The sequence below is a fragment of the Bacillus sp. NPDC060175 genome, from assembly GCF_042728695.1.
Lineage (GTDB): Bacteria > Bacillota > Bacilli > Bacillales > Bacillaceae_G > Bacillus_A.
The window spans coordinates 1-104,001 of sequence record NZ_JBHWYR010000008.1 but is presented as its reverse complement, the minus strand read 5'-3'; the positions used below and the strand labels follow the sequence as shown (position 1 = coordinate 104,001).

General features: G+C 33.4%; 95 protein-coding genes, 16 pseudogenes and 1 other annotated feature. Of the genes and pseudogenes, 76 read left to right on the top strand and 35 right to left on the bottom strand.

The features are described from left to right. The first annotated feature begins 218 nt into the window (after window positions 1-218). Window positions 219-440: a binding site (T-box leader), on the top strand. 44 nt (window positions 441-484) lie between these two features. Continuing rightward, window positions 485-2,404, top strand: coding sequence for a threonine--tRNA ligase (gene thrS, locus ACFWDE_RS07050; RefSeq protein WP_377891047.1), 1,920 nt, complete (start codon window positions 485-487; stop codon window positions 2,402-2,404). A gap of 267 nt (window positions 2,405-2,671) precedes the next feature. On the opposite strand, the gene ACFWDE_RS07045 is transcribed toward thrS, so the two are convergent. Then, window positions 2,672-3,169 (bottom strand): DAPG hydrolase family protein, encoded by a 498-nt coding sequence (locus ACFWDE_RS07045; protein WP_377891045.1) that lies wholly within the window; start codon window positions 3,167-3,169, stop codon window positions 2,672-2,674. Between the two features lie 156 nt (window positions 3,170-3,325). Here ACFWDE_RS07045 and ACFWDE_RS07040 point away from each other — a divergent pair. From ACFWDE_RS07040 to ACFWDE_RS07005, 8 genes and pseudogenes are all read left to right on the top strand, one after another. Further along, window positions 3,326-3,502 (top strand): annotated as a pseudogene (locus tag ACFWDE_RS07040) (TetR/AcrR family transcriptional regulator); the annotation flags it as partial. Between the two features lie 371 nt (window positions 3,503-3,873). After that, window positions 3,874-4,404, top strand: coding sequence for a hypothetical protein (locus tag ACFWDE_RS07035; protein WP_002065306.1), 531 nt, complete (start codon window positions 3,874-3,876; stop codon window positions 4,402-4,404). A gap of 1,294 nt (window positions 4,405-5,698) precedes the next feature. Continuing rightward, a complete protein-coding gene (locus ACFWDE_RS07030) occupies window positions 5,699-6,466 on the top strand; it encodes an ABC transporter ATP-binding protein (protein WP_002085698.1) in 768 nt (255 codons plus the stop codon). Window positions 6,467-6,479: 13 nt separating this feature from the next. Then, window positions 6,480-8,363 (top strand): ABC transporter permease, encoded by a 1,884-nt coding sequence (locus ACFWDE_RS07025; RefSeq protein ID WP_377891042.1) that lies wholly within the window; start codon window positions 6,480-6,482, stop codon window positions 8,361-8,363. Window positions 8,364-8,664: 301 nt separating this feature from the next. Then, window positions 8,665-9,696, top strand: a complete 1,032-nt coding sequence (locus tag ACFWDE_RS07020; protein WP_377891040.1) for an alpha/beta hydrolase — start codon at window positions 8,665-8,667, stop codon at window positions 9,694-9,696. A 266-nt stretch (window positions 9,697-9,962) separates the two neighbouring features. Further along, window positions 9,963-10,092: pseudogene (locus ACFWDE_RS07015) on the top strand (MFS transporter); the annotation flags it as partial. A 190-nt stretch (window positions 10,093-10,282) separates the two neighbouring features. After that, complete coding sequence (locus ACFWDE_RS07010; RefSeq protein ID WP_377891038.1) at window positions 10,283-11,149, top strand: ABC transporter permease subunit; 867 nt, start codon at window positions 10,283-10,285, stop codon at window positions 11,147-11,149. A gap of 1 nt (window position 11,150) precedes the next feature. After that, window positions 11,151-12,152, top strand: coding sequence for an ABC transporter permease subunit (locus ACFWDE_RS07005; RefSeq protein WP_377891035.1), 1,002 nt, complete (start codon window positions 11,151-11,153; stop codon window positions 12,150-12,152). Between the two features lie 49 nt (window positions 12,153-12,201). Here the strand turns inward: ACFWDE_RS07005 and ACFWDE_RS07000 are convergent, their stop codons facing one another. After that, a complete protein-coding gene (locus ACFWDE_RS07000; RefSeq protein ID WP_377891033.1) occupies window positions 12,202-13,902 on the bottom strand; it encodes a pyruvate oxidase in 1,701 nt (566 codons plus the stop codon). A gap of 82 nt (window positions 13,903-13,984) precedes the next feature. Then, window positions 13,985-14,722, bottom strand: coding sequence for a ZIP family metal transporter (locus ACFWDE_RS06995; protein WP_377891030.1), 738 nt, complete (start codon window positions 14,720-14,722; stop codon window positions 13,985-13,987). 155 nt (window positions 14,723-14,877) lie between these two features. Here ACFWDE_RS06995 and ACFWDE_RS06990 point away from each other — a divergent pair. Together ACFWDE_RS06990 and ACFWDE_RS06985 are read left to right on the top strand one after the other, a co-directional pair. After that, a pseudogene (locus ACFWDE_RS06990) lies at window positions 14,878-15,234 on the top strand (class I SAM-dependent methyltransferase); the annotation flags it as partial. Between the two features lie 170 nt (window positions 15,235-15,404). Then, the gene (locus tag ACFWDE_RS06985; protein WP_377891028.1) at window positions 15,405-16,103 is read left to right on the top strand and encodes a DUF7003 family protein; all 699 of its coding nucleotides are present in this window, start codon (window positions 15,405-15,407) and stop codon (window positions 16,101-16,103) included. 11 nt (window positions 16,104-16,114) lie between these two features. Here ACFWDE_RS06985 and ACFWDE_RS06980 read toward each other — a convergent pair. Continuing rightward, window positions 16,115-16,216: pseudogene (locus ACFWDE_RS06980) on the bottom strand (ArsR/SmtB family transcription factor); the annotation flags it as partial. Between the two features lie 488 nt (window positions 16,217-16,704). Between ACFWDE_RS06980 and ACFWDE_RS06975 the strand changes: the two are divergent. After that, window positions 16,705-18,018, top strand: a complete 1,314-nt coding sequence (locus tag ACFWDE_RS06975; protein ID WP_377891025.1) for a hemolysin family protein — start codon at window positions 16,705-16,707, stop codon at window positions 18,016-18,018. A gap of 389 nt (window positions 18,019-18,407) precedes the next feature. Then, window positions 18,408-19,274: an MBL fold metallo-hydrolase gene (locus ACFWDE_RS06970; protein WP_033706758.1), complete on the top strand. Its 867-nt coding sequence runs from the start codon at window positions 18,408-18,410 to the stop codon at window positions 19,272-19,274. A 251-nt stretch (window positions 19,275-19,525) separates the two neighbouring features. On the opposite strand, the gene ACFWDE_RS06965 is transcribed toward ACFWDE_RS06970, so the two are convergent. Then, window positions 19,526-20,479 carry a nucleoside hydrolase gene (locus tag ACFWDE_RS06965; RefSeq protein ID WP_377891022.1) on the bottom strand — a complete coding sequence of 318 codons (954 nt, stop codon included), beginning with the start codon at window positions 20,477-20,479 and terminating at the stop codon, window positions 19,526-19,528. Between the two features lie 33 nt (window positions 20,480-20,512). Beyond that, entirely contained in the window at window positions 20,513-21,115 is a 603-nt protein-coding gene (locus tag ACFWDE_RS06960; RefSeq protein ID WP_377891020.1) for a DUF2441 domain-containing protein, read from the bottom strand. Between the two features lie 180 nt (window positions 21,116-21,295). Between ACFWDE_RS06960 and ACFWDE_RS06955 the strand changes: the two are divergent. Continuing rightward, window positions 21,296-21,535: pseudogene (locus ACFWDE_RS06955) on the top strand (GNAT family N-acetyltransferase); the annotation flags it as partial. Window positions 21,536-21,839: 304 nt separating this feature from the next. Next, a complete protein-coding gene (locus ACFWDE_RS06950; RefSeq protein ID WP_377891017.1) occupies window positions 21,840-22,343 on the top strand; it encodes a GNAT family N-acetyltransferase in 504 nt (167 codons plus the stop codon). Window positions 22,344-22,423: 80 nt separating this feature from the next. Here the strand turns inward: ACFWDE_RS06950 and ACFWDE_RS06945 are convergent. Both ACFWDE_RS06945 and ACFWDE_RS06940 read right to left on the bottom strand, forming a co-directional pair. Further along, window positions 22,424-22,552, bottom strand: a pseudogene (locus ACFWDE_RS06945) (class I SAM-dependent methyltransferase); the annotation flags it as partial. A gap of 43 nt (window positions 22,553-22,595) precedes the next feature. Continuing rightward, the gene (locus ACFWDE_RS06940; protein WP_377891014.1) at window positions 22,596-23,036 is read right to left on the bottom strand and encodes a MarR family winged helix-turn-helix transcriptional regulator; all 441 of its coding nucleotides are present in this window, start codon (window positions 23,034-23,036) and stop codon (window positions 22,596-22,598) included. Window positions 23,037-23,571: 535 nt separating this feature from the next. Here ACFWDE_RS06940 and ACFWDE_RS06935 point away from each other — a divergent pair. Beyond that, on the top strand, window positions 23,572-23,979 hold the full coding sequence (locus tag ACFWDE_RS06935) for a GNAT family N-acetyltransferase (protein WP_002148047.1): 408 nt from the start codon (window positions 23,572-23,574) through the stop codon (window positions 23,977-23,979). A gap of 68 nt (window positions 23,980-24,047) precedes the next feature. Next, entirely contained in the window at window positions 24,048-24,701 is a 654-nt protein-coding gene (locus tag ACFWDE_RS06930; protein ID WP_377891011.1) for an MBL fold metallo-hydrolase, read from the top strand. Window positions 24,702-24,833: 132 nt separating this feature from the next. Here the strand turns inward: ACFWDE_RS06930 and ACFWDE_RS06925 are convergent, their stop codons facing one another. Beyond that, window positions 24,834-25,451, bottom strand: a complete 618-nt coding sequence (locus tag ACFWDE_RS06925; protein WP_377891009.1) for a TetR/AcrR family transcriptional regulator — start codon at window positions 25,449-25,451, stop codon at window positions 24,834-24,836. A gap of 122 nt (window positions 25,452-25,573) precedes the next feature. Between ACFWDE_RS06925 and ACFWDE_RS06920 the strand changes: the two genes are divergently transcribed. From ACFWDE_RS06920 to ACFWDE_RS06890, 7 genes and pseudogenes are all read left to right on the top strand, one after another. Next, window positions 25,574-27,802, top strand: a complete 2,229-nt coding sequence (locus tag ACFWDE_RS06920) for an MMPL family transporter (RefSeq protein WP_377891007.1) — start codon at window positions 25,574-25,576, stop codon at window positions 27,800-27,802. Between the two features lie 436 nt (window positions 27,803-28,238). Then, window positions 28,239-28,502, top strand: a pseudogene (locus tag ACFWDE_RS06915) (hypothetical protein); the annotation flags it as partial. Beyond that, window positions 28,502-28,848 (top strand): annotated as a pseudogene (locus ACFWDE_RS06910) (Ger(x)C family spore germination C-terminal domain-containing protein); the annotation flags it as partial. The pseudogenes ACFWDE_RS06915 and ACFWDE_RS06910, both read left to right, overlap by 1 nt. Window positions 28,849-29,326: 478 nt before the next feature. Beyond that, window positions 29,327-29,674 carry a heterocycloanthracin/sonorensin family bacteriocin gene (locus ACFWDE_RS06905; RefSeq protein WP_377891005.1) on the top strand — a complete coding sequence of 116 codons (348 nt, stop codon included), beginning with the start codon at window positions 29,327-29,329 and terminating at the stop codon, window positions 29,672-29,674. Between the two features lie 325 nt (window positions 29,675-29,999). After that, window positions 30,000-30,524 carry a GNAT family N-acetyltransferase gene (locus tag ACFWDE_RS06900; RefSeq protein ID WP_377891003.1) on the top strand — a complete coding sequence of 175 codons (525 nt, stop codon included), beginning with the start codon at window positions 30,000-30,002 and terminating at the stop codon, window positions 30,522-30,524. Between the two features lie 37 nt (window positions 30,525-30,561). Then, the gene (locus tag ACFWDE_RS06895) at window positions 30,562-31,488 is read left to right on the top strand and encodes a GNAT family N-acetyltransferase (RefSeq protein ID WP_377891001.1); all 927 of its coding nucleotides are present in this window, start codon (window positions 30,562-30,564) and stop codon (window positions 31,486-31,488) included. A gap of 172 nt (window positions 31,489-31,660) precedes the next feature. Continuing rightward, window positions 31,661-32,170, top strand: coding sequence for a GNAT family N-acetyltransferase (locus ACFWDE_RS06890; protein WP_377890999.1), 510 nt, complete (start codon window positions 31,661-31,663; stop codon window positions 32,168-32,170). 25 nt (window positions 32,171-32,195) lie between these two features. Here ACFWDE_RS06890 and ACFWDE_RS06885 read toward each other — a convergent pair whose 3' ends face one another. After that, window positions 32,196-33,083: a DMT family transporter gene (locus ACFWDE_RS06885; RefSeq protein WP_377890997.1), complete on the bottom strand. Its 888-nt coding sequence runs from the start codon at window positions 33,081-33,083 to the stop codon at window positions 32,196-32,198. Window positions 33,084-33,221: 138 nt separating this feature from the next. Between ACFWDE_RS06885 and ACFWDE_RS06880 the strand changes: the two genes are divergently transcribed. The 5 genes from ACFWDE_RS06880 to ACFWDE_RS06860 all read left to right on the top strand — a co-directional run bounded on the left by ACFWDE_RS06880 (window position 33,222) and on the right by ACFWDE_RS06860 (window position 37,210). Next, entirely contained in the window at window positions 33,222-33,815 is a 594-nt protein-coding gene (locus tag ACFWDE_RS06880; protein ID WP_219918380.1) for a helix-turn-helix domain-containing protein, read from the top strand. 210 nt (window positions 33,816-34,025) lie between these two features. After that, a complete protein-coding gene (locus ACFWDE_RS06875; RefSeq protein WP_258236994.1) occupies window positions 34,026-34,172 on the top strand; it encodes a hypothetical protein in 147 nt (48 codons plus the stop codon). 148 nt (window positions 34,173-34,320) lie between these two features. Further along, window positions 34,321-35,271, top strand: coding sequence for a hypothetical protein (locus ACFWDE_RS06870; RefSeq protein WP_377890994.1), 951 nt, complete (start codon window positions 34,321-34,323; stop codon window positions 35,269-35,271). A gap of 236 nt (window positions 35,272-35,507) precedes the next feature. Further along, window positions 35,508-35,657: an aspartyl-phosphate phosphatase Spo0E family protein gene (locus tag ACFWDE_RS06865; protein WP_219918382.1), complete on the top strand. Its 150-nt coding sequence runs from the start codon at window positions 35,508-35,510 to the stop codon at window positions 35,655-35,657. A 158-nt stretch (window positions 35,658-35,815) separates the two neighbouring features. Further along, window positions 35,816-37,210 (top strand): protoporphyrinogen oxidase, encoded by a 1,395-nt coding sequence (locus tag ACFWDE_RS06860; protein WP_377890992.1) that lies wholly within the window; start codon window positions 35,816-35,818, stop codon window positions 37,208-37,210. 71 nt (window positions 37,211-37,281) lie between these two features. Here the strand turns inward: ACFWDE_RS06860 and ACFWDE_RS06855 are convergent, their stop codons facing one another. After that, window positions 37,282-37,830 (bottom strand): hypothetical protein, encoded by a 549-nt coding sequence (locus ACFWDE_RS06855; RefSeq protein WP_264540784.1) that lies wholly within the window; start codon window positions 37,828-37,830, stop codon window positions 37,282-37,284. A gap of 203 nt (window positions 37,831-38,033) precedes the next feature. Between ACFWDE_RS06855 and ACFWDE_RS06850 the strand changes: the two genes are divergently transcribed. Both ACFWDE_RS06850 and ACFWDE_RS06845 read left to right on the top strand, forming a co-directional pair. Then, window positions 38,034-38,201, top strand: coding sequence for a hypothetical protein (locus ACFWDE_RS06850; RefSeq protein ID WP_002148028.1), 168 nt, complete (start codon window positions 38,034-38,036; stop codon window positions 38,199-38,201). A 119-nt stretch (window positions 38,202-38,320) separates the two neighbouring features. Continuing rightward, window positions 38,321-38,872 (top strand): GNAT family N-acetyltransferase, encoded by a 552-nt coding sequence (locus ACFWDE_RS06845; RefSeq protein ID WP_033718163.1) that lies wholly within the window; start codon window positions 38,321-38,323, stop codon window positions 38,870-38,872. A gap of 42 nt (window positions 38,873-38,914) precedes the next feature. Here ACFWDE_RS06845 and ACFWDE_RS06840 read toward each other — a convergent pair whose 3' ends face one another. Both ACFWDE_RS06840 and ACFWDE_RS06835 read right to left on the bottom strand, forming a co-directional pair. Then, a complete protein-coding gene (locus ACFWDE_RS06840; protein ID WP_000286202.1) occupies window positions 38,915-39,100 on the bottom strand; it encodes a cold-shock protein in 186 nt (61 codons plus the stop codon). 86 nt (window positions 39,101-39,186) lie between these two features. Further along, window positions 39,187-39,390, bottom strand: coding sequence for a cold-shock protein (locus ACFWDE_RS06835; RefSeq protein WP_377890988.1), 204 nt, complete (start codon window positions 39,388-39,390; stop codon window positions 39,187-39,189). 384 nt (window positions 39,391-39,774) lie between these two features. Here ACFWDE_RS06835 and ACFWDE_RS06830 point away from each other — a divergent pair, with 384 nt between their 5' ends. Then, window positions 39,775-40,671, top strand: coding sequence for a CPBP family intramembrane glutamic endopeptidase (locus ACFWDE_RS06830; protein WP_377890986.1), 897 nt, complete (start codon window positions 39,775-39,777; stop codon window positions 40,669-40,671). Beyond that, window positions 40,671-41,330: a chloramphenicol acetyltransferase gene (locus ACFWDE_RS06825; RefSeq protein WP_377891091.1), complete on the top strand. Its 660-nt coding sequence runs from the start codon at window positions 40,671-40,673 to the stop codon at window positions 41,328-41,330. Before ACFWDE_RS06830 ends, ACFWDE_RS06825 begins: the two co-directional genes overlap by 1 nt. 40 nt (window positions 41,331-41,370) lie before the next feature. Here ACFWDE_RS06825 and ACFWDE_RS06820 read toward each other — a convergent pair. After that, window positions 41,371-42,121 (bottom strand): annotated as a pseudogene (locus ACFWDE_RS06820) (arginase family protein). Window positions 42,122-42,463: 342 nt separating this feature from the next. Between ACFWDE_RS06820 and ACFWDE_RS06815 the strand changes: the two are divergent. Both ACFWDE_RS06815 and ACFWDE_RS06810 read left to right on the top strand, forming a co-directional pair. Continuing rightward, on the top strand, window positions 42,464-43,237 hold the full coding sequence (locus ACFWDE_RS06815) for an HAD family hydrolase (RefSeq protein ID WP_219918387.1): 774 nt from the start codon (window positions 42,464-42,466) through the stop codon (window positions 43,235-43,237). A gap of 76 nt (window positions 43,238-43,313) precedes the next feature. Next, window positions 43,314-43,919 (top strand): PRK06770 family protein, encoded by a 606-nt coding sequence (locus tag ACFWDE_RS06810; protein ID WP_002148017.1) that lies wholly within the window; start codon window positions 43,314-43,316, stop codon window positions 43,917-43,919. A gap of 73 nt (window positions 43,920-43,992) precedes the next feature. Here the strand turns inward: ACFWDE_RS06810 and ACFWDE_RS06805 are convergent, their stop codons facing one another. After that, the gene (locus ACFWDE_RS06805; RefSeq protein WP_264540788.1) at window positions 43,993-44,859 is read right to left on the bottom strand and encodes a LysR family transcriptional regulator; all 867 of its coding nucleotides are present in this window, start codon (window positions 44,857-44,859) and stop codon (window positions 43,993-43,995) included. Between the two features lie 129 nt (window positions 44,860-44,988). Between ACFWDE_RS06805 and ACFWDE_RS06800 the strand changes: the two genes are divergently transcribed. After that, window positions 44,989-46,032: an aspartate-semialdehyde dehydrogenase gene (locus tag ACFWDE_RS06800; protein WP_377890983.1), complete on the top strand. Its 1,044-nt coding sequence runs from the start codon at window positions 44,989-44,991 to the stop codon at window positions 46,030-46,032. Between the two features lie 78 nt (window positions 46,033-46,110). Here the strand turns inward: ACFWDE_RS06800 and ACFWDE_RS06795 are convergent, their stop codons facing one another. Next, window positions 46,111-46,485: a hypothetical protein gene (locus tag ACFWDE_RS06795; protein WP_377891089.1), complete on the bottom strand. Its 375-nt coding sequence runs from the start codon at window positions 46,483-46,485 to the stop codon at window positions 46,111-46,113. Between the two features lie 344 nt (window positions 46,486-46,829). Here ACFWDE_RS06795 and ACFWDE_RS06790 point away from each other — a divergent pair, with 344 nt between their 5' ends. Further along, a complete protein-coding gene (locus tag ACFWDE_RS06790) occupies window positions 46,830-47,954 on the top strand; it encodes a C45 family autoproteolytic acyltransferase/hydrolase (protein WP_377890981.1) in 1,125 nt (374 codons plus the stop codon). 63 nt (window positions 47,955-48,017) lie between these two features. Further along, complete coding sequence (locus tag ACFWDE_RS06785) at window positions 48,018-48,281, top strand: hypothetical protein (RefSeq protein WP_377890979.1); 264 nt, start codon at window positions 48,018-48,020, stop codon at window positions 48,279-48,281. 95 nt (window positions 48,282-48,376) lie between these two features. Here the strand turns inward: ACFWDE_RS06785 and ACFWDE_RS06780 are convergent, their stop codons facing one another. Then, window positions 48,377-49,285 carry a LysR family transcriptional regulator gene (locus ACFWDE_RS06780; RefSeq protein WP_377891087.1) on the bottom strand — a complete coding sequence of 303 codons (909 nt, stop codon included), beginning with the start codon at window positions 49,283-49,285 and terminating at the stop codon, window positions 48,377-48,379. Between the two features lie 129 nt (window positions 49,286-49,414). Between ACFWDE_RS06780 and gabT the strand changes: the two genes are divergently transcribed. The 5 genes from gabT to ACFWDE_RS06755 all read left to right on the top strand — a co-directional run bounded on the left by gabT (window position 49,415) and on the right by ACFWDE_RS06755 (window position 56,385). Then, on the top strand, window positions 49,415-50,740 hold the full coding sequence (gene gabT / locus ACFWDE_RS06775) for a 4-aminobutyrate--2-oxoglutarate transaminase (protein ID WP_377890977.1): 1,326 nt from the start codon (window positions 49,415-49,417) through the stop codon (window positions 50,738-50,740). Window positions 50,741-50,754: 14 nt separating this feature from the next. After that, a complete protein-coding gene (locus ACFWDE_RS06770; RefSeq protein WP_377890975.1) occupies window positions 50,755-51,444 on the top strand; it encodes an MOSC domain-containing protein in 690 nt (229 codons plus the stop codon). Between the two features lie 255 nt (window positions 51,445-51,699). Further along, on the top strand, window positions 51,700-52,584 hold the full coding sequence (locus tag ACFWDE_RS06765; protein WP_377890973.1) for a GNAT family N-acetyltransferase: 885 nt from the start codon (window positions 51,700-51,702) through the stop codon (window positions 52,582-52,584). Window positions 52,585-52,841: 257 nt separating this feature from the next. Continuing rightward, window positions 52,842-54,596, top strand: coding sequence for an ABC transporter ATP-binding protein (locus ACFWDE_RS06760; protein WP_377890971.1), 1,755 nt, complete (start codon window positions 52,842-52,844; stop codon window positions 54,594-54,596). Continuing rightward, window positions 54,589-56,385: an ABC transporter ATP-binding protein gene (locus ACFWDE_RS06755; RefSeq protein WP_377890969.1), complete on the top strand. Its 1,797-nt coding sequence runs from the start codon at window positions 54,589-54,591 to the stop codon at window positions 56,383-56,385. The genes ACFWDE_RS06760 and ACFWDE_RS06755 overlap by 8 nt, the downstream gene beginning before the upstream one ends. 567 nt (window positions 56,386-56,952) lie before the next feature. Here the strand turns inward: ACFWDE_RS06755 and ACFWDE_RS06750 are convergent. Both ACFWDE_RS06750 and ACFWDE_RS06740 read right to left on the bottom strand, forming a co-directional pair. Further along, window positions 56,953-57,803, bottom strand: a pseudogene (locus ACFWDE_RS06750) (collagen-like protein). A gap of 1,340 nt (window positions 57,804-59,143) precedes the next feature. Beyond that, on the bottom strand, window positions 59,144-59,728 hold the full coding sequence (locus tag ACFWDE_RS06740; protein WP_377890967.1) for a LysE family transporter: 585 nt from the start codon (window positions 59,726-59,728) through the stop codon (window positions 59,144-59,146). Window positions 59,729-59,843: 115 nt separating this feature from the next. Between ACFWDE_RS06740 and ACFWDE_RS06735 the strand changes: the two genes are divergently transcribed. Continuing rightward, window positions 59,844-60,401 (top strand): helix-turn-helix domain-containing protein, encoded by a 558-nt coding sequence (locus ACFWDE_RS06735; RefSeq protein ID WP_377890965.1) that lies wholly within the window; start codon window positions 59,844-59,846, stop codon window positions 60,399-60,401. Window positions 60,402-60,799: 398 nt separating this feature from the next. Here ACFWDE_RS06735 and ACFWDE_RS06730 read toward each other — a convergent pair. After that, a pseudogene (locus ACFWDE_RS06730) lies at window positions 60,800-60,992 on the bottom strand (BclA C-terminal domain-containing protein); the annotation flags it as partial. 131 nt (window positions 60,993-61,123) lie between these two features. Between ACFWDE_RS06730 and ACFWDE_RS06725 the strand changes: the two are divergent. Beyond that, window positions 61,124-61,675, top strand: coding sequence for a DUF4183 domain-containing protein (locus ACFWDE_RS06725; protein WP_377890963.1), 552 nt, complete (start codon window positions 61,124-61,126; stop codon window positions 61,673-61,675). Between the two features lie 63 nt (window positions 61,676-61,738). Here ACFWDE_RS06725 and ACFWDE_RS06720 read toward each other — a convergent pair whose 3' ends face one another. Then, a complete protein-coding gene (locus ACFWDE_RS06720) occupies window positions 61,739-62,029 on the bottom strand; it encodes a DUF4183 domain-containing protein (RefSeq protein ID WP_001121649.1) in 291 nt (96 codons plus the stop codon). 481 nt (window positions 62,030-62,510) lie between these two features. Between ACFWDE_RS06720 and ACFWDE_RS06715 the strand changes: the two genes are divergently transcribed. Further along, the gene (locus ACFWDE_RS06715) at window positions 62,511-63,746 is read left to right on the top strand and encodes an exosporium glycoprotein BclB-related protein (RefSeq protein WP_377890961.1); all 1,236 of its coding nucleotides are present in this window, start codon (window positions 62,511-62,513) and stop codon (window positions 63,744-63,746) included. 296 nt (window positions 63,747-64,042) lie between these two features. Here the strand turns inward: ACFWDE_RS06715 and ACFWDE_RS06710 are convergent, their stop codons facing one another. Together ACFWDE_RS06710 and ACFWDE_RS06705 are read right to left on the bottom strand one after the other, a co-directional pair. Further along, window positions 64,043-65,227 (bottom strand): site-specific integrase, encoded by a 1,185-nt coding sequence (locus tag ACFWDE_RS06710; RefSeq protein ID WP_483861746.1) that lies wholly within the window; start codon window positions 65,225-65,227, stop codon window positions 64,043-64,045. 79 nt (window positions 65,228-65,306) lie between these two features. After that, window positions 65,307-65,777, bottom strand: a complete 471-nt coding sequence (locus ACFWDE_RS06705) for a helix-turn-helix domain-containing protein (RefSeq protein ID WP_071735167.1) — start codon at window positions 65,775-65,777, stop codon at window positions 65,307-65,309. 82 nt (window positions 65,778-65,859) lie between these two features. On the opposite strand from ACFWDE_RS06705, the gene ACFWDE_RS06700 reads away from it, so the two are divergent. The 11 genes from ACFWDE_RS06700 to ACFWDE_RS06650 all read left to right on the top strand — a co-directional run bounded on the left by ACFWDE_RS06700 (window position 65,860) and on the right by ACFWDE_RS06650 (window position 76,659). Then, on the top strand, window positions 65,860-66,051 hold the full coding sequence (locus ACFWDE_RS06700; protein WP_377890956.1) for a helix-turn-helix transcriptional regulator: 192 nt from the start codon (window positions 65,860-65,862) through the stop codon (window positions 66,049-66,051). A 73-nt stretch (window positions 66,052-66,124) separates the two neighbouring features. Next, entirely contained in the window at window positions 66,125-66,394 is a 270-nt protein-coding gene (locus ACFWDE_RS06695) for a hypothetical protein (RefSeq protein ID WP_000611694.1), read from the top strand. A gap of 249 nt (window positions 66,395-66,643) precedes the next feature. Then, window positions 66,644-68,896: a VapE domain-containing protein gene (locus tag ACFWDE_RS06690; protein ID WP_377890954.1), complete on the top strand. Its 2,253-nt coding sequence runs from the start codon at window positions 66,644-66,646 to the stop codon at window positions 68,894-68,896. A 409-nt stretch (window positions 68,897-69,305) separates the two neighbouring features. After that, on the top strand, window positions 69,306-69,533 hold the full coding sequence (locus tag ACFWDE_RS06685) for a hypothetical protein (RefSeq protein WP_076873257.1): 228 nt from the start codon (window positions 69,306-69,308) through the stop codon (window positions 69,531-69,533). Between the two features lie 11 nt (window positions 69,534-69,544). After that, window positions 69,545-69,919 carry a sigma factor-like helix-turn-helix DNA-binding protein gene (locus ACFWDE_RS06680; protein WP_377890951.1) on the top strand — a complete coding sequence of 125 codons (375 nt, stop codon included), beginning with the start codon at window positions 69,545-69,547 and terminating at the stop codon, window positions 69,917-69,919. A gap of 434 nt (window positions 69,920-70,353) precedes the next feature. Next, on the top strand, window positions 70,354-70,803 hold the full coding sequence (locus tag ACFWDE_RS06675) for a terminase gpP N-terminus-related DNA-binding protein (RefSeq protein ID WP_377890949.1): 450 nt from the start codon (window positions 70,354-70,356) through the stop codon (window positions 70,801-70,803). A gap of 30 nt (window positions 70,804-70,833) precedes the next feature. Next, window positions 70,834-71,316: a hypothetical protein gene (locus ACFWDE_RS06670; protein WP_002186695.1), complete on the top strand. Its 483-nt coding sequence runs from the start codon at window positions 70,834-70,836 to the stop codon at window positions 71,314-71,316. Continuing rightward, window positions 71,316-71,804: a hypothetical protein gene (locus ACFWDE_RS06665; protein WP_377890946.1), complete on the top strand. Its 489-nt coding sequence runs from the start codon at window positions 71,316-71,318 to the stop codon at window positions 71,802-71,804. The genes ACFWDE_RS06670 and ACFWDE_RS06665 overlap by 1 nt, the downstream gene beginning before the upstream one ends. 221 nt (window positions 71,805-72,025) lie before the next feature. Then, window positions 72,026-74,611, top strand: coding sequence for a BppU family phage baseplate upper protein (locus ACFWDE_RS06660; RefSeq protein ID WP_377890944.1), 2,586 nt, complete (start codon window positions 72,026-72,028; stop codon window positions 74,609-74,611). A 1,004-nt stretch (window positions 74,612-75,615) separates the two neighbouring features. Next, window positions 75,616-76,005: a DUF3942 family protein gene (locus ACFWDE_RS06655; RefSeq protein ID WP_377890942.1), complete on the top strand. Its 390-nt coding sequence runs from the start codon at window positions 75,616-75,618 to the stop codon at window positions 76,003-76,005. 102 nt (window positions 76,006-76,107) lie between these two features. Continuing rightward, window positions 76,108-76,659 carry a hypothetical protein gene (locus ACFWDE_RS06650; RefSeq protein ID WP_377890940.1) on the top strand — a complete coding sequence of 184 codons (552 nt, stop codon included), beginning with the start codon at window positions 76,108-76,110 and terminating at the stop codon, window positions 76,657-76,659. Window positions 76,660-76,874: 215 nt separating this feature from the next. Here ACFWDE_RS06650 and ACFWDE_RS06645 read toward each other — a convergent pair whose 3' ends face one another. Then, window positions 76,875-77,063 (bottom strand): hypothetical protein, encoded by a 189-nt coding sequence (locus tag ACFWDE_RS06645; RefSeq protein ID WP_377890938.1) that lies wholly within the window; start codon window positions 77,061-77,063, stop codon window positions 76,875-76,877. Between the two features lie 8 nt (window positions 77,064-77,071). Continuing rightward, window positions 77,072-77,833 (bottom strand): DUF6376 family protein, encoded by a 762-nt coding sequence (locus ACFWDE_RS06640; protein ID WP_377890936.1) that lies wholly within the window; start codon window positions 77,831-77,833, stop codon window positions 77,072-77,074. Window positions 77,834-78,158: 325 nt separating this feature from the next. Between ACFWDE_RS06640 and ACFWDE_RS06635 the strand changes: the two genes are divergently transcribed. Together ACFWDE_RS06635 and ACFWDE_RS06630 are read left to right on the top strand one after the other, a co-directional pair. Then, the gene (locus tag ACFWDE_RS06635; RefSeq protein WP_377890934.1) at window positions 78,159-78,410 is read left to right on the top strand and encodes a hypothetical protein; all 252 of its coding nucleotides are present in this window, start codon (window positions 78,159-78,161) and stop codon (window positions 78,408-78,410) included. Beyond that, the gene (locus ACFWDE_RS06630) at window positions 78,407-78,565 is read left to right on the top strand and encodes a hypothetical protein (protein ID WP_377890932.1); all 159 of its coding nucleotides are present in this window, start codon (window positions 78,407-78,409) and stop codon (window positions 78,563-78,565) included. Before ACFWDE_RS06635 ends, ACFWDE_RS06630 begins: the two co-directional genes overlap by 4 nt. A gap of 333 nt (window positions 78,566-78,898) precedes the next feature. Here the strand turns inward: ACFWDE_RS06630 and ACFWDE_RS06625 are convergent, their stop codons facing one another. From ACFWDE_RS06625 to ACFWDE_RS06615, 3 genes are all read right to left on the bottom strand, one after another. Further along, on the bottom strand, window positions 78,899-79,708 hold the full coding sequence (locus tag ACFWDE_RS06625) for a hypothetical protein (RefSeq protein WP_377890930.1): 810 nt from the start codon (window positions 79,706-79,708) through the stop codon (window positions 78,899-78,901). A 263-nt stretch (window positions 79,709-79,971) separates the two neighbouring features. After that, window positions 79,972-80,400, bottom strand: a complete 429-nt coding sequence (locus ACFWDE_RS06620) for an N-acetyltransferase (protein WP_377890928.1) — start codon at window positions 80,398-80,400, stop codon at window positions 79,972-79,974. 827 nt (window positions 80,401-81,227) lie between these two features. After that, entirely contained in the window at window positions 81,228-81,860 is a 633-nt protein-coding gene (locus ACFWDE_RS06615; protein ID WP_377890926.1) for a cupin domain-containing protein, read from the bottom strand. A gap of 385 nt (window positions 81,861-82,245) precedes the next feature. Here ACFWDE_RS06615 and ACFWDE_RS06610 point away from each other — a divergent pair, with 385 nt between their 5' ends. The 3 genes from ACFWDE_RS06610 (at window position 82,246) to ACFWDE_RS06600 (ending at window position 84,806) form a co-directional block, all read left to right on the top strand. Further along, window positions 82,246-82,554: a luciferase domain-containing protein gene (locus tag ACFWDE_RS06610; protein ID WP_377890924.1), complete on the top strand. Its 309-nt coding sequence runs from the start codon at window positions 82,246-82,248 to the stop codon at window positions 82,552-82,554. Window positions 82,555-82,648: 94 nt separating this feature from the next. Then, window positions 82,649-83,959, top strand: a complete 1,311-nt coding sequence (locus tag ACFWDE_RS06605; RefSeq protein ID WP_377890922.1) for a phytoene desaturase family protein — start codon at window positions 82,649-82,651, stop codon at window positions 83,957-83,959. Beyond that, window positions 83,937-84,806: a sigma-70 family RNA polymerase sigma factor gene (locus ACFWDE_RS06600; protein ID WP_377890920.1), complete on the top strand. Its 870-nt coding sequence runs from the start codon at window positions 83,937-83,939 to the stop codon at window positions 84,804-84,806. Before ACFWDE_RS06605 ends, ACFWDE_RS06600 begins: the two co-directional genes overlap by 23 nt. A 124-nt stretch (window positions 84,807-84,930) precedes the next feature. Here ACFWDE_RS06600 and ACFWDE_RS06595 read toward each other — a convergent pair whose 3' ends face one another. Further along, the gene (locus ACFWDE_RS06595; protein ID WP_002085567.1) at window positions 84,931-85,089 is read right to left on the bottom strand and encodes a hypothetical protein; all 159 of its coding nucleotides are present in this window, start codon (window positions 85,087-85,089) and stop codon (window positions 84,931-84,933) included. A gap of 304 nt (window positions 85,090-85,393) precedes the next feature. On the opposite strand from ACFWDE_RS06595, the gene ACFWDE_RS06590 reads away from it, so the two are divergent. The 3 genes from ACFWDE_RS06590 to ACFWDE_RS06580 all read left to right on the top strand — a co-directional run bounded on the left by ACFWDE_RS06590 (window position 85,394) and on the right by ACFWDE_RS06580 (window position 88,305). Continuing rightward, window positions 85,394-85,987 carry an O-methyltransferase gene (locus tag ACFWDE_RS06590; protein ID WP_377891084.1) on the top strand — a complete coding sequence of 198 codons (594 nt, stop codon included), beginning with the start codon at window positions 85,394-85,396 and terminating at the stop codon, window positions 85,985-85,987. Between the two features lie 347 nt (window positions 85,988-86,334). Further along, complete coding sequence (locus ACFWDE_RS06585; RefSeq protein ID WP_215556349.1) at window positions 86,335-87,447, top strand: toxic anion resistance protein; 1,113 nt, start codon at window positions 86,335-86,337, stop codon at window positions 87,445-87,447. Between the two features lie 24 nt (window positions 87,448-87,471). Then, window positions 87,472-88,305: a DUF3974 domain-containing protein gene (locus tag ACFWDE_RS06580; RefSeq protein WP_377890916.1), complete on the top strand. Its 834-nt coding sequence runs from the start codon at window positions 87,472-87,474 to the stop codon at window positions 88,303-88,305. 193 nt (window positions 88,306-88,498) lie between these two features. Here the strand turns inward: ACFWDE_RS06580 and ACFWDE_RS06575 are convergent, their stop codons facing one another. After that, entirely contained in the window at window positions 88,499-90,058 is a 1,560-nt protein-coding gene (locus ACFWDE_RS06575) for a glycoside hydrolase family 10-like protein (RefSeq protein ID WP_377890914.1), read from the bottom strand. Window positions 90,059-90,285: 227 nt separating this feature from the next. On the opposite strand from ACFWDE_RS06575, the gene ACFWDE_RS06570 reads away from it, so the two are divergent. The 10 genes and pseudogenes from ACFWDE_RS06570 (at window position 90,286) to ACFWDE_RS06525 (ending at window position 99,897) form a co-directional block, all read left to right on the top strand. Then, window positions 90,286-90,591 carry a PTS sugar transporter subunit IIB gene (locus tag ACFWDE_RS06570; protein WP_219918408.1) on the top strand — a complete coding sequence of 102 codons (306 nt, stop codon included), beginning with the start codon at window positions 90,286-90,288 and terminating at the stop codon, window positions 90,589-90,591. 11 nt (window positions 90,592-90,602) lie between these two features. Further along, window positions 90,603-91,886 (top strand): PTS sugar transporter subunit IIC, encoded by a 1,284-nt coding sequence (locus tag ACFWDE_RS06565; protein ID WP_219918409.1) that lies wholly within the window; start codon window positions 90,603-90,605, stop codon window positions 91,884-91,886. A 79-nt stretch (window positions 91,887-91,965) separates the two neighbouring features. Next, window positions 91,966-92,232, top strand: coding sequence for a hypothetical protein (locus ACFWDE_RS06560; protein WP_377890911.1), 267 nt, complete (start codon window positions 91,966-91,968; stop codon window positions 92,230-92,232). A 21-nt stretch (window positions 92,233-92,253) separates the two neighbouring features. Next, window positions 92,254-93,414, top strand: coding sequence for an anhydro-N-acetylmuramic acid kinase AnmK (anmK, locus tag ACFWDE_RS06555; RefSeq protein ID WP_377890909.1), 1,161 nt, complete (start codon window positions 92,254-92,256; stop codon window positions 93,412-93,414). Window positions 93,415-93,423: 9 nt separating this feature from the next. Next, window positions 93,424-94,323: a BadF/BadG/BcrA/BcrD ATPase family protein gene (locus tag ACFWDE_RS06550; RefSeq protein ID WP_377890907.1), complete on the top strand. Its 900-nt coding sequence runs from the start codon at window positions 93,424-93,426 to the stop codon at window positions 94,321-94,323. Window positions 94,324-94,461: 138 nt separating this feature from the next. Beyond that, on the top strand, window positions 94,462-95,010 hold the full coding sequence (gene plsY, locus ACFWDE_RS06545; RefSeq protein ID WP_377890905.1) for a glycerol-3-phosphate 1-O-acyltransferase PlsY: 549 nt from the start codon (window positions 94,462-94,464) through the stop codon (window positions 95,008-95,010). A 90-nt stretch (window positions 95,011-95,100) separates the two neighbouring features. After that, window positions 95,101-96,682 (top strand): annotated as a pseudogene (locus tag ACFWDE_RS06540) (aminotransferase class V-fold PLP-dependent enzyme). 106 nt (window positions 96,683-96,788) lie between these two features. Continuing rightward, window positions 96,789-97,790, top strand: coding sequence for a bifunctional threonine ammonia-lyase/L-serine ammonia-lyase TdcB (gene tdcB, locus ACFWDE_RS06535; RefSeq protein WP_377890903.1), 1,002 nt, complete (start codon window positions 96,789-96,791; stop codon window positions 97,788-97,790). A gap of 259 nt (window positions 97,791-98,049) precedes the next feature. After that, window positions 98,050-98,520 (top strand): MarR family transcriptional regulator, encoded by a 471-nt coding sequence (locus tag ACFWDE_RS06530; RefSeq protein ID WP_377890901.1) that lies wholly within the window; start codon window positions 98,050-98,052, stop codon window positions 98,518-98,520. Between the two features lie 141 nt (window positions 98,521-98,661). Next, a complete protein-coding gene (locus ACFWDE_RS06525) occupies window positions 98,662-99,897 on the top strand; it encodes an MFS transporter (protein WP_377890899.1) in 1,236 nt (411 codons plus the stop codon). A gap of 378 nt (window positions 99,898-100,275) precedes the next feature. Here the strand turns inward: ACFWDE_RS06525 and ACFWDE_RS06520 are convergent, their stop codons facing one another. The 5 genes and pseudogenes from ACFWDE_RS06520 to ACFWDE_RS06500 form a co-directional block, all read right to left on the bottom strand. After that, entirely contained in the window at window positions 100,276-100,605 is a 330-nt protein-coding gene (locus tag ACFWDE_RS06520; RefSeq protein WP_002147981.1) for a YkvA family protein, read from the bottom strand. Between the two features lie 228 nt (window positions 100,606-100,833). After that, window positions 100,834-101,346 (bottom strand): annotated as a pseudogene (locus ACFWDE_RS06515) (site-specific integrase); the annotation flags it as partial. Between the two features lie 271 nt (window positions 101,347-101,617). Then, window positions 101,618-102,286, bottom strand: coding sequence for an exosporium leader peptide-containing protein (locus ACFWDE_RS06510; protein WP_377890897.1), 669 nt, complete (start codon window positions 102,284-102,286; stop codon window positions 101,618-101,620). A gap of 306 nt (window positions 102,287-102,592) precedes the next feature. Next, window positions 102,593-103,380, bottom strand: a pseudogene (locus tag ACFWDE_RS06505) (sulfotransferase family 2 domain-containing protein). Window positions 103,381-103,569: 189 nt separating this feature from the next. Continuing rightward, window positions 103,570-103,734 (bottom strand): annotated as a pseudogene (locus ACFWDE_RS06500) (GNAT family N-acetyltransferase); the annotation flags it as partial. 95 nt (window positions 103,735-103,829) lie between these two features. Here ACFWDE_RS06500 and ACFWDE_RS06495 point away from each other — a divergent pair. Beyond that, a pseudogene (locus ACFWDE_RS06495) lies at window positions 103,830-103,928 on the top strand (N-acetylmuramoyl-L-alanine amidase); the annotation flags it as partial. Window positions 103,929-104,001: the final 73 nt, after the last annotated feature.

Below are 104,001 nucleotides of genomic sequence, written 5' to 3'. Positions count from 1 at the left end.
TACAGAGAAGGAAGAAAAGCTGAGAACTTCCTAACGCAGAAAAATAACTTACCACCTTAGAGCTGCACTGGGGAAATGAAGTATCTAGTGCCGTGTATGCGACGTTATCGCAAAGGAAGCCATTGCATTTTGTGATGGGAATCTGGGTGGAACCACGGATATAAGCATATTCGTCCCTATTTACTAGGGATGAATATGCTTTTTTATATTTAATTTCATAATAAGCGAAGAAAAGGACACGAGTTATTTTAAACGGTTATACAGAGAAGGAAGAAAAGCTGAGAACTTCCTAACGCAGAAAAATAACTTACCACCTTAGAGCTGCACTGGGGAAATGAAGTATCTAGTGCCGTGTAAACGACGTTACCGTAAAAGAAGCCATTGCATTTTGTGATGGGAATCTGGGTGGAACCACGGGTATAAGCACACTCGTCCCTATTTTAGGGATGAGTGTGCTTTTTATTATGAAATGGAGAGATGAAAAATGAAAGAACAGATGATTGAAATTAAATTTCCAGATGGTAGCGTTAAAGAATTTGTGAAAGGTATTACTTTGGAAGAAATTGCTGGTTCGATTAGTAGTAGTTTAAAAAAGAAAGCAGTCGCAGGAAAAGTTAATGAGCAGTCTTTTGATTTACGACGAAACATTGAAGAAAGTGCGAAAGTAGAAATCATTACTATGGATTCAGATGAAGGGGTAAAAATTGCAAGACACTCTGCGGCACATATATTAGCGCAAGCTGTGAAAAGAATTTATGGTGATGTGAAGCTTGGAGTAGGGCCAGTTATTGAAAATGGATTTTATTATGATATGGATCTTGCAAGTAGTGTAAATGTTGAAGATTTACCGGAAATCGAAAAAGAAATGAAAAAGATTATAAATGAAAATGTAAAGATAGAACGAGTTGAAATCTCTCGAGAAGAAGCAAAAAAACTGTTTCAAGAAATGAATGATAGTTTGAAATTAGAGCTTTTAGAAGCAATTCCTAATGATGAGAGTGTAACACTTTATAAACAAGGTGAATTTGTAGATTTATGTAGAGGACCACATTTGCCATCTACTGGTTATTTGAAAACATTTCAATTAACTCATGTTTCTGGTGCATATTGGCGAGGTGATAGTAATAATCAAGTGCTTCAGCGTATATACGGTGTTGCATTTGCTTCACAAAAAGAATTAGAAAATTATTTGCATTTTGTTGAAGAGGCTGCGAAGAGAAATCATCGGAAATTAGGTAGTGAACTTGAATTGTTTATGTTTTCGGAAGAGGCTCCGGGAATGCCGTTTTACTTGCCGAAAGGACAGATTATTCGCAATGAATTAGAAGCATTTTTAAGAGAAATTCAAAATGAGTACAATTATCAAGAAGTGCGTACTCCATTTATGATGAATCAAGAATTATGGGAGAAGTCAGGACACTGGGGACATTATAAAGATAATATGTATTTCTCAGAAGTAGATCATAAAAGTTTTGCATTAAAACCGATGAACTGCCCAGGACATATGCTTATGTTTAAAAATAAATTGCATTCTTATCGCGAATTACCGATTCGCATGTGTGAGTTCGGTCAAGTGCATCGACATGAATTTAGTGGCGCTTTAAACGGATTATTAAGAGTTCGTACTTTCTGCCAAGATGATGCTCATTTATTTGTAACACCAGAACAAATTGAAGATGAAATTAAATCAGTGTTGGCGCAAATTGATTATGTGTATAAAACTTTTGGATTTGAGTATGAAGTAGAACTTTCTACTCGCCCAGAAGATTCAATGGGTGACGATAAATTATGGGAGCAAGCAGAATCGGCATTAGAAAATGTATTACAATCATTAAATTATAAATATAGATTAAATGAAGGTGACGGTGCATTTTACGGACCGAAAATTGATTTTCATATTAAAGATGCTTTAAATAGAAGTCATCAGTGCGGAACAGTCCAGCTCGATTTCCAAATGCCAGAGAAATTCGATTTAAATTATATAGATGAAAATAATGAAAAAAGAAGACCAGTTGTCATCCACCGAGCAGTTTTAGGATCTTTAGATCGTTTCTTAGCCATATTAATTGAGCACTTTGGCGGCGCATTCCCTACATGGGTGGCACCAGTTCAAGTGAAAGTACTCCCAGTTTCAAATGCAGTACATGTAGAATATGCAAATGAGGTTGCAGACAAACTAGCACAAGCTGGAATTCGTGTTGAACGAGATATACGAGATGAAAAATTAGGATATAAAATAAGGGAAGCACAAATGCAAAAAGTTCCTTATGTTCTTGTTATTGGGGATAAGGAAATGGAAAGCGAAGCTGTAAATATACGAAAATATGGTGAAGAGAAGTCAGAAGTTGTTGCGCTAGATGTATTTGTGGCAAGTATTGAAGAGGAAATAAAGGATAAAAAATAATAATTGATTAGAAAATACGCCATTATAATGAAGTGAACTCGAATAATGGCACATGAAAAAAACACCTCCTGAATTCGCATACTAAGTATGTCAATTCAACGGAGGTGTTTTTCATTTGAAGGGAAGAGTACATTACCCGGATGAGGTAAAGTGGAAAGTGATTGATTTGATATTGAAAGGCCCACAACATTGTAGACATATCTAAAATGTTGGAGGCGATTTGTTTTCTAGTTAATCACTTATTAAAAGTAAAGCTGTTAACTTGTCTTACAAATTTTCTTTAAAAAGTTTCGGTAAAAATTTGCTGAACTGACTCATTTCTTCTACATTGTGTTTATATAAACCACTTAGGTTAATAAATGGTGGTAATCCTTTCGGGAAAATGAATGTAGAAGTCATTACTGTACCGTTCTCGGATTTTTCGTATTGATGTATTACTTGTGAAATTACATCGTCATTATCATCTAAACATGAACCCATTAAAACATGGCTGTAATGGGTATTTATAGGACAATCTTTAGGATCTTCCCATCTAATTCTTAGCGGGAATTCTAGTCCATCCCCAGCAGATTCGATTGAAGCTGATATGGCTCCTACATGCCCATGCACTTTAGGATCAACTAGCCACTTAAAATCAACATGTTCTTCTGGGTGCCATAGTTTATATCGTTCAGAGTTATCAATATTATCCCACCACCAGTCAATCATTTCTGGTGTTACGTCATTCAATTCATGTTCAACTACTATTGATACTTGGTTTTTCATTTCTGTACCTCCTATTTTTTAATCAACATAGTGTTGGTTATTTATATTTAGTATTATAGTATGGGTATCTTATGGTTTCAATAAACAGAAATAGCTGATCTGTTGCATTCTGAACATTATATAAAAATATGTCTAAAAAAATTTATGAGGTAAAAAATGAAAAGTGCATACACTGATTTACGTGTAGCTCGTACTAAAGAAGCGATACGTGATGCACTAACTGAATTAATAAATGAAAAAGGGTTTGATTCCATTACGGTTAAGGATATTACAGCTAGAGCCAATATTAATCGAGGGACATTTTACTTACATTATCGTGATAAATATGACCTATTTGATTTGTGGAGTAGTATTGGTGATTTATATTTTATATTCATTTTTTCTAAAAGATGAAAGTGATTTGAATGTAATTATTATATTAACTGTCTTGCTCATTATTTCTGTAATTTTAGACAAAAGAAACATAAAAAAACGGATCGATTAAAGATCGGTTTTTTTTATATTTTTTAATAATAATGAAAGTAAACCAATATTTAAAAGTTTACTTTGGAACGGCTTAAGAAAAATAACATTCACTTCTTATGGAAAGTAGTCATAGGAATACAGCCTTCATTGTGGGCGGGGTGCACATATTTATAAAAAAATACCCTTGTCCAATCCATTATCATTCTTTAGTCATTTAATATTACAAAGGGGGTGAGAACATGGAAAACAATGAAAAAATCACGTTTCGATTTGTAAAAAAAAATGGGCAAGAAATTAATTTGGGAAATCTTGATGATAAACGAAAAATTGTCATTGTCATTAATAATCAGATTACATTTGCACCGAATACAACACAAATCGCCAGTGGAGCCGGACAAAATAGTGCAGCAGGAAGTAATGCAGCAATCGATTCATCGAATACCCGACAGCAAGAAACGGTGGGCGCTGGAGGCGAAGCGATAAATAAAGGAATTAGTGGGGATCAGATTGAGCCGCATAAAATGAAAAAAGAAACTTCGGATGAAGAGGCAGAATTTGTACTCATCATCAATAATCAAATTAATAGAACCCGTGAGAAACAGGCTAGTGCTACTCAAGTGGCAAGTGGTGGTGGAGATGACAGTGCAGCGGGAACCAACGCTGCCATCGAAAGTTCTAACACCAAACAGCAGCATGCAGTGGGAGGCGGAACGGATAGTTCGGCAGTAAACACAGGTGAAGAAGGCGACCAAATAGAAAAATGCGATTAAAGAAGGAAAAATAATGTGAATTTTAAAGGTTCTCTCAGTTTATCTGAGGGATTTTTTTACTTTAATTGTATTGGTAATTTGATAATAAACTTAAACCGTATGTATTCAAAGTGAACAAATAATGGATACAGGATTTGGTGCTAGCCTATAAAGAAAAGAAACCCTAAGGTGCCTTCCTCCGACTTGAACCACTTTTTTTAGTAACCGAATTCTCCATCAAAATCACTGCAAGTACCGCCGTAACTCATAATTCTCCTTAATTCAAACGTAACAATTTAGAGTATAAGAATATTTTCTAGCCTTTAATCTAATGTGAAATTAGTAAGGAGCTTATTTTATGAAAAAATGTTAACTAAAAAAGTGTTAGAAGTGATTATTTGAATAAATTAATATGATCATTTTCATTGGCTACATTCTGTCTAAATATTGCAGGATGTTCTAATGATATGGCTACACTAAGGAATAAGTCTAAACCTTCAACAACTGTGAAGGTTAAATGCATCAACAAAGCGTGGTACAAAAAACATATGTTATGCAATAGTCTAAATAGACTTTAAATAGTTGATGATAAAGGTCATAAAGAAAAGACACCCTAAGGTGCCTTCTTCAGACTTGAACCATCTTAATTTTAATAATATGTATTGGACTCCCATCCAAATAGTATTTTACCATGTTAAGTTATTTTATTCATTGAGAAATATGGTTCAAATCTATATTTTAAAAAGTTATATAGAAGAGAACAAGCTATTAATTAGGGATAAAACTACATGCCGAGCCGATCAAGTTAAGACATCATAATATCCCAGAATGAAAGTTTTGAGCATGTTGCTCGTATTTATTGTTTGGGGATAACTCGTTCTTTTAGCTTGATGGAGATGGGGTACCGTCAGTATTTCGGAAAAAACCCACGCTAAGAGCATGCAAGATTTTATACAGTTTTTCGGCTAATCTAGTAACAAATAAGAACCCTAAAACCGCGCCAGGATAGGAATGTATAAAAAATGCATAGATCCATAGAACAAAAAAGAAGGTCCCTTGTGAGAATAGGATTCCCCCTTTTCGGGTTCACTTCAATTTCAAAGTGGTGTGTTTTCTTTTTTACCTTACAAAATTGTAAGGTAAATGTAAGAGAAATCGAATGAACGAGTTTTAGAAAAATGAGAATATTAAGAAGTGATATGATTCATATTTCTTTTAAGTTTGAAAAGTTAAAAAATCCTTAAGGATTTATATGACAAAAAGATAAGAAATATATGAGAAGTTAATACTATACAAAAGGGATGGAGTGAAAGAGATGTCAACAAATGTAGTTACTGTAGAAAGTGTAGAAAAAACGTATGGGAAAAGAAATGAGAATCAGTCAAAAGCATTAAGGGGTGTTTCATTAAGTATTAAAGAAGGAGAGTTTGTAGGGATTATGGGTCCATCTGGATCTGGTAAAACGACATTACTAAATGTGATTAGTACACTTGATCAAGCGACAGGTGGCAGTGTAACAATAGCTGGCACAAATATTACTTCTATGAAAGGGAATGCATTATCAGATTTTCGTTCTCAAAAATTAGGATTTATTTTTCAAGATTTTAATCTACTAGAAAATTTATCAATTTATGAAAATATCGCTTTACCACTTTCCTTGCAAGGCGTACCGTCAAGTGAGATTACTGGAAAAGTAAATGAAGTAGCAAAGAAATTAGGGATTACTGAAATTTTAACTAAATATCCGACTGCTGTTTCTGGTGGACAAAAACAAAGAACAGCGGCAGCACGAGCTTTAGTACATAATCCGGCAATCGTATTAGCAGATGAACCGACAGGAGCACTTGATAGTAAAAATGCAAAAAGTTTATTAGAAGCGATGCAAGATTTACATGAAAATCACAATGTAAGTATTTTGATGGTAACACACGATGCATTTAGTGCGAGCTATTGTGAACGTATTTTATTTATACAGGATGGACTTCTTTATAAAGAGTTAAAACGTCAAGGAACACGAGAAAATTTCTATCAAGATATTTTAGGTGTGCTTGCCCAAATGGGCTCAGCAACGGAGTCGAAGTAAGGGGGGCGAGACTATGTTATTCAAATTATCACGTCATAGTATGAAAAAAATGTTAAAGGATTATATGGTTTTACTTATTGGTCTAGTCATTAGTATTAGTATTTTTCACATGTTCCAAACGATGGCGATGAATAGTGAATTTACAAAAGATAATAGTCTCATTAGTAGTATTAGGCTCGTCTTTTGGGTTGGTGCAATATTGCTTTCTTTCATTACAGTTTTTTACATCATATATGCCAATTCTTTTTTACTTACATTAAGAAGAAAAGAACTCGGTATGTACATGATGCTTGGAGCGAAAAAGAAAAAAGTAGCGCAATTATTATTTATTGAGACTTTTGGTATGGGGATTGTCAGTATTATTATCGGTATTTTAGTAGGAATAGTACTTGCTAGTGTAGCAGGAAATTTTTTAATGAATGGAATGGAAATTTCAGCAAAAGGTAATTACGCATCTGTGTACACACCAGCTATATTAATTACATCTATTTTCTTCTTAATATTATTTTTCATTACTGGTCTAATGAATAGTTTCCGATTATTACGTAAAACAGAATTAGAGTTAATACGTGAAGATGAAACGCAAGATGAGGTGAAGAAAAGTAAAACTCGCACAGTTATTATGACAGTACTAGGTGTATTGCTAGTAAGTACAGGATACTATTTTATGGTAAATATACAAATGTTTGCTGAACTAGGATTTATAATAGCGACAATCGTTACGACATTAGGAACGTATTTCATTTTCAACTCATTACTGCCACTTTTTGTAATGAAAATTAAGGGGAATAAAAAGCGAAATGAAACGGGATTAAATAGTTTTACTTATGCACAGTTACGCTTTCGAGTGACTAGTTTATCGAGAGTACTAGGCACTGTAGCGATGTTAATTGCATTAGGTGCAGGTGCGATGACAGCAGGTATGGCGTTTCAAAAGAACGTCGGTATTATGACAGACTTCTCACGTGTGTATGATGTCGTAATTCATGATCCAAATGAACAAGATAAAGCAGCATTAAAAGAAATGGAAATTGTTGAAGAAAGTAAGTATAAGTATAAAGTAGATGAAGAAGCAGTTTATTACTTACGTAACGACTTAACTGAAAAACCACCACTTATTTCAGATCATTTTGATACAAAGACTTTAAAAGAACCTGCTCGTAAACGTGTAGCTGAACCTTTAACTGAACCCGTATATTCTGCTTTGGAAGCTCCTGAAGTAGCGAATAAGCTTCCTCGTATGCCAAAAGATTGGGAAGATGCGGTTGTAAGAGAAATACAAATTACACATAATCAATTTAACGGAAAACCTGTAAGAATTGCTGATGAAGAGCATTATAAAGGAATTCAAGGAACAGAACACACTGTGACATTAGCAAAAGTAGATGATATGAAAAAATATAAACCGTTGTTGATCGAAATAGATAAGAGACAAAAAGAACAAATTGAAAAAACAACAGGTGCAAAAGTAGACTTATTTACTAAAATGACAATTTATCAGTTTATGAACAGTTTCATGAGCGGGACAATGTTTATGGGATTTTTCCTTGGAATTGCCTTTTTGGCAATGATGGCAAGTTCTCTTATGTTCAAAATATTAACGGGCGCTTCTCGTGATGTACGCCGTTATGAAATGTTACGAAAAATTGGTGTGAGACGTAGTATGCTGACAAAAAGTATATATAAAGAAATTTCATATTTATTTATCTTCCCAGCAATTATTGGAATTTCCCACGTTTTAGTAGGGCTTAACTTATTCAGCTTCATATTAGTTGACCCGTTTGTAAAAGTGTGGATGCCAATAGGAATCTTCATAGTAATTTATTTCATTTATTATTGGATTACTGTCCAACTTTATAAAGGGATGGTAATGCCGAAAGAAGAAGTAGCGAAATAGTTTAAGAAAAAAGTCCTTGTTATGAAAACAAGGGCTTTTTTCTATAGGTGTCATACATAAATATGTGTATGCGAGATGTTATAAAGTCTTTCTGAGGTTAGAATATTGAAAATTAAGAAAATATTAAGAGTTTATATAGAGGAAAGTTAAGAAGTGTATGGGACATTAATAATGTATAAAAAGATTGAGATGAAATTGGAAAGTGTAATTGCCCTACGTTCTTATTTTTTGAGGCGATTTGATGTAGTTTTATAGAATTAAATCGATATTTTTATAAATTTAGATAGAAAGGAAGCGTCTTATGAAGAAGATAAAAAAAATAATAAAACTTATTGGAGTCACTGTTATACTACTAATAATCATTGCACTAGTATTTCCTACATGGACTTCACAAATAAAAGGTAATAACAGTATAAGTACATTAGAACAAGTAGAGATAAATGGAAGTGATCATGAAATTATGATACGCGGCAAAGATAAGAGTAATCCAGTTATTATCTTTGTACATGGTGGACCTGGTTCTTCAGAAATACCGTATGCTCAAAAATATCAAGACTTATTGGAAGAGAAATTTACAGTTGTTAATTATGACCAAAGAGCAAGCGGGAAATCGTATCATTTCTTTGAAGACTATTCTAACCTTTCGTCAGATCTACTCGTGGAGGATTTATTAGCTATGACGGATTACGTTTCAAAACGTCTCGGTAAAGAAAAAGTAATATTGATTGGTCATTCTTACGGTACATATATTGGAATGCAAGCTGCCAATAAAGCTCCTGAAAAATATGAAGCGTATGTTGGTATAGGGCAGATGAGTGATACAGTAGAAAGTGAGATGAATAGTTTAAACTACGTTATTGAACAGGCACAAAATGCTGGGAATGCGGATGAGGTTTCACATTTAAAAGGGTTAACTGAACAAATTAAAAATGGCGATACATATACCCCGCGAAATTATGTTGCGAAATACGGTGGAACGTCAAGACTTATTGAAAATCCAGATGGTGATAACATAGGGATGTTATTCAGTAATGAATATAACTTGTTTGACGTAATTCGTTATAACTATGGATTATCCTATTCTCAAACAGTTTTATTAGAAAAAGATTTAAAGAATCCATTACCTACTAAAGTAACTAAGCTGAATCTACCGTTTTATTTTCTTATGGGAAAATATGATTATAATACTTCATTTCTTGCAGCAAAAAAATATTTTGATATGATTGAAGCTGATAAAAAAGAATTTATTACTTTTGAGAAATCAGCTCATTATCCGCAATTTGAAGAGAAGGAAAAGTTTTATAAATGGATGTGCGACACATTCGTCAAGTAAATCAAATGTATCCGAACTTTAGGAAATTAAAAAAATTGAGAGATTAAGTAGGTATTAGCGAGAAGTTTAAAGATTTTAGATAAATATCCACAACAAATTCGTGAAGTGAAGAAAAATGTAAAGACTCTTGTATTTATGAACAAGGGTCTTTTTTTAGCTTGTTTTTTATAAAGAAGGAAAAGATTGGATAATGGTCGAAAAATATAACAAGACTTCCGAGAAATGACCGAAATAATAATATTTTGTCGAGAGAAAGGATATTGAGTATGAAAGAAATGCTACAGTTATTTCGAAAGAAAGTGTATGCACGCTTTTTTCTAGCAAATATTTTAGAGCGACTCGGTTCTATGATTGCTGGAATTTCTTTAATGTTTTACTTGTTAGACCAATACAGTGCAGCAACAGGTATTAATCAAATGGTAAATAGTTTGTATGCTCTATTTGGTTTATTATTATTATTTGTTACGTGCCTTTATCAAGCTATATTACCTAGTGGGCAAAAGAGAGTGCAGGGTATAGCTGAAGAGATGTAATATGTCCAACTTTTTATCTCTGAATATTCTATCAAATTCTAAGGGGAATAGTTATGTTGATGCGAACTGCTAAGTGGTGTGGTATTACTTGTTTACAATTATTTGCTGCAATCTTATGTATAATCTGTCTAGGTGCGCTCCCTCGGTTATTTAAGGGATTGCAAATTGATTTAATCGGTTTTTGGAATGCAATTATATATGTTGGTGAGAAAGTACTTCACCCAACTGAAATTACATATGGTTTTCAAGCGCCGAGAAAATTATTTCCGCAAATTTGGATCCATTATATTGAAACGATGATAGTATTTCTTTCAGCTTTTTTACTTTCTTTATGTATAGCGTATGTACTTGTTGTTTTTGTACTGCAACGAACTCATATGAAACAAAGAATATGGAATGGGATTTTTCTTACCCTTGAGAGCATACCAGATATTTTACTTATTTTATTATCGCAACTTCTTGTCGTAATTATTTTTCAAAAAACAGGATTTATGCCAATCAAACTTGCTGGATTAGGGGAAGAAAGAGTACGTTTGTTACCAATTATATGTCTTACTATACCAACAACGTTATTGTTTATTAAACTTTTGTTATTAAGGTTCAGAGAAGAATTAGAGAAAGATTATAGTATGTTTGCCAAGAGTAAAGGGTTAAGCTTACGGCATATTTTGACACATCATATTTCAAGAAATGTTTTATTGACGACAATTTATTATGCGAAAACAAATATTTTATTTATGCTATCCAATTTATATATTATTGAATGGATTTTTAACACATATGGAATGTTTGTATTCGTAAAAGAACATTCAAATACAGAAATTTTCACAATAAGTTTAATTATATTATATGTACCGATCTTTATCTTATTTCGTTTATTACATACGCTTTTACAAAATGTTATAAAGGAGCGTGTATAATATGTGGCAAGTTGTTAAAAGAGATGCAAGATTTTGGTTTGGTGTAACCTTTTTAAGTGTCCTTATGATTGTTAGTATTGGGAATACGTTGTTTTTCGATGGGAATATTCGTGAACTAACGATGATGTATAACGCAAAAGGAGAATTAGAGGTTGCTCCGTTTTCACCATCGAGTAAATTTTGGTTTGGAAGTGATGCGAAAGGCCGCGATCTTTTTCAGTTGATAATAGAAGGAGCGAAATGGACAGTTGGAGCGAGTTTAATTATAGCGACTTTACGAGTTATTGTGGGAGGGGGCATAGGCTTACTTCTCGGTATGTATAGTAGGCGTTCTTTTCCAATTATTTCGTCCTTTTTTGATCCATTCAGCATTGTACCAATGGTTATGATTTCCTATTTTATATTAAAGGGAGTTTTAATGTTCGACAGTGGAGAGGCAGCAGCTCCGTTTCATTTGCGAGTTGCGTTTCAAATTATAGTTCTTGCGTGTCTTGCAGTACCAACTGTTATGTTATATGTAGCGCAAGAAGTCAAGCGTATTAAGAGCGAAGAATTTATGTTGGCGGCAACAGTTCTTGGAGGGAGTAAGTGGCAGAGACTGAAGCGTCATGTATGGCCGCATATGTTACCATCATTCCTTTTATTAGTAGCCCAGCAATTTGTAAGTACTTTATTACTCCTCTTGCATCTTGGTTTGTTAGAATTATTTTTTGGCGGAACAATAATTTTTGGTACAGAGGCAGATAGTGTAACAAAAGAGTGGACAGGTTTAATCGGACAAAATTTCCGTCACTTAACTACACATACATGGATTGTACTTATACCAGTTGCTTTTTATAGTATGACAATATTGTCGGGAAATCTGATTAGTAATAGTATGCAAGATGCGATTAAGCTAGGAAATGTTAGAAAAGCGAATCGGAAGAAGGAAGAAATGCAAGTAGAGAAACAAATACAACCTACTGTGAATGATTTTTCTTTCTATAGAGAGGTACAAAAATAAAGAAAGATAGCTGAAGACAAATTGTTTTCAGCTATCTTTCTTTTATATTTTAAAGTGGCGGTAAATCAATCTTACCTTCTTCAAATAATTCTTTTATCATATGTTTCGTATAACCGGCTGCTTGACCAAATGTGATTTTTGCTGGCATTGGTGCTTCATTTACATCTACAACTACATCAATAATGCACGGTTTATTTTGTTTTACTGCATTTTCAAAGGCAGGAAGTAAGTCATCTAAATGTTCTACTCGGTATCCAATACCACCGCACGCCTCAGCATATTTTGCAAAATCAGGGTTCGTTAAGTCTGTACCAAATTCAATATTTCCCATAACTTCTTGTTCAAATTTAATCATAGCAATTTTATTATTGTTTAATACAACGACAACAATTGGTAGTTTATATTTAACAGCTGTTACGAAGTCATTCATTGTCATTCCAAACCCGCCGTCACCACAAATTGCAAACACTTGTTTATCCGGGAAAGCAATTTGTCCAGCAAGTGCACCAGGTAAACCGCAGCCAAGTGTTGCAAGCCAACTAGAAATGATAAATTTCTGGTTTGTCATACGGAAGTGCCTCGCAGTCCATACTGTTACATTTCCGACATCGACTGAAAGAATTGCGTCATCTTCTGCTACTTTCTGCAGTGCATGCATAACTCGTTGTGGTTTAATTGGAGTAGAAGAATCTTCTTCTTGAGTGTGTAATTTTTCTTCCCACTTTTTCATCATTTCTTGATGATGCTCTAAGAAGGAATGGTCCTCGTGTTTTTCTACATTTTCAATTAACCATTTTAATGTTTTATCAGCATCACCAGCTAAGCCGATATCTGTCGTATAACGTTTCCCGATTTGTGCGGGGTCTGTATCAATATGAAGTGTTTTTGCTTTTTCGGGTAAGAAACCAGTGAACGGATAAGAAGTACCAACCATAATTAAAGTATCTGCATGCTTCATTGCTTCATAAGAAGGTTTCGTCCCGATTAATCCTAATCCACCGATACAAAGAGGGTGTTCATCAGGAACAATCCCTTTAGCGGGTAATGTAAGTACGATTGGGGCACCGATATGTTCTGCAAATGCAAGTAAAGACTCTCTCGCATGTTTCGCGCCTTTCCCGGCTAAAATAACAGGTTTTTTCGCTTCATTAAGTGCGAGTTTCGCTACAGTTAAATCTTCTTCTTGCGGAAATATTTCAGGTAATGTAAAGGAAGAGTTCGTAATACGTGCACCATTTTTCACTTCAAATTTCGGAACATCATCTGGAATGGTTAGAACCGATACACCTTTTTTCGTATATGCCATTCGAATCGCTTGATTCACTACAGCAGGTAGTTGTTCAGCTGACATTATTCGTTGGTTATAAACCGCAACGTCATCAAACATTCTTTCTAAGTTTACTTCTTGGAAAAAATCCGTCCCGATTAAATCGGTTTCTACTTGTCCTGAAATTGCTAATACAGGAGCTTGATCGAGTTTTGCATCGTATAAACCATTTAATAAATGAATAGCTCCAGGTCCTGCAATAGCCATACAAACACCAAGATTCCCTGTTAATTTCGCATATGCCGCCGCTGCTAACGCGCCAGCTTCTTCATGGCGAACTTGAATAAATTTAATTTTATCTTGTTTTTTTCTTAAAGCTTCAATTATAGAATTGATGGAATCTCCAGGCATACCATATATGTGTTCTACGCCCCAATCAATTAAAAGATCTACTAATGCTTCACCGGCTGTTTTCCCAAACATAATCGTTCCTCCTTATAATAGGTAGATACTATTATGTTTTGGAGAAAAAGGAAAAATATACAAATGATATAACTTATTTGTTTTAATGATGTCCAGTGAAAAGAGTGAAGACTATTATTAGTAAAAATCCACTTGTAGACCACGATAGAAACGGAAGGAAAGGTAGCTGTTTTTTTGCTTTCCAAAGCATTTCGTGAATTGTGACATAGCCAAGAGAACCAATTGCACTTCCCATAGTAAGTCCTTGTAAATGGAGAGCTTTCCCATCCATCATAATGCCAAAAACAGTACCGGTCCCTAGGATGAGAGAAAGTAATAAAGTTGTTAATAAAAATGAAATATATTTATGTTTTGTAAAAAGAAATGGAATAATTAAAGCTAACCCTTCTGGAATATGGTGAATGACAATCGCAAGTAAGAAAGGAATGGCAGAGTCGTTATGATTCGTAAATGCTGTACCTAAAGCAAACCCACTCGGCATATTATGAATGAATATAGCGAAAGAAAGAAAAAGGAAGGTTTGCCATGCTTGTTGATCTTTCTTATGTATAATCGGATGATGGCAATAGTTATCTAATAAACTCATAACTAATACTCCCATAGCTATCCCAAGTATAGGACCTATTATTTCATAGCTTGAAAATGTCTCAGGAATAATTTCAAGTGATAAAAGCCCAAGCAAAATCCCACCACATAATGCGTATAAGCGATGCATCTTTTCTTCAATTAGTTGGCGTGTTGCTACTCCAACAGCACCTCCTAATAGTAATCCACCGAACGAAAAAAATGTTACAATCATTGGGATCCATAATCGTTCCACTTTATCACACTCCGATTCTTTCCACTTATTTTTAGCTTACGAAAAGGAAAGTTAGATTAGTCCAAGTAATTGTGTTTGATTATAGAGAAAAAACTATCAATTCGCTATAACCTATATATTGAATTTAAATAGAAAACGAGAAATGGGGAATAAGATTGCAACCAAAATGGAGTTTATCTGAATATGAGAATCCGGAACGGTATGATGTAGACAATAAAAGTTTGTCAGATTTTCCATTTTTACTTTCTTGGGCAAGGAAACTTAATATACAAAATGAATGGATTCTAGATATTGCATGTGGAACAGGGAGAGTCACTATTCCTTTTATCGAAGAAGGATATCATATGATTGGTGTAGATATACATGAAGGTATGCTTGCTGAAGCGAAGAGTAAATCTGCGAGTTTAACGAATGTGAAATGGTTACAGCAAGACTGCTTACAATTGAATATTGAAGAAACAATTCCGTTTGCATATATGGTTGGCCATGGATTCCAGCATTTTCTTACGAATTAAAGTCTATTATTTATTAGATTTTCGCTAGTATTTTTTATGAGGGTGGATAGTGTGTAAATAATAGGGTTATTTAAGAAGTGATAGATTTGTACATATTTAATAATTATTTTTATATAATGAGCAAATAAATGAAATGAATTTTTACAACTTTTAAGGAGAGTGATGTTATGAAAGCAGAAAAAACACTTGAAACACTAGATAGGTACGCGGGGGAGTTTGATTTTCTAGTCCTTGATAACTATAATTTTGACTTAGCACAATCCAGAATATCTGTTTTTCGAGAGGAAGACAAGTGGCTCATTGTATTTGAGGTTGTGGGCGTTGATGCAAACTTTGAGATATCGAATAACTTCTATGTGTATAGTAATAGCATGAGACAGCAGGGATTCTTTTCATGTTTCGATGAAATCTTAACGCTGGTAAATGAAGAATATTGGTACGATGATGAAGATCGTTTCCTTGTAGATCCTTTTCAGATGGAGTTACTTTTGAAAGGAGAACGTATCACTTTAACACCAACTGTAGAAGAGTATAAGCGTTTAGGAATTGAAACAGATTCATTTCATCCTACCAAACTTATTCGTTTTTTAACTTCTAAATATAAGGAGAAATTCTGGGTAAATCCCTCGGGCATATTAGATGAAATCAATGCAGAATTTAAACCAAATCTATTTTATCAAACAGAAGAATGGGAACATCCTGATATAAGTGATGATCAAAAACCGAGTGAGAGCATCTTTTTTCAAAGTTTAGCTAAAGCGATTGAATTAAATAATGTGAATTTGATTACTGTAGGGAAAGTGAATAATGATTGGACCAATTGGACATGGAGTGATTTTGAAAAACAAGAAGAGGATGACCTTTAAATCAGAAACTGTTTTTCACCACCTATGATACATTGAAAAATTTGTAACAATATTTTATCGGCAAAGCCACGTATGAACTTCGCTTTCACATCTAAATCATTTGAGTTGAACAATTGTATTCACTCCAATCGTATTAGTTATTACTAATATGTGTGTCAAAATATTTTAAAAAAAGATTGATATATGTTTCTTCGCTTTATTTTTAATGTGAAAAGGAATGTAAATAAGGAATAAAAAAATAATAAAGTTAGTAGAAGTGAAGGGGGGATAGTGTTTGGTGCACGCATTAATAGATTTTATGTAACAGGGAAGAGAAGCCCTTTGTTTAAATTTCAGGGGATATAAAATGTAAAAGTTGACTGGGATTTATTTCTCATGCTAACATATAGATAATTTAATCAAGGCGGTGGAAATGTATTGGACTCAGATGTTGACTCGGATAGGTGGCTAAATGACCTCGATTTTCTCAAAGTACCTCTCATCATTTTGAGAATGTAGATTGTATTCAATCTCATGTTAAAGTGTATGAAATTGTAGGTATGGAAAGAGAAAATATATCAGGAGGTGAATCCTTTAGTTTCAAGGAAGCTAAGGGAATTAGTTGGACATATTTAATTTAATCATGGTAGCGGTTTTAATCGCATGTACTGCATTTTTCGTGGCAATTGAGTTTGCTATTGTAAAAGTAAGAGGTTCAAAGATTGATCAATTTGTATTAGAAGGAAAGAAGGGTGCGCTGGCAGCTAAGAAAGTGACATCAAACTTGGATGAATATTTGTCAGCTTGTCAATTAGGGATTACAGTTACAGCAATGGGACTTGGGGCACTAGGTGAACCAACGATTGAGAGACTTTTACACCCTTTATTTGATAAGTGGAACATCAATCCTTCCATTGCAGGTGTATTATCTTTAGGGATTGCTTTTACTATTATGACGTACTTACATGTTGTAGTTGGTGAATTAGCACCAAAAACATTGGCGATTCAAAAGGCTGAGAAGGTTACTTTATTACTTTCGGCTCCGCTTATCTGGTTCTACAAAATCATGTATCCGTTTATTCGCTTGTTAAATGGCTCTGCAAGGATGATAACAGGAATGTTCGGCTTAAAACCTGCATCAGAGCATGATGTAGCACATACAGAAGAAGAATTACGACTGATTCTTTCTGAAAGTTATGAACGTGGAGAAATTAATCAAGCTGAATACAAATATGTAAATAATATTTTTGAATTTGATAATCGTATTGCGAAAGAAATCATGGTCCCTCGTACAGAAATTATAGGGCTACATGTAGATAATTCTTTAGCAGACCATATGAAAATAATCCGTGATGAAAAGTATACACGTTACCCAGTATTTGGGGAAGATAAAGATGAAATCATTGGCATGGTGAATGTGAAAGACTTCTTTATTCGTTATATGAATAAGGAAACAAAAGAATTTAGTTCTATTCAATCGTATACGCGTCCAGTAATTGAAGTAATTGAGACCATACCAATACATAATCTTTTACTACAAATGCAAAAGAAACGTATTCCGTTGGCTGTCTTATATGATGAATACGGCGGTACGGCTGGTATTGTAACCATTGAGGATATACTGGAAGAGATTGTAGGAGAAATACGTGATGAATACGATGAAGATGAGCGTCCGCCCATTCAGCAAATGAATGAAGGACATGTTGTCGTAGAAGGTAAGGTATTAATTAGTGAATTAAATGATTTACTAGGATTACATATGAATGATAGTGATGTTGATACGATTGGTGGTTGGATTCTGATGCAGAATTATGATATAGAGGAAGGGCAAACAGTAAATAGCGAAGGATATGCATTTAAAATTCTTTCTAAAGACCCTCACCAAATCAAACGTGTTGAAATACAAAAAGAAATGATGGAAGCAGCAACTGTATAGTTGCTGCTTTTATTTAGCTGGTAATATGTTAGCATTCTTCATTAAACGAATTGATTGATCAACTCTTTAGCTGCTAACGCATTACCGAAATAGGGAATGATTGTTTCCTTTGCATTCAAGGTTCAACACTCCTTCGATATTGTAAAATATATCTCATTTATACAAATTGTAATATAATATAAAGGTAAATTCGTAGCGTAAAATAGATTAAAAGTAACAAATGTTGAGAAATGATTCCCTTGTCAAAATTAGTATTTGTATTTCACTAGATAATAAAAAATGTAGAATGATTTTATTTTTGACATTGTTATTTACTAATAATCAAAATACAAAATAAAGAAATTTCTTGGCTGGAAATTTTCACACAGTCATAAATGGAGGCAATAGTTATGCAGCAAATTAAAAAAATAGGAAACTCATTTTGGTATATGACACCTGTTTCTGAAACAGATAGACCTATATTAGGAATGGTCGTTGGAAAAGAAAAAACTTTAATGATTGATGCAGGAAATTCAGAAGAACATGCACAATTGTTTTTAGAAATGCTAAAAGAACAGAATGTATCAAATCCTGATTTCGTAGCATTAACGCATTGGCATTGGGATCATATTTTTGGATTGCCTGTATTACAAGATGCAGTATCTATTGCACATATTGAAACGAAAAAAGAGATGAACACACTTGTTTCTTACGAGTGGACGGATGAGGCATTGGACGCACGTGTAAAAGAAGGTACAGAAATTGAATTTTGTGCGGAATGTATCAAAAAAGAGTTCAGTGAAAAACCAAGAAATATTAAAATTATTCCTCCGACCTTAACGTTCCAGGATCAACTTGAATTAGACCTTGGTGATGTGACATGTGTGTTAAAGCATGTGGGCGGAGATCATTCACATGACTCTGTTGTTATGTATATTAAAGAAGAAAAGATATTGTTTTTAGGAGACTGTATATATGCAGATATTTTTTCTTCAAAGTGGAACTATACGACGAAACGAACGTTTACATTAATAGAAGAATTAGAGAAATTTGATGCTGAGACATATATTCTTTCTCATGGGGAAGCAATAGATCGAAATGAGTTTTTGCGAGAGATTTGTTTGTTAAAAACAGTAGGAAGTTATACGGAAACTCATAAAGGCGATGAAGAGAAGATAAAGGCAGCGTATAAGCAAGAGCTAGATAGAGAATTAAATGAAGATGAGCTAGAAACAATAGCGTATTTTGTAAATGGTTATGAAATGGTTAATCTGTAAAACCTAACTCTAATGAAATTAATGCTTATTCTGACCAAATGCAATTTAACTGCACAAAAAGAGTATTGAAAGTTAATTCAATACTCTTTTTAATAATTAAATAATTAGTTCCAACCAATTTCTAAATCTTTTAGATGGCTCATCATCTGGATTTATACCACGGTTGTGAAAGTTAACATAATAAACCTTTCGTTGCAATTCCTAGCCTTTAAACAAGTGTTAGTTTTCATTCCCTAAGTAGAATACGTTAATTAGCGGGGGTTTCGAGTAGAAGCTTTCTTAGCTAATTCAGTTATATAGTCGAAAAATGCATTGTGGTTTACATCATATACTACATTTACAGGTCGTCCATCAGCAGTTTTCACTGTACGCCCTTGGCTAGGACCATATGTATGAACAATACTATTAATCATTTGTGTTTTTGCGAGATCACTTTTTCCAACAAATGCAGTAGTTAATACATCCCACAAATAGTAGGTAGAGTTAGTTGAAAAATAAACGAGAGGTGGGACCATTGCATAACATTGACCAAGGAAATCGACACCAATATATTTACGGTCTTTTGCCCAGCGTTCACGTACGTCTAAAGTTAGCGGAACTTGGTTTGTACTTTCTAGTGTTACTAAATCAATTTTTATATTAGTATCCCATACATGAGCGACTGCTTCGGGATCCCAAAACGAATTCCACTCGGCTGTTCCATCATGCCCAGGTTCATGTACGTTGCCCGCAGTACGAAATGTACCGCCGATCCAAACGAGGCTTTCAATTTTTTCTTTGATTACAGGCGCTTCATATAGTGCACGGGCAAGATCGGTAAGAGGACCTGTAAATAATAAAGTTGTTTTCTCCTCAGTTTGTAGAAGAGTTTCTATTAAATGGTGATGCGCAGGTTTGGTCGCTACGGGTGTCACAACTTTCCCAGACTCATTTAAAATTGGTAAAGCATCTACATAAAATGCATGCATCCGCCAGTCTTTTGGAAATGGATTTTTCCCACGAGAGTTTGACGCTGCTACTTCAATATTACTTTTGCCGAAGCGATCGATAATTTTACGACTTGCAGATATCGCTGGTTCTAAATAGCAATCTGCTGGGATAATAGAAACACCTGTGAGGTCAATATTGTCCATCTGAAGTAATAGGAACAATGAAATTAAATCATCTACACCACCATCATGATTGAAGTACACTTTTTTCATCATTGTAATCTCCATCCTATAATATTTAGTCAGGAATTAGATAAGAATTTGGGGAAAATCATCAATAATTTCTACCACTTCAATTCTCCCATTAATTAATAGCTCAGGAAGTTCATTTCTAACGTTTCCTTTCCAATACTCTCTAGCCTGTTCAATTTTTTGAGCGAAAGGAATACCATCTTCTTTCGGTAAAAGATTTCCGTCACCTTCAAAATAACTACCGATCACTCGTAGTTTAACAATCTGCAAAACTTCTCGATTGTAAGAATCAAATAGCGCTTTCCATTTCAAAGCATCTTCATAGCTTTTGGAAGCATATAAGCAAGACAACCTTGAAGGATATTCAGGAAATTCTTGCAGTCTAACCATTTCTACAATAGTTTCTCTAACCGCTCTAATTGTTTGATCTATATAATTCATAACTACTCTAGCATTTTCATTATTTATATGTAATTCTTCATTTGTATAATGATTTTTTAAAATTTGAATAGAATCTTCACTGTTAGAATTTAATTGTTCTCTTTCAAAAAAGAAGTGATATAAGGTATTAGTTTGATTTTTGTCAAAGTGTATTGTTTGTCCAAGTTTCATTTTATTTTTTGTAACGATGTGATATGAGTAAAATTCAGATTCATTCATGTTAAACCTCCTATGGTAAGTGTCATAAATTTAGTAATTCAACATTTAAATATATAAAACCTCTACAAATAGAAAGTTATAAAGTAAGTTAAGTAGATTTGAGTGAAAAGTAGGGGAGGTATTTGAAACTGTTTCAAAAAACGTTCACAAATTGTTCACTTACGAAGAGGTTTCCACTATAGAAAAAGAGAAGGCATTGGTACAGAATTACTTTCTATAATTACAAATGATCAAATTGAACGTGGTACAAAAGAGCAATGGGTTTCAGTTGCAAAAGATAATGATATGGGAATTCCATTTTATGAATCAGTTGGATTTAAATACCAAGATGAAAGACCAGCTTATGGGCTACCTGTAAGCGAAGGTTTCACATCTATTCGATACAAACGTGAGCTAGCAATTAGCTTAGTTGAAAGATAAATAAAAAAGACCTCGTCCGAATTATATTTAGGTTATAGTTGTTGAAGTCAATAAAAGTAAAGGCAAGGACCTATTTGATATGTACAATATGTTTTTGCCTTTATATTATAGTTAGTTTTGAAAAAAGTTTGACAAAAAGGTCTATTTGGTAGGGTAAGTACTTATGCATAAAATAACACTAATTTTTTGTACACTGTGCTATAAACTCTCGCGAGAGTTGGAAAACCGGTTGATTCGCGAATCAACCGGTTTTCCAACCTGATGACTATTATGAGTGCAGTAACATAACTAGGAGGTTTCCGCTATGACAGCTTTATTTAAAGCTATGGAGTTCCAGCTGAAAACCGAACGACTTGACCTGAGTATGTGGGAGGAATCTGATTCAGCTTGGATGAGAAAATTAATTGGCGAACGTGGTGTGGATATGCCAACCCTTGACGCCGTTCGTAGCAAGCTTATCGAGATGCGCAAGAGAGCAGTCGAAAATGGCATTTCCCTTCTCACCATTCGCCGACGAGACGAAGGTGATTTCATCGGATACTGTGGCTTGATTATCGGTCGTTCCACACTGGAAGAGCCGGAGATCGCATACGAGTTGTTCCGCAGTGCTCATCGTAAAGGCTATGCGACTGAGGCAGCATCCGTTGTGCTAGACGCTGCGATTGCTACCGGGCGCCACAGACTTTGGTCGACTGTAGGTGCTTGGAATGTTGCGTCTTTCCGGGTGTTAGAAAAGATAGGATTTGAGCGGCATCACAGTACGTGGGACGAGCGCGGTGAGATTGTTTGGAATGTACGCGATCTTTAGAAATCCCGACCTAAATCGAAACTATTGAAAAGGAGAAGAGGTCATTAGTTTGGGCGAGAATCCAGATAAAGATAAAAGAACTGATTTATAATCCAAATAGCTTCCGTATCATCTAAAATATCCTTATTGTTCTCACTACCATATGCTCGTCCCCATAGGGGGATAAGCATAGTACCTTGAACTGATTGTAAATCTATTTCTTTAACCATGGAGCATCCTCCGTTTAATAATAAAAATATTTTTTATATATGATTAGTGGTTATTTAGCATTTTTGATAGCATTTTATTTGTTTTATACAGTCCGTAAGTTAAATCATATAGATCTTCTTCAGAAAGTTTTTCAAGGTTATCTGTGAAATTATTATATATTTGTTTCCACTTTTCATAGTGCACCTTTTCAGCCTTTTCTGTTAGGGAAATTAAAACGGCTCGTTTATCTACTGTATCTTGTTTTTTTACAATGTATCCGTTTTTCTCTAAATTACGAACGGTTACACTTAATTGTTGTTTAGGTATGTTTAAATAACTAGCAATCATTTTTAAATTTACAGCGACTTTTTGCTGGGCGATATACTCCACTACGTGTTGCTCTAAATGTGTAAATTCAGGAGATTTCTCTGATAGTAATTTGAAAGTACCTGACATATTTAATAATAAATTCATGTATTCATTTAATAATTCTTTATGGGACATTGTTTTCGCTTCCTTTTTGGATTTAGTCACTATTTTATTGCTATTTTAGCTATAAATCAAATGATTTTATTTATTATAGTAAATTAATGTTTACTAATTTGTTGTTTTAGTAATTGTGTGGACTAAAGAAGGGAAGGATGAGAAGTGATTTTAGGAAAGGCGAATAGGGCCAAAAATAAAATATTACTAAATATACATAACTAATGAATGCAATGTCTTTTTCAGATATTATGCTGTAAATAATTTTATGGTAAAATCTTTTACATAAGTAAATAAAGGGGCAGTATTCAATGGGTAATTTCTCAAATAGTTTATTGGTGTTGTTTGTTCTTATCGTATGTAGCTGTATAATTTTTGGTTGATAATATAATGATAGATTTATATAAAAGAAGTTATCTCAGGTGAGATAATTTCTTTTTATTTTGAGAAGGGATTCTATTTTTCTTATTGAAGTTTGTTCTAGTTAATTTGATGACAGCTTGAAATTTTTAATAAAATAATTTAATAGGGAATACAAGTAAATAGGGAGGAGTTTATGAAAATTAAAATAAGCTACACAATTGAACATCCAACAGATTTCAATGAATTATTAGCTTTATACGAATCTTTAGGATGGAATTCTCTGAAATTAACGGTTAATGAATTGGAACAAATGTGTAAACAAAGTTGGTATGCAATTTATGCTTTTAAAGAGCAACAATTAATTGGGATGGGACGAGTAATATCAGATGGTGTAATAACGGGCATTATTTGTGGTGTATGTGTATTGCCAAAGTATCAGTCCGTTGGCATTGGAAAAGAAATAGTGAAACGATTAATCCAGCACTGTGAACAAAACAAGGTCATTCCCCAACTTATGTGTGTAGAAAATTTGCAATCTTACTATGAATCTATAGGGTTTGAGGCATTCTCTATTGGGATGACAAAACATATTATAAGATAGCGGGTCCGTGTATATTTTCGGTGTACTCGTACATATTTTCAAACTTCATTATAAAGGAGAATTGCTGTATGGAGATTGCTAAAGGAGTAGAAATGCTACACCTTGAATTTCAAGAATTTATTATTCATCCAATTCTTTTATGGGATGATGAAATGGCAATATTAATAGATACTGGCTTCCCTGGACAAATTGAAGATATACAAGTAGAGATGGAGAGAGTTGGGGTATCTTTTGATAAGTTAAAAGTCGTCATTTTGACACATCAGGATATAGATCATATAGGGAGTCTTCCTGAATTATTGAAGAACGGTGTAAGTAATATTAAAATTTATGCACACGAGTTAGATAAACCTTATATTGAAGGGGATTTACCATTATTGAAAGGTGCACATTTAGAGAACCTACCAAAAGGAAAAGTAAGTGAGATTGTGATTGATGGGCAAGAACTTCCATATTGCGGTGGTATTATTATTCTCCATACCCCAGGGCACACTCCCGGTCATATTAGTTTATATTTGAAACAAAGTAAAACTCTTATCGCTGGGGATTCCATGTACAGTGTGAATGGAATGTTAGGAGGAGTTCACGCCCCAACTACTCTGGATATTAAGGAAGCTCAACAGTCTTTGATGAAGTATTTAAATTTAGAAATTGAATCCGTAGTTTGTTATCATGGGGGATTAAGTAAGGGGAATATACATGCACAAATTCAAAAATTGTAGAAGGTGAAGATCAGACTTCTTTGTTAAATAATGCTAAAGTATAATTTAATTATTAGTATATAAATAATAAAAGAGCATGTTTGAAGGGATTTCTCCAAACATGCTCTTTTATTTTGGAAAATGTATTACATATTAATGACTTAACCCATTCCAATAAAACGAAACGATTTGTTTTGCTAATTCATCTATATTTGCAAGAGTAGGATTGTGATTCTCATCTTTAAAATTCCCGATTGATAATAAAGCTACGAACGCATGGGCAGCAAATTTAGGATCTCCTTTAGGTATTTCTCCAAGGGCCACCGCATTGTCAAGTGCTTTTTCCAATACTTCATACATGTTATCTTCGGCATTTTTTAATTCCTTTAATTGCTCTTCAGATAAAGAGAGTTTTGCATCTTTCATAAAATTATTCATATCAATATCCATCGTTGCGTGTAAGTATACTGTAGCAAAGTCCAATAATCTTTCTTCCAAAGTCTTATTTGTAGAGAGGATTTGATCCATATTTTCTTTTATTCGTACCATCATTTGAATCATAGTAGCGGTAAATAAATCCGCTTTTGTTGAATAGTAATAGTAGACGGTTGCTTTTGTAACACCACATTCTTTCGCGACCTCATCCATTGAAACAACTTGATAATTTTGGGTGAGAAATAACCTAGTTGCAACTTCTAAAATGATTTCTTTTGTAGACTTTGTATTTTTATTTTGGCGAGGCCTTCCGAGAGGACGTTGTTTTTGATCCAAATACATTCGCTCCTGACATTTATTATTGAGATAATTATAACATAATTTTTTAATCATTCTTGATTAATTAACCTCCCAGTATATATAATTAATATTGGAGGGAAAAAGGAAGGTGGGTTTTTATGAAAAAGCACCCGTTAAATATGTTAGGGAAGCTTGTAGCAGGGAAGAATACGCAATGGATAACTTTATCGATTTGGATTCTTATTACATTAGTACTTTCATTTACGTTGCCACAAGTAAACAGTATGAAAGAACCGAATCCGAAAAATTTACCTGAAACAGCTATGTCACAGCAAGCTGAAGCACTTATGAAAAAAGAATTTCCTAATAATGCAGGAAATCCGTTGTTAGTAGTATGGCATCGAGAGGGTGGATTACAGTCAAAGGATTATAAACTCATACAAGACGTTTATAAAGAATTAAAGGACAGTCCTTTAAAAGAACAATCAACATTACCACCATTTGATACAATTCCAGAGCAAGTATTATCAAAAAGTGCATCAAAAGATGGGACATCATTTGTTACACCAGTATTTTTTAATAAATCAGCTGGAACGGATATATTAAAAGGGAATCTTGAAGATTTAAGAAAAATAGTGAATAGTAAGGTGGATGTAGATCCATTCAAACAAAAAATTACCGACTCTGGTTTACATGTTCGATTATCTGGACCTGTAGGTATTCAAACGGATGCAGTAAGTTTATTTAGTCAAGCTGATGTGAAATTATTAGTTGCTACTGTATTACTTGTATTGGTTTTATTAATTTTATTGTATCGCTCTCCAATTTTAGCAATTTTACCTTTACTTGTTGTTGGCTTTGCATATGGAATTATCAGTCCGACACTGGGCTTTTTAGCAGACAATGGATGGATTAAAGTAGATGCACAGGCTATATCGATTATGACTGTCTTACTGTTTGGAGCGGGAACGGATTACTGTCTATTTTTAATTTCAAGATATAGGGAGTATCTGTTAGAAGAAGAAAGTAAATATAAAGCACTGCAACTTGCGATAAAAGCATCAGGCGGAGCAATTATAATGAGTGCACTAACTGTAGTATTAGGATTAGGAACATTATTACTTGCACATTATGGAGCGTTTCATCGATTTGCAGTACCATTTAGTGTTGCTGTTTTCATAATGGGAATCGCTGCATTAACAATTCTTCCGGCATTTTTATTGATTTTTGGTAGAGTTGCATTCTTCCCATTCATACCGAGAACAACTGCAATGAATGAAGAGTTTGCGAAAAAGAAAGTTTTAAAAGTAAAAACTACAAAGGGGGCCTTTAGTAAAAAGCTTGGTGATATTGTTGTACGTAAACCGTGGACAATTATTATGCTAACTGTATTTTTATTAGGAGGATTGGCTTCATTTGTACCACGTATTCAATACACGTACGATTTATTAGAATCATTTCCGAAAGATATGCCATCACGTGAAGGATTTACATTAATCACGGATCATTTTTCAGCTGGAGAATTAGCACCAGTAAAGATAGTAGTTGATTCAAAGGGAAAAGATTTACCTATTAAACAAGAAATAGAGAAATTATCTTTTGTTAATAAAGTGAAAGAACCAATGAAGGGAAAAGAAAATAATCAATTACAAATGTATGAAGTCTCTTTAGCGGAAAATCCATACTCAATTGAAGCATTAGATCAAATCCCTAAATTGAAAAATAGTGTAGAAAAGGTATTAAAAGATGAAGGAATCAGTAAAGCTGAGAATCATTTATGGATTGGCGGAGAAACAGCTTCCTTATATGATACAAAGCAAATTACTGAACGTGATGAAGCGGTTATTATTCCGGTTATGATTAGTATCATCGCTTTACTTTTACTCGTGTATTTACGTTCAATCGTTGCGATGATTTACTTAATTGTAACTGTCGTTTTATCATTCTTCTCTGCATTAGGAGCAGGCTGGGTCTTACTGCATTTCGGTATGGGGGCTCCCGCAATACAAGGTGCGATACCGTTATATGCATTCGTATTTTTAGTTGCCTTAGGAGAAGATTATAATATCTTTATGGTTTCTGAAATATGGAAAAATAGAAAGAAACAAAATCATGTAGATGCAGTAAAATCTGGTGTTATACAAACAGGAAGTGTAATTACATCAGCTGGTTTAATTTTAGCAGGAACTTTTGCAGTGTTAGGTACGTTACCAATTCAAGTTCTTGTTCAATTCGGTGTTGTAACCGCAATTGGAGTTTTACTTGATACATTTATTGTAAGACCATTACTAGTACCAGCAATTACAGTTGTATTAGGACGCTTCGCTTTTTGGCCAGGAAAGCTTTGGAAAGAAGAAAAGCAATTACAAAAAGAAGATACTTTATAAAAGAAGGTTGCCGATAAAGTCAGTAAAACTGATTTTTAGGCAACCTTCTTTTTTGTTTCTCTGATAAAGAATGACCATTTTGAATATGCAACGAAAAATAAAGAGGAAATGTAACATGAGGTTTTAAGTGCATCAAAATTTTTCTTATCAGACATAACAATTAACAATAAATTCCAATTGAGTGAGGGATTTCTAAAATCATGTATTGTTATAGGATGATAAAAATGTGGGACACAATTGTTTCTTATGTACCTGAGTGGAAAGTTTTTATACAAGCTTTCATCGTACTTTTTATTCCATATATAATTTCAAGATTCTTTAGTTGGATTCGCGCACTAGAAAAAGAATAATATAACGAACAATACGGGGGACTTAAGTGAGAATAAATATTGACATGTTAAGAAGATTAGTATAGGAAGTTTTTTGAGAAAGAGTGATGAAGGTGAAAGCGCAGGATTCAATAGTTAATCAAAGCCAAGAACAAGGAAATACATATGAGAATAACGCGACAAAGGTTTCTGAAGATTATTTTACAGGAGATTTCAACTTAGATTTAGAGGTCATAAAAAAACAAGCTCTTGATAATTCGGACGTTTATTGTCGAGAGTTTAATATCGGCGGGACTAGCATTCGGGCAGTTCTTGTCTTTGTTGAAGGGCTGTCAAATAAAGATCTTATTGATACGCACATTTTGAAATCATGGAAAGTAAAATTACGCCCCATGTTAAAGGGGATAAAATCTCTTTCGATGTCAATGTGCAGTCTGTGGGACGGTTATCCGAAAACTGGTCTGAGTCAGAGGAAGCATTTAAAAATACATTTCTCAAAAGAGCGGAGCAATCTGCTCAGCAAGAAGTTAGGCAGTTAGTGAAGCATACATTACACAAAATTCAAAAGGAATATAAAACTGATGTTGCTGGCTTTAATACTAGTTTGAAAATCAAGTATCCAAAAGTATGGAAGAAAGTTGAAAAAATTGGGATGAAGTGTTTAGTAAGACACCTATCAAATATAATGTTAAGCTAACCATTGAAGACTATGGTTAGCTTAACGAATGAACAAAATGAAATATACAAAAGCTCTGAAGTATGAATTGTTTCTTGAATATGCTCCAGAGCTTTTTATTGTGCAGATTTATTGTGTTTTGTAAATGAATAAAAATATTCCGTTTTAATATAGCAGATATTGAGGCGAAGAAAAATAAAGACGGGATTCCTTATTGGAAATACGAAGATGACCAAACAAAATTATGGAATATACGACTATGGAACTGGAAAATAATAGCTTAAGTCTAAATGTTATTGTTTAAATTCATATTTTATAATTTCCACTTATAAAAATGAGCCTATAGTAAAAATAACATAAAAATAGGCATATGAACAAGGTGCATCATCTAGTGATAGGTCATATTTTGTTGGTGTACGTATTGAACTTAGTTTATGGCGCTATTTCTACTTAGATTTAACGAACAGAAATATAGGAAAGTATCGATGGGGTTTTAGTTTATAAACGGAGGTCATGAAAATGAATAATTTTCAAGAAGAACTACAAGCGTTAAGCCTTAATGGTTATCAATCTGGAAATGTTGTGTATTGGGACCAGCAAAACCAATATCCATATTACTATATTGAAGGTGATGCTCGTCGCTGTGGCGGTTGTGGTGGTCGCTGTGGCGGTTGTGGTGGTCGCTGTGGCGGTTGTGGTGGTCGTTGTGGCGGTTGTGGTGGTGGTCGTTGTGGTGGATTCCGTTGTTTTGGTTGCTTCGGTTGCTTTAGTTGTGGTGGTTGTGGCGGTTGCGGTGGTTGCTCTAATTGTTTTAATGGTTTTAATGGTACTACTGATACTACTGGTACTATTGTAACATTTGGATAAAGTTTAATCAGAAATGCTTTACAACCCCTTATTTGATAAGAGACAAAAGGAATCCATTTTGAAAAAAGGTTGATCAAAACGGATTCCTACTTCGTGAAGTATTATACAATTTTTGTAAAAAGCACTAACAAGTTTGCAAACGAACTTGCTAACACCTATGCGAAATAGACATAAAATATCGTTGATATGTCATTTGATAAAATGATAATAATTAAACACTTATAATGAATAATAGGTTAATATAAAAAAAGAAATGAAAAATTCTCTATTTTATAATTATTTACGAGTGCTGGTAAATACAATCACTAAAAATAGGAGTGATAAAATGACAATATTACCCATAAGAAAAGATGAAGCCATAATTATTAATATGGCAAAACTATATTGTAAAGTATTTAATAAAACAAATTTTGATGAAATGGTAGAACGAATTACAAGACATATGGGATATACAGATTTTAAAGGAGCAGTAGCAATAAATGATGAAAATGAAGTAGTTGGTTTTACTTATGGTTATCGTTCTTTGGAAGGACAGTACTATAATCAATTAATGAGAGAAGCATTAAATTCGGAACAAGTAGACCGATGGCTACAAGATTGTTTTGAATTTGTAGAGTTAGCAATTCACCCAGAATATCGAAATGAGGGGCTTGGGACGAAATTACATAATGGATTATTAGAAGGGATTCCAAATAAAACGAGCGTTTTAACAACACAAATAAACAATGAAAAGGCACGTTCTTTATATGCAAAATTAGGTTGGGTGAATGTATTGGAACCCTTTCATCCAAGTAAAGATGATGTTCCATATGTAATAATGGGGAAATTTATAAAAACGAAAGTAAATTAGTAACTAATTTGTTTATGAAAATTAAGGGGAAAATGAAATGACGATAATATCTATTGAAAAAGCTACAATTTTAGATGCTGAAAAGTTAACAGAAATAATGAAAAGAACATTTGATGAAGAAGCAAAACAATGGTTGTGTGATCAAGATGGTGTAATTGATTATAACATTCAGCCACCAGGATATTCTTCAGTTGAGATGACTATATATTCAATTGAAGAATTGGATTATTTTAAAGTTAGAATGGATGAAGAAATTGTCGGTGGAATTATAGTTACGATTTCTGGTAAGTCTTACGGTAGAATTGATCGTATATTTGTGGATCCTATTCATCAGGGGATAGGGATTGGATCACTGGCTATTAAGTTTATAGAAGAAGAGTTTCCAAGCGTAAGGATTTGGGATCTTGAGACGTCTAGTAGACAAGTTAATAATCATCATTTCTATAAAAAAATGGGCTTTGAGACAATTTTTGAAACAGAAGATGAATATTGCTATGTAAAAAGAATAAAGACAGATTCAAGCGAAGAGAACTTAGTTAAAAATAAAGATATGAAAAGTGGGCAATACGAAAACTGTAATTTGGCAAATACAGAGTATTATCAGGTGAATTTAAAGGATAGTTCATTTGTTAATAGCAATGTAATGCATATGAACATGAGTAATTGTAATGTAAGTCAATCAAAGTTTAAAAATATAAATCTAAGGAACTCCTCATATGCAGATTTAAATCTTTCAGGCAGTAAATTTAATTTGGTGACTTTAGGTGGAGTTCAATTTAAAGATACGAGCCTTGAAGAAGGTAAGGAGTCTATTTCTTTTGAAAGATGCGATCTTGAAGGTAGTAAAGTAATTAATTGTAATCTTAAAAATGTTGAAATACAAAATAGTGATATAACAGGTATGAAAATAAATAATATTGCTGTAGAGGAACTACTTGAATTGTATAATCGGGTGAATAGTTAAAATAAAATCGCTTGGATTTTTTTAAGTGGTTTAGAGTGAAAAGTGTTGAGTTTTAAAAATGTTATTATACTGGAATAATTATATAAAAATAACATGATTAATTAAGGTTAGGAAGGATTTTCGCATTGCATATTAGAATATCTATATGATTATTTGAATGGAGGGGGAAAAGATGGGGATTAACATTAGAGCAGTAGAACTACAAGATGCTAGAGCAATTCATCGTATATGCATTCAAGAGGATGTTTTACCTTATATGGTTTTCTTACCTAGTATGCGTGTAGATGCGATGGAGAATAGAATTCGTAATTTAGCACCAAATCAATTTGAATTTGTTGCAGAATATGATGGAGAAGTTGTTGGATTTGTCGGTTTAACCCAAAGTTCTGGACGTAGATCTCACTCAGGAGATTTATTTATTGGAGTAGACAGCGAATATCACAATAAAGGAATAGGAAAAGCACTTCTTACAAAAATGCTGGATCTTGCTGACAATTGGTTAATGATAGAGCGAGTAGAGCTTGGTGTGTTAGAAACGAACCCTGGAGCGAAAGCCTTATATGAAAAATTTGGATTTATAGAAGAGGGTGTAAAGGTAGGGAATTTGAAGGCTCATGGGAAATTTGTTAATGAAATTATGATGAGTCGTTTTAGACCGGGTGGTTTGATTGTACATAATTAATAGTTAAAAGCATGACAATACAATGTCATGCTTTTTTATTAGGATACGGTTGTAATAAAAATAATGTTAATCCAATAAAAATAAGTAAAATACCTGCACCTTGTTGTAACGAAATCGTTTCATTCAAAATGAAATACGCTAATATACACGTTCCAATCGTTTCTCCTAAAATACTCATTGAAATAACAGTAGTACTCATCCATTTTAATAACCAATTGAAAATTGTTTGTCCTAAAATCGTTGCAATGAATGCTAAGCCTATAAAGGACCACCATGTTTGTGCTGAGTAATTGAAGAAAGATGACTGCTGCGAGTAAGCAAATATACCGAGAACGAGTGAACTACTGCCATAACTAATTACTGAATATGGTATCAGAGATAAATCTTTACGAACGTGTTGACTAATGAAAAAATAGGCTGTTATGACTCCGGCTGCAATGAAAGCTAAAATATCTCCGTATAATGCTTCTCCACTAATTTGGAAATCTTGCCATCCAATTACGATACTTCCGGAAATTGCTATGAGACACCCTATAATGGCACCTTTCGTAAACCTTTCTTTAAATAAAAAATGGCTTCCAAGCATTGAAAATAAAGGTTGTAACGTAACGATAACTGTAGAGCTTGCTACAGAAGTATATTGTAATGATTCAAACCATAGTACATAATGTGCTGCTAGAAATAATCCGGATAATAGTCCGAATCCCCATTGTTTTTTTGATAAAGAGCGTAATTCGTTTCGATTATCCTTATTAAATATTAGAAATGGAATAAGAATTAACGTTGCAAACAATAATCTGTAAAAAGCAGTAATTGCTGTAGGGGCATCCGCTAATTTTACAAAGATTGCTGAAGTTGATAAGGCAAACACGCCGAAAAATAAGATGAAATATGAAAGAATAGGTGATTTCAAAGTTTGTCCCTCCGATATATTGTTTATTATAATGAACTGTATATAATATAATGTACAAGAGTTAGTATATAAGTCTTTAATGAGATAAGGAAGGATTAATTGTCTCTGTTTAGTATGTCAGCACAAAAGGGATAAAACATGCACTATGATAGACGAAAGGAAGTTTTTGTTATGATTCATTATCGATTAGGTCAAACTGTCTTAAGTTATCGTAAGAAAAATAATATGACAATTCGTGAATTTGCTGATTATGCAGGAATCAGTACTTCACTGATTAGTCAAATTGAAAGGGGACATGCTAATCCTTCTTTAAGTGTATTAGAATTAATAGCGAAAGCATTAAACGTACCGCTGTTTACACTTTTTATAAATGATATTGATACAGATTCACTCATTTCTAAGAAAACAGATCGTAAAAAGGTTTACCGAGAAAATAATGATCATATTGTTTACGATGTATTAACACCAGATTTTATGAAAGCTCGTATTGAAATGTTAATGATGGATTTAAATAGACATGCAAATACGACGGAAAGTCATTATTCACATGAAGATAAGGAAGAGATTGCGGTTGTAATGAAAGGGGAAGTATATGTGGAATTGGAAGGGAACGAATATTTTTTAGAAGAAGGGGACGTTGTGCGTATTCCCCCGAACGTGAAACATAGATTTTTGAATAAGAGTAGTGAAATGAATCATATCTTATTTGTGTTAACACCGTCATTAAGTTAAGGGTGTATCCGCCTTAGGGAAATACAAAGTGGTAACATGCTAGCAATTTTGAATTACGTAAATAGGTGCGTGTGTAATTGAATATTCCCCCATAAATACATACACATTTACTCTCTACTTTTTATGTTAAGTAAGCGGAGGGATTTGACAAAAAAAACAAAAATAAGATAGTTCAATGACTATCAAATAAAAAAATCAGATGAACACAGAGTGAAAATAGTTAAGGCATTAGCAGAAGTGAAACGTATCGAAATTGTTCGTTATTTATTTCATAATAAAAACAAACATACTTGTAGAGAAATTGAGACTACATTAGAGATGAGTCTAATCGATCGTATCATCTCAAAATATTGTTAGAAGCAGATTTAATTATTGTTGAGCGGCAGGGTCAATTTAAATTTATAACTGTAAAGGAGAAAACGTTTCAAGAGTTTTACCGGGCTTTTTGGCGACTTTGTAGATGCTATAAGGCCATTTTTATTAGGGTTTAGAGGGGATAATAGAGATGGGAAATATAAGTGTATTAAAAGATGGGCTTTCAATTATATCTCAATGTAAAAAAGAAACAAATGATATTTGGTATGCACATTTCGGAGCAGCTGCAATTGCTAGTTATTTTTTTACGAAAAACAATAACATTGATGAAAAAACGGCCTGTCACATTTATTCTCAAGCGAAAATGATGCTCCATAAGCAAAGGTTAGGCAAAACAATTGATAATAAACAAGGTGTTGATTATCAAAGTGCTGAAGAAACGATAATCAAATCTTTGGAACAAACGATTGATGAACTCCATTGGGTTGGTCATAATGTAATTTACGCTTCTTTAAGTTTACTAGCCATTAAGGAGTTAGGTCATTGGGGGAGTGAGCAAGATATTAATAATATAGCAAATCTTATATTATCGTTTCAAAAAACAATTCCCGGTAGATCTTGGATTGGTTTTACAACTAAAGAAGTAAAGCAACTAATTATAAATAATGATGAGATGCAAAGTGAAATTAAAAACCCAAAACAATTATCTGAATTTATTTTAAATGAGTTATCTAAATTTAATATTATATATAGGGCGGAATCACATCACGATTTAATTGGTCATATGCTTACTTTTTCGCATGCAATTAATATATTATATGACTTAGGACATATAGAATTATTTCAACGAGGAGTAAAGCCACTAATAAAGCTAGTTTATGTACTTAGAGAAAGTCGTAATTTAACTTCAAATGCGCAATTAATATTGAATTCTCCAGTAGATCATCTACCTCTCATACAAGCAAAACAAGTTGATACACTTCCGATAGAAAACGTATTTTGGCTTAAAGACTATAATGAATTAAATTGGGATTTTGGACATATATTTAAATTTTCATATAGTTATTTTGACCACTTGAAAAGAGTCCCAGAATATGAAAATATCACGTTAGATAAATTCCGTTGTATTATTAATGAGTAACAGGTTCTAAATTTAAATAAGAGTAAATGGCACAAATTCATAAGGTTTAGTAACATATTAATAGAAATACGAAATTCTTCTGTAATAAGGGACTTAGTTTAAGTCTCTTTTTTTGTTAGTAGTATATTGTTTTTTCAAATATGTAAGATTTTACATTAGTATGAGACTTTTACTTATTATGTAAGTAGGCTATACTATAATACATATATTTTAAAATTGGAGCGAATAAAGACGACATGGAATTAGTGAAGTTAGAAAAAGTAATTGAAATGAAAAAAGAAGAATTATTGAATCTAGTCTCAAATTATGGACTTCAACATGAAAAAGTAATAGAACTCAGCCAAGAAATAGATAAATTAATAAATTGGTTTATGTTTTTAAAATAGAAAGAACTATGACGTGAGTTGAATATGTTATAGTTCTTTTTTATTCATATATATTGTCTAATTTCTTACAGAATGCGCAAGCTGCTAGTCGACTATGATAATTTTTGGTTATAATAATAAAGGAATTATTAATTGTATCGGTTAGGAGCACAGCAAATATGAAAACAGTCGTTGTCATCGGTGGAGGTATTACTGGACTTTCTACTATGTTTTATTTGGAAAAATTAAAGAAGGATTATAATATGGATTTAAATTTAATCCTTATTGAGAAAGAAGAGTATTTAGGTGGTAAAATCCACAGTGTGGAAGAAAATGATTTTATTATGGAATCTGGAGCAGATTCTATCGTAGCTCGTAATGAACATGTTTTGCCGCTTGTAAAAGATTTAAATTTAGAAAATGAAATGGTATATAACGAAACAGGTATTTCTTACATATACTCTGATAACATATTACATCCAATTCCTGTTGACACTATATTCGGGATTCCTATGAGTGTTGAATCATTATTTAGCAGTACGCTAGTCTCAAAAAAAGGGAAAGTCGTTGCTTTAAAAGATTTTATTACGAAAAATAAGGAGTTTACAAAGGATACATCACTTGCTGTATTTTTAGAAAGTTTTTTAGGGAAAGAGTTAGTGGAAAGACAAATTGCACCTGTGCTTTCAGGTGTATATTCCGGTAAATTGAATGAGCTTACAATGGCATCTACGTTACCATATTTACTTGAGTATAAAAATAAATACGGAAGTATTATTAAAGGTTTTGAAGAGAATAAAAAACAATTTCAATCAGCAGGAAATAAAAAGTTTGTATCATTTAAAAGGGGACTATCAACGATTATTAATCGCTTAGAAGAAGTGCTGAAGGAGACTGTCATTAAAAAAGGTGCTGTAACAACAGCGATAAGTAAAAAAGGGGATCGATATGAGGTTTCTTTTACAAATCATGAGACAATACAAGCTGATTATGTCGTTTTAGCAGCTCCACATGATATCGCACAAACTTTATTACAGTCTAATGAGTTAAATGAGCATTTTAATAAATTTAAAAATTCATCGCTTATAAGTATTTACTTAGGTTTTGACATACTAGATGAACAACTACCGGCTGACGGCACAGGTTTTATCGTAATGGAAAACAGTGATTTACATTGTGATGCTTGCACATGGACAAGCAGGAAGTGGAAACATACATCGGGTAAACAAAAGCTATTAGTAAGAATGTTTTATAAGAGTACTAATCCAGTGTATGAAACGATCAAAAGTTATAGTGAAGAGGAATTAGTACGAGTAGCTTTACATGATATTGAAAAGAGTCTTGGAATTCAAGGTGAACCAGAAGTAATTGAAGTTACAAATTGGAAAGGTTTAATGCCGAAATATCATTTAGAACATAATCAAGCTGTTCAATCATTACAAGAAAAATTGGCCGCTCTTTATCCTAATGTATACTTAGCTGGAGCTTCATATTACGGTGTAGGAATTGGTGCTTGTATTGGAAACGGAAAGAATACTGCCAATGAAATAATTGCGACATTGAATGAACAGTAAAAATAATAATATTGAATACATATGTAAATAAAATGTCCCTCCAACATAATGGAGGGACATTTTATTTGTAATTATTTCACATTAATTGCAATCTTTTTATGAGATGTTTTATTCTCTTTAATAGTTAAAGTTATTTTTCCGGATTCCTCAAAGGAATACGGTGAGAGTTGATAAAGTTCTTTAATATTATGTTCTTCTTGTAATTTATTTGTAGGTATTATTGTTATATTAGGCTTCCATGTTTTCTGTTTGCCTGAAGGGTAGTCTACTATTATTTCTGGATTATTTAATTGTAATGTTTCCCAAGAGACAAAATACAGTTCAACTTCTGCATCTTTTTTTAGTAATTCCTCTGAGAAATAACCAAACTCACCAACATTACCGAAAACAGTGAAATTTTGATTTTGTAATTTAATATCTAAATATCTAGGCTGATATGTTGCTGCGTGATACATTCCGTATGAAAGAGAGAGTGTGGCAGCGATTAATATACCAACTGAAAATGTCTTAAAGCTATTTCCTTTAAAACTTGTCATCATAAATGAGCTTGGTGTGAATTTTTTTGCGAATAAAAAAATGAGTAAAATGAGCAAGAGGGATAAGCCGATGAAAATATACATAGGAATTTTACACCTCCATAATAAAAAAACTTATTTTCTATATTTTAACATGAATGTATGGATTAGGTTGTTGTTTTAGAAGGGAAAGGTGGATATGTTATCGAAATTATAAAATAGCTTAGTACGAGCGGAGTGATAGAAATGAAAAGAATAAAACATATTTTTAAGTGAAGATGAGAAAAGAGTAACAGGAGGGGGTGTAATTGTTACGTACTCTTGAAGCGAGAGAACGAATTGGGAAGAAGTGGGATAGTACAGAAGTATATCCTTTCGTTAATGAGTTAGATACTCTTCTAAGAGAAACTGGGTTTTCAAGTGTAAACTGGAGACAAACAGCTCCATGTCATTGGGCGTTAGTTGCATATAAATAGAAAATGAGGAAAAGCGGCGCTAGAAATATTTGATTTGTGGGACATTGAGGACTTTCCTAATTATAAATACTTTTTCTGCTATAATAAATTAGTAGAGAGAAAGGAGTGATCCTATGGTTATGGCATTTCCTATATTAGAAACGGAACGCTTGCGCTTAGTTGAAATAGAACAATCTTATTGTCAAAAAATATATGAAATATTCTCATTGGATGAGGTAACGTGTTATTACGGTATGAATTCTTTTACTGAGTTTGGACAAGCTTCACGTATGATTGAATCTTTTTCGAAAAATTACTTTGAGAAAAAGGCAATGCGTTGGGGCATTGTATTAAAAGACACAAATACTTTAGTAGGAACAATTGGATTAAATAATTTACAACTTTGGAGTAAACGCTCAGAGATTGGATATGATTTGCATCCTCGTTATTGGGGGAAGGGTTATGCTTCTGAAGCTGCTCGAGAAATTATTACTTATGGATTTCGAGATTTAGGATTATTTAGAATTGGAGCTATTACATATCCTGAAAATATAACTTCGTGTAATATGTTATCTAAATTAGGTTTTCAACAAGAAGGGCTGTTACGTGGATATATTCATCAAGGAAATAAACAACACGATGCATTAATGTATTCTATTGTACGAACAGATGTAGAGGATATTCATTATTAATAAAAAGCCCCTCTTATTTAAAATAAGAGGGGCTTGTAAAAATCAACCTATTTTAGGTAATAAACGTTCTCCGCTTTTCATACTACTTTTACATAAAGGGCATTTAGGCTCTTCTTCAAATGAAAAGTTCTTTCTCATCCATCCTAAACAATCCTCTGATTCACATTCCCAAACAGGGGTTTGTTCTGGTGGTACTTCTGCTACATCGTTCTTTCGATTGCGATACATGTAACCACTCCTTTTATGTAAAAATTTTTAGTTATATATTAAAAAGGTTGTTACCAGCTCGGTTAACAACCTTTTTATTGATTGAATTATAGCTTTACAACGTTTTTAGCTTGAGGTCCACGGTTACCGTCTTCAACTTCGAAGCTAACTTCTTGACCTTCGTCAAGAGACTTGAAACCGTCGCTAGTGATAGCTGAGAAGTGAACGAATACATCGCTACCGTCTGCAACTTCGATGAAACCGAAACCTTTTTCGCTGTTAAACCATTTTACTTTACCTGTTAATGTCATGGTAATGCCTCCTAAAATTTAAAAAGATTACAATATGATCGGCCTTATTCGATTGAAAATAAAAGTTCACATATTATCAAAAACCCATAAGGAGTACAAAATGTTCCTGATTGATACTTGATAATATGCAAAGAAAATATAGTACTAAATTGACCTTAATTACTATCTTACAACAAATGGTGGGAAATAGCAAGTGCTGGTAATACCAGTGAGTAATTTGGGCGATAATGGTAAAAGGCGCAAAGACATCTTTTTTATTTATATATTATTCCTAATCTGAATGTATTCCAAACAGAAATCATTTATATAAAGAAGTATGTTTAAGGGAAATGATATATATATTTTAAGAATACAGATGATTACAATAATTAGGAGGATAGAATATTGCAAAATAAACAATTTAAAATAATTGAAGCAGCAAAAGAAGGAAGAAGAAAAGTTCATCCTGTTTTCGCTGTCATACTTGCTATTGTATTTTTAACTTTAGGTGAATTATTTATGTTATTTATGCTGTTTTTACCGAAAACAGAAACAACCTTTATGAAGGCAATGTATAACAATATTGAGATGATATTAACGTTTGGCGGGGCTATATTTTTTGTGTTTTTATGGATTAAATTTGTTGAGAAAAGATCATTTTCATCTATTGGTTTTTGGAATGAGCAATGGATGAGAAAGTATTTGAGAGGGGCACTATTAGGGTTTATTTTCATTTCGATACCAGTAATTTTACTCGTATTAACAGGAAATGTAAAACTACAAATGCAAGAAATTACGCTGACAGCTATATTTGGTATTGCAGGGTCTTTAGTCGCATTTTTAATACAAGGGGCCACTGAAGAAATTGTTGTACGAGGTTGGTTATTCCCAGTTCTTTCTGTTAGAAGCCGTATATGGATTGGGATTGTTGTGACGTCCTTTTTATTTGGTTTTCTTCATTTGCTTAATCCAGGAATTACAATTCTTTCAATATCGAATATAATATTAGTTGGTGTATTTGCAGCATTTTACGTTTTAAAAGACAGTAGTCTTTGGGGGATATGCGCGTGGCATTCAATTTGGAATTGGGCGCAATATAACGTCTATGGCTTTGCTGTTAGTGGAATGACGATATATTCAACACCACTATTTAAACCTGTAACAAATGGCAATGAAGTCCTTCATGGAGGCTCATTTGGGATTGAAGGTAGTATTATTACAACAATAATGCTTTCTATCGCTTCAATTGTTTTATGGAGACAGTTATGGGGGAGAAGAGCGAAACAACGAGATTTTAGTTAATAAAAGTGGGGGAAACTATGGGGATTATAGCGTTTGAGGGAGCGAGTGCTGTTGGTAAGAGTAGCACATGCCGTAAACTAGAAAACAATTATGGAGCATTCATTATACCTGAAGTGAATTTTTTATTTGAAAGACCAAAAAATGAACATGGAACATGGTATTTTGAAAAACAAGTAGAGCGCTGGAATATAGCAGTGCAAAAGTCGCAGCAATATGAATTAGTAATACTTGATGGGGATATATATCAGCCACTTAGTTATAATTGGTGTTTTCATTTTGATATATTTAATCAGCCCTTATCTTTAATAGAAAACTTTTATAAAGAAAAGATGATAAATAGGGAAATTGGTTTTCCAGATCAATATTTTTATTTGTACACGAATGATGAAGAACTTAGAAAACGGAAAGAATTTGATGAGACGAGAAGCAGAAGAAACTTTGAAAAACATTTACATATATCAAAACCGTTGCGGCGTTATTATGAAAATTTAAATACCGTCACAGACGGGTACTGTAAATTGATTGAAGCAAAAAGTATAAAGTCGAATGAATTAGAAATTGTGAAAAGTTTAAACAGCTTAAACGTATGTGAAGATAGACGTTTTGATGTTTCGAGGTTAGATGCTATTACGGAGTGGTTACAAGAACATCGTGCATAGTATGAAAACAACGAGTGTCATAAATGGCACTCGTTGTTTTTTATGCATATGTAAAATTCGAATTATATATTATTTTTAAAATTTGTAAGTTTGCTGTTTCATTTTTTTTAATAGCGTTTGTATATTTAGGTAAGAAAAGTTGAGAAGGATAAACTGGTAGTTCACCACAAATATCAATTCCATAAACAGATTTATTCATAATGACAGTATGAATAGATTTTAAAAGTTTAGGTAGTTTCATATGTCCTTGATCCCAATTTGTAATAGTTACTTTTGGATCTAAAACGTCTTTATCAACACTTACATGTATTATTTCTGTATGAATATGTGAAAGGAGTGTATATACGGATATTTCATGGGATATGTCTATCGGGAAAACTTCTACGCATGAACAATCATTAGAGTGAATTGTTAAAGAAGAAGGACCAATAATAATTACTTTCTTTAATTTATGATTATTTTGAAGAGCAAACGATACCCATGGCCCACAGGAAATAAGAGTTTGTTTATTCATTCCTTTTAAGTTCATATCAGTATGATGGTCAAATAGTATAAGGCTAAATGGTTTTTTAATTTCTTCTAGTAATAAATAAGATACATAATGATAATTTCCAAAACCAATAAAAGTAATTCCTTTTTATATGCATTAAAGAAGGGTTTTCACAATACAGATTTGAGTGCTCTAAATGAGTAAAATCAATATCTTCATGAGAATAAGAATGTAGTTTATTTTGTAATAAATACGTATCATCAAAGTTTAAAAATGTTAAACCGTTATACAATAAACTCATATTTATTCATCTCCTTTAAATATTAGGCTAACATTTATTTTTATAAACTTAAAATGAAATGCTTAAAGTAGAATTTGCATTTGAAAAAGAAGGTATTTTTAGACAGAATAATCTTTCAATTTACAAAGAAAAGAAATACAATATAAGGAAATATACATATGATTTAGGAAATAGTAATCATGTAATAGAGTTATCTAGTATTTACGGTAACTGGTAGTAAGGTTCAAAATCAAGCTGGGATAAAGAAGTTAGGTGGGAGATCAATCGCCTGTATAAGGTAGATTAGTTCAACTAGTATTTATTGTATCAAGTATAATTTTTGAAGGGGGAATAAATGAAAACATGAAAAAGATTATAATTTCAGATCTTGATGGGACTTTATTAAGAAGTGATAAAACAATTTCAGAGAAATCTATTAATATTTTAAGGGAGTGCAAAAATAATGGAGACGAACTAATTTTTGCTACGGCAAGGCCTCCAAGAGCTATAAACCAATATATTCCCAACGTGTTAAAGAATGAGATTATTATTTGTTATAACGGAGCGCTTGTTCTTAAAGGTAATGATATTTTATATGAAATGAAAGTTTCTAAAAATAACGTTTTAGAGATTATAGAAATAGCAAAAAAATATAATCTCCATCAGATTTGCCTTGAAATAAATGATAAACTGTACTCAAATTTTGATGTTACTGATTATTTCGGTAATGTACTGTGTGAAGTTATGGATATTAGAGAGTTGAACTTTGAAAAAGCTTCGAAAGTAATAGTTTGTACGAAAGGACCAATAAATGAGGATTTCACTAAAGAATTGCCTATTGAGTGCAATGCAGTCATTACAGATGACGGAACATTGTGTCAAATCATGCATGCAGAAGTTTCGAAGTGGAATAGCATTCAACATGTTCTACAGCATCTAAATCGAGACGCATCTGAAGTGATTGCATTTGGAGATGACTACAATGATATGGAAATGATAGAGAAGTGTGGGATTGGTGTAGCGATGAGTAATGCTGTTGAGGAATTAAAATCAGTTGCTAAATTTATTGCGAAAAGTAACGATGAAGATGGCGTTGCTACATTTTTGGAAAGTAATAGTTATATTTATATTAATTAGTATGAAAAAAATATGCTACACCTGCTTTTAATAGATAGAAATTATGAAAAGGGATATTTGGGAGGAAACAAGCGAGATGAAAACACTATTTAAAATAATCGGTATTATAGCTGGTATGGCAGTAATTGGAGTAGGTTTAACATATGGTATGCTGTATTATTTAAATAATAGTAAACCAGCTGCGAAAAAGACAACACCAGCAGCTCCCGCAATAGAAGTGTTAGCTGATATTAATGTAAAAGCAGAAGAGGCGAAGCTTTTAGAAAATGGCAATCATTCATTACCAAATAGCGGTTTTAATAAAAATTTTAAATGGACAGATGAGCACATACAGACAGCATTACATGAAATGGCACATCAAAAAACGAAAGCCGATCAAAAGTGGGGCTATATTTTTATCACACAAGAACGTATTGAAAGTTTAATTGATATTGTAAAGAGCAATGATCTTGTACAGGGAAGTACATATGTTGACATTTTAGAACGATGGAAACAAGGAAAATATGAAAAAGTCGATGCGGATCACAATAAGATTTGGAAATTGCAAAGTGGGAACTTAGGAGAAGGGAAAGGAATAATGTCAGAAGCAGAACAAAAAGAATTAATTAATCAAGTGTTTATGCAAAAAGGTACATATTCGGGTAGCAAATTAATTGCAGGTGGGGGACAGGCTAATAAATAATATACTTAGCAATGAAAGAGAGTAAGTGCTTTTTAGGCAGTTACTCTTTTTTGTATGCACTTTTTTAATATTTTTAGTCTCGCTCTAGTAAGGAAAGAAACGACTGTAGTACCGGGGAGATCCATCTAGATTTATGATAGATTACATGACTTTGAATAACGGCTGGAGTTTCGATAGGCTGAAAACATAGTTGTTCTTTTTGACAACTTTCTTGTACAACAATATAAGGAAGAATTGAAATGCCTAACTCACACATAACGGATTGTTTAATTACTTCAACATTGGAAGTTTCAAATGTTTTATCTGGAATATTCCCGCTTTGATGTAAAAAACGATCTACCATCGGTCTATAGCCACAGCTTTGTTCTGTAAAAATAAACTGGGTGTCCTGTAATAACTGGAATGGATTTGCGTGTGCAGAGGAATAAGCCGGTAAAATCCATCCAAATGTTTCATTACTAAAAGTACGTGTAATAAAATCATTATGTTCTATACTTTCTCCAATTAGGAAGATAACATCGCTTTCTCCTTCACGTAGCTTTTTCATTGCTTGCTCGTTTGTATTTGTTTCAAGAACGATATTCACTTTCGGATTTTCTTGTTTGTAAGTACGTAATAATTGTGGTAACCGGTACACTGCTAATGATTCGTTAGATGTAATCGTTAATGTTCCCTCTAAATCATCACTATTTTGAGGGATTTCTTGCGCTTTTTCATAAATAGCAAGTAATTCTAATGCATACGGATGAAATTGATGACCCGCTTTTGTAAGAAGTACTTTTTTGCCTAATCGATCGAAAAGAGGAATGTTTAAATCGTTCTCTAATGCTTTCATATGCGTTGTTACAGTAGATTGGGCATAACCTAACGCATGAGCAGCTTTGGAAAAACCGCTGTGCTTAACAATGGCACAAAATGTTTTAACATGTCTCATTTCCATAAATGATACCTCTTTTATTATCATGATTTGTGAATGATTATATCATGTATTTCAATTTTTCAAATGAATAAATTTCTTTTAAAATGAAGTTGTGAAGAAATTTATTCAAGCGATATTGGAGGAGAAAAGATGATTGAAAAGGGCTATCATGTAGCTGTTGTTGGGGCTACAGGTGCAGTAGGGCAGAAAATCATTGAACTGTTAGAACAAGAAACAAAGTTTAATATAGCTGAAGTTACATTACTTTCGTCAAAACGGTCCGCTGGTAAGGTAGTGCAATTTAAAGGACGAGAGATAATTATACAAGAGGCAAAAACAACTAGTTTTGAAGGTATAGATATTGCCTTTTTTAGCGCTGGGGGAGAAGTTTCTAGACAATTTGCCAATCACGCAGTCTCTAGTGGCGCAGTCGTAATTGATAACACAAGTGAATACCGAATGGCACATGGTGTACCTCTCGTTGTTCCAGAAGTAAATGCGCACACATTAAAGGAACATAACGGTATTATTGCAGTTCCGAATTGTTCAGCATTACAGATGGTAACAGCTCTTCAGCCAATACGAAAATCATTTGGTATAGAACGAATTATCGTTTCAACGTATCAAGCTGTATCAGGCTCAGGAATCCATGCGATTCATGAATTAAAAGAACAGGCTAAATCAATGCTTGCAGGTGAAAAGTTTAAGAGTACTATATTACCAGTGAAGAAAGATAAAAAACATTATCCAATTGCGTTTAATGTACTACCACAAGTAGATATATTCACAGATAATGATTTCACATTTGAAGAAGTAAAAATGATTCAAGAAACGAAGAAAATTTTTGGAGACCAAAACTTGAAAATGGCAGCTACTTGTGTGCGTGTTCCAGTTGCATCAGGACATTCAGAATCGGTTTATATTGAACTTGAAAAAGAAGCAACTGTTGCGGAAATCAAAGAAGTACTGCTGGATGCACCAGGTGTTATTTTACAGGATAACCCTAGTGAACAGCTGTATCCAATGCCATTATATGCAGAAGGGAAAATAGATACATTTGTCGGGAGAATTAGAAAAGATCCTGATACACCAAGAGGCTTCCATCTTTGGATCGTTTCCGATAATTTATTAAAAGGTGCGGCTTGGAATTCAGTTCAAATCGCAGAGACGTTGGTGGAAAAGGAGATTATTTAGTATAGACATACACATGTATTATAAGAACTAGGAAACTAATGATTATAAAAGTATCCTAGTTCTTATTTTAGTGAGAATTTAATATAAATTAGTTTTTATAGTATTTTTATAAATATCCACTTTATTCGCAGAAAATATTAAAGTTGTAGGTTCTTCATTAATAGTAAGATTTATATGAATTGTTAAAGGTAGTTCAAGTTTTTTCACTACATCTTCTATAGCAATATACTCATCTTCTATTTCGTTATAATAAACAACAGAACTAAGGAATACCTCGTCATTTTCAATATTAATTTCACACATCATAGAGAATTTCTCGCCATTATGTAAGAGTAATTTGCCTAGTACTATTGAACCGTTTAACTCTTCTGTAAAATTAGAAGTTGCCGCTGGTTTCACCCATGTTTCATCACGTTCTTCGTTTTCTTCTTCATCTATTGCCCATTCCCATATTGGGTTTTATTTTAGGTCCTCAATAGTTAATTCATCAATTGGTTTGCAATTACTCATAAATATATTCTCCTTTTGTTCTGATAAGTAAGTTTCTTAATTTCATGAACTAGATGATTGCTTATAAATGGGTTCAATAGAGTGTGTTGCTCATTTGATATCAAACTAATTTATTACGGAAATCTGCTATTACGGTAATATTAACAAGGTTTTAATTAGCTAGCAAATAATTATTAGTTGAGATTTTTCAAAAGGGATGACGTGAAGGGAAGATAGTGAAAAACATCAAGAATGAATAAAATTCATTTGGTATGATATGGATATATTCAGTGTGAGGGGGAATTATAATGTATAAAGTAAAAGGGTATTTTTCATCATTAAAAGGAAGCCATTATGAAATTGGAAAACAGCAAGGGGAATTTGTAAAAAATCATCTGTACCTCATTCCACAATTTATGCAGGAAGAACATTTAATATTGGATAACCATTGGACAGAATCTAGAAAAATACTAAATAAATATTGTCCAGGAATAAATGAAGAAATTGAAGGCTTTTGTGAAGTGTTAAAAATTCCTTCTAAAAATATGATGTATTATTATCAAACACTATTAAAAGCAGGTTGTAGTCATTGTGCAGTATTGCCTAAAAAAACTGATTTAGAGCATACATATGTATTAAGAAATTATGATTTGTCACCAAAAATTGATGATATGCGTTTTTGTTCGACGCATGTTGAAGGTGCGTATGCACATAGTGGTTTTTCTACTCAATACTTTGGCCGGACAGAAGGAGTGAACGAGCATGGATTATCTGTTACATTTTCAGCATGTGGGCAACCAGTAGGAAATATTGAAGGTTTAAGAAAGCCAATGGTAAGTGGTTTACAATGTTTTGCGGTAATTCGAGTATTATTGGAGAAATGCAAAAATGTACAGGAGGCTAAGTCACTAATAGACGAAATGCCAATTGCAAGTAATATTAATATTATTGTAGCTGATCCTTTAAATGCAGCACATATTGAAATATTTGACGGATATAAATCCATAACAACGATTGATGATGACAATCAAGCTTTTATCGTATCAACAAACCATGCAGTTAGTTCATCTATTCAGAAATTAAATAATAGGAAATTAGAACAGTCTACAAAGAGATATCACATTTTACATGAACATTTAAATCGAAATGAAAAGTTGAGCATGGAGTCTTTAAAAGGATTAGTAGAAGAAGAATATCCTGTAGGGCTGACTGTACATAATTATGAAGAATGGTTTGGGACTTTGCATTCTGTATTATTTGATTTACAGGATTGTACAATGAATATTTGTTTCGGATCGCCACTTTTAAATGATTGGTATTCATTGAAAGTAGGAGAAAGTCTTCCGTTTATTGAGGTGAATGTGAATTTTAAAAATAAAGCTTATGCTGACTTTTGGAGAGAAGAGAAAAATGATTTGATTCCTAAAAGGTAAAAAGGTATGTAGGAATAAGATGGTAACATGAAATGGAGTGGAAATATATTGGAGGGGATGTCATTGTTGGAAGGTATATTACCAATTGTTATTATTTTTGTTCTGGTTATCTCAATGTATGTTACTTATCAAAAAAGAAAAAAAGCGGGGATAAAAGGGTTAAAAAGTTCATTAACTTCTATTTGTTGCTTTTTAATTGCAATCTTAAATTTGTTTGCATATTGGTTTCGTTTTGGCGGTGTTTTTACGTGGCTAGTCTCAATTGTATTGTTGCTAGTGGGGGCGTATTTTACAAAGTATATTCCAATCTCAAAAAAGGTACACTAAAATTATATGAGTTTATACGTATCGGTTTTATTTCATAATGAAAAGAGATTATTCTATTAGGTCGTTGTGCAGCGGCTTCATAGGATAATCTCTTTTTATGCTTTTTTTTGTAGAGAATGTACTGTTATTTTTAGTTGCTCAATAAATTCCCGGGTAGAAGCGCACATATATTTATCTTTTCTATAAATAAGTCCTATATCTATTGTTGGAGTGGGGTTTTCAATTTTAATAGCTTGTATGTGCTCACTTTGCAAAAAGTTTATATACGGTTTGGGTAACACTGTAATTCCCATACCTTTTGAAACCATTTGAATTAAAGATTCCATCGTACTAATTTCTAAAATTGGTTTTGGTTTAAAGCTAAAGTTTTGACAATAGGTCGTAAGTAATTCTGTTAAATAAAAGTTTTTTGGTAGAAGGATTAAAGGGTAGTTCTGTAATTCTTTGATAGACACGTGATCACGTTCACTTAAAGGATGACCGATTGGAATAACTAATGTAAGTTCACTTTTATATAGTGGGATAGAAACAATCTCTTTATCTTGCACTGGGAGAAATGTAATGCCAATATCTAATTCGTTTTGTAATAATTTTTCACGAATTTCTCCTGTACGAAGACCTAATACAGAAAGTTCAATATTCGGATATAAATTATTGAAATTTAAAATGGCTGGTGGTAATAAATAATTTACGACGGTTAACAATGAACCGATTGTTAAGGATCCATGCTGTAATCCGTTTAAATCTTGAATGGCAGAACGGGCTTGTTCGACTTCATGAAAGATTGTTTTACTGTGCGATAATAAAACTCTTCCTGCTTCAGTTAAAGATATTTTTTTACCAATTCGATCGAAAAGTGGCATGCCTATTTCATGTTCTAATGCACGTATTTGTTGGCTTAGTGAAGGTTGTGAAATATTTAATTTCTCGGCTGCTTTTGTGAAATGTAATTCTTTCGAAACAGCTAAAAAGTATTCTAATTGTCGTAATTCGATTGAAATCACCTCAAGTTTAATCATAGGATATACCTATCATTATTATATAAATAATTGAATTGAACAATGGTTTTGTGGGATTTATAATCACTTTATCAGAAATGGATTGATTAAAAAATTAGATGAGGTGAAGAAGAATTGTTGAAATCTAGCGTATTACCGGGCAGTTATTCACAAGTACTTCAAAAAAGGTATGAGGAGGCTGTACCGACAGGAATATATCATTTAACGCCTTTATATGTAAAAGAAGCAAGGGGAGCGATAATAACAGATGTAGATGGAAATCAGTTTATTGATTTTGCTGGTGGAATTGGTATGCAAAATGTTGGACATTGTCATCCGAAAGTTGTAAGAGCGGTACAAAAACAAGCAGAATCATTTATACATCCTTGTTTTCATGTAACTCCATATGAAAATTATATTACTTTAGCTGAGAAAATTAATGAGAAAGTGCCAGGTACAAGCAAGAAAAAAACGATGTTTGCCAATAGTGGTGCGGAAGCGATTGAAAATGCTGTAAAAATCGCACGTAAAGTAACAGGGAGGAGTAAAGTAATTTCGTTCGAACGAGGATTTCATGGGAGAACATTAATGACAATGTCCTTATCGACCAAAGAAAATCCATATAAAGCAGGATTTGGTCCGTTCGTTTCAGACATGTATATATTGCCGTATCCGTACTATTACAGAGCTGAAGAAGGAGTTTCTCTTGAAGAAGTGGATTCTCAAGTCATCTATCAGTTTGAAAAGTTTTTAGAAGAAGTATCACCTGAACAAGTAGCAGCAATCGTAATGGAACCAGTACAAGGGGAGGGTGGGTTTATTGTTCCTTCCATTTCATTTGTAAAACGATTACGAGAAATTTGTAATCAATGCGGTATTTTAATGATAATGGATGAAGTGCAAACTGGATTTGGCCGAACAGGGAAATGGTTTGCAACGGAACATTTTCATATAGAACCTGACATAATGACTTTGTCAAAATCAATTGCTGGCGGTTTACCATTAAGTGCTATTGTCGGTCGTGCGGAGTTGATGGACATTCCTGGGAGAGGACAAATTGGTGGAACTTTTGCCGGGAGTCCGTTATCATGTGCAGCCGGTCTTGCTGTATTTGAAATAATGGAAGAAGAAAATCTAGTTGAAAGGGCTCAGCAAATTGGAAATAGAATAATGTCACATCTACATCAAATGCAATTAAAGTACGAAGTGATTGGTGAGGTTCGTGGAATCGGTGCGATGGTTGCAATGGAACTTGTAACGAATCGCATAACGAAAGAACCTGCAAAAGAACTAACAGTAAAGCTAATTGAAGATTTTTGGAAGAATGGGCTTATAAGTATTGGAGCGGGGATATTTGATAATGTACTACGCTTTTTACCACCTCTAGTTATCTCAAACGAAGAAATAGATAGAGGGTTTGAAATAATAAATGAGTCTTTTGAAAAGTTGTGCCGCAATTAAGAGGAGGGATTTGAATGACTAAAGTATATGAAATCCTATCTTTAAATATAGGATTACCAAAAGAGGTTATGTATGGTGGGAAGTTAATTCAAACAGGGATAAATAAAAAGCAAGTAAAGGAACCTGTTTTTTTATCATTTTTAAAGTTTAATGGAGACGGACAGGCGGATTTAGTTCATCATGGAGGGGTAGATAAAGCGGTTTGTGTTTATACTGGTGACCATTATCCTTACTGGGAAAAAGAGTTGAATCAAGAACTTGTATATGGAGCTTTCGGTGAAAATATAACGGTAAGAGGAATGCGAGAAGAGGATGTTTGTATCGGGGACATGTTTCAATTTGGAGAAGCGATTGTACAAATAACGCAACCAAGACAGCCATGTTTTAAATTAGCGAAGAAATATAATATTCCAAAGTTGCCATTATATTTTCAAGATACAGGATACACAGGGTTTTATTTTCGTGTATTAAAAGAAGGGTGGGTATCACCAGTCGATACGTTAAAACGGCTGGAGTCTGATCCAAAAGGTGTTACAGTAGCGTTTGCTAATCGTATCATGCATAAGGAAAAACTAAATATTGAAGGATTAAAAAGAATTTTAGAAGTAAATGCACTTTCTACTAGTTGGAGAAAGACATTTGAAAAGCGTATGAGCGGAGAAGAAATCAATACGAAGGAGAGGCTTGAAGGAACGAAAGAATAAATTTTTTTTTTATAAATGGTGCATTTCTATTAGTAAAAGCTAATTAGAAAGCACTATTTTTATATAATAAACTAATTAATATTCAAAAATCCTAATATTAGTTTATTCGACTTATTTTTTAATAATCAAAACATAAAATAAATTAAACCATTGTTAAAAGTTTTATGATACTATATTGATTTGAAAGGCCTATTTTTTGAGAGCAGGTCATATAAGTATATCTAAATTAATGGAATCGACGTATGGAGGGACAACATGGGGAATGTTGAAAAAATGGCAAACTTTCTATTAGAAAAACCGAGAAGAGAACAGTTATTTCCTTTATTTGAAGAAGTGTTTGGGATTACAAGTCAAACATTGAATGATTTTTCGGAGAAAGGGTATTGGGATTATACATATAAAGCATTATCATTTTTACAAGATGATAAAGCGATTGCAAATGTTGCGGCATTTTCACTTCCGCTTTTAATTAATGGTGAAAAAATAAATGCAGCGGGTATTCAATCAGTAATGACACATCCGAATTATCGTAGACGAGGATTAATGAAACAATTGTTTAGTAAGATGATAGAGGAAATTGATGAGCAATGCGAGTGTGCGGTCTTGTTTACTGAAAATCCAGAACTATATAAACCATTTGGTTTTCAAATTGTGCAAGAATATTTGATGACAGTATCATACGAAAACAAGAGTGATAAAGATTCTCAACTTAAAAAGTTAGATTTTTATAATGAAGAGGATAGACAATTAATACATGAGATTATTGAAAATGGCCAAAGGCTTTCTAATAAATTTTCAACGTTAAATTACCGCTCTTCGTTTTATTTAAATATGTATGATTCAACATGGAATGAAAACCTTTATTATTCAGAGAAATTAGATGCGCTGATTGTTTTTACAGTAGAAAATCAAAAACTAAAATTATTTGGAGTATTTGCGCCGGTAATTCCGATTTTAGATGAATTATGTGAGGAAATCTCTGGGGAATTTACGGAGATTGAATTTTATTTCTACCCAGATCAATTAGGAATTGATGATGTACAATATACAGAATTACAGACTAGTAAGTATTTAATGGTTCGAAGTAATAAAGAATTAGATTTTAAAGGTTATAAATTCCCGGTATTAACTGAGTTTTAAATATTAATTTACATGCTTTTTTATTGAAGAAATATAGATACAAAACCGTATTCTTTTCATTAAGAATGCGGTTTTGTATTTACATAATAGAAAGCACATTTATTGACCGAAAAGTCATTAATGCTTATCATTTAATAATGTTAAATATTAATTTGCATAATATAATAAAAGTAAAGAAGAAATTACAAACTATAGGGTTTAAATAAGGAGGGATATGAATTATTCAGTGGTAATTTCATGGAAAAAGGAGATTATGTATGAAATCATTTCGCAAGTTATTACAGTATTTAAAACCATACATGTTCTTCGCTATTATTGGACCGCTATTTATGGTACTTGAGGTTGTGATGGACTTAATTCAACCGACTATTATGCAACATATTATTGATGTTGGGATTGCAAATAGGGATTTGAATTATGTAATAAAAATGGGGCTTCTTATGATAGGAGCAGCGGCACTTGGGTTAGTTGGAGGACTTGGGTGTATGATGTATTCTACAAAAGCAGCTGTAAATTTCGCTACAGACATACGAAGAGATGTGTTTACGAAAATAGAAACATTTTCTAGTGAAAATCGGGATACATTTGGAACCGGAAAATTATTAACGATTGTGACAAATGATATTACATCAATTCAATCGGCGATGACAATGACTTTACGTGTTCTCGTTCGTGGCCCTTTGTTATTTATCGGAAGTATAATTATTGTTTTTGTAACAGCGAGAGAGTTATTTCCAATATTACTTGTAGTTGTACCAATTTTATTACTGGCGATTATTTTAATTGCAAGTAAAGCGAGTGGAACGTTTAAAAATGTGCAAGAAGCATTAGATAAAGTGAATACAAAGTTACAAGAAAATTTATCTGGTGTACGTGTTATAAAAGCGTATGTAAGACAAAAATATGAAATTTCTCAGTTTGGAAATGTTAATACAAATTTAACGAAGATAAATATTCGAGCTGTGCAGCTTATTTCCTTAATGATGCCAATTATTATGCTAGTTGTAAGTGGTGGGATTGTCGCAACACTATGGATTGGTGGAGAAAAAGTATTTAATGGAACTCTTCAAGTAGGTGCGATTTTAGCATTTATTAACTACTTGAATATCATTTTAATGGCACTTATGTCTATTAGTATGGTATTTATTCAAATTGCTCGAGCTTTTCCATCTGCGGATCGTGTACAACAAGTTTTAAATACTGAAGTTGATATTATGAACGAAGCTAACGCAATTGAACCTGAGAAAATCGAGGGGAATATTGATTTTAAAGATGTTAGTTATAGTTATACGAAAAATAATGAATACGTTTTAAAAGATATTTCATTCAGCATACGTAAAGGTGAAAAAGTAGGGATTATCGGTTCTACAGGAAGTGGTAAATCTACTTTAGCTAAACTATTACCACGCCTATATGATATTGAGCAAGGTGAAATATGTATTGACGGAATAAATGTTAAGATGTTCGATTTACAAAAATTGCGTGCTTCAATAGGTTTTGTACCTCAAAAGGCATTGTTGTTCTCAGGAAGTATAGAAGAGAATTTACGTTATGGTAAAGAAGATGCAACACACGATGAATTGGAAACAGCAACTTCATCTGCGTGTGCGACTGAGTTTATAAACAAGTTGGAAGAATCGTATCATTATAATTTAACACAAGGTGCGACGAATTTATCAGGTGGACAAAAACAACGTGTATCCATTGCGAGAGCGCTTGTGAGAAAACCATCCATTCTTATATTAGATGATTCTACATCAGCAGTTGATGCGAAGTCAGAAGCCAACATTCAATCGGCATTAAGAACAGAATATAAAGGAACAACGACATTATTAATTGCTTCTAAAATCTCATCTATAATAGATGCTGATAAAATTCTCGTATTAGATAATGGTGAATTAGTTGGTGATGGCACACATGAACAACTGTTAGAACAATGTGATGTATATCAGGAAATTTATCTTTCCCAAGGTGGTAATTTGCATAAAGAAGGTGGGAAAGAACATGCGTAATTTTCAAGGGCAATTTGCTAATAAAGGTGGACGTAACGCACCTAAGAGTGGAAAAGTTAAAAATACTAAAGGAACTGTAAAGCGGATTTGGAACTATATGGGGTATGAAAAGGCTGCTCTAATGTTCGTTATATTTCTAGTATTTATTACGACATTACTTGGGTTATTAGGTCCATATTTTATGGGAGTAATTATAGATCAATATATTGTACCGAAAGATTTAAATGGTACGGCAAGAATGTGTATGTTACTTATTGCAATTTACGGTGTAACGGTGCTTTTAACATGGTTACAAACATTTGTAATGATTAATGTTGCATTAAAGACAATTCAAAAAATACGACAAGATATATTTGAGAAAATCCAAACGCTTTCATTACGGTTCTTTGATGTACGTTCTCAAGGTGATTTAATGAGCCGTGTGACAAATGATATTGATAACTTAAATCAAGCTTTGACACAAAGTGTTGTACAAATTATTTCATCAGCGTTAACATTTATAGGTGTAACGATTGCGATGTTTTCATTAGATTGGATTTTAGCGATTGTAACTTTAATTACAGTACCTATTATGTTTTTCGTTACAAAAAAACTAGTTGTTTATAGTGGCAAAAACTTTGCGAAACGTCAAAAGGATTTAGGGGAATTAAATGGATTTATCGAGGAAGCTATTACAGGTGCAGACGTAACTACGTTATACGGAAAAGAAAAAGAAACCGTACATAACTTTAATGAAATTAACGAACAGCTAAGAATTTCAGCAACGAAGGCTGAAACGTTTTCAGCATTTATTTTTCCAAGTATGAACTTTATTAATAACTTAGGAATGGCGCTTGTAATTGGAACTGGATCGGTAATGGTATTAAACGGAATGACAACAGTAGGTGTCATTGCAGCTTTTATTAATTATTCTCGACAATTTTCAAGACCACTTAGTCAATTTGCAACTTTAATGAATACGATTCAAGCGGCAGTTGCTGGAGGAGAACGTGTCTTTGAAATTATGGATGAAGTACCAGAAATTCAAAATAAAAAAGACGCATTCGTTGTACAAAATTTACAAGGGCATGTTGAACTTGAGAATGTTTCGTTTGGTTATGTGGAAAATAAAACGATTTTAAAAGAAGTGAGCCTTAAGGCACAGCCTGGAGAGACAATTGCTTTAGTTGGTCCAACGGGATCGGGAAAAACAACAATCATAAATTTATTGACTCGATTTTATGATATACAGCAAGGGAAAATTCATATTGATGGAAAAGATATAAAAGATTATGATATCAATTCTTTACGAAGTAAAATAGGAGTAGTTTTACAAGATACGTATTTATTTGCTGGGACAATTATGGATAATATCCGTTATGGACGATTAAATGCAAGTGATGAAGAAGTAATCAATGCAGCAAAGGCTGCATCGGCACATTCTTTTATTAAGCATTTACCGAAACAATATGAAACAGAGATTGCTTCAGAAGGGTCGAATTTAAGTCAAGGACAAAAACAACTTCTTGCGATTGCAAGGGCAATTTTAGCAGATGCAGATATACTAATTCTTGATGAAGCGACATCTAATATTGATACGAGAACAGAATTGCAAATTCAAGCAGGATTAAATAATTTAATGAGAGGTAGAACGAGTTTCGTAATCGCTCACCGACTCAAAACGATTGAAAAGGCGGATCAAATCCTTGTCATAAAGGATGGAAGTATTTTAGAAAGAGGGAATCATGAATCTCTTATGGAAGATAGAGGATTTTACTTTGAATTGTATACGAGTCAGTTTAAAATTTAATAATAATATTCATGTGGTGCGGTTTCTCTAGAAAAGAGAAACCGCATTTTTTATATTTGTAAACATAACTATCCAAATAGGCTTTTACTAAAGGGTTTAAATGCACCCCCGGTAATATATGTGAATAGTAATTTAAAGTTATGAAAACATCTTATTTCATCCTTATCTCAAACTTGGAATGAGTTTTGTTTGTGTGTTAAAACCGCTGACGCGGGATTAATCTGTAATAGCTTTGATTTCATAGCCTGAATTCGCGCGGTTCTTAATATACTGTGGATATGATGCACGATATTATGGTGTCTTGTAAATGTAAAATATTATACAAGCGATGAATTGGTAAAGAGTTAAAGTTAATAAGCTTAATTGCTATTTTGGGAAATTGCTTATTTTGATGATGAAAGTAATATGGTTCGAAACTAACAAAAAGGAGAGTATACAAGATGAATAAAAAAGGCCGAGCAGTCGTACTGCTGTCCTTTAATAGGCGGAAAAATATTCTAGTTAATAACTACGAATAAACAGAAAAGCTGCTTGTAATTTTATGAATTACTTTTCAAATCTACTTAATCATCCTACCTGAAAAATACTTATACTTGCAGATACAGTTGTTAAAGAGCCACCATCACTATTTGAGAGAGTGATAGTACCTGCTGAAGAAGTATTATTTATTAAAGTTAATGTTGAAGGAACAACTGTTGCTGTAAAAGCAACATTGCCTTGATTTATTGAATGGGGTGACCCCGTACCAAAACGTCCACCTGGAATTGGTGTACCATTTAGTGCAAAGGAAAACTGATTTTCACGAGAAGCTTCTAGTTGAAACTCTGCTACATATGTTCCTACTGTATTAATGATAATATTTCCAGTACCTGTTACATGGGTAAGGGAAGTTCCAATTATAGGTCCATTTGTATTAAAAGTAACATTCCCCCCTACTATAATTGACTGGTTAGTAGTATCAAAAACATATAGATAGTTTGTTAATCCTACACCGGCAGATCCAGTAGCCCCAGTAGCCCCAGTGGTTCCGGTAGTCCCAGTAGGTCCAGTGATCCCGGGTAGGTCCAGTGGTCCCAGTAGAGCCAGTGATCCCAGTAGCCCCCCAGTGATCCCGGTAGGTCCAGTGGTCCCAGTAGAGCCAGTGATCCCACAGTAGAGCCAGTGATCCCAGTAGTCCCAGTGGTCCCAGTAGGTCCAGTGGTTCCGGTAGTCCCAGTAGGTCCAGTGATCCCGGTAGGTCCAGTGGTCCCAGTAGAGCCAGTGGTCCCAGTAGGTCCAGTGGTTCCGGTAGTCCCAGTAGGTCCAGTGATCCCGGTAGGTCCAGTGGTCCCAGTAGGTCCAGTAGTCCCAGTGTGACCAGTTGGGTTATGGGGGAGAATAATATGATTAATACCTAAAAGCGGAAGTTTAATAAATATATTTTTGTTTTGATAATCTATCAAAATCACCTCACTAGTATGTTTGAAAAAATAGTAAAGTAATAATTTTTGTGGATATCTAATTTTCACATTATTAATGCAATTTATTTTGGACACAGTAAATAGCTATCGCGACTTTAGGATATTAGTTTTTAGACGAAATCTTAATAAAGTCCTTTTTAAAAGATAAAAAGCGCTGTTAAAGGCGCTCTGAGACAAGTTTTATGTTGAAAAGGAAATCCAGATATTATGTGCATATTATACTGTTTTAGAATGTCGTAGATTTTTTAATTAATAATAAAGCGATCTTATAAAATTAAAAAAATTGGATTACTAGATAGTCACCATACAATAAAATATGCTTGTTGGATATGAATGTGTGTCAAATCTACAAAAATATATTTTGGTGTGTATAAGAAAAGTTAAATGTTAATAGAATGACGGTGGAATAAATCTAGAAATGAATATTTATATAAGACCCTCATTAGAAAGTAAAGGCCAACAGAAAAAAGGGGGGATTTTACAAATTACGGGAAAATAATGAGTGGAGGATGGAAAAACTCCCCCCAATTATTGTTTCACTATTAAATTTGCAAAGATAATTAAAGGGTATCTGCTCATCTATACATGTTATGGAGATGCAAACGAAACAGTAGTTGAGTAGCAATAAGGAGATAAAATATCATTATTTAGAATGTGTAATTAAAGTGTTTATTAGAATCACGAGTTGTTAGCAAAAACTAGCGTCCTCAGTGACAGATGGTAGAAATAGTTTGCGTGGTATTGTAATAATCTCAAGCGCTATCTGCGTTGAATATAGGAGTATTTGAGTTAAATCTAAAGCGATTGTTAAAAGTATGATGAAGCCTGTAAGGATTACAAAACTCCTCCAAAAGAACAGTAACTTATATTATAGCGTATTTTTTAGTATTATTATAAATAGATTTTAAAGTGAATATTACGAAAAAAGCAAAACCACAACTAATGTTTTACGTTGTGGTTTTATTTTTTAAGTTCTTTGTTTTAGAAGATAGATAATCTAGAATTGAAAATTTTTCAAATGGATTACCATATTTTATTTCGGATCCAACATCAGGTGCTCAATGAAACGGTATGAAAGGTTATAGGCTGGTGATACGAGATTAAATAAGAGTGGATCTGTGTGCAGTAAGATTCCCGGCTCAGATTTCTACTAGAGAAAAGTAATTAGTTGGTGTTGATATGTTAATAAAAAACGGATGGGTGTGGAAATTAAATATTTATGACATTAAAGACAAAGAGCAGGAAATACAGATTGGTATTAAAAAGTACAAAAATCTAAAATTAGAATGAGCATTGAATTAGTGTATAACGATTGAAACGGCACTGAAGACTAATAAAACGGCCATAATGATGTTAAATAATTGGTTGTGTTTTATTAAGAGTTTTTGGAATATTGAACCAAATAAACTCCAACTAAATGTACTCATTAAACCGACTACACCTAGAAATAATGAAAAAAGTAGAAAACTTGAATATGAATTGTAGTAAGGGAGTATGAAAGTCGATACTACAGTCAGTCCGAATAATATCCCTTTAGGGTTAATGAATTGAAGAGAAATCCCCACTGTAAATAAGTTTTTATTAGCTTTTTCACTGGGATTCGTACTGCCTTTACTAGTGAGTATTTTAAAAGCTAAATATAACATATACGTTACACCTAAAATTTTTAAAGGGAATTCGATTATTGGTAAGATATTGAGTAGTACTACATTAAAGAAACTACATAAAGAAGTGAGGATGAAAAAGCCAAAAGATACTCCAAAGCAAAATTGCATGCTCCTCTTTAACCCGTGTTGATTGGCGTATGTCATAGCTAAAAAATTGTTAGGGCCGGGTGTGAAGCTACTTATAAAAACAAATAATAAAAAAGAAAATATAGGCATTTCAAAACCCCCTTATTATTTTTTGTATGTTATAATGACCGAAAAGAACAATATAACGTGTGCTTTTTATTATACATAACGGTCGTTATATTGTATATAGTGTGGGGGTTTTTTTATGGAAGAAATTCAACTTATTTTGGCGAAAAATTTAAAAACAATACGAGAAAAAGAAAAATTAAGTTTAGAAAAGGTTTCTCAATTAACAGGTGTAAGTAAAACGATGATTGGACAAATTGAAAGAGGAGAATCAAGCCCGACACTAACAACAATATGGAAAATTGCTAATGGATTGAAAGTGTCTTTTACTTCTTTAATCAATAATCCACAGCCTGATATAAAAGTTGTTTTACGGGATGATGTTCAAGTATTGTCTGAAGATAATGGGAAATATAAAGTGTATCCTTCTTTTCCTTTTCAAGATGATAGACATTTTGAAATGTATACAGTTGAAATAGAAACAGAAGGTGAATTAAGTTCAGAAGGGCATAAAGAAGGGGCAGAAGAATTTATAACAGTATTTGAAGGTGAATTGACAATAAAAGTGAATAATTGTCAATATACATTAAATAGTGGAGATTCAATTCGTTTTAAGGCCGATAGATCACACTCTTATCATAATTTAGGGAAATCTTTGACTCGATTAAGCATGACAATTTATTACCCAGCTACATAAGTGTGCATTTATATATAGAAAAGATAAAACCATCTATACAAGGTGGTTTTTATTTTGTGTTAAATTACAAAAAAAAGACACTCGTTTGAGTGCCAACATAGTATTGCTCTCGCGTATAGGATTGGAGTACGTTTCTCAAATACGTATTGAGAGATGGTTCGTAAAGGAGAAACTGTCTTCATATTTAATGTAACATCGGTAAGGGCGAGTGTAAATTGATAATGTATATACGGAAAAATTAGTATAGATAGTTTCTACTATGAATATAGTACAATATATTTTTTATTAGCTTCATCAATGTTATGTAATTATCGGAATATTCTTATCTTTATGGTTGATGTGATATGTAACACTTTAGTATTTAAGAATGTTTATTTTAAAAAAGATTGAATCATTTTTTAATCGATTCGTATAATTGTTAGTGAGGCATCTGTTGAACAACTGACAATTAACAATTGATAATATACCGAATAATTGAAGTGGACTTGTATTACGTGAATTTAAATTAGTAATTAAATTATTATTATAATTTGAAGTTGATATTACGGGGGAAAATAGAGCCGGAAGTAAGGTGGAAGGGTTTAATAGTAGTTATAAAAACGGTGAAATGTTTATATGTATGAATCATTTTGAAAGAAAAAAGAATAGTTATGAAATTATTCCTTAATAATAGAGTCATAATAATGTATGTTAGTTAAAAATATGTGGAATGAGGTATTGAATTGAAGCGGAATGATAAATTATCAATGAATAAAGGTAGGATAGGACCTGAGAATATTGGACCTACATTTCCAACTCTTCCACCAATTTATGTTCCAACTGGAAGTACAGGGCCAACAGGAGCGACAGGAGAAACGGGAGCAACAGGAGAAACGGGAGTAACAGGAGTAACAGGAGAAACGGGGGCAACAGGAGTAACAGGAGAAACGGGAGCAACAGGAGCAACAGGAGTAACAGGGCCAACAGGAGAAACGGGGTTAACAGGAGTAACAGGAGTAACAGGAGTTATTGGCCCCATAACAACAACCAATTTGTTATATTACACTTTTTCAGATGGAGAGAAACTTATATATACAGATTCAGATGGGATAGCTCAATATGGGACAACGAATATAGTAGCACCTAGTGAGGTTTCATATATTAATTTATTTATCAATGGAATTCTGCAACCACAACCATTTTATGAAGTTAGTACTGGTAAACTAACTTTATTGGATAATCAACCACCATCGCAAGGGTCTTCAATTATTTTGCAATTTATCATTATTAATTAAAAAAGACAGATCCTTAAATGATAAGGAATCTGTCTTTTTTGTTCTACATTAAAGTAGTTAAAATTAAGTGACGATAAATTCGATTGTGATTGGAATTCCGCCGTCTAATGCATCTCCGCCAGGAATTGTAATAGCGCCAGTAGGACCAGTAGTAACACTGGAGTTCACGCTTGGCTGAAGAATACCGTTTACATATAGGTTGTAATACGTGAAAATTGGAAAAGCAGTTGCAGTAGTACCCGCATCGTTTAAACAAGCTGTGGCAGCAACCGCAAAGGCTGCACCAGTTCCAGTTCCAGCTCCTAGTGTAGATGTGAATCTTCTAGATGCCATAAATGGTTGAATGATAGGCAGTTAATTCTCACTCCTATTAATATTTTATTGGAACAAAATATAGAATAACTTGTCCACTATATTGTATGAGAATTTTCTATAATAGAAACGGCTTCATGATAATAGAGGGAATACAATTTTAGTAAAGCTATAATTCTTGCTAATGGTAAAAAGTTACATTGTTACTTGTGGAATATATGTTTAGGGTTAATTAGAATTTTTGTATTCAAAGTAATATGTATTTTGGGGCTTAAGAGATAAACGTGGAAAAATAAAATAAACTCTTAAGTTTAGGTGTTTAATCTAAGCAGTCAATTATTAAAAACATATAATTAATATGTGAGTCATGAACATAATTAAGTAGCATTGTAAATCTTAATTGTTATTCATGTTTTCTATTCTAAGTTAAATATATAATCTAACTTCATTTTATACAGTAACATTTTTTATAGTGTTTAGAGTAGGGAAAAACTCAAATATAAGACAAGTAAGGAGGAAATAAATGTCACATAATAATTGTTTTGGTCATAATAACTGCAATCCGATAGTTTTCACTCCAGAATGTTGTAATAATCCACAAACAGTTCCAATTACTAGCACTCAATTAGGACAATTAATCACTTTACTAAATTCTTTAATTTCAGCTATTGCAGCATTTTTTGCAAATCCAAGTGATGCAAACAGATTAAATTTACTCAATTTGTTTACTCAACTATTAAATTTACTAAATCAATTAGCACCATCTCCAGAGGGTAATTATTTAAAACAACTAATTCAAAGTATTATCAATGTACTACAATCCCCTAATCCAAACTTAAGCGAATTACTTTCTTTATTACAACAATTCTACAGTGCCCTTGCACCATTCTTCTTCTCTTTAATTATTGACCCTGCAAGTTTACAACTTTTATTAAACTTATTAACTCAATTAATTGGTGCTACTCCAGGAGCAGGAGCAACAGGAGCAACAGGAGTAACGGGAGCAACAGGAGCAACAGGCCCGACAGGAGCAGGAGCAACAGGAGCAACGGGAGCGACAGGTCCAACGGGAGCAACAGGCCCGACAGGAGCAACAGGAGCAGGAGCAACAGGAGCAACAGGCCCAACAGGTCCAACAGGTCCAACAGGTCCAACTGGTGCGACAGGAGCAACAGGCCCAACTGGTGCAACAGGCCCAACAGGCCCAACAGGCCCAACAGGAGCAACAGGTCCAACAGGCTTAACAGGAGCAACTGGTGCGACTGGTGGCGGAGCTATTATTCCGTTTGCTTCAGGTACAACACCATCTGCGTTAGTTAACGCGTTAATAGCTAATACAGGAACTCTCCTTGGATTTGGATTTAGTCAGCCTGGCGTAGCTTTAGCGGGTGGAACAAGTATCACATTAGCATTAGGGGTAGGTGATTATGCATTTGTAGCACCACGCGCAGGGACTATTACGTCATTAGCAGGTTTCTTTAGTGCAACAGCTGCATTAGCTCCATTATCACCTGTTCAAGTGCAGATACAAATATTAACTGCACCTGCAGCAAGTAATACGTTTACAGTACAGGGTGCACCTCTATTATTAACACCAGCATTTCCAATAATAGCTATTTTGGACACAGCATCAGGGATCATTGCTGAAAATATTTCAGTAGCCGCTGGGGATAAAATATTATTATATGTATCATTAACAGCAGCAAGTCCAATAGCTGCAGTTGCTGGATTTGTAAGCGCAGGTATTAATATCGTCTAATTTGTTACAATGTTTAATTGAAAATTAAACAGGGATTTGTATATAGTCCTTCCTAATTTAATTAGGAAGGACTATATTTTTTGTGGGAAATTAGAAATAAATCAATTGAAAAGTTACTCTTTGTTACGTGGGTATAAAAGAAAAATTCAAATTTATGATTTACACTTTATAGTTCATGGAATAAGAAATGCCTTTTGAAAAAATCCCCGTCAGCAAAAAAAGATGAATTCTATTAAAAATAGAATTCGATAGTATCAAAAGGCCTTATTATATCAGTATTTGTAGCATGTTTATTATTAACTAGCCCCAAAATTAGCCCCATTTTCTGTTAAACTCTGGCTAAATAACTCTACTGACATGGATTCTAATTCCTTTAATACATGACCATAAATTCCATAAATCATTTGTGGAGAATTCCCTAAACGTTCGGCAATCACTTTTACATTTAAACCTTGATTTAATAATATAGTGCAATGTGTATGACGTAAGCCATGTATTGTTATAGCAGGAAGCTTTGTTTTATTTAATACTCTTCTAAATGCATAAAAAACACAGCCATCTGTTATAGGTTTTCCGGTTTGGTATGATGTAAATACAAAAGAATCGTCTTTTAGTTTGTATCCAAAAGACAACATTACCTTCATACACCATTTTCGGTATATCTTTAATTGATTTACTAATACATCATCTATTAAAATTGTTCTATAGCTATTTTTCGTTTTGGGTGATCGTATACCTTTATTATCCCTAGTGCGTTCAATAGTTATTGTTTTATTATCAAAATCAATGTTTTTCCACTGTAAACCACAGGCTTCGCCTCTACGAATCCCTGTGTATGCAACGGTTAATAAAAATGTATAGTTTGTGGCATTTTCTTCGCGTTTAGCTATTGTTAAAAATTCAACTAATTGCTCAGGTGTGAAATAATTATTGTTTTCTTCTTTAATAGTTTCATGATTTGAAAGTTTGATTTTTGTGAAGCGATTGCGAGACAATATTTCATCTTCTACAGCTGCATTAATAGCAATCTTGAAAAGGCTGTGGAATAAATGAACTGTACTTGGCTTATACTTCTTTTCAAGTACATTTAAAAATTCTCTTTTATATGTTGTTCTATCCAAAGTTTGTAACTTGAAATGGCCAAGCAACGGTTTCATTTGTAAGCGGATGGCCATTTCACGTTGCGCCCTAGATGCTGGTTTCCAACTGTTTTTATAGGTGGTATACCAAATATCCAACCACTCTCCAATGGTTAGTTGATCATATTCAACTTGTTTAAATTCACCACGTAGTGTTGTAACTTTCACTTCTAAAAGAGATTTGATGGCTTCTTTTTCTGATTTAAATCCACTTTTTTTCTTCTCTTTTCTTTTTCCTGTGTTGTCATAATACTTGTGACGATACATCCACAGTTTTTCATTCTTTGTATTGAAATAATAGTATATTTCGGGTTCTTTTGCTGATTTGTGTAACTTCACCATTACCATTCCTTTCATTGCTTTGGCTGGCGTATGCATAGGAATGGATAGGTATTGGATTTATTCAAAAACATGTGTAAATTTAGTTTTGTGCTTTAAGCATGATATTTGCCATTTCGTTTAGGAGGCGTAGATTGGAGTCGTTCAATTTATTTAATGTATCTATCATTTGTTTTTCAAACTTTATTTTTTTTTCTAACTCTTCCCAGTGTTGTTCCCATTTTCGTTGAGTTTCTTCCTCTATTTCTTTATATTCCTCTGTTTTCTTCCATTCTTCCTCTGCTTTTTCCCATTCCTCTGCACTCATTGCATTATTTTCATCGAAATGAAAAAAGTATCCAGCCTTCTTTATTAGTGTTTCACAATCATAGTTGTAAGCTTTGGCTAGCTTTTTTATTGTTTCAATGGAGGGGCGATTGATTTTCCCTGTCCGAGGATCAACACCCTTTTCTAGATTACTTAATTGTACATGACTAATTCCTATTAAATTTGCCATTTCCCTTAAAGAATGATTACCTCTAAGTTCTCTTAAAAGTTGTCCGAAATCATCCATTGGATTACCTCCTTATTTTTTTGTTAATCGTGCTTTACATAAGTTTAACACCATGATATATTATTAGCAAGAGGTGGTAAACATGGTTAACAAACTTAGAGAAGTTAGAGAAAAAAAGAAAATATCGCAGATTGAATTGGCGAAACGCTCTGGTGTGAGCAGAACTACTCTTTATAATATTGAAAAGGGTGGTGATACACGTGTTTCCATTGCACTCTCATTAGCCCGTTCACTTGAAGAGGATGTGGAAAAAATTTTTTATAATTCTTGTTAATCTTGTTTAACAATTTACAGAAAGGTAAATAAGAATTGTTTATATGAAGAAATTATTGAGATGAGGTAATTATATGATTCCTGCAAATGTGCAAGTAAATATTGATGAAAAAGCCATTAAGGAATACATACTGCAGCAAATAGATCAACAACTTCACGAAACCTTATTGATGGTTGATCTTGAAAAATTAGCAGTAATTACATCAATGAGTAAGAGATTCCTAGAAGATGAGATTTTATCTGATCCACGTATGAGATTAATAGAGCGACGTCGCAACAGAAAACGTTGGTGGTTCTATAAGCGAGCTCTTGAAGTAATAACAGAAATTGTAGATGAATGGTAAGCAACAACGCTTTGGCTGGCGTGTGCATAGGAAACAAAGTCCATAAAAGATTAGGTGGATAATGCTTATTAATTCAAATTGCTTGATATTTTATAGCAACGTCGATTTGGAAACAATTGAGGTGAATAGTTTAATGACAACTGCTGAAATACGTGAAGACAAGTTACATATGATTTTAGAAAAAGCGGAAAACGGTGATCCAAAAGCAATCAAAGTTTTAAAAGAAATTAATCGAATATTAAAGCAAGTATGATATTTACTTTTAAAAACATTATTCAGCATCAAGGAGGTGAGAAAGTGTTATCTACTATAACATCACATAAAGAAAAAATAGAGCTTAAATATGACAGGTTAATAGATATAACTAATTTTAAATCACTTACCAACACAAATGCTATTAACCAAAAGATAGCATACGGAGAGTTTTTAAATAGGATAAGCGAACCTATGATAACCAATGAGAAAGGCAATGCAGGTGGTTTTATAGGTGGATATGTTCAAGATCGCAGGAATAAAGCCAATGTAAAAAGCAGAAGCATTATATTAATCGATATAGATGAAGTGCCAGAAGGTGTAAATGTATGGGAGAACATTGAGGGTTTCACAAATTTTGCGATTGCTATGTATTCAACACACAATCATACAAAAGAGAATCCACGTTACAGGGTTATCATACCTTTGCATCATGATATTGAGCCGGAGCACTACAAAGAAGTCACACGATATTTAGTGGATATTCTCCAAGTGTGGATAGATGAGACTTCATGTGAATTTGAGCGACACATGCACTATCCGACTTGTAGTAACCCTGATAATTATGAATTTTATTATCAAGACTTCCCTTTCTTTGATGCTAGCTTCATTACAAAACAACATGAAGAAATCAAGACCTTTAAAAATAATGAAAAAGCGGATCCACGCACAAAACAAAACTGGATTGGGGCATGGACAAATATTTATTCGATAACGGATGTTTTGGACAACTTCTTGTCAGATAAATATGAGCCATTTAGAAACAATAGATATACCTATGTTGAAGGAAGCTCTAAAGGTGGATTAATTGTTTATGACGATGGTACGCATGCACATAGCAATCATTCAACAGACCCGATAAGCGGTAAGAATGTAAACAGTTTTGACTTATATAGGCTACATAAATTTTCCCACCTAGATAATGGTACGGAGGATATGAAGGACAAGCCTAGTTATAAAGCCATGATTGAGTATTGTAAGAAAGACGAAAAAGTGAGGGCGTATTACGAGGAACATATAAGTGGTGGACAAGGCATTCATAAACAAGAAGAACCGAAAGTACAAAATGAAATAGATTTTAAAAGAAATAGCAGAAACAAAATCCTTGTTAAAGCTGAAAATACTAAGAAGTTATTAGATTCAATGGGCATAGAGATTTATTACGATGTTATAAGAAAACGTGAATACTTATCATCATTAAATTTATATTTTGATGGTGAAATAGCAGATCATCATGCACAAGGGATTATAGAAGAAGCTATTGATATGGATTATTTCGTAACGAAAGATAAACTAATTGACCATCTTTTATATTTAGCTAGCTGTAATAAGAAGAACAAAGTCGCTGAATATTTCTTAAACGTATCTAAGAAATGGGATGGAAAGAGTCGTATAGAGGAAATTTTCACCACATTAAACGCTAGATCAGATAGAGAATTAGGGATTGCGTACTTGAAGAAATGGGCAATCCAAGCTGTTAAACTTGCATTCAACGAAGGTGGAAAGATGAACCAAGAATTTGTACTTGTCCTCCAAGGTTCTCAAGGTTGTGGGAAAACATTCTGGTTTAGGTTGTTGTTTAGCTCACTAGATGATGATTATTTCAAAACAGGTAAAAGACTTAACCCAGAGAACAAAGACAGTGTAATCGAAGCAGTAAGTAACTTTGCCGTTGAATTAGGTGAGCTAGATTCTACAATGAAATTTGAACAGGCAGCACTAAAAGCGTTCTTTACAGAGAGTTTTGATGAATTCAGGCGACCATATCAACGGTTATCAGTTAAATATCCGAGGATGACAGTATTCTTTGCTACTGTTAATGACGATGAATTTTTGAAAGATAAGACAGGGAATAGGCGGTACGCTGTAATAAACGTAGGTGACAAGATAAGTGACTTGAAAGCAATGGATATTGACCAGTTTTGGGGAGAAATCGCCACAATGGCGTTAAAAGATGATTCACACCTACTTACTAGTGAAGAAGCGCAGAAACAAAAAGAACACAACGAAGAAAGCGAATTACAGACACATGAGGAAATTGAAATTTTAAGTGGATTTTCTTGGGGGGCATCTAAAGACTTGTGGACATGGAAGAGTAGTAAGGTCATCTTCAAGGAACTGGAGTTAACCAAGAATACAAAAAATGCAGCTACAGCGCTTAAAAAGTATGGAGCAGTAAGAAAGCAAAAGGGGAAAGACAGAGAAAGAGGATGGATAACACCGCCTTTTGCTGGTAAACCTTCATGTTAATAGAGTGAACAGGTAATTGTTATGGTGAACACAAGCGAACACGTAGGTGAACAGGTAAAACACAAGTTGCTGTTCTACCTTTAAACCCAATCATACCAATGGATAGAGGGAAAAGCGAACACTATGAACACCATAATCTATATAAAAGTGTAAAAGTAAGAATATAGAGAAGTAGGTAGAGGGAGTAGTAGAAAGAATTCACAGTTTGTTACTTTTGCCGATTTCTGGTGTTCCTAGTGTTCGCCTTGCCGCAAACCTAGTCATATCAAGGTTTTGGGGTAGAACGTTTACATTAAATACGTGTTCACCTTGGTGTTTACTTTTAATCTAGATGCTGTTCATCCAGTGTGAAGGTGCGTGTGAGGTTACTTTTTCGGATACAAACAAAAAAATGAAAGAAGGTTAGTAAATGGCAACTAAAAAAGCTCCAATCGTATTAGCAATTGAACGTGATGAAAAAGGAAATCTTAGTACGTGGTGTCAATACTGTAGAAAGTTTCATCATCACGGAACAGGTGAAGGACACAGGGATGCACATTGTTTTGAGGAAGATAGCCCATATATTCGTACAGGTTATGTCCTTAAGAAGATGAAACTATCAGGTAAAGAAGTTGTTACAAAGAGTGCGCCTAAGTAGGTGATACGTAATTGGTTTGCCTTAAAGATTATCCAATGTTAGAAGCAGAGATCATTAATTTGGAATACAAGTTAAATAGAATACATGCTGAATTAAAACGTCAGAGCAAATGGGGTAAAGATATATTATCAATTAATACAGGCAATGAAGAAACGGAAAAGATACTGGATCAACTTAAGGATGAGCTCACATCTAAGAAAGAACAATTGCAACAGCTCGTAGACTTTGTGAGTAATTTCAAAAACTTAGAACAACAGATACTTAAGTTGAAATATATTGATGGAATGACGTTAGAAGGCATAGGAACCAAATTAAATTACAGTACACATTATATTAAAGTGAAACATGCTGAGGTTATGAGAAGAATCAAGTTTGCTGAGAGATAAAAGGTAAGAGAATAGAGAACTGTGGAAGGAAAACAAAATATTTTAAAAGCTATTTAATTAATTAATTAAACAAGAATTGAATTGTTCACTTGTAAACAAAAATTAAAAATGATTTTTCATATACCCCCCCTATCTTATATATGAACGTTTTTTGGGGGAGGGCTGGCAACGCGGTGGGGGATTTCTCTTTTTATTTTCGCGTCGCGCGCATGAAAAATAGAAAAAAAGGCAAAAAAAAGATGCTTTCCTATTTTTTTAGGAAAACATTCATGTTTTTGATTGGTAAATTAAATTGTTACTTATGAAGCTATAAACCGTATGAAATCAATGTTTGTTTCGTTAAATTTAGATTATCACAACTCAAATATACACGTCAAATAGTAATTTTCATTTTAAAAAAATAATAAAACAAGTGATGAAAGGGTGATGAAAGTATGATTTCAAATGAAGACAAAAAACAAACAGCTTATGAAATGTATAAAAGCGGAAAATACTCATTTAAAGAAATCGCAGCAGAATTAGAAGTCAAAGAGAGTACGCTAAACAATTGGCGTCACCGTTACAAGTGGGTAGAACTATCGGCAAATGTAGAACGTCAAAAGCTTTATGATTTACTGATGTCTAAATTGAAAGATAAAGGTTTAGAAGGCGAAATGCAATTCGTAGACATGGTGAATACGTACATGAAATTTTTCGATATCAAAAACAAATTGATTGAAGATATTGAAGAACGCGGCGTATCTGTAATTGGTGTAACGGGATCAGTCAAAAAGAATGATTCTATTACGGAATTAATAAAAGTTATTACGTCAATGTCAAAGTTACTGGAGTTTTTAGGTATAGACATTGAAGAGACCGAAGAAGATGAAGAACTTTATATATAAAAAAATAATATAACAGGAGGTCATGAAAACATGACACATTTAGCAAATAGTTTAAAATTGAAAGAATTATTTTATCAACGAATCGAAACAGAAGAAAGAAGCCTTCCAATCCTGGAAAAACTTAAATTAGCTCGCGAATGCCAAAGAAACGTTGCATCACGCGATGAATATAACCATATTACAAAGATCGTTGAAGGACTAGAAAAAGAGTATGAAGCCGAAAGGAAATTCGGTTACACGCCAACTGTTATTTTTAGCGAAGAAGACAAATCTCAGGCAGCGAAAGTAGTTAAGAAAGATATCGAGGCAATGGACAAGCGTTATATTGAGTTATGCAAGCGAAAAGATGACCTAGAAACGTCTATTGCTGATGAAGTTGCCGCTATTAATGTAGAACTAAATGAAATGCATGAAGCTCACAGAAAGTTAATGCATTGTAACGTTCTTTACGGAAGTTATTACCGCGAACTATATGAAATGGTTACATCTACGAAATCGGAGGTATTACGATAATGATTACATTATATGAAAAGATTCTATCAGCACGCGAAAGAAAACATGCTTATCATACTTATGATATTGAACTAACGCCGCTAACAGATGCAGGGAAAGTATTATTCGGTCGTATGGACTTATTAAAGGGAGAAAGGGACGGACAAGTTAAAAACTGGTTAAAGAATGCTTTAGCACGTAACAAAAGCAACTTCAAACCTAATGATAAATATACTTTTTACTATGATGATCCGAAAGAATCAGAAGATCAGCGAGTAAATGAAGTGTTACGTTATGTAGAAAACAAGATTTATAGCAAATGGGAAACAAGTACAAAATGGGGTAATTTAAAAACGCCGGTACTTGGAGTCGACTATTCAGTGGAAATTGAAAAGCGAGTTGATGTACTGGACGCTCCGAAAAAGAGCAGCAACCAAAAATCGCTTAAAAATCCAGCTATTGAAGTTGAGGGAAAAGAAGTAAACGAAACGTTAGTTATTGAAGGTTAACACTTGAGCCCTTTTATTTAGGATTCCTTTCCATTTGGGGCGGAAAATAATGAAAATTAGAAAAGTGGCTTTTCAGTTTGTTTTGTATGCTATTTTGTGTAATTGTCTAATGTATTTATACCTAAACGACGAATAACATGAAATAAAGAGGGATAAGCGCGTTAGGAAGAAAGTTACTAAGGAAGCAATTGCAGAAGAAATAATAAGAGAGGTAAAAGAAGATGAAAACTAAACTAATTCTAGACATCAACAAAACACAATACGCACAATTAAACTCCATTGTCACTGGTCGCGTTGGCGATAAAGTAAGTAATGCTGCGGATGTTTATCTAATAGACAGTGGAAGTCCATATAATTTAACAGGATCAAAAGTATTTTTTGAATGTGTAAAGCCTGATAATACAGTTATTCGTGATGATAATGGTGTAAAAATAATTGATGCCGCAAAAGGACACTTTGAATATACATTCCCTACTGAAACGTTCGGAGCAATTGGTAAGGCAAAACAGGCATTTATGTCGATTGAAAAAGATAAAACAGTAAGAGCGACGACGCAAGATTTTGTATTGGTCACATTGCCAGATGCAATGACAAATCGCGTTCCGTCAGAATCTTATATTTCTGATTTAGAAAAACTAATAAAAGAGTTAAATGAAATGGCATTAGAAGAAATAAACAGCCAAGCCGCAGCAGAAGCATCAGCAGCAAAAGAGTTTGCGGAAAAAGCTAATGGATTATCTAATAGTACACAAAAGCAATTAGACGAAATCGTGATTAAGGGTGATTCATCAGTTGAAGCTGCACAAGCTAGAATTGATGAAAAAGGCGTGGTTCACCCTACTTTAAAAGTGCGTATCGATTATGAATCAGAAAAGATAGAAGTTTTAAATGATAAAATTGGAAAGCTTTTTGTCACATATTCTGATTTTGGAGCTAAGCTTGACGGAGTTACTGATGATACTAAAGCTATTAAGGATGCACACTCCTATGCTAACTCTAAAGGTATCCCGGTAGTTCAACGTGAGAGCAAGTTCGTCCTTAACGGTCAGATTAATGTCATGACAGATACAGACTTAACAGGGAGCGTAGTTAAGACTAGTTGGCTACATGATGTCTATGAGTATAGTAGAACAAACATACTGTATAATATCGTTGGAGCAGACCTGATTAATATCACTTCATCAGTAAACCAAGCAGAGTTCAGTAAGGGAGCATTAGAAATTCCAAGTTTAGCAAAAGTGGAAAGCTCCTGTGTTGTCATAGAGTCTACAGCAACTGACTTCATGAGGAACGATGGTGGTAACATCGCTACTGTATATAAGTCAGAGGCTAACATGATAATGAAAAACGATACAGGTACTCTGGTGTATCCTCTCACAAAGGACTACACGAGCGCTACAGGCTTCAAGGTAAGTATCAGAGCGCTTGAGAATAACTTAACTTTCAAGGCTCCTACATTAGAGCTTATCAATGCAGGTATTAGCTCATTCATTAAAACATCGAGAAACAATATAACTATAGAGGGTGGACTAGTTAGAGAAGTATCTAACCTTACAGACTATAAGGCTCCGATGTATTCATTCGTCAGAGGAGAGAAATGCTGTAACATATCAATCTCAAATGTTATTGCTCCAGTGGTAGGTCGCCAGAATAAAACTGGAGAGTATGGTCTAGGCTACTTCTTGATATTCGACAGAGCTTGTGGGATGTACATTGATAAAGCTGAGCAACAATCTGGATGGTCAAGCGTAAATGGAAACTACATGAGAGACATCCGAGTTAAAAACTCTAAGCTAATCTACGTAGGCGGTCACGCTAACATCTATGACTTATTTGTCAGAGACACATATGTATCTAGTAAGATTTCTGCTCACGGTGGTGGACTTATGGAGGTAACAAACTGTACTATCGTTGGTAGTCGTACATCTCCAGCAGTTGAAACTCGATTGGATTACGCAGGAGAATGGGATGGAACTATTCGGATCACAAATTCTAAGACGTTGTTATCTCCTAGGATTCTAACGATGAATCTAGTCAACTACGACTGTGGACGAAAAGTAGTTCTTCCAAACGTTGAAGTGTTTAACTGTACACTTGAAAACTTCAGAGGTGATATCGTTAAAGCAGTTGAGTTCAGAGGATGGACAGGAAACTTTGCGTCTACACTTCCGAGCTTCACCTTCAACGGAGTTATCATGAAGACTAAAAACGATAATGTCCTAAATTTAATAACTATGCCGGAGATAACAAATACAGCAGTATCAGGAGAGATTAAGATAGTAGCTGATAACATTAGACCTGATGAGGGTAGCTACATGCCTAACATCTACACGGGGGCTAGAGCTAACTTTGTAATCCCTAAGATAACAAACCCGAACGTTAAAGTTAAGTTCGATGTCCGTAATAGTATTGCTAATTTCTCAGTGTCAGGTACTTCTAATGTAGAAGCTACTGTGAGAAACTCTGATGCATATATCTTGAGAGCTACAACTGGAGCGAGTGATATTACAACTGTAGGGGAACCACTATCAATTGTTTACGATAACTGTAACCTATATAGATTACCGTCTGACCTTGGAAGCATGACAAACGGTCCCGATAGAGTTAGACTTCAATTCACTAACTGTAGATGGTTACGTGTTAAGAGACCTGACGGAACAATGGACCCTCAGTTGGCTTACTCTACAGAGAACCTAATAAGATACTCACGTAACAACGTAGCTGATCCTCTAGGTAAGCTTCCGGGAACAAATGCTGACAGACTGTTTAACTATACTGACCCTTCAGTATGGAAAACAACAGTATAAACATTGCTGTCAACAAGGTGGATTATTAATATACAATTTTTTCAATAACATTTTCTTGACAAAATGTGAAGTTTTTAAAGGTGAGGTTAATACTTTTTCATCTCCCTTTTATTGTTCTATTAGTCAGGAGCTAGTGCGATTAAATATAAAGAACAATTCGAAAAAAATTCAAATCATAGATAGGGAGGAGCGATGTCGCTTCTCTTTTTATTTTGAGGAGATGAGTTTATTGATTTCAAATAAAGTTTACCCGAAATTAACAAGCATAATATAGTCTATATAAAAATATATAGACGAGGTTGATTAAAATGATTGAAGAATGGAAATTTGGCAAAGGGTTGTTTTACGGTAGTTTATTGTCATTGGGATTTTGGATTATCATATTTGATGCAATATATACTATAGCTAGATAAATGAATGTTAATACAATAAATCAAAGCGTGCTTATAGCAGACTTTTTTATTTTTCCATAAGTCGGTAGTATATACTTTGAAAAATTCACAAGTAGTACACCGCTAGTACACAAAAATAGTATATTCTATGAGAAATTACACATAGAAATAAGAGGATAGATATTATGGAAAAAGACGTTAATTTCTTTGTAGGGTTATTATGGGGGGGCTTATTTTCAATAGTTTTATGGATAGCATTTTTTCAATTGATAGTTTTATTATAAAAAGAATTTAAAAAAGAACAAAATACGGATTGTATAACAAAGAGGGGCGAACAGTCGTATCTCTTTTTTTCTCTACATATGGAAAGTAGTAGTAGTAGTAGTAGTTGTTGGCATATAAAACTCTATAATTCAAAGTTACAGTTAAAGGCATAACTTGAAAATGCATTTAAGATATCATATGTTCAGCAGTTCAACAAGCTGTAACAAGGGCAACTGATGCATGGTTGCTCTTTTATTAATAGTTTTAATGGGAATCTACGTTCTGCTTATGATACAATTGTATTGGTTTATAATTCCAATATTAAATGTAGAAAGGGTTGTGGAATGAATGAGTAATTTAGATCAAACTATTAGTAAATTGAAGGCTTATGTTGGAGAAGATAGTGAAGAAAAGGTACTAATGGAGAAATTTAAAGAATTGGATTCTATTTTCGGAAAGATGCGTAAAGAGTTTCCGAAATCTAGCCAAAAGGAGTATGTGGTAATTAACTTAGACGATGATAAATATATAAAGATTGAAGGTACTCAACTTCGACTCTTTATTAATAAACAAAAAAATATAATAGATGTTGAAAAGCACCATGGTAGTGATGTGACTAAATTGGAGGAGATAGTACTTCAAGATAATGAGTTATATTGCACAGGGCGCGGAGCGAAGTTCACAGAGGATATATTAAATGATTTTATTAGTGAAGCTTTCATAGAAATCCTAGGTTAATAGGTTTAATAGAAGCATTCCTTATGGAGTGCTTTTTATTAAGTGAATATTATAGTATAGAGAACTATCTTTTGAATTGAATAGCGAAGGAGAGATAATGCTTTGGATAAACTTATAAACGAAATTATGAGCAGTTTGGATAATAAAAATTATTTATCTGCTTTAGCTTTAACACTTACACTACCTGATATTTGTGGAAAAATTGCATATCCTGAGATAAAGGGAAGTGGAGCAGTGGGGAAAAGATATGCGCAATGGTATAACGAGTACATACATAAATTCGAAAACCCTGATGGAATGGAAAGTTTCGATAGGTTTGATGGTGATGCGGTTTATAAGTTGCGTTGTAATTTTCTCCATGATGGGTCAAGTGATATCGGAGAGTATATGAAAGAAAAATATAATCAGACAGAGTCTAAGAATTTTGTTTTCGAGTTAACAGATACTATGACCTCCTACAGTAAGTCTTGGGAAAACAGTGAAGATGATTGTAGTATAAGAATTGAAATAGGAGTAATCGACTTTTGTCGTAAAATGTGTTGGGTTGCTGAGAATTTTTATAATAAAAACTCGAAACAAGATATTTTCAATAATATTATTATATCTGATGATCTATATAAGATTTTGCGGTTTAATGCTTCAAATGAAGCGTAGGAATATAAATAATCAATAGTTATATAAGGTCACGTTTAAATAACGTGGCTTTTTATTATGCAATAAAGGGGGATTGCAATTATCATGTTTTATACTAAGCTGTAGCTTTTAAAGGTATTAACATACTTCAAAGCAAATTTATCCACATTAATAAATAATCCAGGATAAATTGCAAACAAAAAAACGCCATTAAGGCGTTTAAATATACGGTTTTTTTATTCAACGTTGAAGCGTAAAGTGATTGAAACTCCTAGTGTAAGTTCAGTAATTACAACTACATCTTTGTCTTTTTCATCACCATAATCAACTGATTTTGTTTTTCCGCCTACAAAGTTAGCTAAAATACTTGTTATTGATTCTGAGTCTAGTAATTTGCCGATCTCAATATTTTGCTTCTTTGGCACATACCCCTTTAAACTCCATTTTGTACATTTTGTATTTCATTCAATGTTGAAGACATTATATCTACATAATCTATCATAGCACCTATGTTTAACTTGGCTGTTTCAGTATCATTTTCATTTAAAGCTATAAATGCTTGGTCTACCATTTGTTTAATTGCTCTTGCATCGTCTCTTAATTGAACTTTGAAGTAATCATACTCCTTAGGAGGTTCTATACTTGCTAGTCTATTAGCTCTCCCACTTACTCTACTTAATTCTCCCTTTAATCCTGTTTGAGTTGTTTTCCACGTTCCATCTTTTTCAGCTAAGGATTTAATAGATTGAACTGCCGTCTTTAAGTCATTAGAAGTATCCTTAATATCTTCTTGATACTTCTCTAAAGGAGAAGATGCACTAGAACCTTTAGTTAACTGCTTATCTCTATACTCTCTTTCCTCAGCTAGTGTTCTACCTTCTCCAATTACAGCTTCTTTTACTGTTTTATCGTTTGAGACTTCATTTTTATCTGTATCTTCTTTCTTTTCCGTTACCTCTTTTTCTTCCTTAGCTTTCTTTTCAGCAAGCAATTTTTCCTTTTCAGCAAGCAATTCTTCTTTTTCTTTGTATAGCTTATCTGCTTCTTTGTCTATTGACTCGTCTTTCTTCTTTTCCGACTCTGAAACCTTTAAGCTATCAGTCTTCTTCTCTTCTGTATTGTCCTTAGAACATCCTACCCATGCTACTAACATAAGTGGTAATGCTAAAAAACATATTAGTTTCTTTGCTTTCATTGTGTATACTCCTTTTTAAAAGAATTGTAATTAATTAACATATGAAACTATAACATAAATTACATAAATAAGATATGTGAATATTTCATCCTTAAGAGGGGTTTTGAGAGTTTTAACAATATGAAAACATGTATTACGGTTGTAGAGAATCCCGCTCCTTATGCTTTAAAAAAATCCCTTTATTGGTTCCTCAGCGTTTGGGGGCTTTTTTATGCTTCCATAAACTCTTTATCAAAGAAGTTGTTTACGTAACTGATTATTTTTGTAAAGGTATTAATAAATCTCAAAGCGAACTTATCCATATTCATAATGAAAGGGTGATGAAATGATTATTAGAGAAGGTATTGAAGTCACTAAAATAACCTTAGATGGTTATGAATTACCAATTCCAGAAGGATATTCTGAGTTTCTACTTCGTGCTGGATACTGGCGAGTTGGTGAGAAAGTAGAAAGAATTAATTATGAGGAAATTCTAGCGGATTATGATAGAAAAGTTGTTCTGGAAGATGGTAAATTGTGTATGATACTCACTTACAAAGGGGATAAAAAGAAAAGGGGTAAAAAATCTCATGAATGAAAGGGGAAGATCTTATAGAAAGAAAAGAACGAACTATATTAGATAATCTATCAAGTGAGGAAGCCGCATTAAAAATGGCAGAGTTTTTTATGAAAATATCAGTACCTCGTATATTGGCTGCTCGTAAAGCTGAAGAGAAAGTTTTAAAAAAATAGGTGAATTGGATGGAGAAATGATTTATATCCAAGTATGAACATTATGTTTAGAGGTAAAGAGTATGGCATAACTCGAATTGATGATTTTGAAGGTGATAAACAAGATTTAGTTATCGATGCTTATGTAATTAAATAGGATGGAGGACTGTCCAAAGTTGGACTTACCTTTTTCAGTGGGGTATGCTCAAAGTTGAGCTGTCCCCGTTTTTGGCTAAGTGGGTTTGAACCACCGGGTTATTAGTAATAGAACAAGAACAGTAATAAGAAAAAAAGGGGCTATCTTCCTGATGGGGAGTCGCCCCTTATTTAAAACACAACAATTGACGTATTTTATCAAGAATCTACAGTTGTTTTTAATATTTCGAATTTCCCTTGTTTATCCACGGTAAACATGACATTATTATTACGACTGTCCGTTCCTCCTATGGTTGTTTCATTAGGGCTGGAATACATGGTCAGAACAGCTATCTTATAAATGCCCTCTGTTAGCACGTGGCTCTTTTCGAAATCATCCATAATACTTTGAGCATTGGGAACAGTTTCACTATTTTTGTAGGTATTGTAATAGTAATTAAAATTGATAACTCCTATATAATTAGCATGATCTATAGATTTACTATCTTTTAACATTTTCATTATGTTGTCAGTGTTTATTTTTTGATCGCGTTTGAAATTTTCAATTAATTCCTTTTCCTGTTGTCTATCTATATGTATATCTAAATAGTAATAGAAATTTGGTTTCTTTTTATCATAGGAGAATTCACTTAATAAGTTATACTTTTTTATCATCTTATCGGATTGTTTCAAAACATCACGATGTTGTTCAACATAAGCTCCTTTGAATATTTCTAGAAAAACATCATCGCTTCCATTTTTAACTATTTCATGTGATTCTTTGTCTACAATTAAATAAGCAAGAGTGCGGTATGGTTTTTTTATTTCCACGTAAGTCTCTTGATCAGAAGCTCCAAACCCACTATCAGCAGAAAGAATTTTAAAATCCCCATTCTTTATCCCGTAGTTTTCGGACAAATAATCTCCTATTGGTTTTTCTAATAGTTTTGTGTCTGTAGAGCAACCATTTAATAGGGATAGTGGTATGCCCAGTAATAAGATAAAAACAGTTACTTTTAGTTTCCTCATTCTTCCCCCTCCTTGAACTATATTTTACCATTTTTAAGAATAAAAAGGGGATCTCTCTTGTGAGAAGTCCCCCTTTTTTAAAAATACAACAATTGTTGTGTTAACATCAAATGGATGCGGGTATGTGTTTAACAGCGATTTTAATATTTAAAAGTATAGGGGAATTGCTCTTATGGAAAGAAAAGAATAAGCTGTGGTGGATAATTCATCAAGTAAAAAAGTGAACGCATAAGGAAAATATTCGTTCACTTTTATTTTACTCTTTATAAATGTAGCTCATAATTTCCGTCAGTACTATCGGGCTTTCTAAATATTTCCTCGAATGGACCAACTTTTTTGGAAAAGCCATTTTTTAATGCAAAGTGGTAACCTTCTTCAGTTATAACTTCCTGTAATACTAATCGCTCGAAGCCTTTTTCTTTAGCAAATGTTGTAAACCATTCAAGAACAATACTTCCCTTACCTTGATTACTTGGTGTAATGTTTATAGCGGTAATCGCCAAGTATGGATCTGGGGAAAACTCACTTCTAAGGTTAATGGTAACCTTATGTTCTTTAGATGAAATATTTAAAGAATACTTAGAAAGACCTTCTATAAATATTATTTCATCTTGTACTAATTCGTCTAATAACATTTTTAATTTTTGAAAGTCTTGTACATGAAGAGGTATCTTGTTGAATTTTTCTGTCAAAATAAGTAACTCCTTTTAATTTTATTAGAATAAATATCATTATATCTGAAAATACAAGGGTTGCGTGGAGAAATTAGTATTTGCTCAAGGGTATTTAAAAAGTTTCCCCTTAGATGGATAAAGGAACAATGAAAAATTTTGAAGAATAGCAGGGCTAATAATTATTAACTATAAACAAGATAAATGTACTATAGATCTACAGAGTTTTTTATTGTTTTTTTACACTTATCCATTTCTATACACACGCCAGCCTTTTATATTTTTGGTCCCTAAATAGCCCCACTTAGCCCCAGTAGTATTCTTATTTATGCTCTATCTTGCAATATAAATGATAAATAAAAAAAGCCCATAACCCTTAATTAACAAGGGTTATAAGGCTTTTAATACTACTCTTTGCAGAGTTCCGATTCTATTAAAAACAGAATTCATCTCTTAAAAATACTAAATAATAGGTTAGCGTATTATTTATCGTGGGCTGTGAAATGTCATTGTTCAAATTAGTAATAACCTATTTATTTTTATTACAGTTACATCCTTTTTTCTTTACGTAGCCTTGTTGAGCTAAATCTCTTTCCGATTGGGAACTGAAAGATTGAGAATTCGAAGATTGAGAGGACGCTGATGAACTACTATTTTTATTATTAGAGTAGTTTTTTCGATAGTTATAATTACTCATAGTGCTATCACCTCCAATGAAATATATAAATATTATATGTATGTACTCTATTAATTGTTCCGAAAGAGAATACGTAATTGGTATATAAATAAAAAATCTCCGAGGTATTTTCCAAGGAGATGAATAATTTTTTTGCTAGTAATGAATGAATTTAATACCCCCAATAAGGAGGGAAATAGTATGAGTCTTGGTAATATAGATTTTGTTGTTGAGAAGGAGCTTGAGTTGATTGGTTTATCGTTCCTCGGTTTTGATTACAATTTGTTGGTGGTCCAATTACTGTAGTGGATTGAATTGGAGATATGGCTTGTTTCCATTGTTGTTCATCAAGACAATAAGTATGAGCCATCATATTGGCAGGAGTTAATCTTAAAATATCAGATCCAAAAATAACTTCTGGTGTTGGGGCATCGAAAATAGCTAATAAATGTGTGTTATCTGTTGTGGCGATTTCATAATGCCACCAAGCTTGTGGGATATTAGCGACTTGCCCTGGTTTTATAGGTAAGTTTAAAATTTGATTCGTAAACGGATTAAGTAAAGAAACGACAGCGGACCCTGAAATACAGTAAACGAGTTCAGCTGCATTTTGATGGATATGTGGTTCTACAACATTACCTGTACTTAAATATATATCTAATAAAGAAGTGTTTTCTAATGTGTTTAATTGTTTAATGCCAAGTACGTTTATATAATTTTTGGAATCTTTCTTAAAAAAATTACTTTTATTTAAATCATGGGTGAAATTGGTTGAGGGGGAAGTGTAGTCAATATTTGAAGTCAATTGTATTACCTGCCTTTCTATTTGTATGTCATTGTACGAAATTAGGATATGAGTCTAGTTTTTGTAATGTGCAATTCTAGGCATAATATTAGATCTGCCCTCTCAAGATTGCCAAAATTCGTGAAGTTGAGCGACGGATTTTGAGTGTCACTGTAAGATTGAAATTTAAGAACTGAAAAAAACAGGCTAAGTAGTTAGAATCGATGTTAGTGTAAAAACTTTGCGTACTTTTAACTGGAGAAGTATTTCGTATATATGAAATTAAGGTTAATTAATAATCTATCATTAAACTATATTCGTATAGCCTTTCATACTTTCGATTGATGAAATATATGGAGAGGAATAGTAATTTATAGTTACACCAATCGTAAAGGAGCGAATGACTATGTCATTTAGTGAAATGATTAGAAAAGAAGTGCTCAGCTGGACAGGTGTTTCTGAAAAATCGCATCGATTTGGAGACATTGAAATAAATTATGGTAAGAAAGAACTAGGTCATCTTCATGGTGATAAGTTAGCTGATTTACCATTTCCAAAGCTAAATCGGGATGAATTAGTTAATCAAGGATTAGTTCAACCACACCATGTATTACCTGAATCAGGATGGGTTAGTTATTATATAAAGAGTGAAGAGGATATTCCGTTTGCTATTGAGTTATTTCGTATGCAATATGATCGGATTACAAAAAAATAATTAAATAAAGTAGATAACATAAAAATATATTCTCATGTCACATCCTTCCTTCATCGTTCGTCTTGTATGTAGAACGATAAGGAGGGATTTTGTTATGAATAAATTTGACGTAGTCATTGTTGGCGGTGGGCTTGCTGGGTTAATAGCATCTATATATTTAGCGAAAGCTGGAAAGAAAATGATTGTATTAGAAAAGTCTAGTCGATTTGGTGGTCGAGGGATGACTATAAATAAAAATGGGATCTGCATGAATCTTGGTGCACATGCCTTATATAGAGGAGGAGCAGCATTTTTAACTTTTAATGAGCTCGGTATGAATCTTCCGGGTGGAATACCATCTACAAAAGCACATGGAATATGGAAAGGGGATATATTCACCATCCCAACAGATTTTCGCTCTATTTTAGCAACACCACTACTTTCGTGGTCTGCAAAAGTACAATTCTCACGTCTTATGATTGGTTTAGGGAATTTAGATGTAGGAGAAGTTCCAAAAATGAGCCTAACTACATGGGCAGAAAAAGAAATACAGAATCCCATGGTACGAAATATGTTTTATGCGTTATGTCGAACAACTACGTATACGTATGCTCCTACAATGCAATTAGCATCATCAGTACTAAAGCAAATTCAGCTTTCTATGAAAGAAGGAGTATTTTATGTAGATAGTGGCTGGGAGACGATAATAACAAAATTAAGAGATATAGCGAATAATGTTGGTGTGCAATTTTTGGCTAAAAAGCATGTTTTGGAAATAGAGCATTACGAAGATAAGCAAAGAATACATTGTTTTGACGATGAGGTATTTGAAGTAGGTACAGTCATCGTGACGACTCCACCGAAAGAGGCTTGTAAAATAATAAAAGGGGCAGAAGGAACAAGTTTGCATAGATGGAGTGAACAATCGGTACCGGTTACTGTTGCTGCATTAGATATTGGTTTGAGACGATTACCCAATCCTACACATCAATTTGCATTAGGGTTAGATCAACCTATATTTTTCACGAATCAATCAAGAGCAGCTAAATTAAGTGAAGATGGATCCATTGCAGTGAGTCTAATTAAGTACCATAATCCTGCGCTAGAGATGAATCATATTCATGAAGATAAAGTACAGTTAGAAAGTACGATGGAGCTGTTACATCCAAATTGGAAAAGAGAAGTTGTTGCACAGCAATATTTACCGAAAATAACAGTAGTACATGATTTTTCTCATATTGGCCGAGTTGAAAATCCGGGTCCTAATATACCTGAAATGCCAGGTGTATACGTTGCAGGAGATTGGACTGGACATGATGAATTATTAGCTGATGCTGCGGTGGCAAGCGGAAAACGTGCAGCGTTACACATTATAAAGCAATTAGAAAGTGAGGCTATTCATCATGGAAACGGAGCAATTGTATGAAGCACATAAACCTCTATTGTTTTCTTTAGCATATCGAATACTTGGGAGTGTTATGGATGCTGAAGATATAGTCCATGACGTATTTATCTCATTAAATAATTTAGAAGATGTTCAGTCTGTTGAAAATATAAAAGCATATTTATGTAAAATGGTAAGTAATCGTTCAATTGATAAATTGCGTTCTGCGGCACATAAGCGGAACGTATATGTCGGAATGTGGTTACCCGAGCCATTTGTGGAAGAGAGTGATGAGGCATCAGAGTCATACGTAATGAAAGAATCTCTTTCTACGGCATATTTATTACTTTTACAACAACTGTCTGAGGTAGAAAGGATTGTTTTCATATTAAGAGAAGTTTTTAGTTATGATTACGAAGAAATAGCATCAATAGTTGGTAAGAGTAGTGTGAATTGCCGGAAGATATTTCAGCGTGCACGAAAAAGTATTTTGGATAAACCAAATCAATCAAAATTAAGCACGAAGAAAATGGCTGCTTATGTTGAAAAATTTGTATCATCATTACAATGTGGGGATGTGCAAGGCATGTTAGAAGTATTAAAAACAGATGTAGTATTCAAAGCAGATGGTGGCGGGAAAGTTACTACCGCTATTAATCCGATTTATTCTGCAGATAGAATAATACGCTTGTTCTTTGGAATCGTAAAAAGGTTACCAGCAGAGTACGCTGTTGATTTCAAAATGGTAAATGGTGCACCAGGGGTTATTGTTACAATAAATAATAAAGTGACTTATGTGCTTTCATTTGCATTTCATGAGGGGGGAATTTCAAACATTTATATGATGGTTAATCCAGAAAAACTTATGCATTTAAATAAAAGTATATAATATAAAGACGTACTTCAGAAGAAGTACGTCTTTATTCATTTATCTCGTTATTTGCGAAAAGTAAGATTTCATCCTCAAAACTAAGTGAGAGTATAGAGGTTAGTTGGGCGAACGAAGTTTTATTTTATTTTTCTAACATTTCAAGAGGTACATCTTTTTCGCCAGCTACCTCGAATTTAATTTCCCCGTCTTCTTCATAAATGCGTTTAATAATCGGTATAGTTATCATTAGTTTTTTATGCTGTTTACGTCTTCTAGCAGCATCTAAATTAATCACGTTCATGTGTAAGCATCCTTTCTCACAGAAATATATAAACAAAAGAAAATGCGTCCAAAAAGGGCGCTTAGTTGAATTAGAAATACCGATTCATTTAAATGGGGTTTAGATTATTTTATAATTGAAAACTGATTGTAAAATAATGTGAATGAAATAATTGCACGTAGAAATTAACTTTACCAAAAAACGAAACAATATGCTATAAAAAAATTAATTCTTTGTCATATAACAGGAAAAAGGTGTGCATTTCGCATATAATGAAAAGTAGACGGGCATCATGTGTTTTTTCATCATATTGCTTGGAAAGGCGATGGAGAAAATGAATACTCTAGATTCATTATTATTGCAACTTGAACAATATGGAGAAGAGCATGATCGACATAAAGAAAAACGAGAAGAAAAATTAAGAAATATTTCTCGTGAAATGGGACAGTTTTTATCAGTATTAGTAAAAGGGTGCAATGCAAAAAAAATTTTAGAAATTGGAACTTCAAATGGCTATTCTACATTGTGGCTAGCAAATGCGGTAGAAGAAACAAATGGAAATGTTACAACAGTAGAACTATCTTCAGAACGGGTTGGAGAGGCACTTGAAAATTTTGGGAAGGTAAATCTTACACAGCGAATCGATATTCATAATCAAGAGGCTGGGGCATTTTTAGATTCGCAAGTAGATCGTTCATTTGATTTTATTTTCTTAGATTCAGAGCGCTCACAATACATGTGGTGGTGGGAACATATAAAACGTATTTTAGAGCCAAAAGGTTTTCTTGTAATTGATAATGCAACTTCTCATGCGGAGGAATTAGCAGAATTTATAAAGATGATTGAAGAAGATGCTACGTTTGAAACAGTGTTATTAGCTTTTCAAAAGGGAGCATTTGTTGCGCGGAAGAATAATTAGAAGTGGGCCTAATATAATTATCACATTGAAAGATAGCATATGTCAAAAGATAGAGCATTGTATGAATTTAAGAAGGTAACTAAATGGAACTTCAAATTAATATTCAGTGGTGATAAGTAAGGTGAGCTGTGAAGAATCCGTCTTCAGCATGTTGTTCTCTAGGTCTTAAGTCTGAGGAAAATAATGTTGAGAACATGTATACTTATACTAAGAAACAGGGAATGACTGCATAAGCAGGTATTTCTTGAAAAATCGATTTCAAACAAGCAAAATGTATATGAAATACGATATATTAGATGAAATAAAGTGCACATAAATTCGCACATATAAATAAAGGAGCGATTTTGTTGACTGAACTCGAGAAAAAAGAGCCTGTATCGATTGTGAAAGATAATAATGTAGAAGTAGTAGTGGATACAGTAATAAAAGATGCAGAACTTGAAGAACTGAATAAAGAAGCAGATCTTTATGTACAAAAGTTAAATAGCGAGCAAAATACAGATTTATCAAAAGTATTGTCCCAGCTTGGAGACTTAGGAGATAAAGAGCAGCAAGCGGCGGGGCAAACGCTATCAGCTTTAAAACGTCCTGTGACAGCGATGATGAATGGAAAGAATGAAGAAATTCCAAATACATTGTTAGAATTACGAAAAGTGGTATCAGAACTTGATCCAAACTCATTAAAAGCAACTGGTATGAAGAAACTTATGTTTAAAGTGTTTAAGAAAAACCCTCTTGAAAATTACGTGCATAAATATCAATCTATAGATAAGCAAATCGAGGAGATTATAAGATCACTTCTCATTGGTCGTGATAACTTGCAAGAGGATACGGTTGGTCTTGAAATGTTAAAAGAGCAATCACACGATAAAATTCACGCTCTTGATAAACAAGTATACTTAGGAAGAAAACTTGCTGGTATGCTTGAAGCTGAGAAACAAAATCCAGAACGTCAAAGGGATATTCCGTTAATAAATGATGCATTAGAAAAGATACTTGTCCGTACTCGTAATATGCAACAAGCAAAAAGTGTATTATTACAATCTATCGCGTCTGTAGATATTATTAAGAAAAATAATGAAAAGCTAGCAGAGGCCATTCGCAATGCAATTACGATGACACAAAACGTTATAACGGTTTCAGCTGCAATTCAGCTCGCATTAACAAATCAACGTAAAACAATTGATGCAGTTAATGCGACAAATGAAGCGATTGAATCAATGGTATTAAGCAATTCACAAGCATTAAAACAAAATACAGAAGAAACAACAAAACTCCTTGAAAATCCTGCAATTAGCATGGATAAATTACGTGAATCATTCCAAAATGTATTTGCCGCTATTGAAGCATCTGAGAAATCGTCAGAACGTATTATTGAGTCTAGTAAGAAATTTGTAATTGAACTAGATACATTTAATGATGAGATGAAGCAGAAACTCATTCAGCGTCCAAGGAAATAACAGATCATTTGAGGAGGTGAAAAAATGAGTTTCATTCAAGGAGTATTATTACTATTAGGATCATTACTTTTAATCGCATTTACTGTCGTTGTTTTAGTTGTATACTTCGGACGTAAACTTTATTTTTCATGGACGAAACCATATAAGAGAGCACAAGATTCCATTGAGAAATTATCAAACAAATCAACACCGTTTTTACAAGAATTTACGCAGCACCCACTCTTTTATCGTTGGGTTCGTACAGAAGGGAAAAAAGAACAAAATACATTAAATACCCTTTTCTGTTCATCGGGTCAACGTACGAGAGAGCAAGTTTTCTCAATGTTACCGAAAGAAAAGCAGAAAAAAGTGCATGTGATGGCAAAAACAACGAAAAAGCTTACGAATGAAGATATTGATATTGCAACAATGAAAGTGAAAGATTTCTTGAGACAAGAATCACAGCAAACTGTTAAACCGACAGATTTATCGTTTTATAAATTGTATTTCTATGATCGATATCCAGATGCATTAAATACAATTCAAGCATATAAACGCTCGATTAATCCTTCACTACAAAGAACGGTTGATGACATTACAATTTCAGTATTAAATGCACTTCCGTACTATCAAGAACAACGCATGTTTGAACAACAACATAAACTTGAAACGTTCTTAATGAAAGATTTAACAGCGATGCTATCATTAGTGGTACAATTACCACCATCACAACGTCCTGAAAAAGAAGAAGAACTAAAAATATACTTGCAAAATTTCCAAAAAGAAATGGAAGTAGTAGAGCGTGATATTCGCGACTCCATTGATCACGATTTGAATGTGAAGATGAGAGCAGCGACTGAAAAGTTTAAAAATAAGTAGGAGAGATTTCCTTGGAAAAGCTGGTAAATGCAGCTTTTTCGGGGGGGCTCTTTTTATTTTTGATAGAAATTATACCGCAATCAGAAATTACAGAATTAGTAGAGCTTAATTAAAAGAAATTATGTAGTTTAATATTAGTAATAATATGAAAACTACCTATTCATAAAAGAATAGGTAGTTTTTTGTTGTATAACTATTTTGCTTTTATAGTAGTCTTACTAGAAACAACGCTTTCATTATGCAATCGATCAACTGCAGTTACCACATACGTATACGTTTCTCCAAAAATAGCCGTTTTATCTACATAAATTTCTCCGAATGTTGTTTTTCTTACAGTAGTAAGTAAATTTTTTGGATTTTGTATATCTACTTCATTTTTTCCATTCACACGGTAAATGGCGTAATAAGCAGAGTCATTATCTCTATTGTCAATTATACCTATAGCAATACCTTCATCTCTTGGAATGGCACCTTTTAAAGTAGGTTGTTTTGGTGGGTCATGATCAAGCCAAGGCATAGATGGTATTAATGCAGGATGTTTATATATGTCATTCGAAAGTCTATCTTTAATTCCAAGTGGGTTGTTATTTATATCTTTTAAGCTGAAATGCATGCTTCCTTTTAATTGAGGATATTGACGGTTTAATGCAATTTGCCTTGGATATTCTTCAGAATCAGACCAAGCAGGAACAGAATTGTTATTAATTTTATAGGTCGCCTGACCGATGTATAGGTGAATCGGTTTGTTATTTGTTTCTTTCACCCACCAATCTACTAATATGTCATACGCAGCAGGTGTGAAACCGATATTCCAATATATTTGCGGTGTAATGTAGTCAATATATCCATTTTGTATCCACTCACGTGTGTCAGCATACAGGTCATCGTAGTTTCTTTGACCTGCGGTTGTATTAGAACCAGTTGGATCGTCAGCTATATTTCGCCATACGCCAAATGGACTAATGCCAAACTTCACGTATGATTTTTCTTGTTTAATAGCAGCATTTAACCCTTTTACAAGTTCATTTACATTGTCACGTCGCCAATCTTCTATATTTGTAAATCTACCGTTATTATAAGTTTCGTACGTTTTTTGATCGGGAAACACTTCACCAACTACTTTATACGGATAAAAATAATCGTCCATATGAAGGGCATCAATGTCATAATTTTGAACGATTTCTAAAGCACCTTCTGTTATAAACTTTTTCACTTCTGGAATACCAGGATTATAATATAACTTTCCGCTATAAGGTACAACCCAATTGGGATGTTGTCTTGCAGGGTGATTTTCTGATAATCGATTTATATCAGTGTGATTCATTGATATTCGGTAGGGATTAATCCATGCGTGGAACTCTATATTTCTTTTATGAGCTTCTTCAATCATAAATGCGAGTGGGTCATAACCAGGGTCTTTTCCTTGTGTACCCGTAATGTATTCAGACCAAGGACCGTATTTTGAAGGATAAAAAGCATCAGCAGTTGGTTTAATTTGTACAACAACGGCATTCATCCCAGTGTTTTTTGCATCGTCTAATAATCTTATAAATTCTTGTTTCTGATTTTCAATAGGTAACCCAGTTTTTGAGGGCCAATCAATATTAAGGACAGATGCTATCCACACAGCACGTAATTCATGTTTTTTGTACGTAGTAGTTACTTCGGCATAAGTAGAGTGAGGGAAAATGAAAGAGAAAGGAATAAACAAGATGACGATACAACATATCATTAATAAACGTTTCATGATCATTTATACGCCTCCCTATCATACGATTATTTAAAATAATATACGATGTGAGGTTGGCCTTGCAATTGAGAAAAATTTATATTGAAACAATAATTTAATAGAGAAAATATTTTTACTGAAATTTACTTTCAGTATAACTAAATCGTTTTATTTCTTCATATGCTTGTTAGTAAAGTGAAACTTCCTTTCATTTGAAAGGGAATAAATTATAAGTATAGGAGGATTAATAAATGAAAGTTTTATTCGTTTGTTCTGGAGGAATGTCCAGCGCAATTGTTGTAAACGCTTTAAAAAAAGAAGCAGAGAAAAAAGGTGTGAACATGCAAGTGCATGCAATTGGAACGAATGAGGTTGAGGAAGAAGTCAAGAATGGTTGGGATGTTGTAATGGTTGCACCTCAAGTAAGACACCGATTTGACTCTGTAAAAAAATTTGCAGAACAGGAATCCGTTCCGTGCGGTATTATTCCGCCACAAGCATACACGCCGCTTGGTGGACCGACTTTATTAAAAACTGTAAATGAATTAATCAGTTAGGGGGAAGCGTTATGAATAAGTTTGTCACGTTTCTTGATAAAAACTTATCTGGACCGATGGCAAGGCTTTCTGAACAGAGACATTTACAAGCAATTCGTGATGGGGTAATTTCGGCGTTACCATTTATTATCGTTGGAAGTTTCTTTTTAATAGTAGCATTTCCACCATTACCGAAAGATAGTTTCATATCAGTTTGGGCATTAAAGAATCAAACAAGTATATTAATACCATATCGTTTAACGATGTTTATTATGTCTTTATATATAGCATTTGGAATTGGATATAATTTAGCGAAAAGTTATAAGTTAGATGCTTTATCAGGAGCGCAACTTGCGGTATGTTCACTACTTTTAACATTAACGCCTGAATTAATTGATAAAAAAGGATTTATGCTTCCGATGACAAATCTCGGAGGACATGGATTATTTGTTACGATGATTGTATCTATTTTATCTGTAGAGATCTTAAGGTTTTGTAAGAAGAGAAATGTAATGATTAAGATGCCAGAACAAGTACCGCCGTCTGTATCACGTTCTTTTGAAGCACTTATACCTGCAGCTTTCGTTATTATTATTATGAGTCTAGTTACTGTCGTTTTAAGTATTGATTTACATCATGTTGTTGATAAATTAGCGGCACCGTTAGTAAAAGCTGGGGATAGTTACTTCGGTGTAATCATTCCAGTTTTTTTAATTACATTTTTTTGGTCGTTCGGTATACATGGTGTGTCGGTTGTTGGCACTGTTGCCCGTCCATTATGGGAAGTATACTTAGGAAAAAATGGTGAAGCAGTTGCTAGCGGTGCTGATCAGTTGCCATTCATTGCACCAGAACCATTATATCAATGGTTTATATGGATTGGTGGTTCTGGTGCGACGTTAGGGCTTATATTAGCTATGATTGTATTTGGTCGATCAAAATATTCGAAAGCGTTATCAAGAACTTGTATCGTTCCTGGGATTTTTAATATTAATGAACCAGTTATATTCGGTTTGCCGATTGTACTAAATCCCATTTTAATTATCCCATTTATCATTACCCCACTAGTAACAGCAACTGTTGCATACTCAGCAACTGCGATGGGATTTGTTACACCGACACATATAATGCCTCCGTGGACATTGCCTGCTCCAATTGGCGCTTATTTAGCTACAGGTGGAGATTGGCGAGCGATTGTACTCGTATTTATAAACATAACAATATCATTTCTTATTTATCTTCCATTCTTTAAAATGTATGACAAAAACATGCTTGAAATTGAGAATAATGGTGATGAAGAATCTGTGAATGCATAACGCACGTTCAGTAAATTATTAGTGATAGACAATTTGTCTATCACTTCTTTCATATAGAATTGAGAGAAGGTGAAAAGGTATGTATATAAAATTTAGTTATAAAGGTGTATTTTTACTATTATTTGGGGTGATTTGTGCGAACTTAATTTTTGTACCCTTATTAAGAATGCTAAATCTATCACAAATGCATAGTATATGGCTCGTTACAAGTATTGTGGCAAGTGTTTTGCTTACGATCGTTGTTTCTTTCATTGATGGCATATTTGTATCGAAAGTCCAGTTGTTTATTAGATTTATATTGTTTTCTGTAGGTTGTACATTGTTTACTTACATAATTGTGTTTTAGTGAATAGGGGGCATGCATGTTATGTATATTGCAGGGATAATGTCCGGTACATCGTTAGATGGAATAGATGTAGCACTCGTTCATATAGAAGGAAGTGGTGTAGATTCTAAGGTTGAACTTATACATTTTACTACCGTTCCATTTTGCAGTGATATAAAAAATGAGATACAACAGGCTTTAGCAATTGATGCGTCTAATGTCCAACTAATATGCAGTTTGAACTTTAAGCTTGGTTTATGTTTTGCAAATGCTGTTAAGGAAGTTTGTATAGAGGCTAATTTTCCGTTAAAACAAATGGATTTAATTGGTTCTCACGGACAAACGATTTATCATCAACCAGCACCAGAAGGTAATATTATTTCTTCAACATTGCAAATTGGGGAACCAGCAGTTATAGCATATGAAACGAACACGACAGTTATCTCTAACTTTAGAACGATGGATATGGCAGCAGGGGGACAAGGTGCACCGCTTGTACCATATTCAGAGGTCGTTTTGTATCGGCATCAAACTAAAAATAGACTACTGCAAAATATTGGTGGGATTGGTAATGTTACAGTGATTCCAAATAAACTAAGTGATAAGCGTGTTATTGCCTTTGATACTGGTCCAGGGAATATGGTAATCGATGAAGTATGTCAAAGGTTATTTCAGTTACCATATGATCAAAATGGTGCAATCGCAAAACAGGGAGCAGTTGTAGATGAAATATTGACATACTGTATGAACCATCCATTTTTGAACATGAAACCACCAAAATCAACAGGTAGAGAACAATTTGGAGAAGTGTTTGTGAGTGAATTATTGAAGCGATTTGAAGACTATAGCAAAGAAAATATATTAGCGACTGTCACGATGTTTACGGCAAGTACAATTGTTCATCATTATAAGGAGTTTATTTTGCCGTATTATGAAATCGATGAGGTAATTTTAGGTGGTGGTGGAAGTTATAATAATACACTTGTTGAAATGATACGTAATGGATTAAGAGAAGAAAAATGCGAAATATTTCTCCAAGAAGATTTAGGCTATTCTTCAGCAGCGAAAGAAGCAATCGCATTTGCAATCTTAGCAAACGAAACGTACCATCGTAATCCGAGCAATGTGCCGAGTGCAACAGGTGCTAAGGAATCTGTGGTTTTAGGGAATATAACATTCCCTCCAATAAGAAGAGGAAAATGAGGCGAATAAATGAGGTATATGATTGGAGTAGACGGTGGGGGAACGAAGACTGAGTCAATTGCTTTTGATCGAGACGGAAACGAGCTTGCAAGAGGTACGGGTGGATTTGGAAATATATTAATAGATTATGAAAAAGCACTTTCGCACATTATGGAGGTGATTGATCAATGCCAGAAAAGTGTAGTAAATGGACAATGCGTTTGTATTTGCCTAGGATTAGCGGGTATAAGTGGAGCAAATATAAATGAATTAACATTACGATTAAAAAAGAAATATGGAACACAAATTGAAGTTTTTAATGACGCAATAATTGCACATGCAGCTGCTTTAAAAGGTAAGGACGGAATATTAACTATAGGTGGAACAGGTGCAATTTGTATAGGTAAGAAAGGCGAAGAGTACGAGTATAGCGGGGGATGGGGACATATTTTAGGGGATGAGGGAAGCGGATATTGGATTGCATTACAAGCTTTAAAGAAAATGGCATTACAATTCGATCAAGGAGTTCGACTTTGTCCATTAAGCTTAAACATTCAAAATCAGTTTCAGCTTTTGACGCCATCTCATATAAAAAGTTTAGTATATACTTCTTCAAAAGATAAGGTTGCAGCAATCGCACCATTAATTATTCAGGAAGCGAGAAATGGGAATGATGATGCACATGAAATTATGATGCAAGCTGGTAAGGAATTAGCGAGAATTACGGTAAATGTTTATAATAAGACGCAATTTGAGTTGTCAACTTCAATTTCAGTTAGTGGTAGTATATTGTGTTCAGTACCTGAAATATATGCTGAATTTAAGAAATGCAGTGTGGAAAGTATGGGAGAAGTTATATTTGTATCACAATCAGAAATGGCAGCGAAAGGAACATATTATTTAATGAAGGATAAATATTTCAAAGTGTAAATAGCACGATGAGAATTTTTGTATGATTTGTAAAATTATGATGTTAAAATGTATAAAGGGATGTAGAGTCAGAAAAGTACAATATGCATAGTAATTGAATATTGTATAAGTATTCCCATGTAGAAAGTGAATGATTACATGATTAATAGTATGCAGTTTTTGTATGTAATAGCTTCTTATTTATTTGGAAATATATTAACCGCTTATTTATTAACGAAATGGAGACATGATGTTGATATTCGTGATGAAGGAAGTGGAAATCCTGGCGCAAGAAATATGGGGCGAGTATATGGAAAAGGGTATTTCGTCGCTACATTTTTAGGTGATGCAATTAAAGGCGCAATCATAGTTTTTATTGCAAAATACCTTTTTGAAGGTCCCACATTCGTAATGATTACATTATTGGCCGTAATAATAGGACATATTTATCCAATTTTATTTAAAGGTAAGGGCGGAAAAGGCATTTCAACATTTATTGGAGGATTAATTGCATTTGATTATTTGATAGCGCTTACTCTTATTGGTATTTTCATTATCTTTTATTTAATATTTAAAGGATTTACGAAGCCAGGGTTAATTACAATCGCTTGTTGGCCACTTTGCATGATTTTTTATTCTTACTCTATTGGTACGACTATTTTAAGTGCACTTATTATTGTACTTATTCTATATGTAAATCGAGAATAAAGTGAACCTTTTATAAGTGGGGGAATCTCCACTTATAATTTCTATGAATCAAATAACGAGCGATAAGTAGAGAGAGAAAGGGGATAGGACATGGGGTTAATTTATAAAGTTGCTAATCAAGCTTGTGAATTTGAAAGTATACATAAATTGAACTATAAAACATTTGTAGAAGAGATTCCGCAACATGAAGAAACGAAAGAACGTTTTCGTATAGATCAATTTCATGCAGAAAATACATATTTAATTTGTTTAGACGGTGAGAAATTAGTCGGTATGGTCGCCGCACGGGGAAAACGACCATCCTCATTAGATTATAAAATCTCAAACATAGATTTTTATTTACAAGAACATGGTGAAAATGTATATGAAATTCGTTTACTTTCAGTAGAACGTGAATATCGAAATGGAAGGGCTTTGTTAGGCTTAATTCGCTTTTTACATCGTTATTTGCTTCTAAATGGCTATAAATTGGCACTCATTTCAGCCACAACACGTGAACTTCCTTTATATGAGCAAATGGGATTCAAACCTTTCCATACATTAGTTGGAACAGAAGAAGCAGCTTTTCAGCCAATGTATGTAACACCTGCTATGTTCGAAAAATCGAGTGCTGGAGGTATTATGACGAAAGAATTTACATTTTTACCTGGTCCAGTGGACATCGAAGAGAATGTTCAAAAGGCATTTTCTGCTAAGCCTATTTCCCATCGTTCTAAATCATTTCAAGTGACGATGAAAAATGTAAAAAAACGATTACTTCAATTAACGAAAGCAAAACGTGTGCAACTTATGTTAGGAACTGGCACGTTAGCGAATGATGCAATTGCTTTACAGTTACGTTCTTTAAAAGGTAAAGGACTAGTTTTAACGAATGGAGTTTGGTAATAGATTAATTGAGCAGGCAAAACGGGCATATTTAAGTTTTGATACATATAAAAAAGAAATGGGAGAGTCATTTATTTATACCGAATTAGAAATAATAATGGCAACTGGGAATTATGAATGGCTTTGGTTTGTTCATCATGAAACATCAACTGGAATGTTAAATAATTTAGACGAGCTAAATGCTCTTTGTAAAAAATATCAAATGAAAATATGTGTAGATTGTATAAGCTCAATTGGAGCAATACCAATAGATTTGAAGAATGTATATTTTGCAAGTGGTGTTAGCGGAAAAGCGATTAAATCATATACAGGATTATCTTTCGTTTTTCATAATCACGTTGTAAAAGTAAACGAATCAATACCTGCATATATGGACATTGGTATGTATGAAATGAATGATAGTATTCCATACTCCCATTCATGGAATTTAATTTATTCATTGCAAGAAGCATTGAAGAGATTTGAAGATGAAACGGCATTTGTAAAAATAAAAGAGACGTATGCTTATATTGAACAAGCTATTACTACTATGGGTTTAAAACTTGTTTTACCTAAAGAACATGCCGCTCAAATTGTTCTTACGATTCAATTAAACGAAGGGCAGTGTTCTAAAGTAGTAGGCGATGCATTAGCATTACAAGGATATATTGTTCATTATGAATCAGCATATTTACAAAAGAATAATTGGATCCAAATCGCATGCTTAAATGACTATAAAGAACGTGATATGAAGGGGATGTTAAACTGTTTGCAAATGTTGGCATTAAAGAAAGAGATACAGATATAAAGAATTATTCTTAACATAGAGTATTGCGAATAAAGGGGTTCTTACTGACGAAAACTTAGGAAAGAGATTAGGATATAGATTATGACCAATGAGAAAGGGTGTTAGTATGATAACTAGAAATCTACCACTAAATATAACTGACATTAAAAAAGCTCAAAGTATTTTGGATAGAAATGCTCGAAAAACACCATTAGTTAAATCTTTTTATTTGACTAGTAAAACGGGTGGAGAAATTCATTTGAAATTAGAAAATATGCAATTGACGGGTTCTTTTAAATTCCGTGGTGCATTTAATAAAATGTCGCAGCTGACAGAGCAAGAAAAAGAGAGAGGAGTAATTGCGTGTTCCGCAGGAAATCATGCACAAGGAGTTGCTTTATCGGCTCATTTACTTGGTATTAAGAGTAAAATTGTTATGCCAATTTCTGCACCTCAGGCGAAAGTTGAAGCAACTAGAGGATATGGATCAGAAGTTATTTTATTTGGTGAAACCTTCGATGATGCAAAGGCAAAATGTGAGGAAATTATAAAAAATACAGGTGAAACATACTTGCATCCATATGATGATGTAGAGGTAATGGCCGGTCAAGGTACAATTGGATTAGATATTCTTGATGATATGTGGGATGTCGATACTGTCATTATACCTATTGGTGGGGGCGGAATTATTTCTGGTATTGCTGTTGCATTAAAATCTTTTAATCCATCAATCAATATAATTGGAGTTCAAGCAGACAATGTTCATGGGATGAAGGCATCTTATGATAAAGGGACAATCGTAGAACATTATGAGGCACCTACTATAGCAGATGGTTGTGCAGTTAAAATACCAGGGAATTTAACGTTTGAAGTTGTAAAAGAATTAGTAGATGATATTGTAACAGTATCAGAAAAAGAGCTGGAAGTAGCGATGAAAGATTTATTACAACGTGGAAAGGCTGTTGTAGAAGGTGCGGGTGCACTAGCTACTGCTGCACTTCTCGCAGGAAAAGTTGATAACTATATAAAAGGAAAAAAAGTAGTAGCAGTTATATCTGGTGGAAATGTGGACTTGCAGCGCATATCGAGTGTATGTGAGCACTTTTTTGTAGCTAATGAAGTGAAATAGTATTTTTAAAAAATATTGTTATGAAAGAGGGGCTAAGAGAAATTATCTTAGCTCTTACGTTTTGTCTACTGTATAGTGTGAGTGGCAATACACTTGTGTTATTTTCCGTCTAGTGAATTATTTTATTTACTTAGTATTTAATCACCTATTTTCACGTATACCTCAAATATTAAAATAATTATTTCAATATTGTCGAAACGTAAGCAGAAATTTAATATAATAGTTTTAATGTGCTAATGAGCGGTTAGGAGGGTAGGTCATGAATAAAGAAGAACAGGTCATTAACGGTTTAAGGGAATTATATAATAAGATGGTTTGGCTTAATAAAGATAAGATGGAAGAAGGTCTTAAGGGTTTTAAGTCTTCGGAAGTCCACTGCATTGAATATATTGAAAATAATGCGGATTCTAATGTGACACAACTTGCAGAGGCTTTTTATGTGACTCGCGGTGCTATAAGTAGAATGACTAAGAAGCTCATAAAAAAAGGTATTATTGAAAGCTACCAAAAGTCGGAAAATAAGAAAGAAATTTATTTTAGGCTTACAGAACAAGGGAAAGAAATTTATAAAATCCATGAAGACTTGCACAAAGAGTTTCAAGAGCGGGATAAAGCCGTATTTGAGCAAGTAACTGAGGAAGAATTCGATAGTATAATTAGCTTCGTGGAAAAATATAGTAGGCATTTGGATGCAGAAATAAAGAAACAAGGTATACATATTAAATCGTAATACATTTTAATAATGAAATGGCAGCCTTACTCTAATGAGAATAGGCTGCTTTTTTATTATTGTATTTTTGTTGACTAATCAACAAAATGGAGTTATTATTTTGTTGACACAGCAACAAAATCTTTTAAGGGGAGAATTTAAATGTCTATATTTAGATCACGAAATGAAAGGAACACTGAAAAAAACATAGATAAACATGCTTTAATATTTGGCCTTATTTCTGTATTTCTTTGTGGAATAGGTTTCAGTATTATAATGCCTGTAGTGCCATTCTTAGTGCAGCCTTATATAAGTAGTCCGGAAGAACAGGCTCTAGTTGTTACGCTACTGACCTCTGTTTATGCTGTCTGCGTGTTTTTCGCTGCTCCTGTACTCGGAGCTTTGAGCGATAAATATGGCCGTCGTCCATTACTTTTAATATGCCTTTTCGGTTCTGCAATCGGGTACTTAGTTTTTGGTATAGGAGGGGCCTTATGGGTACTATTTGCTGGACGCATAATAGAAGGTATAACAGGCGGGAGTATAAGTACAATTTTCGCATATTTTGCAGATATCATTCCTCCAGAACAGAGAACGAAATACTTTGGATGGGTGAGTGCGGTGGTAGGTGTAGGAACCATCATTGGTCCAACTCTTGGGGGATTACTTGCCAAGTTTGATCATTCTGTACCTTTATATTTTGGAGCGTTCATAACTTTATTAAATGTCTTATATGGGATGAAATATATGCCTGAGAGTCTTGACAAAAATAATAGGTTAAAAGAGATTACTTTTGTAAGGTTAAATCCTTTTGTACAACTTGCAAACATACTTTCCATGAAAAACTTAAAATGGTTACTTGTCTCAGCGTTTTTACTTTGGATACCTAACGGATCTTTACAAGCAATTTTCACACAATTTACGATGGATACTTTTAGCTGGAAGCCTGCACTAATCGGACTTATGTTTTCAATTATGGGCTTTCAAGACATCATTTCACAAGCTTTTATAATGCCAAAGCTTTTGATCAAGCTTAGTGATAAACAAATAGCTATACTTGGAATGGTTTCGGAGATTATTGGCTACAGTTTTATTGCAGCATCTGCTTTGTTTTCCCTATATCCTCTTCTAATCGTTGGGATGTTACTGTTTGGTTTTGGTGACTCGATTTTCGGACCTTCATTCAATGGGATGCTTTCAAAGTCTGTCGATTCTAGTGAACAAGGGAGGATTCAAGGTGGTAGCCAATCTATTCAAGCTTTAGCAAGAATGATTGGTCCAATTATTGGAGGACAAATCTATGTATCACTTGGTCATGCTGCACCTGCTTTTATGGGGATGATTCTTATAGCAGCGGCAATTGCAGTTTTGTATAAGGGTACGCATGTAACTATGTAAACTACCTGCTTTATTTCATTTTTGATTATAAAGGGGGTAAGAGAAAATATAGCATACAGTTTTTCACATTGTGTGTGATAAACTTTCATTGTCCTTCTTCATAAAGGGACCCCGCCGCTGGAATCTTTCCGGAATCAACTGCATAACAGATGGATTTAAGAACAAATAGGGTGTCAGAACTTAGGAACAAGTTCTGACACCCTATTTGTTTACAGTTTGATAGTTAAGAGAAGTTCTTTTGCTTTTTTAAAGGATTTATCCCGTAAAAGCCCAATTGATGAAGGATAATATTCAGTGGGGATGGACAAAACTCCCACTAATTAAAGTTTCGCTTTATTTGAAGTTAGAAAAGGTAGGTAAATGACTGACTACTTTAAATCATGTCTGTGTTGAAGCAAATAATGATTCCATCTTTACTTTTCCCTTTTCTCTAATTTCAGCATCTGCATGTTGCATGACAAATTTATGAGCCAAAGCAATTGCTAAAACGTCATCTAATAAGCCAATCCCAATTATCGCAGCTATATCTGGAATGAAATCGATTGCCAATACGTAATAGGATAAAGCGGCTAGTATAACGAGTTTAGCTTTAGCAGGTAATCCTTTTTTTTTCAAAGTGTAGTATAAAATAATACTTTCATATACGCTGGATTTACCGAGGTTTGCTGAGCTTTTTTTGAACTTTTTCCAAAGCGTCTGTTTCTCCATATAAACACTCCTTTTACAAAAATATGGATTTTTTAAAAGGATAGACAAAGAAGAGAAAGAATAATCAATTTCATCATTTTTTCCTATTATACATTTCGATAAGTATAAGCGAATACCTGTTTAAAATAATGTTTGTTATGCACTGAATCACATAGATTTGTTACAAAGTATGTATAGTAGTATTTGTTTTGCTTTTTTTATAAAATGCAAACATTTTGCAAACGTGATCTATCCAAAGATACTTTTACCAAAATTTTTAATTGCTTCTTTTTGCATGTTTGGTGAAACATGAGAATAAATCCTTAGTGTCAATGAAATGTCTGTATGACCTAATCTTTCACTGATAATTTTAGGATTAACTCCTTGTTTTAAAAGTATGGTTGCGTGTGTGTTCCTTAAATCATGAAATTTAATTCGTTTTATGACCGCGCCATCTAATATTCTGAGGAAAGCATTTCTGAAATTGTCTCTCTTTATGACCATTCCAAACTCAGTACAATTATTTAAATCTAAATCATGATATGCTGAACCAATTTGTAATTTATCTTTATTTACTTGTAGTATACGTTTTTAAAATTCTTCAATTACTTTTAAAGGGATAGGGATTGTACGCGTCGAAGAATTTGTTTTTGTGCTGGTTTTAATTTTATTATCATGGCCTAATGTTTGATTAATTGTAACTGTATGGTTATTGAAATCAACATTTTTCCAGCGTAAACCTAGAACTTCTCCCAGACGGATTCAGTCGAGAAGCTAGTCAAAATCGTGTTGATGTGAAGGGTTCTGGCTCTTTGCATAAGGTTAAAGTCAAATAATAACTTTATAGATAAATAGCATCATGAATTTTCGAATAAATGCAATAAAATACAATTATTAATGGGCATAAAATTTGAATTTTTTTAAGCAAAACCCTTGATGAAATTTATTCAAAGGGGCTTTACTTAAAAATAATTGGCTATTGATGGTTAAAGTGACTTTCAAAAGAGAAATAAATTAACTTTGTAATTAAACTTTAAATGTTAATTACTGTAGCAGTTATGTTTCTTTCACTAATAGTGTTAGTTGATGTACCAATTCCCGAGGCATTCAGAGTTAGGCTGTATATATAAGTGCCAGGGGAAGGGGTATCTATCCAAACTATTGAAACATTGTTTGTTAATTTAGTTGAAACATTTGCTGGTTTCTGGATATTTTCTTGAGATTCCATCTGAACCCCAATAGTAAAGACATCTCTTTTTAGAGCAAGAATTGAAGATACACTAAATTCTGTAAGGGGACTTAGGGAAACATAATCAGATCTGAAAACTCCTTCTAACTTTACTATTTGGTTAACGCCTACACTAATAGCTGGTAATACTAGGTTAGTTGGACTAGTTGCGGGATTATGACTTTGGTTAAATGTAACTGAAACGATGCCAGTAGGCCCAGTATCACCAGTAGGCCCAGTATCACCGGTAGGCCCAGTATCACCGGTAGGCCCAGTATCGCCGGTAGGTCCAGTATCGCCGGTAGGTCCAGTATCACCGGTAGGTCCGGTATTGCCGGTAGGCCCCGTGTTACCAGTAGGCCCTGTTGGTATTGTAAATGTTGGTGTAGGTGGTAATGTAGGGCCAATAGCACCTGGATCTAATGCAGATCTAGGTAAAGTTTTTTGGGAGTCAAGTTCATTTTCTTGTGTCATAATTCACCTCCAGTATATTGACTCTTTACTAATAAATGCCAAGGAGAAATGGAATATGAAATTAACAAGTTAATAAAGATTGTACAACTGATGTTAAAATAGAACATCCTTTTAATCGATTTAGTATGAATTTGTATATGTTTTATAGTAACAAAAATTTCATTTTGTGAAAAAGTAAATTAAAAAAGAGCACTATAAAATAGTGCCCACATTCAATTTGCATGAGTATTATGAGGAAACTATTAGTAGGTGGCTTAAGTTTCTCTGTAATAGTTATGAACCTGTGATTTGAAAAATGCCTATATTTTAAAGTGGATTTAGGGGGTATTTGTATATGGTGAAATCTTTGTTGAAAATGTCTTCAACTAATTGGATAGTTTCGGAGTCATAAAAGCTATCATATGTTGGGAATCGTGGAAATAATGGATCTGTAATGTCAGCATCTGCATAGTCCCCTTTGAAGATGGTGCTCTTATTTTGATAATGCCATGATTTAGTTAATACATCTAAAGGGGACTTTTTTAGACCATATATATTTTCTGAATTTGAAATTTCAGAAGAGAAATTTTCAAGGTAAATATAATTTGAAACAAACTCTTCTTCATCTGGAACATATTGTTGCACATAGTGTGGGTTCACGGCATCTAAATTTTTATATGTGCTCTTAAGTAATATAAGTACAGTTTAAAGGGGATTTTTTTATTACAGTTTTCATCATGATATAAAAATTTTCTAATTGGCTGCCACTCAGGATTCTCGATATTTGGTGGAGGGATTAGTGAGAGAAATGAACTTACTGCTCTTTTATAGGGGTTTCTTACAAGTTTATATGTCTGCTTTTCATTTGTATATAATGCATTAGCAAGCCCAGTAAAGTAGCATGTTGAATTTTTGTATATGTCGAATTCATAATTATGGATGAATGAGTTATATTTAATTGCTTCCTTAAACAAGTTGATTTGATAAAAAAATCAATGAGCAAGTGAAGTGCATCCACTTTTTTGACTCCAAAATAATATTATGGGGAAATCTTGATGGAAATGGGGTCCTCGGGCGTATTTCATAATGAAGTCGTAAATATTTGAGATAGTCATACCTTTCCTTCCAACATATTATAGAAATTTCATCTTTGTATATGGTATGGAAGAAATTCTTTATATATGAGAAAAGGCCATGCAGAGGTATCAATAACTTTATAAAAGCGTTATTGTAATACAATTTGAATATTATACAGAAACTAAAAAAGCCCATACTTCAATAGGGTATGGGCAGAGTGACTAAAATTAATCGGTTATTAATTTTGAATAGATATTTAAATCGATAAGCTTCCCGGCTGATTTTTCGCTCTTTCTTAGAGTCCCTTCAAAAGCGAATTTGAATTTTTTTAATACTTTTATGGAATTCGTATTTTCAGGTTCAACTTGTTCTTCAACACGATATAATTTCAGAACAAGGAGATACAGAGAAAACTACTTTAAATGAGCTTTGTCTTACAGCCCACATACAGTATTGACGGAATACTTATTTTAAATCCCATTTACTTAAAGTAAACGTAAATGGTTCGCCACAATATGAAGTACATAATAGCAAAAGAAAAACATACTATGTAACAGTAAATGAAGCTTATGTGTACGTGAGGTGAAAAAGAGTCGTCCTTAACTGAAGTGCACCCCGATTGTTAGACACAGTCTAACAAAAAGGGTGGCCGATAATTA

What these genes read in the sequence shown, in the direction of transcription:
- ACFWDE_RS06810 (WP_002148017.1), top strand. Translation starts at nt 43,314, where the DNA reads ATGAAAACACTATTTAAAATAATCGGTATTATAGCTGGTATGGCAGTA.
- ACFWDE_RS06960 (WP_377891020.1), bottom strand. Translation starts at nt 21,115, where the DNA reads ATGAATGAATCTGAATTTTACTCATATCACATCGTTACAAAAAATAAA.
- ACFWDE_RS06740 (WP_377890967.1), bottom strand. Translation starts at nt 59,728, where the DNA reads ATGCCTATATTTTCTTTTTTATTATTTGTTTTTATAAGTAGCTTCACA.
- ACFWDE_RS06670 (WP_002186695.1), top strand. Translation starts at nt 70,834, where the DNA reads ATGACACATTTAGCAAATAGTTTAAAATTGAAAGAATTATTTTATCAA.
- ACFWDE_RS06570 (WP_219918408.1), top strand. Translation starts at nt 90,286, where the DNA reads ATGAAAGTTTTATTCGTTTGTTCTGGAGGAATGTCCAGCGCAATTGTT.
- ACFWDE_RS06940 (WP_377891014.1), bottom strand. Translation starts at nt 23,036, where the DNA reads ATGTCCCATAAAGAATTATTAAATGAATACATGAATTTATTATTAAAT.
- ACFWDE_RS06600 (WP_377890920.1), top strand. Translation starts at nt 83,937, where the DNA reads ATGGAAACGGAGCAATTGTATGAAGCACATAAACCTCTATTGTTTTCT.
- ACFWDE_RS06605 (WP_377890922.1), top strand. Translation starts at nt 82,649, where the DNA reads ATGAATAAATTTGACGTAGTCATTGTTGGCGGTGGGCTTGCTGGGTTA.
- ACFWDE_RS06660 (WP_377890944.1), top strand. Translation starts at nt 72,026, where the DNA reads ATGAAAACTAAACTAATTCTAGACATCAACAAAACACAATACGCACAA.
- ACFWDE_RS06930 (WP_377891011.1), top strand. Translation starts at nt 24,048, where the DNA reads ATGGAGATTGCTAAAGGAGTAGAAATGCTACACCTTGAATTTCAAGAA.
- ACFWDE_RS06870 (WP_377890994.1), top strand. Translation starts at nt 34,321, where the DNA reads ATGGGAAATATAAGTGTATTAAAAGATGGGCTTTCAATTATATCTCAA.
- ACFWDE_RS06760 (WP_377890971.1), top strand. Translation starts at nt 52,842, where the DNA reads ATGAAATCATTTCGCAAGTTATTACAGTATTTAAAACCATACATGTTC.
- ACFWDE_RS06860 (WP_377890992.1), top strand. Translation starts at nt 35,816, where the DNA reads ATGAAAACAGTCGTTGTCATCGGTGGAGGTATTACTGGACTTTCTACT.
- ACFWDE_RS06890 (WP_377890999.1), top strand. Translation starts at nt 31,661, where the DNA reads ATGGGGATTAACATTAGAGCAGTAGAACTACAAGATGCTAGAGCAATT.
- ACFWDE_RS06845 (WP_033718163.1), top strand. Translation starts at nt 38,321, where the DNA reads ATGGCATTTCCTATATTAGAAACGGAACGCTTGCGCTTAGTTGAAATA.
- ACFWDE_RS06635 (WP_377890934.1), top strand. Translation starts at nt 78,159, where the DNA reads ATGATTATTAGAGAAGGTATTGAAGTCACTAAAATAACCTTAGATGGT.
- ACFWDE_RS06665 (WP_377890946.1), top strand. Translation starts at nt 71,316, where the DNA reads ATGATTACATTATATGAAAAGATTCTATCAGCACGCGAAAGAAAACAT.
- ACFWDE_RS06510 (WP_377890897.1), bottom strand. Translation starts at nt 102,286, where the DNA reads ATGACACAAGAAAATGAACTTGACTCCCAAAAAACTTTACCTAGATCT.
- ACFWDE_RS06755 (WP_377890969.1), top strand. Translation starts at nt 54,589, where the DNA reads ATGCGTAATTTTCAAGGGCAATTTGCTAATAAAGGTGGACGTAACGCA.
- ACFWDE_RS06550 (WP_377890907.1), top strand. Translation starts at nt 93,424, where the DNA reads ATGAGGTATATGATTGGAGTAGACGGTGGGGGAACGAAGACTGAGTCA.
- ACFWDE_RS06520 (WP_002147981.1), bottom strand. Translation starts at nt 100,605, where the DNA reads ATGGAGAAACAGACGCTTTGGAAAAAGTTCAAAAAAAGCTCAGCAAAC.
- ACFWDE_RS06805 (WP_264540788.1), bottom strand. Translation starts at nt 44,859, where the DNA reads ATGGAAATGAGACATGTTAAAACATTTTGTGCCATTGTTAAGCACAGC.
- ACFWDE_RS06675 (WP_377890949.1), top strand. Translation starts at nt 70,354, where the DNA reads ATGATTTCAAATGAAGACAAAAAACAAACAGCTTATGAAATGTATAAA.
- ACFWDE_RS06950 (WP_377891017.1), top strand. Translation starts at nt 21,840, where the DNA reads ATGACAGCTTTATTTAAAGCTATGGAGTTCCAGCTGAAAACCGAACGA.
- ACFWDE_RS06625 (WP_377890930.1), bottom strand. Translation starts at nt 79,708, where the DNA reads ATGAGGAAACTAAAAGTAACTGTTTTTATCTTATTACTGGGCATACCA.
- ACFWDE_RS06765 (WP_377890973.1), top strand. Translation starts at nt 51,700, where the DNA reads ATGGGGAATGTTGAAAAAATGGCAAACTTTCTATTAGAAAAACCGAGA.
- ACFWDE_RS06530 (WP_377890901.1), top strand. Translation starts at nt 98,050, where the DNA reads ATGAATAAAGAAGAACAGGTCATTAACGGTTTAAGGGAATTATATAAT.
- ACFWDE_RS06695 (WP_000611694.1), top strand. Translation starts at nt 66,125, where the DNA reads ATGATTCCTGCAAATGTGCAAGTAAATATTGATGAAAAAGCCATTAAG.
- ACFWDE_RS06895 (WP_377891001.1), top strand. Translation starts at nt 30,562, where the DNA reads ATGACGATAATATCTATTGAAAAAGCTACAATTTTAGATGCTGAAAAG.
- ACFWDE_RS06655 (WP_377890942.1), top strand. Translation starts at nt 75,616, where the DNA reads ATGAGTAATTTAGATCAAACTATTAGTAAATTGAAGGCTTATGTTGGA.
- ACFWDE_RS06800 (WP_377890983.1), top strand. Translation starts at nt 44,989, where the DNA reads ATGATTGAAAAGGGCTATCATGTAGCTGTTGTTGGGGCTACAGGTGCA.
- anmK (WP_377890909.1), top strand. Translation starts at nt 92,254, where the DNA reads ATGTATATTGCAGGGATAATGTCCGGTACATCGTTAGATGGAATAGAT.
- ACFWDE_RS06700 (WP_377890956.1), top strand. Translation starts at nt 65,860, where the DNA reads ATGGTTAACAAACTTAGAGAAGTTAGAGAAAAAAAGAAAATATCGCAG.
- ACFWDE_RS07030 (WP_002085698.1), top strand. Translation starts at nt 5,699, where the DNA reads ATGTCAACAAATGTAGTTACTGTAGAAAGTGTAGAAAAAACGTATGGG.
- ACFWDE_RS06590 (WP_377891084.1), top strand. Translation starts at nt 85,394, where the DNA reads ATGGAGAAAATGAATACTCTAGATTCATTATTATTGCAACTTGAACAA.
- plsY (WP_377890905.1), top strand. Translation starts at nt 94,462, where the DNA reads ATGATTAATAGTATGCAGTTTTTGTATGTAATAGCTTCTTATTTATTT.
- ACFWDE_RS06715 (WP_377890961.1), top strand. Translation starts at nt 62,511, where the DNA reads ATGTCACATAATAATTGTTTTGGTCATAATAACTGCAATCCGATAGTT.
- ACFWDE_RS06595 (WP_002085567.1), bottom strand. Translation starts at nt 85,089, where the DNA reads ATGAACGTGATTAATTTAGATGCTGCTAGAAGACGTAAACAGCATAAA.
- ACFWDE_RS06920 (WP_377891007.1), top strand. Translation starts at nt 25,574, where the DNA reads ATGAAAAAGCACCCGTTAAATATGTTAGGGAAGCTTGTAGCAGGGAAG.
- ACFWDE_RS06735 (WP_377890965.1), top strand. Translation starts at nt 59,844, where the DNA reads ATGGAAGAAATTCAACTTATTTTGGCGAAAAATTTAAAAACAATACGA.
- ACFWDE_RS06610 (WP_377890924.1), top strand. Translation starts at nt 82,246, where the DNA reads ATGTCATTTAGTGAAATGATTAGAAAAGAAGTGCTCAGCTGGACAGGT.
- ACFWDE_RS07000 (WP_377891033.1), bottom strand. Translation starts at nt 13,902, where the DNA reads ATGTTTGGGAAAACAGCCGGTGAAGCATTAGTAGATCTTTTAATTGAT.
- tdcB (WP_377890903.1), top strand. Translation starts at nt 96,789, where the DNA reads ATGATAACTAGAAATCTACCACTAAATATAACTGACATTAAAAAAGCT.
- ACFWDE_RS06900 (WP_377891003.1), top strand. Translation starts at nt 30,000, where the DNA reads ATGACAATATTACCCATAAGAAAAGATGAAGCCATAATTATTAATATG.
- ACFWDE_RS06905 (WP_377891005.1), top strand. Translation starts at nt 29,327, where the DNA reads ATGAATAATTTTCAAGAAGAACTACAAGCGTTAAGCCTTAATGGTTAT.
- ACFWDE_RS06525 (WP_377890899.1), top strand. Translation starts at nt 98,662, where the DNA reads ATGTCTATATTTAGATCACGAAATGAAAGGAACACTGAAAAAAACATA.
- ACFWDE_RS06560 (WP_377890911.1), top strand. Translation starts at nt 91,966, where the DNA reads ATGTATATAAAATTTAGTTATAAAGGTGTATTTTTACTATTATTTGGG.
- ACFWDE_RS06640 (WP_377890936.1), bottom strand. Translation starts at nt 77,833, where the DNA reads ATGAAAGCAAAGAAACTAATATGTTTTTTAGCATTACCACTTATGTTA.
- ACFWDE_RS06880 (WP_219918380.1), top strand. Translation starts at nt 33,222, where the DNA reads ATGCACTATGATAGACGAAAGGAAGTTTTTGTTATGATTCATTATCGA.
- ACFWDE_RS06770 (WP_377890975.1), top strand. Translation starts at nt 50,755, where the DNA reads ATGACTAAAGTATATGAAATCCTATCTTTAAATATAGGATTACCAAAA.
- ACFWDE_RS06815 (WP_219918387.1), top strand. Translation starts at nt 42,464, where the DNA reads ATGAAAAAGATTATAATTTCAGATCTTGATGGGACTTTATTAAGAAGT.
- ACFWDE_RS06985 (WP_377891028.1), top strand. Translation starts at nt 15,405, where the DNA reads ATGAAAGCAGAAAAAACACTTGAAACACTAGATAGGTACGCGGGGGAG.
- ACFWDE_RS06865 (WP_219918382.1), top strand. Translation starts at nt 35,508, where the DNA reads ATGGAATTAGTGAAGTTAGAAAAAGTAATTGAAATGAAAAAAGAAGAA.
- ACFWDE_RS06970 (WP_033706758.1), top strand. Translation starts at nt 18,408, where the DNA reads ATGCAGCAAATTAAAAAAATAGGAAACTCATTTTGGTATATGACACCT.
- ACFWDE_RS06965 (WP_377891022.1), bottom strand. Translation starts at nt 20,479, where the DNA reads ATGATGAAAAAAGTGTACTTCAATCATGATGGTGGTGTAGATGATTTA.
- ACFWDE_RS06575 (WP_377890914.1), bottom strand. Translation starts at nt 90,058, where the DNA reads ATGATCATGAAACGTTTATTAATGATATGTTGTATCGTCATCTTGTTT.
- ACFWDE_RS06840 (WP_000286202.1), bottom strand. Translation starts at nt 39,100, where the DNA reads ATGTATCGCAATCGAAAGAACGATGTAGCAGAAGTACCACCAGAACAA.
- ACFWDE_RS06790 (WP_377890981.1), top strand. Translation starts at nt 46,830, where the DNA reads ATGTATAAAGTAAAAGGGTATTTTTCATCATTAAAAGGAAGCCATTAT.
- ACFWDE_RS06710 (WP_483861746.1), bottom strand. Translation starts at nt 65,227, where the DNA reads ATGGTGAAGTTACACAAATCAGCAAAAGAACCCGAAATATACTATTAT.
- ACFWDE_RS07025 (WP_377891042.1), top strand. Translation starts at nt 6,480, where the DNA reads ATGTTATTCAAATTATCACGTCATAGTATGAAAAAAATGTTAAAGGAT.
- ACFWDE_RS07045 (WP_377891045.1), bottom strand. Translation starts at nt 3,169, where the DNA reads ATGAAAAACCAAGTATCAATAGTAGTTGAACATGAATTGAATGACGTA.
- ACFWDE_RS06855 (WP_264540784.1), bottom strand. Translation starts at nt 37,830, where the DNA reads ATGTATATTTTCATCGGCTTATCCCTCTTGCTCATTTTACTCATTTTT.
- ACFWDE_RS06685 (WP_076873257.1), top strand. Translation starts at nt 69,306, where the DNA reads ATGGCAACTAAAAAAGCTCCAATCGTATTAGCAATTGAACGTGATGAA.
- ACFWDE_RS07010 (WP_377891038.1), top strand. Translation starts at nt 10,283, where the DNA reads ATGTTGATGCGAACTGCTAAGTGGTGTGGTATTACTTGTTTACAATTA.
- ACFWDE_RS07005 (WP_377891035.1), top strand. Translation starts at nt 11,151, where the DNA reads ATGTGGCAAGTTGTTAAAAGAGATGCAAGATTTTGGTTTGGTGTAACC.
- ACFWDE_RS06935 (WP_002148047.1), top strand. Translation starts at nt 23,572, where the DNA reads ATGAAAATTAAAATAAGCTACACAATTGAACATCCAACAGATTTCAAT.
- ACFWDE_RS07035 (WP_002065306.1), top strand. Translation starts at nt 3,874, where the DNA reads ATGGAAAACAATGAAAAAATCACGTTTCGATTTGTAAAAAAAAATGGG.
- ACFWDE_RS06580 (WP_377890916.1), top strand. Translation starts at nt 87,472, where the DNA reads ATGAGTTTCATTCAAGGAGTATTATTACTATTAGGATCATTACTTTTA.
- ACFWDE_RS06565 (WP_219918409.1), top strand. Translation starts at nt 90,603, where the DNA reads ATGAATAAGTTTGTCACGTTTCTTGATAAAAACTTATCTGGACCGATG.
- ACFWDE_RS07020 (WP_377891040.1), top strand. Translation starts at nt 8,665, where the DNA reads ATGAAGAAGATAAAAAAAATAATAAAACTTATTGGAGTCACTGTTATA.
- ACFWDE_RS06705 (WP_071735167.1), bottom strand. Translation starts at nt 65,777, where the DNA reads ATGGATGATTTCGGACAACTTTTAAGAGAACTTAGAGGTAATCATTCT.
- ACFWDE_RS06690 (WP_377890954.1), top strand. Translation starts at nt 66,644, where the DNA reads ATGATATTTACTTTTAAAAACATTATTCAGCATCAAGGAGGTGAGAAA.
- thrS (WP_377891047.1), top strand. Translation starts at nt 485, where the DNA reads ATGAAAGAACAGATGATTGAAATTAAATTTCCAGATGGTAGCGTTAAA.
- ACFWDE_RS06630 (WP_377890932.1), top strand. Translation starts at nt 78,407, where the DNA reads ATGAAAGGGGAAGATCTTATAGAAAGAAAAGAACGAACTATATTAGAT.
- ACFWDE_RS06835 (WP_377890988.1), bottom strand. Translation starts at nt 39,390, where the DNA reads ATGACATTAACAGGTAAAGTAAAATGGTTTAACAGCGAAAAAGGTTTC.